At 73.3% G+C, this 114,915-nt stretch carries 102 protein-coding genes and 1 riboswitch (2 of these 103 only partly in view); of the genes, 37 read left to right on the forward strand and 65 right to left on the reverse strand.

All coding sequences use genetic code 11. The features are described from left to right. Together ABDB74_RS11770 and ABDB74_RS11775 are read right to left on the reverse strand one after the other, a co-directional pair. Positions 1–110, reverse strand: the beginning of a protein-coding gene (locus ABDB74_RS11770) for a hypothetical protein (RefSeq protein ID WP_346618701.1). The gene continues 706 nt to the left of window position 1, outside the view; only the first 110 of its 816 coding nucleotides appear in the window; its start codon is at positions 108–110; its stop codon lies off the left edge, out of view. 59 nt (positions 111–169) lie between these two features. Continuing rightward, entirely contained in the window at positions 170–1,594 is a 1,425-nt protein-coding gene (locus ABDB74_RS11775; RefSeq protein WP_346618703.1) for an NADP-dependent succinic semialdehyde dehydrogenase, read from the reverse strand. A 193-nt stretch (positions 1,595–1,787) separates the two neighbouring features. On the opposite strand from ABDB74_RS11775, the gene ABDB74_RS11780 reads away from it, so the two are divergent. The 3 genes from ABDB74_RS11780 (at position 1,788) to ABDB74_RS11790 (ending at position 4,447) form a co-directional block, all read left to right on the forward strand. After that, complete coding sequence (locus ABDB74_RS11780) at positions 1,788–2,777, forward strand: sensor histidine kinase (protein ID WP_346618704.1); 990 nt, start codon at positions 1,788–1,790, stop codon at positions 2,775–2,777. Between the two features lie 177 nt (positions 2,778–2,954). Further along, entirely contained in the window at positions 2,955–3,779 is an 825-nt protein-coding gene (locus ABDB74_RS11785) for a CoA transferase subunit A (protein ID WP_346618705.1), read from the forward strand. After that, the gene (locus tag ABDB74_RS11790) at positions 3,779–4,447 is read left to right on the forward strand and encodes a CoA transferase subunit B (protein ID WP_346618706.1); all 669 of its coding nucleotides are present in this window, start codon (positions 3,779–3,781) and stop codon (positions 4,445–4,447) included. The genes ABDB74_RS11785 and ABDB74_RS11790 overlap by 1 nt, the downstream gene beginning before the upstream one ends. 80 nt (positions 4,448–4,527) lie before the next feature. Here ABDB74_RS11790 and ABDB74_RS11795 read toward each other — a convergent pair whose 3' ends face one another. From ABDB74_RS11795 to ABDB74_RS11820, 6 genes are all read right to left on the reverse strand, one after another. Then, positions 4,528–5,313, reverse strand: a complete 786-nt coding sequence (locus ABDB74_RS11795; RefSeq protein WP_346623881.1) for an IclR family transcriptional regulator — start codon at positions 5,311–5,313, stop codon at positions 4,528–4,530. Continuing rightward, the gene (locus ABDB74_RS11800; RefSeq protein ID WP_346618707.1) at positions 5,268–6,230 is read right to left on the reverse strand and encodes a PDR/VanB family oxidoreductase; all 963 of its coding nucleotides are present in this window, start codon (positions 6,228–6,230) and stop codon (positions 5,268–5,270) included. The genes ABDB74_RS11795 and ABDB74_RS11800 overlap by 46 nt, the downstream gene beginning before the upstream one ends. Before the next feature lie 18 nt (positions 6,231–6,248). Next, positions 6,249–6,536 carry a hypothetical protein gene (locus ABDB74_RS11805; protein WP_346618708.1) on the reverse strand — a complete coding sequence of 96 codons (288 nt, stop codon included), beginning with the start codon at positions 6,534–6,536 and terminating at the stop codon, positions 6,249–6,251. Positions 6,537–6,544: 8 nt separating this feature from the next. After that, the gene (locus ABDB74_RS11810) at positions 6,545–7,630 is read right to left on the reverse strand and encodes an aromatic ring-hydroxylating dioxygenase subunit alpha (RefSeq protein ID WP_346618710.1); all 1,086 of its coding nucleotides are present in this window, start codon (positions 7,628–7,630) and stop codon (positions 6,545–6,547) included. Positions 7,631–7,813: 183 nt separating this feature from the next. Then, positions 7,814–8,800: an ABC transporter substrate-binding protein gene (locus ABDB74_RS11815; RefSeq protein ID WP_346618711.1), complete on the reverse strand. Its 987-nt coding sequence runs from the start codon at positions 8,798–8,800 to the stop codon at positions 7,814–7,816. Between the two features lie 111 nt (positions 8,801–8,911). Then, on the reverse strand, positions 8,912–9,370 hold the full coding sequence (locus ABDB74_RS11820; RefSeq protein ID WP_346618712.1) for a MarR family transcriptional regulator: 459 nt from the start codon (positions 9,368–9,370) through the stop codon (positions 8,912–8,914). A gap of 83 nt (positions 9,371–9,453) precedes the next feature. Between ABDB74_RS11820 and ABDB74_RS11825 the strand changes: the two genes are divergently transcribed. The 5 genes from ABDB74_RS11825 (at position 9,454) to ABDB74_RS11845 (ending at position 13,857) form a co-directional block, all read left to right on the forward strand. After that, positions 9,454–10,362, forward strand: a complete 909-nt coding sequence (locus ABDB74_RS11825) for an SDR family oxidoreductase (protein ID WP_346618714.1) — start codon at positions 9,454–9,456, stop codon at positions 10,360–10,362. An 8-nt stretch (positions 10,363–10,370) separates the two neighbouring features. Continuing rightward, entirely contained in the window at positions 10,371–11,240 is an 870-nt protein-coding gene (locus ABDB74_RS11830) for an amidohydrolase family protein (protein ID WP_346623883.1), read from the forward strand. Continuing rightward, positions 11,233–12,780 carry a long-chain fatty acid--CoA ligase gene (locus ABDB74_RS11835; RefSeq protein WP_346618715.1) on the forward strand — a complete coding sequence of 516 codons (1,548 nt, stop codon included), beginning with the start codon at positions 11,233–11,235 and terminating at the stop codon, positions 12,778–12,780. Before ABDB74_RS11830 ends, ABDB74_RS11835 begins: the two co-directional genes overlap by 8 nt. Next, positions 12,777–13,232 (forward strand): MaoC family dehydratase, encoded by a 456-nt coding sequence (locus ABDB74_RS11840; protein WP_346618716.1) that lies wholly within the window; start codon positions 12,777–12,779, stop codon positions 13,230–13,232. The genes ABDB74_RS11835 and ABDB74_RS11840 overlap by 4 nt, the downstream gene beginning before the upstream one ends. Before the next feature lie 229 nt (positions 13,233–13,461). Then, a complete protein-coding gene (locus tag ABDB74_RS11845) occupies positions 13,462–13,857 on the forward strand; it encodes a MarR family winged helix-turn-helix transcriptional regulator (RefSeq protein ID WP_346618718.1) in 396 nt (131 codons plus the stop codon). 50 nt (positions 13,858–13,907) lie between these two features. On the opposite strand, the gene ABDB74_RS11850 is transcribed toward ABDB74_RS11845, so the two are convergent. The 5 genes from ABDB74_RS11850 to ABDB74_RS11870 all read right to left on the reverse strand — a co-directional run bounded on the left by ABDB74_RS11850 (position 13,908) and on the right by ABDB74_RS11870 (position 20,211). Continuing rightward, positions 13,908–15,119: a cytochrome P450 gene (locus tag ABDB74_RS11850; protein WP_346618719.1), complete on the reverse strand. Its 1,212-nt coding sequence runs from the start codon at positions 15,117–15,119 to the stop codon at positions 13,908–13,910. Between the two features lie 67 nt (positions 15,120–15,186). Then, positions 15,187–16,833: a phosphonate ABC transporter, permease protein PhnE gene (gene phnE / locus ABDB74_RS11855; protein WP_346618720.1), complete on the reverse strand. Its 1,647-nt coding sequence runs from the start codon at positions 16,831–16,833 to the stop codon at positions 15,187–15,189. Further along, positions 16,823–17,566 carry a phosphonate ABC transporter ATP-binding protein gene (gene phnC, locus ABDB74_RS11860; RefSeq protein WP_346618722.1) on the reverse strand — a complete coding sequence of 248 codons (744 nt, stop codon included), beginning with the start codon at positions 17,564–17,566 and terminating at the stop codon, positions 16,823–16,825. Before phnC ends, phnE begins: the two co-directional genes overlap by 11 nt. A 293-nt stretch (positions 17,567–17,859) precedes the next feature. Then, positions 17,860–18,792 carry a phosphate/phosphite/phosphonate ABC transporter substrate-binding protein gene (locus ABDB74_RS11865; RefSeq protein ID WP_346618723.1) on the reverse strand — a complete coding sequence of 311 codons (933 nt, stop codon included), beginning with the start codon at positions 18,790–18,792 and terminating at the stop codon, positions 17,860–17,862. 150 nt (positions 18,793–18,942) lie between these two features. Further along, complete coding sequence (locus ABDB74_RS11870; protein ID WP_346618725.1) at positions 18,943–20,211, reverse strand: prolyl oligopeptidase family serine peptidase; 1,269 nt, start codon at positions 20,209–20,211, stop codon at positions 18,943–18,945. Between the two features lie 368 nt (positions 20,212–20,579). Between ABDB74_RS11870 and ABDB74_RS11875 the strand changes: the two genes are divergently transcribed. Next, entirely contained in the window at positions 20,580–21,521 is a 942-nt protein-coding gene (locus ABDB74_RS11875; RefSeq protein ID WP_346618726.1) for a PaaX family transcriptional regulator C-terminal domain-containing protein, read from the forward strand. 238 nt (positions 21,522–21,759) lie between these two features. Here the strand turns inward: ABDB74_RS11875 and ABDB74_RS11880 are convergent, their stop codons facing one another. From ABDB74_RS11880 to ABDB74_RS11900, 5 genes are all read right to left on the reverse strand, one after another. Then, positions 21,760–23,166 carry a hypothetical protein gene (locus tag ABDB74_RS11880; protein ID WP_346618728.1) on the reverse strand — a complete coding sequence of 469 codons (1,407 nt, stop codon included), beginning with the start codon at positions 23,164–23,166 and terminating at the stop codon, positions 21,760–21,762. Positions 23,167–23,281: 115 nt separating this feature from the next. Continuing rightward, positions 23,282–24,493 (reverse strand): MFS transporter, encoded by a 1,212-nt coding sequence (locus ABDB74_RS11885; RefSeq protein ID WP_346618730.1) that lies wholly within the window; start codon positions 24,491–24,493, stop codon positions 23,282–23,284. A gap of 55 nt (positions 24,494–24,548) precedes the next feature. Continuing rightward, a complete protein-coding gene (locus tag ABDB74_RS11890; RefSeq protein WP_346618731.1) occupies positions 24,549–25,529 on the reverse strand; it encodes an amidohydrolase family protein in 981 nt (326 codons plus the stop codon). Beyond that, positions 25,526–27,919, reverse strand: a complete 2,394-nt coding sequence (locus ABDB74_RS11895; RefSeq protein WP_346618732.1) for a 2-hydroxyacyl-CoA dehydratase family protein — start codon at positions 27,917–27,919, stop codon at positions 25,526–25,528. Before ABDB74_RS11895 ends, ABDB74_RS11890 begins: the two co-directional genes overlap by 4 nt. Before the next feature lie 92 nt (positions 27,920–28,011). Continuing rightward, complete coding sequence (locus ABDB74_RS11900) at positions 28,012–29,232, reverse strand: CoA transferase (RefSeq protein WP_346618733.1); 1,221 nt, start codon at positions 29,230–29,232, stop codon at positions 28,012–28,014. 351 nt (positions 29,233–29,583) lie between these two features. On the opposite strand from ABDB74_RS11900, the gene ABDB74_RS11905 reads away from it, so the two are divergent. Continuing rightward, positions 29,584–30,555, forward strand: coding sequence for a PaaX family transcriptional regulator C-terminal domain-containing protein (locus ABDB74_RS11905; RefSeq protein ID WP_346618734.1), 972 nt, complete (start codon positions 29,584–29,586; stop codon positions 30,553–30,555). 89 nt (positions 30,556–30,644) lie between these two features. On the opposite strand, the gene ABDB74_RS11910 is transcribed toward ABDB74_RS11905, so the two are convergent. From ABDB74_RS11910 to ABDB74_RS11950, 9 genes are all read right to left on the reverse strand, one after another. After that, complete coding sequence (locus ABDB74_RS11910; RefSeq protein ID WP_346618735.1) at positions 30,645–31,757, reverse strand: CapA family protein; 1,113 nt, start codon at positions 31,755–31,757, stop codon at positions 30,645–30,647. Further along, a complete protein-coding gene (locus ABDB74_RS11915; protein WP_346618736.1) occupies positions 31,754–32,527 on the reverse strand; it encodes an amino acid ABC transporter ATP-binding protein in 774 nt (257 codons plus the stop codon). Before ABDB74_RS11915 ends, ABDB74_RS11910 begins: the two co-directional genes overlap by 4 nt. A 30-nt stretch (positions 32,528–32,557) precedes the next feature. Continuing rightward, positions 32,558–33,481, reverse strand: coding sequence for an amino acid ABC transporter permease (locus tag ABDB74_RS11920; protein ID WP_346618738.1), 924 nt, complete (start codon positions 33,479–33,481; stop codon positions 32,558–32,560). Positions 33,482–33,560: 79 nt separating this feature from the next. Beyond that, on the reverse strand, positions 33,561–34,475 hold the full coding sequence (locus ABDB74_RS11925; protein ID WP_346618740.1) for a transporter substrate-binding domain-containing protein: 915 nt from the start codon (positions 34,473–34,475) through the stop codon (positions 33,561–33,563). A 429-nt stretch (positions 34,476–34,904) separates the two neighbouring features. Beyond that, positions 34,905–35,825: a PaaX family transcriptional regulator C-terminal domain-containing protein gene (locus ABDB74_RS11930; protein ID WP_346618742.1), complete on the reverse strand. Its 921-nt coding sequence runs from the start codon at positions 35,823–35,825 to the stop codon at positions 34,905–34,907. 214 nt (positions 35,826–36,039) lie between these two features. Continuing rightward, positions 36,040–37,089: an extracellular solute-binding protein gene (locus tag ABDB74_RS11935; RefSeq protein ID WP_346618743.1), complete on the reverse strand. Its 1,050-nt coding sequence runs from the start codon at positions 37,087–37,089 to the stop codon at positions 36,040–36,042. 367 nt (positions 37,090–37,456) lie between these two features. Beyond that, positions 37,457–38,317, reverse strand: a complete 861-nt coding sequence (locus tag ABDB74_RS11940; RefSeq protein WP_346618745.1) for a PaaX family transcriptional regulator C-terminal domain-containing protein — start codon at positions 38,315–38,317, stop codon at positions 37,457–37,459. Beyond that, a complete protein-coding gene (locus ABDB74_RS11945) occupies positions 38,317–39,999 on the reverse strand; it encodes an iron ABC transporter permease (RefSeq protein WP_346618746.1) in 1,683 nt (560 codons plus the stop codon). The genes ABDB74_RS11940 and ABDB74_RS11945 overlap by 1 nt, the downstream gene beginning before the upstream one ends. 77 nt (positions 40,000–40,076) lie before the next feature. Next, on the reverse strand, positions 40,077–41,264 hold the full coding sequence (locus ABDB74_RS11950; RefSeq protein WP_346618747.1) for an ABC transporter ATP-binding protein: 1,188 nt from the start codon (positions 41,262–41,264) through the stop codon (positions 40,077–40,079). 336 nt (positions 41,265–41,600) lie between these two features. On the opposite strand from ABDB74_RS11950, the gene ABDB74_RS11955 reads away from it, so the two are divergent. Further along, complete coding sequence (locus ABDB74_RS11955; RefSeq protein ID WP_346618748.1) at positions 41,601–42,827, forward strand: cytochrome P450; 1,227 nt, start codon at positions 41,601–41,603, stop codon at positions 42,825–42,827. 44 nt (positions 42,828–42,871) lie between these two features. Here ABDB74_RS11955 and pcaC read toward each other — a convergent pair whose 3' ends face one another. From pcaC to pcaH, 5 genes are all read right to left on the reverse strand, one after another. Further along, a complete protein-coding gene (gene pcaC, locus ABDB74_RS11960) occupies positions 42,872–43,273 on the reverse strand; it encodes a 4-carboxymuconolactone decarboxylase (protein WP_346618749.1) in 402 nt (133 codons plus the stop codon). Further along, on the reverse strand, positions 43,270–44,052 hold the full coding sequence (pcaD, locus tag ABDB74_RS11965; protein WP_346618750.1) for a 3-oxoadipate enol-lactonase: 783 nt from the start codon (positions 44,050–44,052) through the stop codon (positions 43,270–43,272). The genes pcaC and pcaD overlap by 4 nt, the downstream gene beginning before the upstream one ends. Continuing rightward, on the reverse strand, positions 44,049–45,374 hold the full coding sequence (gene pcaB, locus ABDB74_RS11970; protein WP_346618752.1) for a 3-carboxy-cis,cis-muconate cycloisomerase: 1,326 nt from the start codon (positions 45,372–45,374) through the stop codon (positions 44,049–44,051). Before pcaB ends, pcaD begins: the two co-directional genes overlap by 4 nt. Positions 45,375–45,411: 37 nt before the next feature. Next, positions 45,412–46,059 (reverse strand): protocatechuate 3,4-dioxygenase subunit alpha, encoded by a 648-nt coding sequence (pcaG, locus tag ABDB74_RS11975; RefSeq protein ID WP_346618754.1) that lies wholly within the window; start codon positions 46,057–46,059, stop codon positions 45,412–45,414. Between the two features lie 67 nt (positions 46,060–46,126). Then, the gene (pcaH, locus tag ABDB74_RS11980; protein WP_346618755.1) at positions 46,127–46,873 is read right to left on the reverse strand and encodes a protocatechuate 3,4-dioxygenase subunit beta; all 747 of its coding nucleotides are present in this window, start codon (positions 46,871–46,873) and stop codon (positions 46,127–46,129) included. Positions 46,874–46,941: 68 nt separating this feature from the next. On the opposite strand from pcaH, the gene ABDB74_RS11985 reads away from it, so the two are divergent. From ABDB74_RS11985 to ABDB74_RS12010, 6 genes are all read left to right on the forward strand, one after another. Next, entirely contained in the window at positions 46,942–47,718 is a 777-nt protein-coding gene (locus ABDB74_RS11985; protein ID WP_346618756.1) for an IclR family transcriptional regulator, read from the forward strand. 50 nt (positions 47,719–47,768) lie between these two features. Beyond that, positions 47,769–48,941 (forward strand): 4-hydroxybenzoate 3-monooxygenase, encoded by a 1,173-nt coding sequence (locus ABDB74_RS11990; RefSeq protein WP_346618757.1) that lies wholly within the window; start codon positions 47,769–47,771, stop codon positions 48,939–48,941. Positions 48,942–48,987: 46 nt separating this feature from the next. Further along, positions 48,988–49,230: a hypothetical protein gene (locus ABDB74_RS11995; protein ID WP_346618759.1), complete on the forward strand. Its 243-nt coding sequence runs from the start codon at positions 48,988–48,990 to the stop codon at positions 49,228–49,230. Between the two features lie 147 nt (positions 49,231–49,377). Beyond that, complete coding sequence (locus ABDB74_RS12000; protein ID WP_346618760.1) at positions 49,378–51,066, forward strand: carboxylesterase family protein; 1,689 nt, start codon at positions 49,378–49,380, stop codon at positions 51,064–51,066. A gap of 163 nt (positions 51,067–51,229) precedes the next feature. After that, positions 51,230–52,405, forward strand: coding sequence for an acyl-CoA dehydrogenase family protein (locus ABDB74_RS12005; protein ID WP_346618761.1), 1,176 nt, complete (start codon positions 51,230–51,232; stop codon positions 52,403–52,405). 6 nt (positions 52,406–52,411) lie between these two features. Beyond that, positions 52,412–53,560 (forward strand): acyl-CoA dehydrogenase family protein, encoded by a 1,149-nt coding sequence (locus ABDB74_RS12010; RefSeq protein ID WP_346618762.1) that lies wholly within the window; start codon positions 52,412–52,414, stop codon positions 53,558–53,560. Between the two features lie 107 nt (positions 53,561–53,667). Here the strand turns inward: ABDB74_RS12010 and ABDB74_RS12015 are convergent, their stop codons facing one another. Both ABDB74_RS12015 and ABDB74_RS12020 read right to left on the reverse strand, forming a co-directional pair. Then, positions 53,668–54,504 carry an HDOD domain-containing protein gene (locus ABDB74_RS12015; protein WP_346618764.1) on the reverse strand — a complete coding sequence of 279 codons (837 nt, stop codon included), beginning with the start codon at positions 54,502–54,504 and terminating at the stop codon, positions 53,668–53,670. Then, on the reverse strand, positions 54,501–56,576 hold the full coding sequence (locus tag ABDB74_RS12020) for an EAL domain-containing protein (RefSeq protein WP_346618765.1): 2,076 nt from the start codon (positions 56,574–56,576) through the stop codon (positions 54,501–54,503). Before ABDB74_RS12020 ends, ABDB74_RS12015 begins: the two co-directional genes overlap by 4 nt. Positions 56,577–56,880: 304 nt before the next feature. Between ABDB74_RS12020 and ABDB74_RS12025 the strand changes: the two genes are divergently transcribed. The 4 genes from ABDB74_RS12025 to ABDB74_RS12040 all read left to right on the forward strand — a co-directional run bounded on the left by ABDB74_RS12025 (position 56,881) and on the right by ABDB74_RS12040 (position 61,450). Then, entirely contained in the window at positions 56,881–58,458 is a 1,578-nt protein-coding gene (locus ABDB74_RS12025; protein WP_346618766.1) for a Re/Si-specific NAD(P)(+) transhydrogenase subunit alpha, read from the forward strand. After that, positions 58,455–59,861 carry a Re/Si-specific NAD(P)(+) transhydrogenase subunit beta gene (gene pntB, locus ABDB74_RS12030; protein WP_346618767.1) on the forward strand — a complete coding sequence of 469 codons (1,407 nt, stop codon included), beginning with the start codon at positions 58,455–58,457 and terminating at the stop codon, positions 59,859–59,861. The genes ABDB74_RS12025 and pntB overlap by 4 nt, the downstream gene beginning before the upstream one ends. Positions 59,862–60,225: 364 nt before the next feature. Then, positions 60,226–60,945: a GAF and ANTAR domain-containing protein gene (locus ABDB74_RS12035; protein ID WP_346618768.1), complete on the forward strand. Its 720-nt coding sequence runs from the start codon at positions 60,226–60,228 to the stop codon at positions 60,943–60,945. A gap of 73 nt (positions 60,946–61,018) precedes the next feature. Then, the gene (locus ABDB74_RS12040; RefSeq protein ID WP_346618769.1) at positions 61,019–61,450 is read left to right on the forward strand and encodes a hypothetical protein; all 432 of its coding nucleotides are present in this window, start codon (positions 61,019–61,021) and stop codon (positions 61,448–61,450) included. A gap of 7 nt (positions 61,451–61,457) precedes the next feature. On the opposite strand, the gene ABDB74_RS12045 is transcribed toward ABDB74_RS12040, so the two are convergent. The 5 genes from ABDB74_RS12045 to ABDB74_RS12065 form a co-directional block, all read right to left on the reverse strand. Next, positions 61,458–61,844, reverse strand: coding sequence for a hypothetical protein (locus ABDB74_RS12045; RefSeq protein WP_346618770.1), 387 nt, complete (start codon positions 61,842–61,844; stop codon positions 61,458–61,460). A 251-nt stretch (positions 61,845–62,095) separates the two neighbouring features. Then, complete coding sequence (locus ABDB74_RS12050; RefSeq protein ID WP_346618771.1) at positions 62,096–62,980, reverse strand: transglycosylase SLT domain-containing protein; 885 nt, start codon at positions 62,978–62,980, stop codon at positions 62,096–62,098. A 199-nt stretch (positions 62,981–63,179) separates the two neighbouring features. Further along, positions 63,180–63,317, reverse strand: a riboswitch (cyclic di-AMP (ydaO/yuaA leader). 113 nt (positions 63,318–63,430) lie between these two features. Beyond that, positions 63,431–64,087, reverse strand: coding sequence for a 50S ribosomal protein L11 methyltransferase (locus ABDB74_RS12055; protein ID WP_346618773.1), 657 nt, complete (start codon positions 64,085–64,087; stop codon positions 63,431–63,433). A gap of 44 nt (positions 64,088–64,131) precedes the next feature. Then, positions 64,132–64,974 (reverse strand): SDR family NAD(P)-dependent oxidoreductase, encoded by an 843-nt coding sequence (locus tag ABDB74_RS12060; RefSeq protein ID WP_346618774.1) that lies wholly within the window; start codon positions 64,972–64,974, stop codon positions 64,132–64,134. Then, the gene (locus ABDB74_RS12065; RefSeq protein WP_346618776.1) at positions 64,974–66,470 is read right to left on the reverse strand and encodes an NAD(P)/FAD-dependent oxidoreductase; all 1,497 of its coding nucleotides are present in this window, start codon (positions 66,468–66,470) and stop codon (positions 64,974–64,976) included. The genes ABDB74_RS12060 and ABDB74_RS12065 overlap by 1 nt, the downstream gene beginning before the upstream one ends. 145 nt (positions 66,471–66,615) lie before the next feature. Here ABDB74_RS12065 and ABDB74_RS12070 point away from each other — a divergent pair, with 145 nt between their 5' ends. Continuing rightward, on the forward strand, positions 66,616–67,269 hold the full coding sequence (locus ABDB74_RS12070) for a TetR/AcrR family transcriptional regulator (protein ID WP_346618778.1): 654 nt from the start codon (positions 66,616–66,618) through the stop codon (positions 67,267–67,269). Between the two features lie 9 nt (positions 67,270–67,278). On the opposite strand, the gene ABDB74_RS12075 is transcribed toward ABDB74_RS12070, so the two are convergent. The 3 genes from ABDB74_RS12075 to ABDB74_RS12085 form a co-directional block, all read right to left on the reverse strand. Continuing rightward, positions 67,279–68,199, reverse strand: a complete 921-nt coding sequence (locus ABDB74_RS12075; protein ID WP_346618780.1) for an SMP-30/gluconolactonase/LRE family protein — start codon at positions 68,197–68,199, stop codon at positions 67,279–67,281. 70 nt (positions 68,200–68,269) lie between these two features. Then, a complete protein-coding gene (locus tag ABDB74_RS12080; protein ID WP_346618782.1) occupies positions 68,270–68,782 on the reverse strand; it encodes a universal stress protein in 513 nt (170 codons plus the stop codon). A 94-nt stretch (positions 68,783–68,876) separates the two neighbouring features. Further along, complete coding sequence (locus ABDB74_RS12085; protein WP_346618784.1) at positions 68,877–69,863, reverse strand: hypothetical protein; 987 nt, start codon at positions 69,861–69,863, stop codon at positions 68,877–68,879. A 254-nt stretch (positions 69,864–70,117) separates the two neighbouring features. Here ABDB74_RS12085 and ABDB74_RS12090 point away from each other — a divergent pair, with 254 nt between their 5' ends. Together ABDB74_RS12090 and ABDB74_RS12095 are read left to right on the forward strand one after the other, a co-directional pair. Beyond that, positions 70,118–71,263, forward strand: a complete 1,146-nt coding sequence (locus ABDB74_RS12090) for an LLM class flavin-dependent oxidoreductase (protein ID WP_346618785.1) — start codon at positions 70,118–70,120, stop codon at positions 71,261–71,263. Next, positions 71,260–71,886 carry an FMN reductase gene (locus ABDB74_RS12095; protein ID WP_346618786.1) on the forward strand — a complete coding sequence of 209 codons (627 nt, stop codon included), beginning with the start codon at positions 71,260–71,262 and terminating at the stop codon, positions 71,884–71,886. The genes ABDB74_RS12090 and ABDB74_RS12095 overlap by 4 nt, the downstream gene beginning before the upstream one ends. Before the next feature lie 81 nt (positions 71,887–71,967). Here ABDB74_RS12095 and ABDB74_RS12100 read toward each other — a convergent pair whose 3' ends face one another. From ABDB74_RS12100 to ABDB74_RS12120, 5 genes are all read right to left on the reverse strand, one after another. Then, positions 71,968–72,138 (reverse strand): hypothetical protein, encoded by a 171-nt coding sequence (locus ABDB74_RS12100; protein WP_346618787.1) that lies wholly within the window; start codon positions 72,136–72,138, stop codon positions 71,968–71,970. A gap of 162 nt (positions 72,139–72,300) precedes the next feature. Beyond that, a complete protein-coding gene (locus tag ABDB74_RS12105) occupies positions 72,301–73,875 on the reverse strand; it encodes an FMN-binding glutamate synthase family protein (protein ID WP_346618789.1) in 1,575 nt (524 codons plus the stop codon). A gap of 58 nt (positions 73,876–73,933) precedes the next feature. Next, a complete protein-coding gene (locus ABDB74_RS12110; protein ID WP_346618791.1) occupies positions 73,934–75,493 on the reverse strand; it encodes a GntP family permease in 1,560 nt (519 codons plus the stop codon). 26 nt (positions 75,494–75,519) lie between these two features. Continuing rightward, the gene (locus tag ABDB74_RS12115; RefSeq protein WP_346618792.1) at positions 75,520–77,076 is read right to left on the reverse strand and encodes a gluconokinase; all 1,557 of its coding nucleotides are present in this window, start codon (positions 77,074–77,076) and stop codon (positions 75,520–75,522) included. A gap of 118 nt (positions 77,077–77,194) precedes the next feature. After that, on the reverse strand, positions 77,195–78,526 hold the full coding sequence (locus ABDB74_RS12120; RefSeq protein WP_346618793.1) for an MFS transporter: 1,332 nt from the start codon (positions 78,524–78,526) through the stop codon (positions 77,195–77,197). A 92-nt stretch (positions 78,527–78,618) separates the two neighbouring features. Between ABDB74_RS12120 and ABDB74_RS12125 the strand changes: the two genes are divergently transcribed. Both ABDB74_RS12125 and ABDB74_RS12130 read left to right on the forward strand, forming a co-directional pair. Continuing rightward, positions 78,619–79,251, forward strand: a complete 633-nt coding sequence (locus tag ABDB74_RS12125) for a helix-turn-helix domain-containing protein (RefSeq protein ID WP_346618795.1) — start codon at positions 78,619–78,621, stop codon at positions 79,249–79,251. 72 nt (positions 79,252–79,323) lie between these two features. Beyond that, positions 79,324–80,169 (forward strand): methyltransferase domain-containing protein, encoded by an 846-nt coding sequence (locus ABDB74_RS12130; protein WP_346618796.1) that lies wholly within the window; start codon positions 79,324–79,326, stop codon positions 80,167–80,169. Here the strand turns inward: ABDB74_RS12130 and ABDB74_RS12135 are convergent. Then, positions 80,154–80,882 carry a class I SAM-dependent methyltransferase gene (locus ABDB74_RS12135; RefSeq protein WP_346618797.1) on the reverse strand — a complete coding sequence of 243 codons (729 nt, stop codon included), beginning with the start codon at positions 80,880–80,882 and terminating at the stop codon, positions 80,154–80,156. The genes ABDB74_RS12130 and ABDB74_RS12135 overlap by 16 nt on opposite strands. 179 nt (positions 80,883–81,061) lie before the next feature. On the opposite strand from ABDB74_RS12135, the gene ABDB74_RS12140 reads away from it, so the two are divergent. Both ABDB74_RS12140 and ABDB74_RS12145 read left to right on the forward strand, forming a co-directional pair. After that, positions 81,062–85,039, forward strand: a complete 3,978-nt coding sequence (locus tag ABDB74_RS12140; protein ID WP_346623884.1) for an alpha-(1->3)-arabinofuranosyltransferase family protein — start codon at positions 81,062–81,064, stop codon at positions 85,037–85,039. After that, positions 85,036–86,823 (forward strand): hypothetical protein, encoded by a 1,788-nt coding sequence (locus ABDB74_RS12145; protein WP_346618798.1) that lies wholly within the window; start codon positions 85,036–85,038, stop codon positions 86,821–86,823. The genes ABDB74_RS12140 and ABDB74_RS12145 overlap by 4 nt, the downstream gene beginning before the upstream one ends. A gap of 297 nt (positions 86,824–87,120) precedes the next feature. Here the strand turns inward: ABDB74_RS12145 and ABDB74_RS12150 are convergent, their stop codons facing one another. Both ABDB74_RS12150 and ABDB74_RS12155 read right to left on the reverse strand, forming a co-directional pair. Continuing rightward, complete coding sequence (locus ABDB74_RS12150) at positions 87,121–88,062, reverse strand: DUF3068 domain-containing protein (protein WP_346618799.1); 942 nt, start codon at positions 88,060–88,062, stop codon at positions 87,121–87,123. Positions 88,063–88,333: 271 nt separating this feature from the next. Next, complete coding sequence (locus ABDB74_RS12155) at positions 88,334–89,059, reverse strand: class I SAM-dependent methyltransferase (protein ID WP_346618801.1); 726 nt, start codon at positions 89,057–89,059, stop codon at positions 88,334–88,336. Between the two features lie 69 nt (positions 89,060–89,128). Between ABDB74_RS12155 and ABDB74_RS12160 the strand changes: the two genes are divergently transcribed. Next, positions 89,129–90,499: a glycosyltransferase family 4 protein gene (locus ABDB74_RS12160; RefSeq protein ID WP_346618802.1), complete on the forward strand. Its 1,371-nt coding sequence runs from the start codon at positions 89,129–89,131 to the stop codon at positions 90,497–90,499. On the opposite strand, the gene ABDB74_RS12165 is transcribed toward ABDB74_RS12160, so the two are convergent. Then, the gene (locus ABDB74_RS12165; RefSeq protein WP_346618803.1) at positions 90,391–92,127 is read right to left on the reverse strand and encodes a hypothetical protein; all 1,737 of its coding nucleotides are present in this window, start codon (positions 92,125–92,127) and stop codon (positions 90,391–90,393) included. The genes ABDB74_RS12160 and ABDB74_RS12165 overlap by 109 nt on opposite strands. 65 nt (positions 92,128–92,192) lie before the next feature. On the opposite strand from ABDB74_RS12165, the gene ABDB74_RS12170 reads away from it, so the two are divergent. The 5 genes from ABDB74_RS12170 (at position 92,193) to ABDB74_RS12190 (ending at position 98,816) form a co-directional block, all read left to right on the forward strand. Beyond that, positions 92,193–93,503: a hypothetical protein gene (locus tag ABDB74_RS12170; protein ID WP_346618804.1), complete on the forward strand. Its 1,311-nt coding sequence runs from the start codon at positions 92,193–92,195 to the stop codon at positions 93,501–93,503. A gap of 117 nt (positions 93,504–93,620) precedes the next feature. After that, positions 93,621–94,022 carry a cupin domain-containing protein gene (locus tag ABDB74_RS12175; RefSeq protein ID WP_346618806.1) on the forward strand — a complete coding sequence of 134 codons (402 nt, stop codon included), beginning with the start codon at positions 93,621–93,623 and terminating at the stop codon, positions 94,020–94,022. 267 nt (positions 94,023–94,289) lie between these two features. After that, on the forward strand, positions 94,290–97,133 hold the full coding sequence (locus ABDB74_RS12180) for an FAD-binding and (Fe-S)-binding domain-containing protein (RefSeq protein WP_346618807.1): 2,844 nt from the start codon (positions 94,290–94,292) through the stop codon (positions 97,131–97,133). Positions 97,134–97,158: 25 nt separating this feature from the next. Beyond that, on the forward strand, positions 97,159–97,644 hold the full coding sequence (locus ABDB74_RS12185) for a cation:proton antiporter regulatory subunit (protein ID WP_346618808.1): 486 nt from the start codon (positions 97,159–97,161) through the stop codon (positions 97,642–97,644). Positions 97,645–97,649: 5 nt separating this feature from the next. After that, entirely contained in the window at positions 97,650–98,816 is a 1,167-nt protein-coding gene (locus ABDB74_RS12190; protein ID WP_346618809.1) for a cation:proton antiporter, read from the forward strand. A 6-nt stretch (positions 98,817–98,822) separates the two neighbouring features. On the opposite strand, the gene ABDB74_RS12195 is transcribed toward ABDB74_RS12190, so the two are convergent. The 10 genes from ABDB74_RS12195 to ABDB74_RS12240 form a co-directional block, all read right to left on the reverse strand. Further along, the gene (locus tag ABDB74_RS12195; RefSeq protein ID WP_346618811.1) at positions 98,823–99,446 is read right to left on the reverse strand and encodes an SGNH/GDSL hydrolase family protein; all 624 of its coding nucleotides are present in this window, start codon (positions 99,444–99,446) and stop codon (positions 98,823–98,825) included. A gap of 37 nt (positions 99,447–99,483) precedes the next feature. Beyond that, the gene (locus ABDB74_RS12200; RefSeq protein ID WP_346618812.1) at positions 99,484–100,248 is read right to left on the reverse strand and encodes a crotonase/enoyl-CoA hydratase family protein; all 765 of its coding nucleotides are present in this window, start codon (positions 100,246–100,248) and stop codon (positions 99,484–99,486) included. An 84-nt stretch (positions 100,249–100,332) separates the two neighbouring features. Further along, positions 100,333–101,637 carry a 3-oxoacyl-ACP reductase FabG gene (gene fabG, locus ABDB74_RS12205; RefSeq protein WP_346618813.1) on the reverse strand — a complete coding sequence of 435 codons (1,305 nt, stop codon included), beginning with the start codon at positions 101,635–101,637 and terminating at the stop codon, positions 100,333–100,335. Positions 101,638–101,672: 35 nt separating this feature from the next. Then, positions 101,673–103,049 carry an AI-2E family transporter gene (locus tag ABDB74_RS12210; RefSeq protein ID WP_346618814.1) on the reverse strand — a complete coding sequence of 459 codons (1,377 nt, stop codon included), beginning with the start codon at positions 103,047–103,049 and terminating at the stop codon, positions 101,673–101,675. A 63-nt stretch (positions 103,050–103,112) separates the two neighbouring features. Then, positions 103,113–103,511 (reverse strand): ankyrin repeat domain-containing protein, encoded by a 399-nt coding sequence (locus tag ABDB74_RS12215; protein WP_346618815.1) that lies wholly within the window; start codon positions 103,509–103,511, stop codon positions 103,113–103,115. 67 nt (positions 103,512–103,578) lie between these two features. After that, the gene (locus tag ABDB74_RS12220) at positions 103,579–104,331 is read right to left on the reverse strand and encodes a dienelactone hydrolase family protein (RefSeq protein WP_346618816.1); all 753 of its coding nucleotides are present in this window, start codon (positions 104,329–104,331) and stop codon (positions 103,579–103,581) included. 18 nt (positions 104,332–104,349) lie between these two features. After that, complete coding sequence (locus ABDB74_RS12225) at positions 104,350–104,895, reverse strand: hypothetical protein (protein WP_346618817.1); 546 nt, start codon at positions 104,893–104,895, stop codon at positions 104,350–104,352. Positions 104,896–104,967: 72 nt separating this feature from the next. Then, positions 104,968–105,486, reverse strand: a complete 519-nt coding sequence (locus ABDB74_RS12230) for a hypothetical protein (RefSeq protein WP_346618818.1) — start codon at positions 105,484–105,486, stop codon at positions 104,968–104,970. Next, positions 105,483–106,067 (reverse strand): hypothetical protein, encoded by a 585-nt coding sequence (locus ABDB74_RS12235; RefSeq protein ID WP_346618820.1) that lies wholly within the window; start codon positions 106,065–106,067, stop codon positions 105,483–105,485. Before ABDB74_RS12235 ends, ABDB74_RS12230 begins: the two co-directional genes overlap by 4 nt. Positions 106,068–106,105: 38 nt before the next feature. Further along, positions 106,106–106,573, reverse strand: coding sequence for a PPOX class F420-dependent oxidoreductase (locus tag ABDB74_RS12240; protein ID WP_346618821.1), 468 nt, complete (start codon positions 106,571–106,573; stop codon positions 106,106–106,108). 89 nt (positions 106,574–106,662) lie between these two features. On the opposite strand from ABDB74_RS12240, the gene ABDB74_RS12245 reads away from it, so the two are divergent. The 3 genes from ABDB74_RS12245 (at position 106,663) to ABDB74_RS12255 (ending at position 110,863) form a co-directional block, all read left to right on the forward strand. Beyond that, a complete protein-coding gene (locus ABDB74_RS12245) occupies positions 106,663–107,979 on the forward strand; it encodes an AI-2E family transporter (RefSeq protein ID WP_346618822.1) in 1,317 nt (438 codons plus the stop codon). Between the two features lie 107 nt (positions 107,980–108,086). Then, on the forward strand, positions 108,087–109,040 hold the full coding sequence (locus ABDB74_RS12250; protein WP_346618824.1) for a PAC2 family protein: 954 nt from the start codon (positions 108,087–108,089) through the stop codon (positions 109,038–109,040). A 53-nt stretch (positions 109,041–109,093) separates the two neighbouring features. Continuing rightward, entirely contained in the window at positions 109,094–110,863 is a 1,770-nt protein-coding gene (locus ABDB74_RS12255; RefSeq protein ID WP_346618825.1) for a chorismate-binding protein, read from the forward strand. Positions 110,864–110,929: 66 nt separating this feature from the next. Here the strand turns inward: ABDB74_RS12255 and ABDB74_RS12260 are convergent, their stop codons facing one another. From ABDB74_RS12260 to ligD, 4 genes are all read right to left on the reverse strand, one after another. Then, a complete protein-coding gene (locus ABDB74_RS12260; protein ID WP_346618827.1) occupies positions 110,930–112,591 on the reverse strand; it encodes a catalase in 1,662 nt (553 codons plus the stop codon). Then, positions 112,588–113,058 (reverse strand): Fur family transcriptional regulator, encoded by a 471-nt coding sequence (locus ABDB74_RS12265; RefSeq protein WP_346618829.1) that lies wholly within the window; start codon positions 113,056–113,058, stop codon positions 112,588–112,590. The genes ABDB74_RS12260 and ABDB74_RS12265 overlap by 4 nt, the downstream gene beginning before the upstream one ends. 189 nt (positions 113,059–113,247) lie before the next feature. After that, on the reverse strand, positions 113,248–114,129 hold the full coding sequence (purU, locus tag ABDB74_RS12270; protein ID WP_346618830.1) for a formyltetrahydrofolate deformylase: 882 nt from the start codon (positions 114,127–114,129) through the stop codon (positions 113,248–113,250). Between the two features lie 79 nt (positions 114,130–114,208). Further along, positions 114,209–114,915, reverse strand: partial view of a non-homologous end-joining DNA ligase gene (gene ligD / locus ABDB74_RS12275; RefSeq protein ID WP_346618831.1) — the 3' portion only. 211 nt of this gene lie beyond the right edge of the window; only the last 707 of its 918 coding nucleotides appear in the window; its start codon lies off the right edge, out of view; it ends in the stop codon at positions 114,209–114,211.

The following is a 114,915-nucleotide window of genomic DNA, read 5'->3' on the forward strand; positions in this document are numbered from 1 at the left end:
GGGCGGTCGGAGAGGCCGACGGCCCACGCGCAGCTCTCGGCGATCAGCGCGGCCCCGCGTTCCCGGAGCACCTCGCGGGTGAGCAGTCCCATCCAGTCGACGTCGAACACACCGACCACTGTCCCTGCCGCGGCCCCTCCCGGCCAGGACGGCCGGGAGGGGCGCCGGATCACTCTGCCGCGGCCCCGGCGGTGCTGCCCTTCGCCTGCTCGCTGCTCGGGCCGCCGACCCACACCGTCTTGGCGTTCATGAACTCGCGCATGCCCACCTCGGTCAGCTCCCGGCCGTAGCCGCTCTGCTTGATCCCGCCGAACGGCAGCTCCGGGTAGCTGGCGGTCATCCCGTTGACGAAAGCCATGCCGGAGGCGATGTCACGGACGAACTGCGCCCGCTCGTCCTCGTCCTCGCTCCACAGGTTGGAGCCCAGCCCGTAGACGTGGCTGTTGGCGATCTCGATCGCCTCGTCCAGCGAGTCGACGGTGTACAGGGCGGCGACCGGCCCGAACACCTCCTCGCCGTGCACCTTCATCTCCGGGGTCACGCCGGTGATGAGCGTCGGCTCGTAGAACCAGCCCGCCCGGCCCACCCGCCTGCCCCCGACCACCACGGTCGCCCCCTTGCTCCGGGCGTCCTCGACGTACTCCTCGACGTCCTGCAGGCCGGACTCGGTGGCCAGCGGGCCGATCTGGGTGCCCTCCTCCATCGGATCCCCGACGGTGAGCGCGCCGATCTTCTCGGCGAACAGCCGGGTGAACTCCTCGGCCACGTCGCGGTGCACGAAGAACCGCTTGGCCGCGATGCAGCTCTGCCCGTTGTTCTGGTTGCGCGCGGTGGTCGCCACCTCGGCGGCGGTGTCCAGGTGGGCCGACGGCATCACGATGAACGGGTCGGACCCGCCGAGCTCCAGCACCGTCTTCTTCAGCGCGTCCCCGGCGACGGCGGCGACGGACTGCCCGGCCGGGCCGCTGCCGGTCAGGGTCGCGGCCACGACGCGGTCGTCGCGCAGCACCCGCTCGACCGAGCCCGAGCCGATGAGCAGGGTCTGGAAGACGTCGTCGGGGAAGCCTGCCTTCCGGAACACCTCCTCCAGGTACAGCGCCGTCTGCGGCACGTTGCTGGCGTGCTTGAGCAGGCCGACGTTGCCGGCCATGAGGGCCGGGGCGGCGAACCGCATCGCCTGCCAGAGCGGGAAGTTCCACGGCATGACCGCCAGGACGACGCCCAGCGGCTGGTGCACGACGTAGGCCCGCTGGGCACCCACCGCCGCGGCGTCCTTCTCCTCGGGCTCGAGGAGCGCCGGCCCGTGCTCGGCGTACCAGCGCAGCGCCTTGGCGCACTTGCCCACCTCGGCCTTGGCCGAGGCCAGCGTCTTGCCCATCTCGGTGGTCATGAGCTCGGCGACCGCGTCGGTGTCGGCCTCCAGGACGTCGGCGGCTGCAGACAGCCAGCCGGCGCGCTCCTGCGCGGACGTGAGCCGGTAGCGCGCGAACGCCTGGGCGGCCCGCGCGATCTTCTCCTCGAGCGCCTCGTCGGTCAGCGGCTCGTAGGTCTTGAGCGTCTCGCCGGTGGCGGGGTTGATCGTGGCGATGGCCATGGTGTTCTCCCTCCTGGTGCAGGTCACCTGCCCGACCGCGCGCCGCCGAAACCGGCGGGACGGCCGGTCTGGAACGCTCATCCTGACCGGTCCGGACGCCCGCTCGAACGGGGCCGGGCTGACCGACGGCGCGCCCTGGCCTACCGTGGAGTTGCACCACGGACATCGGGGCGACATGGGGCAGGGGCCACACGTGAACTGGACGGCTACGGGCGGGGCGGGACATCCCGCTGCCGAGGCCTTTCCGCACGACGCCCTGCTCTACGACACCCCCGAGCAGCTGGTCGCCACGGCGGCGCCGTTCCTGCGCGACGGCCTGGCCGAAGGGGACGCCGCGGTCGTGGTCACCCGCCCGGAGAACGCCGCCGCCCTGCGGGACGCCCTCGACGACGACCCCCGCCTCCACGTCGTGGACCCGGGCGAGCTGTACCGGAACCGCACGCCGGGGGCCATCACGGCTGTCCGCCGGCTCGCCGAGCAGCACACGGCCGCCGGGGCGAAGCGGGTCCGCGTCCTCGGCGAGATCGAGCAGGGCCCGGACGAGCGGGGCTGGCTCGAGTGGGAGCGCTACGAGTCGGTGATCAACGAGGCGCTCGCCGGCTGGAACCTGTGGGGGATCTGCGCCGTCGACACCGTGCGCGTCCCGCAGCCGGTGGTCGAGTCCGCCCTCCGGACCCACCGGCAGGTCGTGACCCCGGCCAGCCGCACGCCCAGCCCCGCGTTCACCCCGCCTGAGCAGCTGCTGCGCGGCCTGCCGGTCCCGCGCGAGCCCCTCGAGGACACCCACCCCCGGCTGGAGGCGGCCGACGTCGCCGACTTCATCGGGTTGCGGCACGCCGTCGCCGCCGAGCTGGCGGGCCTGCCGGCCCCGGCGGACCTGGTCGAGGACTTCCTCCTCGCCGTCGACGAGATGACCTCCAACGCCGTCCGGCACGGACAGCCGCCGGTCCGCCTGCGGCTCTGGACGTCGCCCGACCGCATCGTGTGCACGATCGCCGACGGCGGCCCCGGCTGGGACGACCCCTTCGCCGGCTACGGCCCGGCCCACGGCGAGGACCTCTCCCGCGGCGGCATGGGCCTGTGGCTGGCCCGGCAGCTGTGCGACCACGTCGACATCTCCGGCGGCGTCCACCACCCCGGCGACGGCGGGGTCAGCGTCCGGCTCACCACGTTCCTCCGCTGACGCCGGGCGACGATCGCGCCCGGAGGTTTCCGTCCAGTGGGTGACCGAGGCCCACGGCACGGGTCCGCGCCGCAATACTGAGGCCTGCAGCCGGCGAGCGATGGGAGCAGCGTGGTGGATCGGGCGCGCACGGACCAGGGGGCGGCCCCCGCTCCGACCGAGCGGAGGGGCTGAGCCGTGGACAAGGTCGTGAGCACCGCCCGCGAGGCGGTCGCGGACATCCCCGCGGGGTCGGTGCTGGCCGTGGGCGGGTTCGGGCTCTGCGGAGTGCCGATCCGGCTGATCGACGCGCTGCTGGAACAGGGCGCCGACGGGCTGACCACCATCTCCAACAACTGCGGCGTCGACGACCAGGCGCTGGGCGTGCTGCTCTACGCCGGCCGGATCGCCAGGACGATCTCCTCGTTCGTCGGCGGCAACAAGGAGCTGGCCCGCCTCTACCTGTCCGGGCAGCTGGAGGTGGAGCTGACCCCGCAGGGCACCCTGGCCGAGCGGCTGCGCGCCGGCGGCACCGGCATCCCGGCGTTCTACACCCCCACTGGGGTGGGCACGCTGGTGGCCGACGGCGGGATCCCGATCCGCTACGACGCCGACGGGAACGTGGTGGAGGTGTCCCGGCCGAAGGAGGTGCGGGAGTTCGACGGCCAGCAGTACGTGCTGGAGACCGCGCTGCGCGCGGACTACGGACTGGTCCGCGCCGCGGTCGGTGACCGGCACGGCAACCTGGTCTTCCACGAGTCCGCGGCCAACTTCAACCCGCTGGCCGGCATGGCCGCCCGGGTGACCATCGCCGAGGTCGAGGAGCTGGTCGAACCGGGCGAGATCACGCCCGAGCACGTGCACCTGCCCGGGGTGTTCGTCGACCGCGTCGTGCACGTCGGTCCCGAGGGCAAGGGGATCGAGAAGCGCACCACCCGGCCGCGCGCCCAGGCACAGCTCGACGCCCCCGCCGCCGCCGGCGACGAGGGACCGACCGACCCGACCTTCGGAGGACAGGCCTGATGGCGCTGACCCGTGAGCAGCTGGCCGCCCGCGTCGCCCTCGAGCTGGAGGACGGCCAGTACGTGAACCTCGGCATCGGGATGCCGACGCTGGTGCCCAACTACGTGCCCGACGGGGTGCACGTGGTGCTGCACTCGGAGAACGGGGTGCTCGGCGTCGGGCCCTACCCGTTCGAGGGCGAGGAGGACGCCGACCTGATCAACGCCGGCAAGGAGACCGTCACCGTCCTGCCCGGCGCCAGCTTCTTCGACTCCGCGCTGTCCTTCGGCATGATCCGCGGCAAGCACCTCGACGTCGCCATCCTCGGCGCCATGCAGGTCAACACCCGCGGTGACCTGGCCAACTGGCTGATCCCCGGCAAGATGGTCAACGGCATGGGCGGGGCGATGGACCTGGTCCACGGCGCCCGCCGCGTGATCATCATGATGGAGCACAGCGCCCGCGACGGGTCCCCCAAGATCGTCGCCGAGTGCACCCTCCCGCTGACCGGCAAGGCCTGCGTCGACCGCGTCATCACCGACCTCGCGGTCATCGACGTCACCCCCGGCGGGCTGGTGCTGCGCGAGACCGCTCCCGGCGTCACCGTCGAGCAGGTCACCGCCGCCACCGGCGCACCGCTCACCCTCGCCGACGACGTCCGCGAGATGCCCCTCCCCGCCACCGTCTGAGCCGCGCTCCCGGGTCGATCATCGCCTGCGGGCACGCTCCGCCGGCGTGTCCTCCCGTGTTCCGCGCACGGCGACGACGATCAACCCGCGGAGAGTGCGCGGGAGATGCCGCGCGCGGCGGCGCGCACCCCGGGCGTCATGGCGCGGACGGCGGCCGGCGAGCTGCCGCGGACGACGATCGACAGCGCCGCCACCACGCTGCCGCGCACCTCGATCGGTGCGGCCACGGACACCGCGTCGGTGGTGACCTGCCGGTCGCTCACGGCCACGCCGGTGCGCCGGACCTCGGCGAGCACCCGTCGCAGCTGGAGCGGATCGGTGACCGTGTGCGGGGTGTACCGGCGCAGCGGGCCGGCGAGCACGCGCTCCTGCACGTCGGCCGGCGCGTGGGCGAGGAGGACCAGCCCGACGCCGGTGGGCGGCAGTGCGAAGCGGCCCCCCACCTGCGTGAGGACGGCGACGGCGTCCCGTGCGGCGAAGCGCTCCACGAACACGACCTCGACGTCGTCCCGGACGGCCAGCTGCACGTTCTCGTGGGTGACCTCGTAGAGGTCCTCCATGAACGGCAGGGCCGCTTCGCGGAGGCCCAGCCCGCGGGGCGCGAGCGCGCCGAGCTCCCAGATGCGCAGCCCGATGCGGTAACGGCCGTCGTCGGCGCGCTCGAGCGCGCCCCAGGCGCACAGCTCCCCCACCAGCCGGTGCGCGGTCGACAACGGCACGCCGACGAGGCGGGAGATCTCGGACAGCGTCAGCGCCGACCGCTCCCGGGAGAACGAGCCCAGGACGGCGAGCAGCTTGCCCCCCGCGGTGCGCGTCGCGCTCAGAGCTCGAGCACCAGCTTCGGGCAGGCCGCCCGGGACACGCAGATGAACATCGTGTCGTTCGCCGCCTGCTCGGCCGGCGTCAGCAGCGAGTCCCGGTGGTCCACCTCCCCGGAGAGCACCGTCGTCTCGCACGTCCCGCACGTCCCCTCCTGACACGAGGACAGCACGCCCACCCCGGCCTCCTCGACCACCTCGAGGACGGACTTCTCGGGGGGCACGGTGAGCGCCAGCCCGCTCACGGCGAGCTCCACCTCGAAGGCGCCGGTGAGCACCGGTTCGCCGACGTCCTTGGGGGCGAAGCGCTCGAGGTGCAGGGCCCCCTCGGGCCACTGCTGGCAGTGCTGCTCGACGGCGGTCAGCAGGGGTTCCGGGCCGCAGCAGTAGACCAGCGTGCCGGGACGCGGGTCGGCGAGCAGCGTGTCGAGGTCGATCAGCCCGACCTCGTCCTGCGGATGGAGGGTGACCCGCGTGCCGGTCGCGTCCTCCAGCGCCTCCAGGAACGCCATCGACCGCCTGCTGCGGCCGCCGTAGTGCAGCTCCCACTCGGCGCCGGCCGCGTCGGCGGCGTCGATCATCGGCAGGATCGGGGTGATCCCGATGCCGCCGGCGACGAACACGTACCGCGGCGCGGGGACGAGCGGGAAGTGGTTCCGCGGCCCCCGCACGTCCACCTCGGACCCCTCGACGAGGGCGTCGTGCACGTGCGCGGACCCGCCGCGGCCCCCCGGCTCGCGCAGGACGGCGATCCGCCACACCGACCGGTCGCGGGCGTCGCCGCACAGCGAGTACTGGCGGGTGAGCCCGCCGGGCAGCCGCAGGTCGACGTGCGCGCCGGCCGACCACGCGGGCAGGTGGCCTCCCGCGGGATCGCGCAGCTCGAGGACGACGACGCCTTCCGCGCCGGTCGTCCGCCGGCCGACCCGCAGCCGCAGGTCCACCTCGTCGTGGGTGCTGTGCACCGGGTCGGGCTCCTTCTCTCAGGCGGGGACGGGGGTGCGGGAGCGCTCCCGCGCGCGCAGGACCGCGGGATCGGTCACCACGTGGGCGGGCGGCGGCGGGAGGTCGGCGGGGAGGACGGGCCCGCCCGGCCCACCGGCGGGGTGGTCGGGATGGGCCAGCAGCCACTCCCACATCTGCACCGGGTCCTCCGCCTCGGTCTCGGCGCCGCAGTGGCACCGCCCGCGCAGCCGGTCCGACCCCGGGAGCCAGTTGACCCGGAGCACCCGCTCGCCCTCGAGCACCTGCCGGGGCGGAGGGAGGGACATGCCGGCGCTCACCGGCCGGCCCCGGCGGAGGCCGGGGTGGCGGGAGCGGCGGCGGAGCCGTCCGCCTCGGCGGCCATCCGGGCGATGATCCGCCGGGCGGCCAGTCCGCCGGTGTCGATGTTGATCGACAGCTCCTGGTAGCCGTCGGCCTCGCCGGCGAGCACCTGCTCGAGCACGTCGAGGGCGACGACGTCCTGCAGGACGACGGTGCGGTTGTTCTCGGCCAGGAAGTCCGACACCCCCTGGTCGTCCAGGGCGAAGTCGCGCGCGACGGCCCAGAAGTCGTGCGTGGAGTTCTCCGTCTCCGGCGTGATCGCGTAGACCACCTCGACGTGGAAGGCGTCGGGGTCGGCGCCGTCGTCGTTCGGCAGGACGCCGACCGGCGCGATCCGGCTGTGCAGCTTGTACAGGCACGGCGGGGTGAACTCGATGTCCTGCCAGCGGGTGATCCGCCCCTCGATGCCGGTGCTCTTCGAGTAGAAGGGCGGACAGGCGGCGTCGGCCATGTGCCGGCTGACGTAGACGATCCCGGCCTCGTCGTCGACCTCCGTGGTGATCGGCGTCTCGGCCACCTCGGGGGTGCCGATGTACCCGCCGTGCAGGTAGGTCTCGTGGGAGAGGTCCATGAGGTTGTCCACCAGGAGGCTGGCGCGGGCGGCGAGCGGCTCCATGCCCGAGACCGTCGTCCAGCCCTCCATGTCCAGCCAGGGCGCGCGCGGGATCCGGGTGCTCCCCGCCCGGTCGGGGTCGCCGATGAACACCCAGACGAAGCTGTCCTGCTCGACGACGGGGTAGCTCTTCAGCCGCGCGGTCCGCGGCACGCGGGTCTGGCCGGGCACGGCGACGCAGACGCCGTCGGCGCCGTAGGTGAAGCCGTGGTAACCGCAGACCACCGTGTCGCCGACCAGGTGGCTGGGCGCCTCCGACAGCGGGAACCGGCGGTGCACGCACCGGTCGCTCATCGCGGTCACCTCCCCCGCCTCGGTGCGCCAGAACAGGATCGACTCGCCGCAGATGGCGCGGCTGAACAGCTCCCGCCCGACCTCGCGCCCGTAGGCGGCCACGTACCACTGGTTGCGCACGATCGACGTCATCCGTCCTGCTCCTCCTCGTTCGGGTCTGCCACGAGCGTGACCGCCGTCACCCCTCGTCCGGTACCGCCCTTCCGTCACGCGGAAGGCTCGTCCCTGACGGGGACCGGGCCACGGGGTTCCGGGCACGAGGGGAGCCCGCCCGCCGCGTGCCCGGGGGACCCCCGGGAGCGGGCGCGGGGTCCGTCACTCGTCCGGGAGCAGACCGTCCAGGTCGGCCTCGTCCTCGAGCAGGCCGTCCTGGACCATCAGCTCGCCGAGCCGCTCGAGCTGGTCACGGCGCAGGTCGGTACCGAACTCCTCCAGGGTCACGCCGGCGACGGCCTCGGGCGGCAGCTGGGGCAGGACCTCCGGGATCTGCTCCTTGACCGCCTCGGGGTTGGCCTCGGCGAACTCGAGGGTCTCCTCCAGCGCCGCGGTGAAGTCCTCGACGAGGGCCGGGTCGGACTCCATCAGCTGACCGGAGGTGAAGAACAGCTGCGTGGGATGCCCCTCGACCGACTCCTTGCTGGAGTAGGTGACCACCTGGTTCCCCATGTCCTGCAGCGTGCTGAGGAAGGGTTCGGGCACCCAGACGGCGTCGACGTTGCCGGTCGAGAGGGCCGCAGGCATGTCCGGGAACGGCAGTTCCACGAACTCGACCGCGTCCGGGTCGCCGCCGTCGGCCCGGACGGCCTCGCGGATCGTCAGGCCCCCCATGCCGTTGAGCGTGTTGACCGCGACCGTCGCGCCGGCCAGGTCTGCGGCCGACTCGATCCCGGACCCGGCGGCGGCGACCACGCCGTTGATGTCGACATCCCCCTCGCTCAGCGCCGAGGTCCAGTGCCCGATCACCCGGACGTCGAGCCCCTCCCCCCGGGCCTGCAGCAGCGAGACCGGGTTGCTCGTGGCGAACTCGATCTGCCCGGAGAACACCGCCGGGAGCAGCGCTGCCCCGCCCTGGCCGGTCTCGACGGTGATCTCGATGCCGCGGTCGGCGAAGAAGCCCTCCTCGATCCCCGCGTAGAGCGCCGCCGTCGGCAGGATCGGCAGCATCCCGACGCTGACCTGGCGGACGTCGTCCGTGCCGCCACCCGAGTCCCCACCCGCGGAGACGGCGTCGTCGTCACCTCCTCCGCACGCGGCGAGGAAGAGCATCGAGGCGGCCAGAGCGGGGAGCGATCTGCGGACCATCGTCGTCTCCGATTGTCAGGCCCGTGAGGGCATCAATGATTGACAACCGGCATGATGCACGTCACACGCAGCGAGGTCCAGCCCTTCCGCTGCACACACCGCCACGCGGCATCACTGCGGCGACGCCCCCGGGCCGCGGGCCATGAGCCGGGTCAGCAGCTCGCGGAGGATGAGCTGCTCGGTGGCACTGAGGTCGGCCAGCTGGGCCGCCGCGGCGCCCTCGACGACCGGGACCACCTCCGCGCACAGGGCGCGGCCGGCCTCGGTGGCCACGACCAGCTTGGCGCGCCGGTCGGTCTCCGAGGGCCGCCGCTCGACCAGCGCGGACGCCGCCAGCTCGTCGACCAGCGAGACCACCTGACTGGGGTCGAGCGCGAGCGTCTCCGCGAGGTCCCGCTGCGAGACGCCTGCCGGTGCGGAGCACGCCATGAGCAGCAGCGAGTAGGGGCGCGCGCGCAGCCCGTAGGAGGCGAGGACGGCATTGGTGGCGCGGACGAACACCGCACTGGCCCGCGACAGCAGGAAGCCGACGTCATCGGTCAGGGCGTGCGCGTTCGTGGCCGGGTCCATCAGTCCTCCATCGTTGACATTCTCCACGGTACCGGCCTAGCGTCGACGGCGTCTCGACCGTCCGCTCCGAACGAGGGAGTTCCGTGGATCTGTCCGGCAAGGTAGCGATCGTCACCGGCAGCGGCAGGGGGCTCGGTCTCGCGTACGCCGCGGAGCTGGCCCGGGCGGGTGCGGCGGTGGTGGTCAACGACGTCGACTCCTCCGTCGCCGACGAGGCAGTCCGCTCGATCACCGACGCCGGCGGCAGTGCCGTCGCCGAGGTCGTCCCGGTCGGCACCAGCGAGGCCGCCCAGGCCCTCGTCGACCGCGCGGTCGAGGAGTTCGGGCGCCTCGACATCCTGGTGAACAACGCCGGCATCCTGCGGGACTCCACGCTCTGGAAGATGAGCGACGACGACTTCGACGCGGTGATCACCACGCACCTGCGCGGCACGTTCACCTGCACCCGCGCCGCAGCGATCCGGCTCCGCGAGCAGGGCGAGGGCGGTCGGATCATCTGCGTCGGCTCCCCCACCGGGCAGGTCGGCAACTTCGGCCAGACCAACTACGCGGCGGCCAAGGCCGGGATCGTCGGCATGGTCCGCACCTGGGCGATGGAACTGGCGCGCGCCGAGATCACCGTCAACGCGATCGTGCCGGTCGCGGCGACCGCCATGACCGAGACCGTCCCCTTCCTCAAGCCCTACGTCGACGCGCTGCAGGCCGGTGAGCCGCTGCCGCCCTACGCCCGCCAGGAGCTGTCGTTCGGCACCCCGCAGGACGCCGCCGGCCTGGTCGCCTTCCTCGCCTCCGACGAGGCGAGCGCGATCACCGGTCAGGCGATCGGCATCGGCGGCGACCGGCTGGCGCTGTGGAGCCATCCCGCTGAGGTGGCCGTCGCGCTCGCCGACGGCACCGGCTGGTCGGCCGACGCGATCGCCGACGTCTGGACGGAGAAGTTCGCGCCGTCCCAGCAGACGGTCGGCCAGCAGTTCCCGGAGCCGCCGAAGTGAGCCCCGGCCTGCAGCTCGACGACCTGGTCGCCATCGATGTGCACGTGCACGTCGAGCAGGACCTGCACGGCCACCTCTCGATGGACGACGAACTGCTCAGCGCGGCGGCGAAGTACTTCAAGGGCGAGCCCAACCACCCGACCGTGCCGGAGATCGCCGAGCACTACAGGGCCCAGAAGATGGCCGCCGTCGTCTTCACCGTCGACAGCGAGCTGGCCACCGGCCACCCGACCCTCTCCAACGAGGAGATTGCCGCGGCCGCGGCCGAGCACCCCGACGTGCTCATCCCGTTCGGGTCCGTCGACCCGGCACGCGGCGCGGCAGGGATCCGGGCGGCTCGCCGGCTGGTGGAGGAGCACGGGGTGCGCGGGTTCAAGTTCCACCCGTCGATCCAGGCGTTCGAGCCCAACGACCGGCGGCACTACCCGCTCTGGGCGGAGCTGGAGAGCCTCGGCGTCCCGGCGCTGTTCCACACCGGCCAGACCGGCATCGGCTCCGGGCTGCCCGGCGGGCGCGGCATCAAGCTGCGCTACTCCGACCCGATGCTGCTCGACGACGTCGCCGCCGACTTCCCCGACCTGACGATCATCATGGCCCACCCCTCGGTGCCCTGGCAGGATGCCGCGATCGCCGTCGCCCAGCACAAGGCCAACGTCTACATCGACCTGTCGGGCTGGTCGCCGAAGTACTTCCCGCCCCAGCTCGTGCGGGCGGCCAACACGATGCTCAAGCGCAAGGTGCTGTTCGGGTCGGACTACCCGCTGCTATCCCCGGAGCGCTGGGTCTCGGACTTCGAGAAGCTCGAGATCAAGGACGACGTCCGCCCGCTGATCATGAAGGACAACGCCGTCGGCGCGCTGGGACTGGGCCGTGCGTAACGCCGGCCTCGGCTCCTGGCCGGAGCGGCGGCTGCTGATCTCGCCGGACCGGGACGCCATCTGGTTCGAGGGGACGACGACGTCACACGCAGGCTTCGCCGACCGGGTGCGACGGACCGCCGCCGCCCTGGCCGGGCTGGGAGTCAGCGCCGGCGACCGGGTGGCGTGGACCGGCGGCAACCACCCCTCGGCCCTGGAGACGCTCTACGGCTGTGGGCAACTCGGAGCGATCTGGGTGCCGGTCAACGGGCGGCTGGCCGCCCCCGAGGCGGAGTACGTCCTCACCCACTCGGGGGCGTCGGTCGTCGTCCACGGCCGCGACCACGGCGGGCTCGCCGACGCGCTCCGCGACCGGTCGACCGGTGTCCGCCACTGGGTCGCCGCCGAGCCGCCGGTCGACGGCGGCGCGGACTCCCTGCCCTACGAGCAGCTGCTGGCCGACGCCGATCCGGAGCCGCGCGACGAGCCGGTCACGCTCGACGACCCCTGCCTGGTCATGTACACCTCCGGCACCACCGGGCGGCCCAAGGGCGCCGTCCTCACCCACGGCAACATGACCTGGAACGCGGTCAACCAGCTGCTCGGGTTCGACTTCGCCCAGGACGAGCGCACGCTCGCCCTGGCTCCGCTGTTCCACATCGGCGGGCTCAACGGCACGGTGAACCCGTCGCTGCTCCGGGGCGGCTGCGCGGTGATCGTGCGCCGTTTCGACCCCGCCGATACGCTGCGGGTCATCGAGGAGCAGCGGGTCAACTCGTTCTTCGCCGTCCCGACGATGCTCGACGCGATGGCTCGCGAGCCCGGCTTCGCCACCCGGGACCTCTCCGCGCTGCGCACCATCGGTGCCGCGGGCGCGCCGCTCCCCCTGCCGACGCTGCGGACCTGGCTCGACCGCGGGGTGACCATGCAGCAGGCCTACGGGATGACGGAGGCCTCCCCCGGCGCCACCGTCCTCGACTCCACCGACGCCGAGCGGAAGGTCGGGTCGGCCGGCAAGCCGGTCTTCTTCACCGACGTCCGCGTCCTGCGGCCCGACGGCACGCAGGCCGAGCCGGGCGAGGTCGGCGAGATCGTCATCCAGGGTCCCAACATCATGGCGGGCTACTGGGACGAGCCCGAGCAGACCGCCGCGGCGATCCGGGACGGCTGGTACCACTCCGGCGACGCCGGCTCAGTGGACGACGAGGGCTTCCTCTACGTCCGCGACCGGTACAAGGACATGATCATCTCGGGCGGCGAGAACATCTACCCCGCCGAGGTCGAGTCGGCCCTGCTCGAGTTCCCCGAGGTCGCGGAGGCCGCCGTCATCGGCGTGCCCGACCCGACCTGGGGCGAGGTGGGCATGGCCGTGGTCGTGCCGGCACCCGGCGGCGACCCCGACCCCGAGGAGATCCGGACCCGGCTGCGCACGCGGCTTGCCGGCTTCAAGGTGCCCAAGTACGTGGAGTTCGCCGACGAGCTCCCCAAGACCGCCACCGGCAAGGTCCGCAAGCCCGACCTGCGCGACCGCTACGTCACCACTCAGGAGAGCAGCGCATGAGCACCACCACGACAATGGCCGAACTGCCCGGACTGAAGGGCACGGAGCTGGGCACGAGCGAGTGGGTCGAGGTCACCCAGGACCGCGTGAACCTCTTCGCCGACGCGACCGGCGACCACCAGTGGATCCACGTCGACGTCGAGCGCGCGAAGGCCGAGAGCCCGTTCGGCGGGCCCATCGGGCACGGCTACCTGACCCTGTCGCTCCTCATCCCGATGTGGTCGGAGGTGCTCGTCGTCAGCGACGCGTCCATGGGCGTGAACTACGGCCTCAACAAGGTCCGCTTCCCCTCCCCCGTTCCGGTCGGTTCGAAGCTGCGCCTCACCGCCACGCTGAAGGACGTCGAGGAGGTGACCGGCGGCCTGCAGGTGACCGTCGCCGCCGTCATCGAGGCCGAGGGCGTCGCCAAGCCCGTCTGCATCGCCGAGCCGGTCTTCCGCTTCTACTCCTGACCCTCCGGCACGGGCGCCGCCGGACCGGCTCCGGGGCGGTCCGGCCGGTGCCGTCGCCCTCGACGCGAGGACCATCCTCCTCACGCCGGCTCGGAGGGCGTCAGCCCGGCCCGATGCCCGGCAGCGTGATCCGCGCCCGAGGACACGACAATGTGGTCATGAGTGGCCCCTCGTCCCGTCTCGACCTCATGCATGATGTCGGTTCCTCGCAGCCCGCCTCAGCGCGCTGATGACTCGAGTCAGCAACCGCGCACTCGCCGAGGTCGGCCTGAAGGCGCGGTCCTACGCCGCGCTGGCCCTGGCGACCGACCTGCCCGGGGGTATCACCCAGCGCGAACTGTCGATCAGCCTCGGTCTCGATCCGAGCCAGGTGGTCGGGTTGGTCGACGTGCTGGCCGCCACCCGCCTGGTCGAACGGCGCACGTCACCGACCGATCGACGGACGAACCTCGTCGTTCCGACCCGCGAGGGGCAGCGGTTGCGAGAACGAGCGGCGGGCCTGATCGACCGAGCACAAGCCGATCTGCTGGGCCATCTCGACGATGACGAGGCCGCCGATCTCCGTCGGCTGATGAACAAGCTGGCCGGTTCCACGGTCACCGGACTCATCGCCCGGTCCGGCTGACGGCTTGGCGGTCCCCGAACCGGTCCCGTGCACGAGGCGCTGCGGCGGCCTCAGCTCCCCGTTGCGTGCGCCGGCCCCGCAGCCGTGAACCGGACGTGGAGTTCGGTCGGCCCGATCTCCGGCATCCGCGCCCCGGCACCGACTCGCATGACCTCGAAGCTCTCCGTGGCGGTCAGTAGCTCCTCCAACGCCAGGCGGAGCATCATCCGCGCCAGCGGCATGCCCGCACACTGGTGGCGCCCGCGCCCGAAGCCGAGGTGCTCGTGGATGTTGGCGCGGTCCGGCCGGAACTCGTGCGGCTCCTCGAAGACCTCCGGGTCACGGTTGGCGGCCGCGTACACCAGCGTGACCGGCTCCTCTGGCCGGATGGTGCGTCCCCTCAGCTCGACCTCCTCCGACACCGTCCGGGCGAAGCCGCGGTAGGGCGTGTAGAGCCGGACGAACTCCTCGACCGCCGCGGGGATCTCCTCCGGATGTGTCCGGAGGTGGTGCTGGAGATCCGGGTCGGCGGAGAGGTGCTCGCACACCGCGGCGATCAGGATGGGTGGCGCGACCATGCCGACCACGAGGCTCTGCCGCAGGGCGCCCACGATCTGTTCCTGCTCCAGGGGCTCCCCGTCGACCCGCTCCGCCAGCAAGGAGCTCGCCGGGTCGACGACCGGGTCCATCGGATCGACGGCGCGCGAACTCACCAGGTCGCGTGCGATCTGGTACATCTGCTCGCTCATCTCGTTGACGACGTCGCGGTCGAGGTTCCGCCAGGCGTCGACCCAGGCCGATGCCGTCCGCGCGAGGACGGGTGCCACCTCCCGGTCGAGGTTGAGCCACTCGGTGGTGACCCAGGCCGGGAAGTCGGAGCCGAACTCCGCGGCGATGTCTCCCTCGCCTCGCGCGATCATCACCCCGAGCTCCCGGCGGGCGTGGTCCCGGAGGACGGGCTCCAGGCGCCCGAGACGCCGGCGCTGCAGGGTCCGGTCCAACGCACGGCGGTACGGGGTGTGGCGCGGCGCGTCGAAGTTGAGTGGCGGCCTCCGGAGGCCGCGGGGGTCGCTGGGGACGACGGCGCGGACGGATGAGATGAACAACCGGGAGTCGCCGGCCGCGGCCTTGACGTCCTCGTGCCGGGTGAGCGCCCAGTACCCCCCGTGCGCGCTGGTGTGCGCGACCGGGCAGCGGGCCCGGAGGTCGTCGTAGACGGCGTGCAGCTCCCGGGGGTCGTCAGTGGACGTGGGATCGAAGTCGTCGTGCTCGGGGACGGTCACGGGTTGCCCCTTTCGGGGTTGGTCGACGGACGTGCGGTCGGGCCGAAGCTGGCCCCGCGCCGGGGGTTCACAGGACGTGGCTCCTGGCCCAGCGCGCGAGGCTCTCGATGGAGAAGACGACGACGGCGATCACGATGAGGATCGCGCTTGTGACGTCGTAGCGGAGAGTCGCGATCGATTCCTGCAGCAGGAAGCCGATTCCCCCGGCCCCGACGATCCCCAGGACGATCGACTCCCGCAGCGCCAGGTCGCAGACGAAGAGGCTGTTGCTGGTAAGGGAGGGCACGAACTGGGGGAACAGCCCGCTCACCAGGACCTGCCACCTCGTCGCGCCCACCGCACGCAGTGCCTCCAGCGGCACCGGGTCGAGCTGCTCGAGGGCGTCGGTGAAGAACTTCGCCGCGAGCGCCGTGCAGCTGATCGACAGGGCGAGGAAGCCGGGAAACGGACCGAGTCCCAGGGCCGCGACGAACAGCAGGGCGTAGACGAGGTCGGGGATGCCGCGAAGGACCACGACGACGGACCGCACGACGGCGGAGAGCGGTCCGAGCGGCGTCACGTTGTGCGCCGTGAGCATGGCCAGGACGAGGCCGAGGACCACACCTACGACCGTCGCCGAGACCGCCATCAACAGACTCTCGAGCACGCCCGTGACGATCTCTGCGGAGAAGACGGGCGGCCACATCCCCGAGAGGATCAGTTGCACGCGCGGCCACGCATCCAGGAGCCGCTGCAGATCGGCATCAAGGGACGACAGCGACCAGGCGAACAGGCCGATCACGCCGATCACACCGGCGCTGCGCGAGAGGCGCCCCCTCCCCCACCCCGGGGTGTGCGGGTCCCTGCCCTCCGAGAGGACGACGCCGGACGAGGCCCCGGCATGCACGCTGACCCTGCGCCGGATGAGCACGGACAACAGTTCCAGCAGCAGGATCAGACCGATGATCACGGCGATGATCCCAGCGGCACGCCGGTAGTTCAGGCTCCCGAGCGCCGTCTGGAGGGCGACACCGATGCCGCCGGCGCCGACGATGCCGAGGATCGCCGACGCGCGGACGTTGATGTCCAGCCGGTACAGGACGGTGCTGACGAAGGCCGGCATGACTCTGGGGAGGACGCTGGAGACCGCGACCTGCATGCGGCTCGCACCACAGGCCCGGACGGCCTCGGTCGGGACGGGGTCGACCTCCTCGATGGCATCCGCCATCAGCTTGGCGATCATGCCGATGGAGTGGACGGCGACCGCCAGTGCTCCGGCCAGCGGTCCCAGTCCGAAGGCCCGGACGAAGAGGATGGCGAAGACCAGGGTCGGGATCGCCCGAGTCAGCACGATGACCGCTCGCACGACGGCCTGGAGCGGTCGTGCGCCCTCGAAGGTGCCTGCCGCGACGAACGCGAGAGGTACCGAGCACAGTGTTGCCAGCCCCGTGCCTGCGACGGCGATGAGCAGTGTCTCCAGGAGCAGGCTCAACAGGTCGGCTGGCTCGGCCACGACGGGGGGCAGCATCCGCGCGAGGAGGCGGCCGGTGTCGTCGAGACCGTCGACCAGCGCCGGGATCGACACCTCGATCCACCAGAAGCCTACGAGGGTGACGACCAGTGCCAGCAGGGGCAGGGCAGCGACGAGGAGGCTGCGCAGTCGCACGGGCGGCCGCAACGGGTCCGACCGGGAGAGGGTCGGCTCCCCCGGACGCAGCCTGGTGTCAGTGGGCATCAGCCGTGTCCGGCTCGTCGTAGATCCCGTGCAGCGCGTCGGCGGTGAGCGTGGCCGTCGGGGCGTCCAGCACCACCCGGCCGTCGTTGAGGGCGACGACCCGGTCCGACACCTCCAGCGCGAGCTCCACCTGGTGCAGGCTGCAGACCACCGTGATGCCGTCCTCCACGCAGATCCGCTTGAGCGTGGAGAGCACGAGCCGGCTCGCCGCCGGGTCCAGTGAGGCCACGGGCTCGTCGGCCAGCACCAGCTCGGGACGCTGCACGAGGGTTCGCGCGATGGCGACGCGCTGCTGTTGCCCTCCCGACAAGGTGTCGCAGCGCTGGAAGCGTCGGTCCACGAGACCGACCCGCTCCAGCTGGTCGACCGCCTGCACGCGCAGCTCACGGGGGTAGCTCACGACGCCGTAGCGTGGGAGACGGAGCGTGGCCAGCCCTCCCATCAGCACGTTCTCCATCGCGGTGAGCCGACCCACGAGCCCGAACTGCTGGAAGACGAAGCCGACACGTCCCCGCAACCGCCGCAGCTCTGCCCGGGAGCAGGAACCGGGATCCACCCCCAGCGTCCGCACCGATCCCCCGTCGGCGCGGTGCATCCCGTTGATCAGCCGCAGCAGGGTCGACTTGCCGGCTCCCGAGGGACCGACGAGGGCGACGAACTGCCCGCGCTCGACCCGCAGGTCGACGTCGTGGAGGACGAGCTTGTCGTCGAACCGCTTGGTGGCGTCGCTCACCTCCAGGACGCTGCCCCGCGTCTGATCGGCCCTGGGTGGCTCGGCATCCGCCATGGCCGCCACATCCTTCTGTGCGCTGGAGATCGGCTCCTGCCGGACCTGCCCGGAACTGCGTGTGCCCATGGGTCGTCTCATCTTCTCTTCGTGCACCCGTCAGAGGGTCGCCGACGGCGCCAGGCGGCTGGCGGCATGAACGGCACGGCGACCTCCTACGTCGATCCGTACGGCGCCCCGGTCCCGGGCGCCGCAGGAGCGGGCGAGACGGGACGGCTCGGCTGTCGGCGAACCTGGCGTCACTCGCCCTCGGTGCAGACCTCGGCCTCGGTGATCTCGCAGATCCGCGCGATGGGCTCGTAGTCCTCCGCCGACGCGGGAACGAACGCCCATGCGTTGGAGGCGTCGATGGTGCAGGCCGCCACCCCCGCCTGGTCACCCCAGCTCTCCGGCCCGTCGATCTCGCTGCCCTCGCAGAATCCGGCCTCGGCCATCTCCGCCGCCGTCCGGGACGTCACCGTCTCCTCGATCTGGGCGCGGGTCTCCTCGGGGAGCCAGGTACCGACGACGAGGGGCGGCGCGGGGATCGTCGGAGACGTCCAGACCTTCGTGACGGCCGCCGGGTCGAGCAGTCCTCGGGCCGGCAGGAGGCGGTCGATGAAGACGTCGCCGACGAAGGCGAGGTCGCAGTCACCGGCCAGGAGCGACGCCACGGACGTGTCGTGGCCGCCGGTGAAGACCGCCTGCGCGTCCGCCTCGGGATCGACCCCGGCCTCCAACAGGGCCGCCAGCGGCTGCAGGTAGCCGGTCGTCGAGCCGGGGTCGGTGAAGCAGATGTCCTTGCCCGCCGCATCCTCGAGGGACTGGATGCTCGAGTCGTCGCTGCGCACGACGCCGTAGGTGACCGCGCCGGGCTCCATCCCGGGCCCCTGGATGGGCGCGGCGATCGGCTCGACCTCTGCGCGCGTGCTCGCCAGGTGGTAGCTGAAGGCCCCGTAGACAGCGATGTCCACCCGTTCGGCCACCTGGGCCTCGATGACACCGGCGTTGGAGGTCACCGCTTCGAACTCGATCGGCACGCCGAGGTCCTCCTCCAGGGCGGCGAGCAGCGGTTCGAAAGACGCCTCGAGCTGTTCACTCTCCTCCGACGGAACGGCGGCGAACACGAGCGGCTCCTGCTCGCCGCCTCCCTCGTCGGAGCCCCCGCAGGCGCTGAGCACCAGTGCTGCCACTGCGATCGTCGCGACGGACGCGCTCTTTCGGACGTTCATGTCTCTGTCTCCAAGGTCGGGCTTCCGGAAGTGCGGGAGAGGGGGCGCAGGACAGCCGGCGTCAGGTCCGGCCGACGTCGAGTTCTGCGTCGGAGGGCAGGTCGGACGACCTCAGGGGTAGTAGGCCCGCAGGAAGCGGTCGGGGCGGTAGTCCACGAACCCGGCCTCGCCCAGGTCGAGGGCGGTCTCGGCATCGATCGCCGCCTCCGTCTCGGCGAGGTTCTTCGCGCTGGCCGTCGCGGCCCAGCGTCCGGACTCGATCCGCTCTTCGAGAGTGCGCAGCAGCGCGGCGCGCTCGGATGCGCTGTACCGGCAGTGTCCCGGGCGGTCGACGAAGGCCTGCCGGAGGAACTGGTGGCTGCCGGCGGCCGTGACCGCATCGGCGTAGGCCCGCGCCTGTGTCACCTGTGGCGCGTTGTCCCCCGTCTCGTGCAGCGTCAGAACCGGCCGCTGGATGGCACCCCGCGGAGTGGCGTTGGCGAGCATGTAGTCCACGGCCTCGCGGTCTGCGGCGATCCGCGGGGCCGCAGCGAGAGCCGCGAGGTCCGCGTCCAGATCGAGGCCGGCCTCGCGGTAGAGAGCTCGTACCAGGTCTGCGCTGCCCGACTGCACCAGCTGCTGGTGGTAGTCCACTCCGACGTTCCAGGAGAAGTTGCCGCCCGCCCGCTGCTCGAGGGGCTGGCGAGGCGAGAACACGGCGAACATGAACGCGGACTGCTGCTGGAGCTGCTGAGCTGCCCAATCCCGGGGTCCTGGCTCCGGCGTCCCTTCGGCCGACCACGTGGACAACTGGGCGACCGCCGCCGCGAACGCGATCCTCGCCCGTCCCGCGGGAGTCTCCTGTGCGGCGGTGAGGACCTCGCGCGCCGCAGTGGTCCTCAGCCGCTCGTCGGTGACGTCGACCAGCTGGAGCCGGTCGTCGTCCGGGGCCAGTAGCGTCCTGAAGACGAACGACCCGTCGAGACCCTGGTTCAGCATCCCGACGCCGCCGGCCACCGACGCGCAGATGGGGAGCGCTCCGTCGAACGTCTCCGGATGGTTCTCGACCAGTGCGGCCGAGGTCAGGCCGCCCATCGAGTCACCCCAAGCGATCGTCCGCTCCGGCGTCGCACCCAGCTCGGCGGCGCTGACGCCCACGACCTCCACCTGGTCACGGAGCAGCTCCTCGACAGCCCATCCGTTGCCGACGGGCTTCGACGACGCGAGGGCGTAGCCCTCGTCCAGCAGCCACGAACGCGTGACACCGCCGGGACCCGCCGTCGCCTCACCCCCGGGACGTCCGCCGATGTACCCCGGCGACCAGACGAGGAGGGTGCCGTTCCAGTCGGCGGGCGCCTCGACGACGTACCGGGCTCCGCTGGTGAGGTCCCCTCTGACCACGCGGATGTCTTCCGCCGCGGCGGCGGAAGGGATGCCGGGCGCCACCGTCACGACCAGTGCGGCGCCCGCCGCGGTGGCCAGGCGACGGCGGAGCCCACGGCGAGGACGCCGAACAGATCGGTCGGGCTCTGGCACGCGACGCACGGACACGCTCCGATCGTTGTGGGTGTAAACGATCGTGAACCTCCACGATCGTGTGAGGGGCCTCACTTTGCAGTAGCATGCAACCACGGTCAAGGCTTCTGCAAACAATGTCGATCCGGTCTGTGCCACGTGATGGCGAGCGCTGAGAATCCCAGGATCTGCTGGAGCGCACGGTGGGGATGCGAGGTATGGGATCGGCATGAGTCGATGCGGAGGTGGTGCCTGTGGAGACAGCACGTGACCTGGACATCCCCCGGTCGCAGGCCGGTTCGAGTCCGCAGCATCTGCTCGCCACCGTCTTGGGCGAGTACTTCCCGTCGGAGGTCTCACTGCCCTCGTCCGCGATCGTCGCGATGCTGGCCGAGTTCGGGATCAGCGAGTCCAGCGCACGGACCGCTCTGTCCCGACTGATCCGCCGCGGCCTGATCGCCGGCAGCCGTGCGGGCCGCCAGACGTCGTACCAGCTCACCCCCCAGGCGCGCGCCAGGCACCGGGCGCGGATGCACCACTTCCTCACGTTCGGAGCACAGGCACGACCGTGGACCGGCGACTGGACCGTCGTCTCCTTCTCCCTGCCGGAGGGCCTGCAGGCGCAACGACACGGACTCCGGCGGGTGCTGACCCAGCTGGGCTTCGTGCGGCTGTACGACAGCGTGTGGATCAAGCCGGGAGAGGACACCGCTGCGGTGTCGACGTCCGTGCGCAACGCGCTCGACGACCTCCGCGAGGCCCGGTGGACGGTGATGGAAGCTCGATTTCCGGACGGGGGAGGTCCCCATGGCCCAGCAGACGCCTTCGACCTGACTGCGCTCGGGGCCCGCTACGAGGAGTTCATCCGCCGGTTCCGACCCGAAGCGGCCCGCGCGAGGGCCGGACGCATCACCTCCTCGGAAGCACTCGTCGCCCGGACCGAACTCATGGACGCGTGGCGCAACTTCGCCGACGACGACCCCGATCTGCCGAGCCACATGCTGCCCGCGAACTGGCCGCGACCCGACGCACGGGATCTCTTCCTCGACCTGCACCGCAGGCTGGGCCCCCTCGCGGAGGAGCGTCTCCGAGCGCTGTTCACCCAGCACGCACCGGAAGCCGCCGCCCTGGTCACGCACTTCGTCACCGCACCGCCGGAGGGGCACGACCACCACGGAGGAGCGGGCACCGCCTGACGGCGCTGCCCCACACAGCTCGCTGACGGCCCCGTGAGGTGACCGGCCCGCCGGTGACGGCCCCCGCCGGATCGAGGCTGACGGGCTCGCACGTCATCGGGCGACGCCGAGCCGGCCGGATCCGGGGAGACGACCACCGCGGACTTCGACCGCTTCCCCCCACCGCCGACCGACAGCCGTCCCTCATCACGCCCCGGCCGGGCGTGGGCGCCGCGACGAACCGCGGCGCCCACAGCCGTCAGCCGCCGTAAGGGCGGTTGAATCGCGGCGGGTCGTAGGTGATGAAGCGTGCCGGTCCTGCGCTGTCGAGTGCCCGCGCGCGCTCGTTCAGGGAGCGCGGGTTCGTGGAGGGCCAGTGGCCGGACTCCAGCCGGTCGAACATCGTCTGCAGCGCCGCCTCCTGCTCGCCCAGCGAGAAGGCGCAGTGGCCGACCGATTCCACCCATACCTGCCGGAACAGCGGGTTGGCGCCGGAGCGTCGCACCGTGTCGGCGTAGTACCCGTCCTGAGCCACGGTGGAGATCTGGTCGCCGATGTTCGACACGTTCAGCACAAGGATCTCCGGGTCGCCGTCGAAGACGATGCCCTCGGCGAAGCGCTCGACCGCTGCGGGGTCCGCGGCGACACGGGGGGCATCCGCCAGGGTGCCGAGATCCGCCCGGAGGTCGAGATCCGCCTCCCGGTACAGCTCGCGGACGGCGCGCCGGAGGGCCGGATCGGCGGAGCGCAGCTGATCCTCGTAGTCGACCCCCGTGTTCCAGGACGGGTTGCCGCCGACCACCTCCATGATGGCGCGCCGGCTGCTCATCGCCTGCCCCATGTAGGGCAGCGGGCCGCCCGCGAGGGCCAGGTACGCGCCCTCCTGCAGCGCCTCGACGTCGCGGTCGCCCGGACGCGGCGTCGGCGTGCGGTCGGGCAGCGCACCCCACGCAGGCACCTGCCCGATCGCGGCAGCCAAGGCGATCCGGGCTCGGCCCTCAGGGGTCTGTTGCGCCTCCCCGAGGGCGTCGAACCAGAGCCGGCGCGCCGCCTCGATGTCCTCCGGGATGTCGATCACGGGGAGTCCCGGTGCGATCAGGCGCTCGAGGACGAAGACCGTGTCGAGCTTCTGGTTCCACTGAGCCACCGAGCCGCCGAGGCCACCGCAGAACGGCACCGCCGCGTCGAAGACGTCCGGATGCACCTGCGCCGTGCCGGCCGCGACGAATCCGCCCATCGAGTTGCCCGATGCGATCGCGTGCCGGGCCGGCCCGTACGCCTCTTCGAATCGCGCCAGCGCCTCGGCCTGGTTGTCGATCGCACCCCGGATGTCCCAGCCGGTCACGTCACGGGTCGTGCCGCCCCGCGCCACGCCGTCGTCCAGGAGCCGTTGGGTGAGGGCCTGCCTCTCTCCGGAGGGCGCGAAGTCGAGCGCGACGACGACCGTGCCGTTCCAGTCCGACGGCACCACGAACTGGTAAGGGGTCCCGTCGGCCAACGTGCCAGAGATGCACGTGGGCTCGGCCGGCGCCCCCTCGAGACAGGGCGTGCCGCCCGGCGGTGGCGATGAGACCGGCTCGGCCTGGGCCGCGCCGACGCCGGTGAGGGTCGACGCGGCGGCGACTGCCGCGACGAGGGTCATGGTTCTGCGGGGCTGGAAAGGCACGTGGCGTTTCCTCTCGCTCGGGGATTGTGTTGTGAATCACTGGGCAGCGATGTGACGAGCGTCGACCCATCTGCCGCCCGTGTCAACATGCGTCGATCCGTCGGCGAACGCAGGGTTACGACCACGCGCCCGACGCGCGGGTGGGACCTTCAGATGCGGTCGCCGTGTCTCGCGTACCGCCCCAGACGAGGCATGCGGCGCCGACCACGACGACGCCGGCCAACCCTGCGCTCCATCGGGGGCCGAGGACGTCTGCCCCCCATCCGAGCAGTGGCGATCCGAGCGGTACCCCGATGATCAGAGTGGTCGTGAACAGGGCGGAGACCATGCCGCGCACGTCGTCCGGCACGACGACCTGTACCAGCGCGTTGCCCTGAGCAGCCATGAAGATCGCCGCGGCACCGCTCAACACGAGGACGGCCAGGTAAGAGGCGTAGTTCGGCGCCAGGCCGGACGATCCGGCGGTGGCGCCGCACGCGAGCGTGGCGAGGGCCAGCGACCCGGAACTCGGAACCCGGCGCCGCAGGGTCGTCACCAAGGCTCCTCCCACGGCGCCGACGGCCAACGCGAGCGCAGCCAGACTCACCTCCGGTGGCCCCCCGCCGAAGACGTCGTCGACCATGAGGGCGGACAGGGTGGTGAGGTTGGGCCCGACGACGCCACCGAAGCCGACGAACCAGAAGGCCGCCCGCAGCCGCCGGTCGTCGCGGATCGACCGCAGTGCTCGCCGGAGACCGCCGCCCCGTGGCCCGCTCCGCCGGGCGCCGCGCACCCCCGGCGTCACCAGCACGGCGGTGAACACGCCGAAGAGCGCGACGCAAGCCACGAAGACGGATGCCAGCCCGAACGCTGCGGTCAGCGCGGCGCACAGGGCCGGCCCGATGACCCGCCCGAGTTGGGTGGTGACGACGACGGCGCCCACGCCACGGGACAGCTGGGGTGGCGGCAGAATGTCAGCGACCGTCGACAGCCGCACCGGGTGGTCGAACGTGGCCGCCAGACCCAGTGCGGCCGCGAGCGCGAGCGACTGCCACGCCACGTACGAGCCGAGCAGGACCCGCGCACCTTCGACGGCTGCGACCGCGGTCATGAGGATCTGCCCCGCGAGCAGCAGCCGGACTCGGGGGACCCGGTCCGCGAGCGCCCCGATGGCCGGGCTGAGCAGGATCACCGGCGCCATCTGCAGGGCGGCCAGCAGCCCCAGCGTCCAGCCGGAAGCGCCGGGCACCTGGAGCAGGACGAGGGTCTGCCCCAGCCGGAGCATCCACACGCCGACGCCGGAGGAGAGCGCTCCGGCGGCGAAGACCAGGAAGTCACCGCGCAGCACCGCCTCGGCACCGTCCGCCGGGACTCTGCGGAGCGAGAAGCGCGTCAGGGCCGCATCAGAGGTCGAACAGGGACTGGGCGGAGCCTGAACGGACCGCTTCCCCCTCGTCGGATTCGAGGGCGTTCAGCATCTCGGCGAAGTAGGCCATCCGCTCGACGTCGTTGTTGTGGGGGTAGTCGCTGCCGTACATCACGTGGTCGGCACCGAAGGTGTCCACCGTGAGGCGGAGCGCCCCCGGGGAGAAGGCGAGGGAGTCCGCGTAGATCTGGTGCAGGTAGGCAGACGGCGGCTTGGCCGCCGTGGTCGGGTACTTCTCCAGCCGTCCGATCACGAACGGCAGAGTGCCGCCGGCGTGCGCGCCGATGACACGCAGCTTCGAGTACCGGTCGAGGAAACCCGTGGCCATCATGCGCTCGATCGCGAGGGTGGTGTCGAAGTGGAAGCCCACGGCATTGCTCATGCCCTGTTGCGCGATCTCGTAGATCCCGAGCGGCGCGGTCGGGTGGATGAACACCGGCAGCCCGCTCCGCTCGACGGCGTCCCAGACGCGCGTGAACCGCTGGTCCACGATCGAGACACCGTCGATGTTCGACAGGATGCCCACACCTACGGCACCCATGTCGATCGCCCGCTCGAGCTCCCCGATCGCCGCCTCGGGAAACTGCCACGGCAGGGTGGCGATGAACCGGATGCGGTCGCCGTACCGATCGTGGGCGGCGGCGAACTGGTCGTTCATGTGCTGGGCCGCCTTGAGCGCGAGCGGCTCGCGGCCGAGGTTGGCCTGGGGACAGCTCAGGGACAGGATCGCCACGCTGACGCCCGCCTCGTCCATCTTCGCCAGCCGGAGGTCGTAGTCCATCATCGCCGGGGTGGGCATCATGAACCCGTACGGCAGGTCCTTGATGCACACGGCCGGAAGACCGGTCGTGCGGGCGAGCTGAGTGTCTTCCCTGAGCTCGTACTTGGAATCGGACTGACCGATGAAGGAGACGTACTCCTCGGTCAGCATGTGCGTGTGGACGTCGATCAAGGTCATGGACGCGTACTCCGATCACTCTTGCCGGTGGACGATGGGTCGGTCCGCGCAGGATCGAGGCCGTCGACGAACCGCTCGAGCGCACGACGTGCGGACTCCTCACCCCCTGTCGAGAGGTTCTCGATCGGGAGACGGAGCACGGGGATGCCGGCCTTCTCCAAGCTGCGGAGGACGAAGGGGTCGGCGTCGGCGATGGCCACGGCCGCGTCGACGGCGTGCTGGCGGGCCTCCTTGACGTGCCAGGCGCCGGCCCAGGTCGGCATGCGGAGTTCGTCGCCCATGGTCACGAACCGGCTGGCCAGCGCGCGGAGCGGATCCTGCCCCTCTCCGCACTGCCGCTCGTAGCCGTCGGCGGCGAGGCCCAGGTACATCGACCACACGAACACGGCGCCGTGACTTTGCTCGAGATGCTGATAGAGGGCGGTATCGCCCCACAGGCCTCGCCCGACCCACATGAGGCGCAGTTGTTCCCGCGGTACGACACCCTCCCCACGGGAGGCGCGGTCGGCGAGCTCGTCCCGGAGCGACCGTGCCGCGTCGCGAGCCCACTCCGTACCGCGGTGCCACTGCGGCACCATCGTCGCGGGCATCGTGTCGACGACGCCGGCGGGAGCCGGGACGGTCGCGGCCAACAGGTCCCGCGCCTCGCGGTAGTAGGCGGCCTGCTCGTTGGCCAGTGCCAGGACCTCGGCGAAGCGCGACTCGTCGAAGCGCCGCCCGGTCTGGGCCTCCAAGCCACGGACGACGCCGACCATCTCGTCGCGGAGCAGGTCGAGACGCTCGGCCTCGAGGGTCTCCTCCCACTGCTGCGGCAGCTGGTTCCACCAGTCGACCGGGATGCGCCAGCGCGTCTCCGCCGACCGCTCGAGAGGGTAGTACCTGGCCCCCGTCTCGCGGGCCCACGCCGTGTAGATCCGATGAGTGGGCGCAGTTCCGAGGGTGGCGCCCAGAATGTCGGGAGCCGGAAGACCGCCCCACGGCTGTTCGTCCGCGAGGTGGCTGGCCAGGCCCTGCGTGCTGTACGCCTCGACCCGGGTGCTGTACCCGGCGGCCTCGAGTGCCGCCCCATTGCTGGCCGTGAGGCGCTTGGCACCGACGATCGAGGACCACCACTGCGTGACCACGTACGGGATGTCCATCGCACGCAGGATCTCGTGCGGGTAGTCCGCACCGACGACCGCGAACGGCTCGCCGGCGCGCACCCGCGCGGTGACCTCCTGGAACCATTCCCGCTGGTAGGACGAGAACTCGTCGGTGACCGCGAGGACCTTGCGTGACCGCGGCACCGTGCCCGCAGCACTGGCGCCAGGGGTCGGACGAGCAGGCGGAGGCGTCGACTGGCCGGTCACCGTGGCGGCCGGGATCGTGGACCCGGCACGGTTGTCGTCGATGTGCCACGAGCTCCCGAATTCCTCGGCCCGGGCGCTGTGCGGAGCGCCCGCGAGCGTGACGACGGCCATCTCCCGTGGCGCCATACGGGTCAGGCGAGCGGCGTCCCACGCGGCGACCTCGTCCCCGTCCCAGGCGGCGTGGACGATCGTCTGCACGTCGTGGTCGCGCGCCTGCGCGACCAGGGCGTCGACCACCAGGCCGTCCGAGGCCGCGCTACGGCCCGCGTGGTCGAGCACTCTGTCGGCGATCGCCCCGATCGGGTCCGACGGGACGTGCGTCCAGCCGTCCGTCTCCCCCTGGTCGTGGGCGCCCAGCACCACCAGACCGTCGCGCTCCAGTGCGCGGTACAGCCACGGCTCCTCCTGGGTGCTGCCCGACAGGATCAACCGCCTCGAGGCGCCGTCCGGAGCAGGTGCCGAGGCGAAGCTCTCGTCCACCAAGTCGCGAAGGAGCGCGAGATGGCGAACGGGACCGAGCGCGGCCCCCGCCTGGCGCGCCACGATGGCCGCATGGCCGGTGAGCCGAGCCCCCGACGAGCAGCGCTCGTCCCGCACGACGCGCAACAGCGCATCTCGCGCGGCGAAGACCTCGCACGCCGCCTGCACCGACGCGGGCGTGATCTCCCGGCCCGCGACGCTGGACAACCACGAGATCGCGGCCGCAAGGCGGCGACGGCGGTAGACCGCGGAAGTCCGGTGGGTGAGGCCTGGCAGGTCGAGGTAGTGGCAAGCGGGCAACCGGACCTCGCCGCCGCGTTCCAGTTCCCGGAGGACGCTGAACACGCGGACGTCCTCGGTGGTGCTTCCTGCCATGAGGATCGCCGCCGGCGCAGACCCGAGAGCGAGGATCTGCTCGAGATGCGAGCGTCCGCGCCAGCCCACCCGGACGTCTCCCGCCACCTCATCGAGGATCGGCGTCGGACTGTCCGGATCCGCCACCAGCTGTACCGGCGCCAGCCCTCCGGCGAGCACCAGTTCGCCGGGGGCCGGGTGTCCCACCAGGAGGACCGTCGACGAGAGGTCGGGCCAGGACTCCGGACGTCGCCGGGCTGCATGCGCGGCAGCCAGTGACGCGAAGGGCGACCCAGCCATCAGATGGCGCCCTGTTCACGCAGGAACGTCATGCGCGCCTCGTCGTAGCCGAGGAGTCGCCGGTAGATCTCATTGTTGTGCTCGCCCAGCCGCAGCGGCAGGACGTCGTCGAACCCGGTGGTCCCGACGGTGAACGTGATGGGGATGCCCGCCGTGTGCAGGTTCGCCGTGGCCCCGTGGATGGGGTGCACGACCGGCTCGGTCTCGCCCCGGCTCGTCACCAGTGGGTCAGCCACGGCCTCGACGGGTTCCCGTACGAGCGCCGCGGGGACGCCGTTCGCCTCGAGCCGCGCGAGGACCTCAGCCGTCGACAATTGCCGCGACCAGTGCTCGATGAGCTTCTCCAGCTCCTGCGCGTTGGCCACCCGCCGGTCCCGCGTGGCGAAGCGCTCGTCATCGTCGAGCTGCGGCTCCTCCATCGCCGCGAACAAGCCGGTCGCCAGCTTGTCGTGCACGGCGACGATGGCGACGAACCCGTCGCTGCACTCGAAGACGCCGAACGGGGACAGGCGGTGCACCGTCCGTCCCGTCCTCGCCTCCATGCCCGCCTCGGCCATGGCAGCCCAGTTCTCGATCGCCACGAACGAGGTGAGCGCCCCCAGCATCGAGACGTCGACGCGCTCCCCCTCGCCCGTCCGGTGCCTCCGCTCCAGCGCGGCCAAGATGCCGATGACCCCGAAGACCGGAGCCAGCATGTCGGCGACGGGGATCCCGAGCCGGACCGGCGGATCGTGCGGCTCACCGCTGGTGTACATCACGCCGCTGAGCGCTTGGACCAGCACGTCCATGGCTTTGCTGCCCTCGCGGACGTCCTGCCCGAACCCGCTCAAGGAGCAGTAGATGACCGCGGGGTTGACCGCGCGGGCGGACTCGTAGTCGATCCCCAGGCGTCGTGCGGTGCCTGCGGCAAAGTTCTCCACCACGATGTCGCTGGAGGCGACCAGCTCTCGGAAGATCTCCGGGGCCAGCGGGTGCTTGAAGTCCAGGGTGATGCCCGACTTGCCGCGGGCGCGAGTCAGGTGGGACAACGACACGTCGTCGGGCAGGCGTCGTTCGACGACCACGCCGTCAGCGCCGAGGTACGGGCTGTTCTCCCGAGCCAGGTCCCCGCCCCGCGGGTCCTCGACCTTGACGACCTCGGCACCGAGACCGGCCAGCAACAGGGTCGCGTACGGACCGGCCAGCGCACGCGTCAGGTCGAGCACCCGTAGGCCGGCCAACGGGCGACGGTCCTCCGGCCCAGCCCCATGATCGTCCAGTTCTGCGGTCATCACACGCCCTCCGAACCGCGTCGCGGGCCCTCGGTCACCCAGGCCTGGAGCGGAGCGGCTGGCCGCTCACGCGTGGTCTGGACGGGGACCCGTTGTGGCGCTCACCATAGTGCAGTCTCGTTACGAGGGTCTAGGATTCTGCACAACCTTGGGCCTGGGGTTCGTCGCCGTCCTCCCACCTCGGCGGGACGGGCTGATCTCGCGATGCGCCTTGCGGACGCTCGTCGCCACGGTTGCACTAACATGGCGTGAGCGCGCGTACGCAGTCGCGCCACGTCAGGATCATGGAGTTCATTCATCGTGCGCCCAGACGCGGACATCACGGGCAACGGGCCGCACGACGGCGCAGCGGCCCGGCAGTCCGGCGACGGGCTACGGCCGCAGACGCTCCTGTTCACCTTCCTGGGTCGTCACGCTCTCGATTACCCGGGTGCCGTGTCCTCGAGCATTCTCATCGACGTGCTCGATGAGCTGGGCGTCTCCCTGCAGGCGGCGCGTTCCACCATCACGCGCATGGTGAACCGCGGCCACCTGGAACGACACCGAGCGGGTCGTCGGGCGTACTTCACCATCTCCCCGTCCTTGAGGACCGTGCTGGGGGAAGGCGAGAACCGAATCTTCCGGGTGCCTGTGCGCGAGTCCGGTGACGAGACGTGGACTCTCCTGAGTTTCTCCATCCCGGAGAACGAGAGAGCGGTGCGGCACAGTCTCCGCGTCGCCCTGTCGTGGAACGGCTTCGGACTCCTGCGCAGCGGGTTGTGGATCGCGCCGGGCGTCGTCGACATCTTCGCGACGCTGGACCGCCTCGAGCTGCGTGATCGGGTGGACGTCTTCCACGCCCAGCCGGCAGATCCCACCTACCTGACGCGGGTGTCCCGGGAGGTCTGGGATCTGCCCTCGATCGCCGAGCGCTATCACCGCTTCATCGATGCGTGGCGGTCGTTCGAGCCGGGGCCGGACCGTCACCTGACCACGCGCCTGCAGCTCATCACCGAGTGGCAGCAGACACTCGTCGACGACCCAGAGCTGCCGGTGCGGCACCTTCCCGACGACTGGCCGGCGGTGCCGGCCTATGAACTGTTCCTGCGGCTACACGAGCGCCTCAGCCCGGGCGCCGAGAAGGAGTTCGCCCGGCTGCTGGAGCGCGGGGAGGCCGGACTGCTCCTCGACGCGATGAACGGGGACCCGGACGACGGCTCGGCCCTCGCCGACGAGCCGGCCCCGGGCCCCACCGGCGAGGAGGCTGCGCACCCCTCCGCCCCGACCGCGTAGGAGACTCCGCCCCGACCGCGTAGGAGACCTGGACACGCGCCGGACAGGGCGTGACGCGCGCACGAGAACCGGACCACGAAGAGCCAGCCCTAGCCGGCGACGACGCGACCGTCCCTGTGCGCATAGGTCGTCGACAGGCCGGCGCGCTCGCCGGACCGCCGGATGTAGTCCACGACCGTTCTCGCCAGCTCTCCCTCGGCCGGGACGGGTTGCGCCGTCTCGTCGATCCAGCAGGGGAGAAACCCTGCCTCGACCCGCCCGTCCGGAGCCACTCGCACGGAAGCGAGCATCGTGTGACGACTCTCCGGGTGGAAGGCGTAGTAGTCCGGCATCCGCGGGTCCGGCTGGAAGCCGAACAGTTCCAGTCGACGCTGCGCCCACGAGTCCTTGCCCCCCTCGTGACGCGTGGACAGCACAGGGGTCACCGTGACGAAGTTGCCCAGTCCGTGATAGATCGGGCGGTCGCGGTACAGCTCGATCCCCTGCGTGACGTGCCCATGGTGACCGAGGACGACGTGCGCGCCCGCGTCGATCGCCGCGCGTCCGAGCTGGACCTCGTAGGTCGCGAGCGTGGCAGGTACGTGCACCAGCCCCTTGTGGAACGACACGACCACGACGTCGACCTCGTCACCGAGACGAGCGACGTCGCCCTGCATCGCCCAGAGACTCCGCGGTTCGGCGACCGTGAAGACCTCCGGTTGAGCCCCCGGACTGGCGTAGTCGAGCTCATACGCCGTCAGGATGCGCACGTACGCGCAGCCGGCCTTGGAATCCGTCGCCCAGGTCGACGTCGGCCCTACCGCGTTGTAACTGAGGAACCCGATGCGCCGCCCCCGGCGTTCGACCGTCACCGGCCGCCGCGCGGCCTCCAGATCCGGACCCGCGCCGACGGGAAGGATGCCCCGGGCCTCGAGAGCAGCCCTGGTCTCCGCTATCCCTGAGGCGCCGCAGTCGTAGACGTGGTTGCCCGCCAGTGTGGCGACGCCGATGCCGACATCGCGCAGGACGTCCAGCCGCTCGGTCGGGAGGCCTGGTCGCCCCTGGAGGTCCGGCGTATCCGTGTGCGGCACCTCCACGTGCCCGACTGCGACATCAGCAGCGCGAAGGTGCTCCGCGCAGGCCCCGAAGAGCCGGTCGGCGTGCGGTATCCCTAGGACGAGGTCACCCGTCCCGACGATGGTGAGTTCGTCGGTTGCCGTCATGCCGCCGCCGCGAATCGCTGGAGGAAGTTCCGCAGGCGGTCGGTCTCGGGATTCGCGAAGATCTTCTCCGGCGGCCCCTGCTCCACGATCCGGCCGGCGTCCATGAAGACGACGCGGTCCGCCACGTCACGCGCGAACTGCAGTTCGTGCGTCACGACGATCATCGTCATCCGTTCACTCGCGAGCGACTTGATCACGTTCAGTACCTCGCCGACGAGTTCCGGGTCCAGTGCGCTGGTCGGCTCGTCGAAGAGCAGGAGCCGCGGCCTCATGGCGAGCGTCCGGGCGATCGCGACACGTTGCTGCTGTCCACCGGACAGCTCCCGGGGATAGGCACCGGCCTTGTCGGCGAGCCCCACCCGGTCCAGCAGCTCGCGCGCGCGCTCCTTCGCCTCGGCCGGAGAGAGACCCAGCGCACGCACCGGCGCTTCCCAGACGTTGCGCTCGACGGTGAAGTGAGCGAACAGGTTGAACGACTGGAAGACCATGCCCATGCGGCGGCGTTGAGCTCCGATCCTGGAATCCGGGAGCCTGCGCAGCACGCCCCGACGATCCAGGCGGAAGCCGAGCAGCTCGCCGTCCAGCTCGATCGATCCGGCGTCGATGCGCTCGAGCTGGTCGATGCACCGGACGAGGGTCGACTTGCCGGACCCCGAGGGCCCGATCGCGACGACGACCTCACCTTCTGCGACCTCCAGGTCGACCCCGTCGAGCGCGCGGACGTCGCCGAACTGCTTCTCCAGACCGTGCGCGCTGAGGACCTTCGACATCTGAGTCACCTGCTCCTGTTCCTGCTGCCGTCAGTAACCGCGCGAGAAATGACGCTCGAGCCACGACTGCACCATGGTGAGGATCGCGACCAGGACGACGTACCAGATGATGGCGACGATGAGCAGCGGAACCACCTCGAACGTTCTCGTGTACACCGTCTGGACGGCGCCGAGGAGGTCGGTCATGGCGATGACGCTCACCAGCGACGTGCCCTTCAGCATGCTGATCATCTGACTCCCCATCGGCGGGAGGATGATCCTGGTCGCCTGCGGGAGTCGGATCCGGAAGAACGTGTCCCGCCACGGAAGGCCGAGCGAGCTCGCCGCTTCCAACTGTCCCCGCGGCACGGACATCAGACCCGACCGGATGATCTCGGCACTGTAGGGGCTGTTGTACAGGGACAAGCCGATCACCGCAGCAGTCCAGGGCGAGATCACGTCGTTCGCGTCCCAGTTCCCGAAGGACGGCCCGAAGGGAATCCCGACGGAGAGAACCGGAAGGAGGTAAGCGAGGTTGAACCAGAAGAGGAGCTGTACGAGCGGCGGCACGCTCCGGAAGAGCGCGATCCAGCCGCCGGCCATCATGCGCAGCGGGAAGTAGGAGCTCAGCCGAGCCAGGCAGACGAGGGTTCCCAGGGTCACACCGATGGCCATACCGATCAGGGTGAGGATGATCGTCGTGCGCAGTCCGTCCAGGACCGGCTCGGCGAACATGTACTCGGCGACGACATCCCATTCGAGACGCTCGTTGCCGACCAGGAACGCCACGAGCTGGGCGACCACGACCGCGGAGACGGCCCAGGCCAGCCAGAGGCTCGGACGCCGGCGCTCCCGCCCGTTCCTCGCATCGATGGCGACGAGGGGATCGCCCTGGGTGTCGCCCGGTGGTCCGGCGACAGGAGTCGACCGTGCCGACTCGGACCTCGGGGCACTGCCGACGCGCAGCCGACTCATGTCCTGACCTTTCGCCTCATGGCCATGGGTGACGACAGGCGCGGTCGGCGCCGACTCCGGCGCCGACCGCGCTCGAGGATCAGAAGGGGTTGAAGGTCGGCTCGTCGATCACGGCCTCTTGCATGTTCCACTCCGTCATGAGCTCTTCGTAGACGCCCTGCTCGAAGAGCTCCTCGAAGACGGCCTGCATGGCCTCCCCGACGCCCGACCCCGCGGGGGCGACGCCGCCTGTCATGTCGGGGGTCCCGGTGTCCTGGCTCACCACCTCGTACTCGCCCTCCCGCTGGAGCTGCGTGTAGAGGTTGTCGGCCAGGTTGGCGCCGTATGCGTCCGCCCGACCCGAGTCGACCGCCAGCCGAGCGCCCTCGCCGACGAGGGGCAGGGGCTCGATGGGCTCCTGTCCCCCGGCCGCGCACTCCTCGTTGAGCTTATCGACGAACATCTCCATGGCGCCGCCCTCTTCGAAGGACACCGTCAGCCCGCAGAGGTCCTCCACCCCGGAGATCTCGTCGGCGCGGTCGGCACTGAACAAGTAGGACGGGTTGGTGCTGAGCCACACGACGAAGTCGAAGTCCTGCTGCCGCTCAGCGGTGGCCCGCAACCCGCCGACGAAGAAGTCGGCACGCCCGGACTGCAGTCCGAGCAGGACGGACTGCAGTCCGTCCGCCGGGAGGAATTCGATCTCCAGATCGAGGATCTGCTCGGCTGCAGCCTCGATGTCGGGACCCAGGCCGGTGAACTCACCGGACGCACCCTCGATGTAGAAGGGCGGCTTCGCGGCCGCAGTCCACACCATGTGCCCCCGCTCCCGGATCTCCTCGGGGACGAGCGCAGCTGCCTCCTCCGAGTACTCCGCCTGAATCCCGCCGGCGGTTTCCTCCGCGACCTCGGCGCCGGCGCCCTCAGGATCGGTCGAATCGTCGGAGGCGCCTCCGCCGCAGGCGGCCAATCCGAGCATGGCCGAGATGGCGACAGCTGCTGGGAACTTCCTCATCGATGCTCCTGTCTGATGGCGACGCCCGACGCGCCGCAGGGAAAGCCGTCCGCCGATCGAGATGTGATTTGGACCTCAGGGCGTGCTTGCGACGTTAGTCGCATTCCTCGCCGACCGTCAAGAATCCGCCGCATGTCCGCGCGGCGCGGTGGGCGGTCTCGACACGGTCCAGCGCCGGCAAGCCGTAGCTGTCGGACGGATGCCTCGCCCACCGGGGGCCAACCGCTGCCCGGCGACGGGGGGCGTGCGAGTCCGACGGCCGGAAGCATCGACCGGCTGACCGGCTGACCGGCCGGCGTCGCCGGCGAGCAGGTTCCCGCCGATCACCCGCTGCACCGACGCTTCCGGGCGGTACGGCCAGGATTCGCGGCGTGCTCCCGAGCGCGTCCTGGGTCGTGCCGTTGCCGGCGGCGGCAATGCGGAGAGCTTCTACTCCTGGCCCTGCGGCGAGGAGGTGCCGACCCCTTCCGCCACGGGGACCGTGTCGAACTCTGCCGCGGCGGCGCGCGCCTGGACCTCGATCTCGGCGTGCAACCGGTGGAACAGCGCCTGGGCCCGCTCGGCCGGCCAGGGCGCGGGCAGCAGCTCGACCGGCAGTCGCGGTTCGTGGCGCAGGGCCAGCCGCCACTCCTCCTGCAGGACCAGCTGACGCGCCAAGGGGTCTGCGTATGCGCGGTCGGCGTCCCCGCCGTCCCACCGCTCGATGAACCGCTCGTACCGCCGCGCGAGGTGCGGGACGTCCCAGACGTCGCGCACCATCGCGGCGACGTCGAGCCCCTGGTGCGGCTGGGCGAGGAAGGGCCGGACGTGCCTCTCTGCCTCGAGCCCCGAGAGCAGCCGTTCCACGTCCACCGGGGACGGAGCGATCCAGAGGCCGCCCTGGAGTGGCCCGAACCCGGCCCACAGCAGACGAGTCCGCAGCTCGTGCCGTTGCCGCTGCCACGACTCCGGGAGCGTGAAGCTCAGCAGGGTCCACCGCCCGTCCCAGTGACGGTTGACGGCTCCCGTCCGCCAGATGCGGGCGTAGCCGTCGTTCAGCACGTCGACCGATCGTGGGGTGAGCCCGTAGTACACCGGCCGACCCCGCCGTCGGCTGACCAGACGGCCCTTCTTCACCATGCGCGCGAGGGCGGAGCGGGTGGCGTGCGGTGAGACGCCGACCCGGCGCATCGCCTCGACGATGCTCGTCCCGGCGAGCAGCACGGGACGACCGAGCAGGTGGGCTCCGAAGAGCGTGAGCAACAGGTTCTCCGGCCGCAGGGCGACGGCGTCCGGCGCGCCGGCTCCAGCGCGCACGGCGGCGTGGACCGCGGGGGCCACCATGGCCTCGTCGACGGGGTCGAGGCTCACGAGCGGGTAGCCGCAGAGCTCGGCGTGTTCATCGGAGGCATTCTCGCCCAACCGACGCCGACGCGACGACGGCCCGCACGTCCTCGGACGTGCGGGCCGTCCCGGTTCACCCGTACGGCGTCACGTCAGGGCGGACCGGGGCCCACCTCGCGGGTGGGCCCGTGCGCCGCCGGGGCCCACCCGCGACCGCCGGCTCGTGCGGTGGCCCGACGTGTCAGGGCGCGCCCAGCAGGGAACGGATCTCCGCGGCCTCAGCCTCGGGCACGGGGGTCGGCCGCACGAAGTCGGTGACGTTCTCCGCGTACGGGGAGATGGCGTCGGAGACCTCGTTGAAGTACGTGTTGCCCTCCTCGGAGAGGAGGTAGTTGGCGAACAGCTTCCCGGCGTTCTGGCACGGGCTGTCGGCCGAGAGCCCCAGGGCGATCTCCGGGCCGGTGGTGGGCGCCAGCACTGCGGACTCCACAGGGGCACCGGAGCCCTGCAGGCTCGCCACGATCGCGGCGACACCCGGGAAGCCGAGCGCCCCCTCACCCGCCGCGACGCCCTGGGTGGCCGGGACCGCGCTGTTGTACCAGGTGGGCTCGTTGGCGGCGACCGCCTCGAGGAACTCGTCCCCGTACTCTTCCCGCATGAGGGCCCAGAAGGACAGGTTGGCCGGTGAGGAGGTCGGCTCGGCGAAGAGCAGTTCGCCCTTGTTCGCCGGGTCGCCGTACGCCTCCCAGGAGTCGGGCGCCTCTTCGAGGAGATCGCTGTTGTAGACCATCTCCGTCGGGACCAGGCTCACGACCGGCGTCGCCCCGTCGTCCGCGGTGTACTCCTCGGGGAACTCGCCCGGGAAGGCCGGGGTCTCCGCCTCGTCGACCGGTTGCAGCCAGCCCTTGCTCAGCGCGTCGGCGTAGAAGGGCGACGACGTGAGCAGGATGACGTCGGCCGCCTGGGCGCCCGCCTCCGCCTCGGTCGAGAATCGCTGCGTCAGGTCGGCGGAGACGAGACGGATGAAGGACACCGGGACGTCGTACTGCTCGGTGAACGCGTCGGTCACCGCCTTGAGGATCGTCTCGTCCGGTGCCCCGTAGACGGTCAGGCAGTTCTCCTCCTGCGCCGCCGAGATCAGCTCCTCGAGCTCCGCGGAAGTCTCGAGCGTGGGCGCGGCGACGTCCTCGGTCGCGCTGTCGTCGTCCCCTCCCCCGCCGCACCCGGCCAGGGTCAGGGAGAGGGCGAGACCCGCTCCGATGATGGCGCTGCTGTTCCGGCTGGTACGCATGTCCTGTCCTTTCGTCTGCGGCTCTGCCGCGGGGTCGCGATGGGATGGCGGTGCAGGTCGCCGCAGCCCGAAGGCCGCGGGGTGTGCGGTCTTCAGCTGGGGCGGACGTCGGCATGCACAGGCCCACCCCCCTCGCGCGCGGGTCGCCGCGGCAGCAATCGGCGCTCGATGGACTCGCTGGCGGTCCCGTCGATGCGGGCCGGGCCCTGGTTCCCGGGGTCGGCATCGTTCGCCCTGCGCCCGCCGTAGGCATCGCCACGGGCCACGGGGCACGCCGAGAGCGGGCGCGCGAGCGTCGCGAGCGCGTCGTCCGGTGCACCCCACTCGAGCGGGTCGACGTCCGGACCGGGCCAGTCCTCCGCCGCGCTCATCGCGCCGGCACCGGGATCGTCTGGAGGAGCGACGCCGCCTTCACGCGGGCCTGGACCTCGGTCTCGGCGTGCAACCGGTGGAACAGTTCCTGGGCACGCTCGGCCGGCCAGGGCGCCGGCAGCAGCTCCACCGGCAATCGGGGATCCTGGCGGATGGTCCGCAGCCACTCGGTCCCCAGCACGAGCTGGCGCCCCAGGGCGTCGGGGTGCGCCAGGTCGGCGACGTCGCCGTCCCAACGGTCGATGAAGGACTCGTACCGCTCGGCCAGCTGTGCCAGGTCCCAGGCGTCGGCCACCATCTCGGCGACGTCGGCGCCGTTGCCCGTCGTGGCGAGGAAGGCGCGCACGTGCCGAGCGGCCGCCAGGCCCTCGAGCAGGCGCGCGACGTCCACCGCGGCGGGTGCGATCCAGAGACCGCCCTGGAGGGGGCCGAATCCTGCCCACAGCAGTCGAGAGCGCAGCTCGTGGCGCTGCCGCTGCCACGATTCGGGCAGCGAGAAGCTCAGCAGCGTCCAGCGCCCGTCCCAGTGCCGGTTGACCGCGCCGCTGCGCCAGATCCGCACCGCGCCGTCGTTGAGGACCTCCTCGGACCGGGGCGTGAGCCCGAAGTACACCGGACGCCCCTGCCGCTCGCTGACCAGCAGGCCCTTCTTCACCATCCGGGACAGGGCCGATCTCGCCGCGTGCGGGGAGACGCCGACCCGCTGCATGACGTCCAGGACGCCGGCCGAGGCCACCATGACCGGGCGGCCGAGGAGATGGGCCCCGAAGAAGGTCAGCAGCAGGCTCTCGGGGCGGAGGCCCGGGTCCTCGGCAACGGTCAGTCCAGGCCGGTCGGCAAGGGTCGGCACGGTCATCAGACGCCCCCGACGCGGGCAGTCACACCGAGCTTGGACTTCCGTCGGGTGTAGGCGAGGACGACGACCAGCACGGTGGCCGTGATGAGGACCAGCACGGTCGACAGCGAGGCCAGCAGCGCGAACGAGCCGCTGGTGAAGACCTCCAGGATCCGGAAGCCCACGACCGGGTTCGCCGTCCCCGCCAGGATCGCCGACGCCGTCAGGTCCCCGACGATGCGGATGAACAGCAGCGCCCAGCCTGCGACGAGTCCGGGAACCATGAGCGGCAGGTAGATCTGCCGGAACGTCCGGGACGGCGCCGCGCCCGACACCGCGGACGCCTCCGGCAGTTCCTTGCCCACTCCGCTCACCGCCGCGTCGGCGGCGATGGACGCCTGCGGCAGGTACAGCGCCAGGTAGCCGATCAGCAGAATGAACAGCGTCCCGGTGAGGTGGAACGGCGCCCCGGCAAGGAGCAGCAGGATGCCGACGGCGATGACCATGTTGGAGATCGCGGCGGGCAGCTTGACGGCGGCATCGATGCCCTTCGCCAGGAGCGTGCGGCGCCGGGAGACGTAGAGCGCGATCATCGCCGCGCCGATGATCCCGATCAGCCCCCCGACGAGTCCCAGCCCGAGGCTGTTGCGCAGCGCCCGCAGCGTCGTCGGATCGTCGAACACCGACTGCTGGAGGGCCTCGAAGCTCAGGTTGTCCCAGGCGATGTTCGGCGTCCAGAAGCCGTTCAGCGACACGAGGACGAGGGCGACGATCGGCAGGATCGTCGAGACCACCACGTAGCCGAGGACCATCAGCCGGGCCGGCCACTTCCAGGCGCCGAGGTCGATCGTCTTCGCCCGGGCGCCCTTGCCGGCGACCGAGGCGTAGCGACCGCGACGGAGGATCCGCGCCTGCAGCCAGTAGGCCAGCCCGACGAAGAGGACGACGAATCCGCTGAGCCCGATCGCCACGTCGGTCTGCGGCGGGAAGGTGAAGGTCAGCAGCTCCACGATCCGCACGGAGACGACGTCGATGCCCGCGGGCGTGCCGATGATCGCGGGGATGGAGAACATCCCGACGCCGAACCAGATGGCCAGGAGCAACCCCGCCCCGAGGCTGGGCGCCACCGCCGGGAGGGTGACCTTGCGCAGCGTCCGGAACATGCTGGCACCGCTGAGACGGGAGGCCTCCTCGAGTGCCGGGTCGAGGTTGCGCAGGCCGGCCGAGGCGTTCATGAACACGAACGGGACGGCGTAGAACGCCATGACCAGGATCAGGCCGTACCAAGAGTTGATGTCGAACGGACCCTCGCGCATCTCCACCCCGAAGATGCCGACGGCGTCGCGGATCCAGTCGTTGAGGAGTCCGGCGCGGGGCGACAGGAGCATCGTCCAGCCGACCGCACCAGCGACGGGCGGCAGGAGGAAGGGCAACAGCGGCAGCGCGTCGGTGAGCAGGCCCATCCGCGCATTGGTCCGCTCGTTGAGCCAGGCGAGGAGCACACCGATGACGAACGCCAGCGCCGAGCTGACGAGCACCAGGATGAGGGTGTCGCGCAGGAGCGACCCGAGGTCGGGAACGGCGAGAGTCCGGCGGATCGGCTCCATGGTCAGCTGCCCGTCGACCCAGAAGAGGCGGGTCAGCACGCGGCCGAGGGGGATCACGACGATGCCGATCAGGACGGCGGCGATCAGCAGGGTCACGGCGTCGAACGGCCCGGGGAGCCTCCGGGACAGCCGTGCCCGTCGCGTGCGGGGCCCAGCGACGGCGGTCGCACTGCTCATGGCGCAGGAACCGGCGTGCGTGCGGCCGCGGGCACCTCGGCCTCGTCGGACGACGAGCCGGCGGGGAGGATGCGGACGTCCTCCGGCGGCACGGAGACCCAGGCCGCCGAGCCCGCCTCGACGATGTCGGCGCGGGGGCTCCACAGCCGGACGTCGGTCTCGGACTCGCCGACGGCCACCAGGTACTCGGTGTGCGAGCCGACGAAGAGTGACGCCTTGACCCGGCCGGGCCACCGGTTCACGCTCTGCGGCTCCTCGCGGCCGAGCAACCCGCGTTCGGGGCGCCACATCGCCGCCACCCGGTCACCGACGGCGACGTGCCGGCCGTCCGCCGTCCCCACGAACCGTCCGTAGGGCGTGTCCACGACCACGCTCTCGCCGTCCACCGTGGCCACCGTGCCCACGACCTCGTTGATGGCACCGATGAACTTCGCGACGTACCGGGTGGCCGGCCGGTGGTAGATCTCCTGGGGACTGCCGAACTGCACGATGCGGCCGCTGTCGAGGACGGCGATCCGGTGTGCCAACTCCATGGCCTCGGTCTGGTCGTGGGTCACGAAGAGCGCCGAGAACCCGAGCCTCCGCTGCATCGAGACCAGCTCGAAGCGGAGTTGCTCGCGGACCTTGGCGTCGACGTTGGAGAGCGGTTCGTCGAACAGGACGAGTTCGTCGTTGTTGACCAGGGCACGGGCCAGCGCGATCCGCTGCTGCTGACCGCCGCTCATCTGGCCCGGGTACTGCTTCTCCAGCTCGCCGACGCCGACCAGCTCGAGTGCCTCGCGGACCCGCCGGGTCACATCGGCCTTCGAGACCTTCCGGCTCTTGCGGCTCAGGAGCGGGTAGGCGACGTTCTTGAACGCCGTCATGTGCGGCCACAGGGCGTACGACTGGAAGATCATGCTGATATCGCGGCGCTCGGGCGGCACCTCGATGGATCCCTCCGAGGAGAAGTGCGTGCGCCCGGCGATGGAGATGGAGCCCTCGTCGGGGGTCTCCAGGCCGGCGATGCTCCGCAACAGCGTGGTCTTCCCGCACCCACTGGGGCCGAGCAGCACGACGAAGTCCCCCTGAGCCACCTCGAACGAGACGTCGTCGATGGCGTTGACGATCGCCCCGTTCTGCCTCCGGAAACGCTTCACCAGGTTCTTCACCTCGACGACTGGCGTCGCCGAGACGGTTGGCATGTCCAACGTCATTGCTTTCGCCCGCCTGTCTCGCGATCGACCGTTTCAGCGCTCAGGGATGTCGCGTATGCGGGTGGAGCCCTGCACAACGGCAACAGGAGGTGACCCGCATCACCTCGTGGCTCCGCGCCATGGTTGCCGGATCGGTTACGACCGTCAAGAAGGTGGCGAAATAAGTTGCCTCCGGTCTAGGGTCGACCGGACCGGACGTGCACGACGCCCCACCCACCCCCGGATCAGTCCGGCGGAGACCGGGACGCCAGCACCTGGAACAGCCCTGCAGGTCGGACCCGACCGGGCCGCTCCTGCTGCTCCCCTTGGACGAAGGCGGACACCATGACGCACCCCCAGGACGTCGACGCCCACGCCGGCGACGCACGTCGCGCCGACAACGACTTCGATCCGGTGCGCCCGGGCGAGACGTTCACGAGCGCGCACGAGGAGTACGCCGAGCTGCGCGGCCGCTGTCCCGTGGCCCGCAGCCAGGAGTACGGGGGCTTCTGGGCGGCGATGGGCTACGACGAGGTGCTCGAGGTGATCACCGACATCGAGCACTTCACGACGTCGAAGCAGAACGCGATCCCGAAGTTCGCCTTCACCGGCGTCCGACCGCCGCTGCACCTCGACCCGCCGGAGCACATGGCCTACCGGCGGGTGATCAACTCCTTCTTCACACCGCCCAGGATGCGGCAGCTCGAGCCCAAGGTGCGTGAGGTCGCGGTGGAGCTGCTCGACCCGCTGCTCGACGCGCGCTGGGTCGACGTCTGCAAGCAGTACGCGCACAAGTTCCCTGCGCACGTGTTCGCCCACTTCTTCAACCTGTCGGTCGACGTCTCCGAGGAGATCAAGAAGGTCAGCGGCACGTACGTCGACGCGATCCAGGTGCTCGACCACGAGGTGGTCAAGAAGCTCAGCCGGCGGCTCTACGAGATCGCGCAGGACATCATCGACGAACGCAGGTCGGGCGCCTACGACTCCGCCGAGGACCTGACGGCGGCGCTGCTGGCGGCCGAGTACGAGGGCGCGCCGCTGCCGGCGGACATGGTGCTCGGCTGCGTCCGGCAGCTCATCGTCACCGGCATGGTGGCGCCGAGCGTGTTCACCGGGAACATGTTCGTCCACCTGTCCCGCGACCCCGCGCTGCAGGACCGGCTGCGCGCCGAGCCCTCGCTGATCCCCGCGGCGGTCGAGGAGTTCCTCCGGCTCTACTCGCCCTACCGCGGCATGGCCCGCACCGCGCGCGAGGACGTCGTCCTCTCCGGTCAGCTGATCCGCAAGGACGACCCCATCGCGCTGCTCTACACGTCGGCCAACCGCGACGAGCGGGTCTTCCCCGACGGCGAGTCCTTCGTGCTGGACCGGCCGAACATCGACAAGCACATCTCGTTCGGCCGGGGCACCCACAGCTGCCCGGGCGCACCGCTGGCCCGGATGATGATGCGGATCACCCTGGAGGAGGCGCTGGCCCGGAGCAGCAGCTTCCGGCTCGCCGGCGAGCCCGAGATGGCCATCTGGGCCGAGTGGGGCACCCGCTCGGTCCCCCTGGACTTCGTCCGCGCCTGACCCCGCGCCCGACGAAGGGACTTCGGGCGCGGAAAGTCCCTGGATCAGGCGGAGGTGCCGCGGAGCTCCTCGAGGATCGGCGCGGCCACCTTGAAGGCGTGGTTGGCGGCCGGGACGCCGGCGTAGATCGCCGCGTGCTGGATGACCTCGCCGATCTCCTCGTCGGTCAGCCCGTTGTTCACCGCGGCGCGCACGTGCAGCGCGAACTCGTCCCAGTGCCGCAGGGCGATCGTGATCGACAACGTCATCAGGCTGCGGTCGCGGCGGGCCAGCCCCGGGCGCTGCCAGAGGTCGCCCCACGCGGTGCGGGTGATGAAGTCCTGGAAATCGGCGGTGAACGGCGTCGTGTTCGCGACGGCGCGGTCGACCCACGCGTCCCCGAGCACCTCGCGCCGGGTCCGCATGCCCGCCTCGCGCCGGGCGTCGTCGGTGTTCGGCTCGCTCATCGCGCGCTCCCGGCGGCGTCGAAGTGGGCGAGCAGCGCAGCGGTGATCTCCGACGGCTGCTCGATGTTCGCCAGGTGCGCGCCGGGGCTGACGGTGAGCAGCCGCGCGCCGGGGATCGCGTCGGCGATGGCGCGCTGGTGCTCCGGCGGGGTCGCCGGGTCCTCGGCGCCGGAGATCACCAGGGTCGGGGCGGCGATCGTGGGCAGGTCGGCGCGCAGGTCCATGTCGGCGATCGCCTCGCAGCAGCTCGCGTACCCCTCGCCGTCGGTGCCGGCCACCATCTCCCGCAGCCGGGCGACGACGTCGGGGTTCGCGGCGGCGTACTCCGCGGTCACCCACCGGCTGACGACGGTGGGCGCGAGGACGCCGGTGCCCTCGCCGCGGGCGGTGCGCGCACGGTCCAGCCAGTTCTCCCGCGGACCCAGCAGCGCGGAGGTGCAGAGCAGCGCCAGCCCGTGCACCCGCCCGGGGTCCCGGGCGGCCAGCCGCATGCCGGTCATGCCGCCCAGGGACAGCCCGGCGACGTGCGCCCGGCCGACCTCCAGCTCGTCGAGCAGGGCCAGGAGGTCGTCGGCGAGGTCGTCGAGGGAGTACGGCCCGGCCGGGGCCGGGGACCGGCCGTGCCCCCGGGTGTCGTAGGTGACCACGCGGAACCGCTCGGCGAGCGCGGGCACCTGAGCCGCCCACATCGCGCGCGTGGCGCCGAGCGAGTTGGAGAGCACGACGACGGGCGCGTCGGGCGGCCCGTCGACGGTGTACGAGACGGTGACGGCGCTCATCGTTCTCCCTGGGTCAGGCGGGTGTGCTCGGCGAGGACGGCGTCGACCTGCGGACCGGCCTCGCCGACGTCCGGCCCGGTGCCGAGCAGCGCGGAGACGTCGACGTCGTCGCGCTCGGCGAGCACGTCGGCCAGCGGGCGGCCGGTGGCGGCGGCCTGGCGGACCGCGGCCGCGGCCTCGTCGTGGGCGGCGCCGGGGCCCAGCGCCGGGGCGAGCGCCTCGGCCAGCGCGCCGGCGAGCTGGGGGTCGCGCGCCGCGGCGACGGTCGCGGCCATCCGGTCGACGTCCGGGCGCAGGCCGGTGAGGCTCTCGACCAGCCAGGACGCCGCCGACCCGGTGGTCACCAGCAGATCGGTCAGCGTCGGCCACTCGCTGTGCCAGGCGCCGGCGGCCCGTTCGTGCTCCTGCTCCATCGCGGCCAGGAGGGTGGCGACCAGCCCGGGCGCGCGGCGTGCGCAGGCCCGGGCCGAGATGGCCGCGACGGGGTTCCGCTTGTGCGGCATGGCCGACGACCCGCCCCGGCCCGCGCCGCTCTCGGCCGCCTCGGCCACCTCGCTCTGGGCCAGCAGGACCAGGTCGACGGCGATGGTGGCGAGCACCCCGGCCGTCGCCCCGAGCGCGCCGGCGAGGTCGGCGATCGGCAGCCGGACGGTGTGCCACGGCACGTGCGGCGGGACCAGCCCCAGCTCGGCCGCCAGAGCGGTGCGCACCGCCATCCCCGATCCGTCGCTGGCCGCCAGGGTGCCGACCGCTCCGCCGTACTGCACCGGCAGGGAGGCGACGACCTCGGCCAGCCGCAGGCGGGCGCCGTCGAGCCCGGTGAGCCACCCGGCCGCCTTGAGGCCGAACGTCGTCGGCAGCGCCTGCTGCATGAGGGTGCGCCCCATGACGACGTCGTCCCGGTGCGTGCGGGCCAGGCCGGCAGCCGCCTCGGCGGCGAGCGCGAGATCGGCGTCGAGCACGGTGATCGCCCGGCGGGCGAGCAGCACCAGCGCGGTGTCGACGACGTCCTGGCTGGTCGCACCGACGTGCACCGCCCCGGCGTCGCGCTCGCCCACCGCGTCCTGCAGCACGCGCACCAGCGGCGGCACCGGGTTGCCGGCGTCGGCGGCCCGCGCGACCACGGTCGCGAGGTCGAGGCCGGACGGGTCACCGCAGGCCGCCGTCACCGCGTCGGCGGCCGTGGTGGGCACCAGCCCGGTGGCCGCGGCGGCCCGCGCGAGGGCGGCCTCCACGTCGAGCAGCGCGGCGAACCAGGCGGGATCGGAGACGGCCGCCGCCACGCCGCCGCGGGCGAACGTGCCGCTGAAGAGGCCTGTCACGCCTCGTTCCTACCCGACGGGTGCCCTGTGCAGCCGCTCATACCGCGAAGAAGACCGTCTCGCGGTCCCCCTGCAGCCGGACGTCGAGCCGGTAGCCGTCCTCGGTGGGGACGGCGATCAGCGTCTCGCGGGCAGCGTCGTCGGGCAGCGAACGCAGGACGACGTCCTCGGCGTTGGCCGCGGCCTCGTCGGCGAAGTAGATCCGGGTGACGACCCGGTCCAGGATGCCGCGGGCGAAGACGCTGACGTCGATGTGCGGCGCCTGGAGGCCGCCCTCTCCGTCGGGGACCCGGCCGGGCTTGAGGGTGTGGACGGCGAACTCCCCCGTGAGCGTCTGCGCGCGGGCGTAACCGCGGAACCCCGGGTAGGACGCGGCCCCGCGCGGGTCCTCGGGCGAGGCGAACCCGCCGTCCGGGTCGGCCTGCCAGGTCTCGATCATCGCGTCGGGGACGACGTCACCGGCGCCGTCGAGCACCCGCCCGCGGATCCAGATGCCGCCCTCGGCGCCCTCGGCCGCGGCCCACTCGCCGTCCGGCCAGGTCAGCCCGATCGCGAGGTAGGGCCCGACCGTGGCGCTCGGGGTCGTGCCGAGCCGCAGGGGTTCGGTGAGGAAGCCGGTGCCGCGCTGCCCGGAGCTGGGCCGGAACGGGACGGCGGGGTCCGGGGGGACGTCCAGCGGGTTCACGCCACACCACCCGCGCGATTCCGCGCCTCGGTCGCTGGCGCTCCCTGCGATGCTCCCTCGGCTGTCATCACGCCACGTCTCCGTCGTCGTCGGTCTCGAACGGCGTCTGCTCGGTCCCGCGCAGCACGATGTCCCACTCGAAGGCGAGCGCCCAGTTGTCCTGGGTCCGCTCGAGGGAGTAGCGGCTGACCGCGCGGTGCCGCGCCGCGGGCGGGATCGCGTTGTAGATCGGGTCCTGGCCGAACAGCGGGTCGTCCGGGAAGTACATCTGCGTCACCAGCCGCTGGGTGAACGCGCGGCCGAACAGGCTGAAGTGGATGTGCGCGGGGCGCCAGGCGTTGTGGTGGTTGCCCCAGGGGTAGGCGCCCGGCTTGATCGTCATGAACTCGTAGCGGCCGAGGCTGTCGGTGACCACCCGGCCGAGCCCGTCGAAGTGCGGGTCCAGCGGCGCGGGCCAGTTGTCCACCACGTGCCGGTAGCGGCCGGCGGCGTTGGCCTGCCAGACCTCGACCAGCGCGTCGGGCACCGGGCGGCCGTCGCTGTCGAGCACCCGCCCGTAGACCAGGATCCGCTGGCCCACGGCCTCGCCGCCGTTCCGCAGGGTCAGGTCGGCGTCCTCCGGCGCCACCCGGTCCTCACCGAGCACCGGCCCGGTGATCTCGGTGAGCCGGTGCGGCAGGTCCACCGGCGTCCGCAGCGGCGCGCGCAGCGCGGTGCTCCGGTAGTCGGGGAAGCCCACGGGCGTGCGCAGGGCGGCGGGCTCGCGCACGTACCGCGGCAGGTGCAGGCCCCCGGCCGATGTGGTCCCGGTCATGCCGGGAAGGTACGGCCGCCGGGCTACGCTCCCAACCCCACGCTTCCACTGGACGGGAGGAAGTCCGCATGGCCGGTCGCACCGCCCAGCCGGGCCGCTCGGTGACCTCCCGGGCCCTCGGCATCCTCGACGCCTTCGGCAGCGACGCCCCCCGGCTGTCGCTGTCGGAGATCGCCGAGCGCACGGGCACCCCCCTGACGACCGCGCACCGGCTGCTCGGCGAGCTCACCGGGTGGGGCGCGCTGATCCGGCGGCCCGACGGCCGCTACGAGATCGGCCGCAAGCTCTGGGACCTCGGGCTCCTCGCACCGGTCCAGCTCGAGCTCCGGCAGGTCGCCGCCCCGTTCATGCTCGATCTGCACACCACCATCCGCGACACCGTCCACCTCGCCGTCCGGGAAGGGCTCTCGGCGCTCTACGTGGAACGGATCTCGGGACGGGAGTCGGTCCCGGTGGTCAGCCAGGTGGGCAGCCGGCTGCCGCTGCACGCGACCGGCGTCGGGAAGGTCCTGCTCGCCGCGGCGCCGGACGAGGTCGTCGGGCAGACGCTGCGCTCGCTGCACCCGATCACCCGGCACACCGTCGTGGACCCGGCGCGGCTGACCCGCGAGCTCACCGAGATCCGCCGCCGCCGGTACGCCCGCACCTGCGAGGAGATGTCGCTCGGCGCGGCCTCCATCGCCGTCCCGGTGCAGGTGGAACGGCCCGGCGGCCCGCTGGCCGTCGCGGCCCTGGGCATCGTCGTCCCACCGAACCGGCGGGACCTCGCCCGGCTCGTGCCCGCGCTCGAGATGGCCGCACGCGGCATCGGTCGCGCACTCGCGCGCTCCCAGGAGTTCCACTGACCGGAAGCATCCGGTTCCCCTGACCGTCCGACGAGGCCACACTCGGCGGCGTGCGCACCCAGGTAGGCATCATCGGCGCCGGCCCCGCCGGTCTCCTCCTGTCCCGGCTGCTGGCGCTGCGCGGCATCGACAACGTCGTCCTGGAGAACCGGTCCCGGGAGTACGTCGAGGCCCGCATCCGGGCCGGCATCCTCGAGCAGCACACCGTCGACACCCTGACCGACGCCGGCCTCGGCGACCGGCTGCACCGCGAGGGGCTCGAGCACTCCGGCATCTACCTGCAGTACCCGGGGGCGCGCCACAAGCTGGAGTTCCCGGAGCTCTGCGGCCGCACCGTGTGGGTCTACGGCCAGACCGAGGTGACCAAGGACCTCATCGCGGCCCAGCTGGACGGCGGACCGCCCCTGCTGTTCGACGTCGCCGACGTCAGCCCCGAGGACGTCGACTCCGACTCCCCGCGCATCCGGTTCACCGACGCCGACGGCACGCCCCAGGTGCTCGAGTGCGACGTCATCGCGGGCACCGACGGCTTCCACGGGGTCTCCCGCCCGGTGGTCACCGCCGGCACCCCCGGCCGCACGTGGGAGCGCACCTACCCCTACGCGTGGCTCGGCATCCTCGCCGACGCCGCCCCGGCCACCGACGAGCTGATCTACGCCTGGCACCCCGAGGGCTTCGCGCTCTACTCGATGCGCTCGCCGAAGGTGTCGCGGCTCTACCTGCAGGTGGATCCGTCCGAGAAGATCGAGGACTGGTCCGACGACCGGATCTGGGACAACCTCTCCCGCCGGTTCGCCCTCGAGGGCTGGGACGTCTCCACCGGCCCGATCACCGAGAGGTCGATCCTGCCGATGCGCTCCTTCGTGAGCGCCCCGATGCGCCGCGGCCGGCTGTTCCTCGCCGGCGACGCCGCGCACATCGTGCCCCCGACCGGCGCCAAGGGGCTCAACCTCGCCGTCGCCGACGTCACCCTGCTCGCGACCGCCCTCGCGCGGTTGCTCCAGGAGAAGCAGACCGATCTCGCCGACGCCTACTCCGACACCGCCCTGCGCCGGGTGTGGCGGTGCACCCACTTCTCCTGGTGGATGACCTCCATGCTGCACACCTCCGGCGACGAGTTCGACGCGAAGCTGCAGCTCGCGCAGCTGGAGCGGGTGTGCTCGTCGGAGACCGCCGCCCGCGAGCTCGCGGAGAACTACACCGGCCTCCCGATCGAGCACTGAACCGGCCGGGTGCATCCGGACGGGCCGCACCCGGCGAAAGCCGTCCGTGGAGTCGTTCGCGCCCGGGCACGAGACCTACTGGATCGTCCAGCCGCTGCTGGAGGCCGGCCTGCCGCCCGAGGAGGTCCGGGACCTCGTCGTCCGCCTGGGCTTCGAGGCGGTGGTCTGCGAGGGCCACCGCATCGACGCCCGTGTCCGTGACCTCGTCGGCGAGCACCCGCCCGACGTCCGGGGCGCGTGGGTGGAGACGATCAACCGCATGATCACCGGGCCGGCACCCGACCGCTGAGCCGCGGCCGCACCGCCGGCGGGGACACGTCGTCCGGGGCGCCCGGCGCGACCCCGGCACGCGCGCGCTCCGCGGCCGTGTCTAGTCTCGGCCGCGCTGTGGCGCAGCTCACCGTGGAGCTGCAGCCGGCTCTCCCCTGGAGGTCACGTGCGCACCACTCCCCCACGTTCTGCCCGGAGATCGCTCCTCGCCCTCGGGCTCGGCACGGCGCTCGTCGCCGGCGCCCTCGCCACCGCCGCCCCCGCGGCCGCCGGACCCGGGAAGGGGCACGGCAACGGGCACGGCAACGGGCACGGCAACGGCCCCGCCTACGGGGTCTCGGCCCCCAAGGTGGTGACGACCGACGACGGCAGGCTTCGCGGCTCCGTCGTCGACCGCAGCTACCGCACTTTCGAGGGCATCCCCTACGCCGCGGCGCCGGTCGGCGACCTGCGGTTCCGGCCCCCCGAGCCGGCGCAGGACTGGCGCGGGGTCCGCGACGCCAGAGAGCCCGGCAGCGCCTGCCCGCAGCTGCCGAGCGCGTCGAACCCCACGACGTCGGTGGACGAGGACTGCCTGTTCCTCAACGTCACGACCCCCGCGGGGCTCGACGCCGAGCGCGAGGACCTGCCGGTCATGGTCTGGATCCACGGCGGCTCCTGGCGGACCGGCAGCGGCGACCGCTACGACGCCGGCAAGCTCGCCGTCGAGGGCGACGTCGTCGTCGTCACGATCAACTACCGGCTCGGCCCGCTGGGCTTCCTGGCCCAGGAGGACCTCTCCGACGCCATCGGGGACGTGGGCTCCGGCAGTGCCGGCCTGCTCGACCAGCAGGCCGCCCTGGAATGGGTCGAGGAGAACATCGACGCGTTCGGCGGGGACCCGGACAACGTCACCATCTTCGGCGAGTCGGCCGGTGCCTCCTCGGTGTGCGCGCAGCTCGCCGCGCCCGGCGCGGAGGGTCTGTTCGACAAGGCCATCGCGCAGAGCTACAGCTGCACCACCCGGTACGAGACGCTGGACGAGGCCGAGGCGGTCGGCGCCGGCGTGGCGGAGGACCTCGGGTGCGTCGGCGGCGACGTCGTCAGCTGCCTGGAGGACGCCTCGGTCGAGGAGCTGCTGGCCGCCTGGCCCAGCTCCGGCGGCCAGTTCGTCGTGGGCGGCTCCGCGCTCCCCCGCCAGCCGGCCGAGGTCATCGCCGCCGGGGACTGGAACCGGGTCCCGGTCATGCACGGCAACCTGCAGGACGAGAACACGCTGTTCACGCCCCTGCGCATCCCGTCGGACCAGTACGGGTACCTGCTCGACCCGGCGAACTACGAGGCCGTCCTGGGTGCCCGGTTCGGCTCCCTGGCCCCGGAGGTGGCCGCGCGCTACCCGCTCGCCGAGTACGGCTCCCCGCTGCGGGTGCTCGCCGCCATCGCCAGCGACACCGGCAGCGCGTTGTCGACCTGCGAGCACGTCGACGCCTACCAGGTGCTCGACGCCTCGTACGGGTCGGCGGAGGTCTTCGCCTACCAGTTCCGCGACCAGGACGCCCCGGCCCTGGTGGACTTCCCCTTCCCGCCGAGCCTGTACGACGAGGGCGCGCAGCACGCCGGTGAGCTGCCCTACCTCTTCCCGAACCTGTTCGGCGGGCCGCTGACCGCCGAGCAGCAGGAGCTGTCGACGGCGATGGTCCGCTACTGGACCAACTTCGCGGCCGACGGCGACCCGAACGGCGCAGGCGTCCGGACGTGGTTGCCCTACGCCGACGCGTCGTACGTCCAGGGTCTGGACGTCGACTCCGCCGGCGGCATCGGGCCGGTCGACGTGGCCGCCGAGGCCAACTGCGAGTTCTGGGCCTCCCTGAACTGAGCCGGCCACCCCGTACCGGGCCCCGGGCAGCACCGCTGCCCGGGGCCCGGTCCTGTGTCCGGCACGGCCGCTGCGGGATACCGCATCTACCAGCCGGTAGCCCGTGTGGGATCGTCGGGGCACTACGTCGAGACGGCACTGCCGCCGTCAGGAATGAGGACCGATGCGGTTGCAGCTGTCCCCGGAGCTCGAGGCCTTCCGGGAGGAGATGCGGACCTTCTTCACCACCGAGGTGCCGCAGGAGATCCGCGACAAGGTCGCGGCCCACCGGCACGTGTCCAAGGATGAGTACGTCGAGGCCCAGCGCGTGCTCAACGCCGCCGGCCTCGCCGTGCCCCACTGGCCGGTGGAGTGGGGCGGCCGGGACTGGACGCCCCTGCAGCGCCACATCTGGCGCGAGGAGATGCAGCTGGCCGGCGTCCCCGAGCCGCTGGCGTTCAACACCAGCATGATCGGCCCGGTGCTCGCGGCCTTCGGCAACCAGGAGCAGAAGGAGCGCTTCCTGGCCAAGACGGCGAACCTGGACATCTGGTGGTGCCAGGGCTTCTCCGAGCCCGACGCCGGCTCCGACCTCGCCTCGCTGCGCACCACCGCCGTGCGCGACGGGGACGACTGGGTCGTCAACGGCCAGAAGACCTGGACGACCCTGGGCCAGCACGCCGACTGGATCTTCTGCCTGGTCCGCACCGACCCGGCCGCCGAGAAGAAGCAGCGTGGCATCTCGCTGCTGGTCTTCCCGATGGACACCCCCGGCGTCACCCTGCGGCCGATCGAGCTGATCGACGGCGGGTTCGAGGTCAACGAGGTGTTCTTCGAGGACGTCCGCGTCCCCGCCGAGAACCTGATCGGCGAGGAGAACCGCGGCTGGGACTACGCCAAGTTCCTGCTCGGCAACGAGCGCGTCGGCATCGCCCGCATCGGGGCCACCAAGAAGATGCTCGCGCAGGCCAAGGAGCACGCCCGCGAGATCACCGTCGACGGGCGCCCGCTGCTCGAGGACCCGTTCATGGCGACGCGGATCGCCGAGCTGGAGAACGAGCTGGTCGCGCTGGAGCTGACCGCGCTGCGCGTGGTCGCCAACTCAGCCGACGGCCGGCCCCACCCCGCGTCGTCGGTGCTCAAGCTGAAGGGGTCGGAGCTGCAGCAGGCCGCCACCGAGCTGCTGGTCGACATCGCCGGTCCGCTCTCGGTCGCCTCGTTCGCCGACGGCGGCTCGGACGTGCCCGACTGGGCGCGGGTCGCTGCACCGCACTACCTGAACTACCGGAAGGTCTCCATCTACGGAGGCTCGAGCGAGGTTCAGCGCACCATCATCGCCGGCACGATCCTGGGGCTGTGATCTGACGTGGACTTCACCTTCGACAGCGAGCAGAACGACCTCCGGGAGGCCGTGCGCGGTCTCCTCGAGCGCGCCTACGGCGACAGCGAGGCGCGCCGCAAGGTGGTCGGCAACGACCCGGGCTTCGACGAGAAGACCTGGTCGCGGCTGGCCGAGATGGGCCTGCTGGGCCTGCCCTTCGCCGAGGAGCACGGCGGCATGGGCGCCGGCCCGATCGAGGTGGCGATCGTCGCCGAGGAGATCGGCCGGGTCATCGCCCCCGAGCCGTTCATCGAGGCGGTCGTGCTGGCCGGTGGGCTGATCGCCGCCGTCGGCACCGACGCGCAGAAGGGCGAGCTCCTGGCCGCCGTCGCCGAGGGCACCACGGTGCCCGCCTTCGCGCACGCGGAGATCGGGACGCGGTGGAGCGCCTCGGCGTCGGCGGTCACGGCCACGCAGGCCGGCGACGGCTGGACGCTGTCCGGCGTCAAGGAGCCGGTGCCCACGGGCGCCCGCGCCGACGTCCTCGTCGTCTCCGCCGTCGTCGACGGCGGCACCGGGCTCTTCGTGGTGCAGGGGGACGCGGCGGGCCTGACCCGCACCGGCTACCGCACGCACGACGGCACCCGCGCGGCGAACGTGCGCTTCGACGGCACCCCGGCGACCCTGCTGGGGGCCGGCGGCGACCAGACCGCGGCGATCGAGCGCGCGCTGGCCGAGGCGCGCATCGCCTACAGCCACGAGGCGATCGGCGCCATGGACACCGCGCTGCGGACCACCGCCGAGTACCTCAAGACCCGCAAGCAGTTCGGGGTCACGCTGAACAAGTTCCAGACGCTGACGCACCGCGCAGCGGACATGTACGTGTCCCTGGAACTGGCCCGCAGCACCGCGCTGTGGGCGTCGATGGTGCAGGACGCCGGTGGCGACGTCCTCTCCGCGGCCGACCGCGCCCGGCTGCAGACCAGCCGCGCCGGCCGGCACGTGGGCAAGGAGGCCATCCAGCTGCACGGCGGTATCGGCGTGACGGCGGAGTACTCCGTCGGGCACTACACCAGCCGGCTCACCGCGATCGACCACCTGCTCGGCGACGGCGACTTCGCCGCGGCCCGGCTGGCCCGCACCGTGGCCGACCAGGAGACCGTCGACCCGCTGGGCGCTCCGTACACGGGCTGAGCGAGGGCCCTCCCAGGGCCTGCGGCGGAGCCCCGTCCCCCTTCTCCGGGGGGCGGGGCTCCGCTGCGTCCCACGCAGGTCGGGCGGCTCCGGAGCCGCCCTCGCCCTCAGTCGCCCAGCATCGCGCGGCGCAGCTCGTCGGCGTCGGCCCGCACCTTGTCGAGCACGGGCACCAGGTCGTCCTCCCGCAGCTGCCCGTAGGTGAGCCGGACGATGGGCACGGCGTCGTAGCCCTCCGTGGTGAGCCGCGCCGCCACCTCGAAGGCCGCCCGCAGCAGCCCGCCCTCCGGCGAGGTGTAGTCGTCCACGACGTTCAGCCGGCCGGTCATGCCGTGCGGGAAGCCCCACTGCTCGAGGGCGACGGCGGTCAGCCGCAGGCTGTTGATGCCGTAGCGGCGGAGCTCGGCGGTGCGCCGTCCGGAGAAGTCGGCGTGCCCGGCGACCAGCTCGCCGTACCCGTCCGGGTCGTTGTGGTGCAGCAGCGCCGCACCCATCTGGGCCAGCAGACCGATGCACAGCGCGTCCTGCGGGCGCTCACCGAAGCGGGGGGCCAGCGTCGAGGCGGCCAGCGCGAGGCTCGTCGTGACGTCCCAGAAGTCCTCCGGCAGCCGGGCCTCGTCGTCGAGTTCGGTCAACGCCACGGTGGCCATGGTCCGCACCGTGGTGAAGCCGACGACGGTGACGGCGAACTGCAGGGAGGTCACCCGCCCGCGCATGCCGAAGTAGGCGGAGTTGGCCAGCTTCATCACCCGGCTGGCGAGGGCGACGTCGGAGGCCAGGATCCGGGAGAGGACCGTGGCGCTGGTGTCCTCGGAGTTGGCGACGGAGACGATCTGCGCCGCGACGGGCCGCTGCGCGGCCATCGTGTCGATGCTCGCCAGCACCTTCTCCAGGTCGAAGACGGGTGCCCCCTCGGCGCGGGGCGTGAGCTGGGTGACGGTCATCGGGTGCTCTCTCCGTGGGACGAGAACCAGGTGGCGGTCTGCCGCCCGGTCATGGGCTCGCTGAGGCTGAACCCCTGCAGGTAGGTGGCGCCCAGGCGGACGAGTTCCGCGGCCTGCTCCGGCGTCTCGACGCCCTCGGCGACGGTGCTCAGGTCGAGGCTGCGGGCCAGGGCGATGACGGCGGAGGCGATCTCGGCGTAGCCGTGCGCGAGCTCGGCCACGAACGAGCGGTCCACCTTCAGGCAGTCCACCGGCAGGTGACGCAGGTAGGCCAGGGACGAGTAGCCGGTGCCGAAGTCGTCGATGGCCAGCTCGACGCCGAGGTCGCGCAGCTGGTGCAGGACCCGGCGCGCGGAGTCCGGGTCCTTCATCAGAGCCGACTCGGTGATCTCGACGGAGATGCGCGACGCAGCGAGGCCGTGCCGCTCGAGGGCCTCGGCCACCTGCGGCGGCAGGTTGGCGTCGAGCTGCGGCGCCGAGACGTTCACGTTCGCCCGCGGCGGCGCGGCCGGGCCCACCATCCGGTCCCACTCGGCCAGCTGACGGCAGGTCTCGTCGAGCACGAGCAGCCCGAGTGCCGGGACGAGCCCGCTCTCCTCCGCCAGCGGCACGAACACCGCCGGGCTGATCGGGCCCCGCTCGGCGTGGGTCCAGCGCGCCAGCGCCTCGACCGCGACGGGCCGCCCGTCGGCCGCGTCGAAGATCGGCTGGTACAGGAGCGTGATCTCCCGTCGCTCGATGGCGTCACGCAGCTCGGCGACCAGGCGCAGCTTGTCGCGGGCGTTCTCGCGGGCCTGCTGGTCCAGGACGGTGATCCGCCCCTTGCCACCCGCCTTGGCCTGGTACATCGCGATGTCGCAGTCGCGGATCAGCTCGTCGGCCGAGGTGTGCTCCTCCGTCTGCACGGTGACGCCGACGCTGGCGTAGGGCCGCACGTCGACGCCGCCCAGGCGGACCGGCCGGGCCAGCTCCACCGAGATCCGCTCCGCGAGCGCGACGGCCGCCGGCTGGTCGACGTCCTCGCACACCACCACGAACTCGTCGCCGCCGAACCGGGCCACGAGGTCACCGGGGCGCACCGCCGTGCACAGCCGGGTGGCCACCTCGACCAGCAGCTCGTCACCGGCGGTGTGCCCCAGGGAGTCGTTGACGACCTTGAAGTTGTCGAGGTCCAGGAAGAGGCAGGCCAGCGCACCGCGTCCCGGGCCGAACCGCTCCGCGACGTACTGGGCCAGCAGTGTCCGGTTGGGCAGGCCGGTGAGCGGATCGTGGTTGGCCTGGTGGGCGAGCCTGGCCTCGAAGGCCAGCCGGTCGGTGATGTCCTCGATCGTCCCGACGAAGCCGGCCCCCACGCCGGGGGTGAACAGGTGGGCGAAGCGGATGACCGTGGTGCGGACGGTGCCGTCCTGGCGCAGCAGCCGCGCCTGGGTCTCGACCTCACCGCCGTCCAGCGCGGCCGAGACCCGCTCGATGACGGTGTCGAGGTCGTCCTCGTGGACGGTGTCGATCCAGCCGGTGCCCAGCAGCTGCTCGGCGCGGCGGCCGACCAGGCTGCAGAACGCGTCGTTCACGTGGGCCAGCCGCATCCCCTGCTCGGAGAGCAGCGTGGGCACCGGAGAGCGCTCGGTCAGCGTGGAGAAGCGACGCTCGTGGGCATCGGCGGTGGCCCGCAGGGCCCGCTCCTGCTCGTTGGTGGCGGAGACGATGCGGATGGTCCACATCCGGCCGCTGGGGGCCGGTGTCGTCGTGACCAGCGCCTCCACGGTGGCGCCGCTGGCCATCCGCACGGGCAGGGTCATCCGCGCGGTGCGCTCCCGCCGCAGCAGCAGCCTGAGCCCACCGCCGCCGAGGGAGGGGAACAGCTGGTCGACCGGGAGGGCGCGCAGGTCGTCCAGGCCGTAGCCCAGCAGGTCGACCGCGCCGGCGTTCCCCCAGCTCAGGCGGGGACGACCGGCCACCATCTCCGCGACCACCAGCGCGAGGTTGTCGCTGACGCTGGCGCTGTAGAAGACCGAGGACACGATCTCCGGTGGGACGCGGTCGTCGTCGGCAGCGCTGACTGTGACGGACACGGTCTTCCCCTCCTTGCTCGGCGTCCCTGGTTCGGACCCGCCAGAGAGGTTCTTCGGCCGATCCGGGGGACGCCCACCCCCATCCGGGCGGCGCGCACCCCGTTCGGGTGGAGCCCGCCGCCGACTCCCCGGCAATTCCTCACCGATGCGCGGCCGGGCACGTGCGGTCGGTCACATCTCCGGATCCATCAGCCGGAACCGTCCGTTAACAGGCAAGATCCACCCGATCCACCGAGCACCGCGAACGACCCCACCACTGGCGAGCAGGCAACGAGGCCTGCCCACCGAGGATTGGAGCGCCACGATGCAGATCGGAGTCCCGCGCGAGACGCGGCCCCGCGAGACACGGGTGTCCGCGACACCGGCGACCGTGAAGCGGCTCGTGTCGCTGGGGTACGACGTCGTGGTCGAGGGCGGGGCCGGTGCGGCCAGCAGCTTTCCCGACCACGCCTACGCCGACGCGGGCGCTCGGATCGGCTCGACCGACGAGGCGTGGGGGGCCGACGTCGTCCTGCGGGTGAACGCCCCCGCGATCGGGGAGATCGGCCGCCTGCGCGACGGCGCCACGCTGATCAGCCTGCTCTCCCCGGCGCTGAACACCGAACTGGTCGACGCGCTCGCCGCCCGGCCGATCACCGTGCTCGCGATGGACGCCGTCCCCCGGATCTCCCGGGCGCAGTCGATGGACGTGCTGTCCTCGATGGCGAACATCGCCGGCTACCGGGCCGTCGTCGAGGCCGCCCACGTGTTCGGCCGGTTCTTCACCGGGCAGGTGACGGCGGCGGGCAAGGTGCCGCCGGCCACGGTGCTCGTCGCCGGGGCCGGCGTGGCCGGGCTCGCGGCGATCGGCGCGGCGAGCAGCCTGGGGGCGATCGTGCGGGCGACCGACGTCCGCCCCGAGGTCGCCGAGCAGGTCCGTTCGCTCGGCGGGGAGTACGTCGCCGTGCCCGCCGCGGAGGCCCAGGTCAGCACCGACGGGTACGCCCGCGAGATGAGCGAGGACTTCAACCGCCGCGCGGCGCAGATGTACGCCGAGCAGGCCGGGCAGGTCGACATCATCATCACGACCGCGCTGATCCCGGGCCGGCCGGCGCCCCGGCTGATCACCGAGGAGATGGTCGCCTCGATGCGGCCGGGGTCGGTCATCGTCGACATGGCCGCCGCGCAGGGCGGGAACGTCGCCGGCTCGGTGCCCGACGAGATCGTCGTGACCGCCAACGGCGTCTCGATCATCGGCTACACCGACCTGCCGGGGCGGCTGCCCGCCCAGGCCTCCCAGCTCTACGGCACCAACCTGGTCAACCTGCTCACCCTGCTCACCCCGGGCAAGGACGGCCGGCTGGTCCTGGACTTCGACGACGTCGTGCAGCGGGCCATCACCGTCGTGCGCGCGGGCGAGAAGACCTGGCCCCCACCGCCGGTGCAGGTGTCGGCCGCGCCGGCGCCGGCCGCGCCGCCCGCGCCGCCGGCCGGCGCCACCGCCGGTGCGCCCAGCGTGCCCGCGAAGACGCCGGCGCCCGCGCGACGGTTCGCGCTGGTCGGTCTGGGTGCCGCGCTGCTGTTCCTGCTGACCGCCTTCTCGCCGAACGAGCTGGTGCAGCACTTCACCGTGTTCGCCCTCGCCGTCGTCGTCGGCTTCTACGTCATCGGGCACGTGCACCACGCGCTGCACACCCCGCTGATGTCGGTGACCAACGCGATCTCCGGGATCATCGTGGTCGGCGCGCTGCTGCAGCTGAGCAGCGACGACGGCGTCGTGCAGGCGCTCGCCTTCGTCGCCACCCTCGTGGCCAGCATCAACGTCTTCGGCGGCTTCGCCGTCACCCGCCGCATGCTGGGGATGTTCTCCCGCGGCCCGAGCGTGAAGGGCGCGGCCCGATGACCGCCGTCTCCGCCGCCTACGCGGCCTACATCGTCGCCGGCCTGCTGTTCATCCTCAGCCTCGCCGGTCTGTCGAAGCACGAGACCGCCAAGGCGGGCAACACCTACGGCATCGCCGGCATGGCGATCGCGCTGGCGGCCACCATCGGCGTGGCCACCCGCTCCATCTCCGCGGTCGGGCTCACGCTGCTCGTCCTCGCCGTCGCGATCGGCGCGGCCATCGGGCTCTGGCGCGCCCGCAAGGTCGAGATGACCGGCATGCCGGAGCTCATCGCGCTGCTGCACAGCTTCGTCGGCCTGGCCGCCGTCCTCGTCGGCTGGAACGGCTACCTCTCAGTCGAGGGCGCCGAGGGCGGCTCGGTGCTCACCGGCGCCGAGGCCGGTATCCACTCCGGCGAGGTGGTCGTCGGCGTGTTCATCGGCGCGGTCACCTTCACCGGCTCGATCGTGGCCTTCCTGAAGCTGTCGGCGCGGATCAAGAGCAACCCGCTGATGCTGCCGGGCCACAACTGGCTGAACCTGGGCGCGCTGGCGCTGTTCGCGGTGCTGACCGTCGTCTTCGTCGCCGAGCCGAGCCTGCCCGTGCTGGCGCTGGTCACGGTGCTCGCGCTGGCGCTGGGCTGGCACCTGGTCGCCTCGATCGGCGGCGGCGACATGCCGGTCGTCGTCTCGATGCTCAACAGCTACTCCGGCTGGGCCGCCGCCGCCTCGGGCTTCCTGCTGGGCAACGACCTGCTGATCATCACCGGTGCGCTGGTCGGCTCCTCGGGTGCCTACCTCTCCTACATCATGTGCAAGGCGATGAACCGGTCGTTCCTGTCGGTGATCGCCGGCGGGTTCGGCAACGAGGGCAGCGCCGTCGCCTCCGACGTCGACTACGGCGAGCACACGGAGATCACCGCCGAGGAGACCGCCGAGCTGCTGCGGGACGCGAAGTCCGTCGTCATCACGCCCGGCTACGGCATGGCCGTCGCGCAGGCGCAGGGCCCGGTGGCGACCCTGACCCGCACGCTCACCGAGCGCGGCGTCGAGGTGCGCTTCGGCATCCACCCGGTCGCCGGGCGGCTGCCCGGGCACATGAACGTGCTGCTGGCCGAGGCGAAGGTCCCGTACGACGTGGTCCTCGAGATGGACGAGATCAACGACGACCTCGCCACGACCTCCGTCGTCCTGGTCATCGGCGCCAACGACACGGTGAACCCCGCCGCCACCGACGACCCCGGCAGCCCGATCGCCGGAATGCCGGTGTTGCGCGTGTGGGAGGCCGAGCACGTCATCGTGTTCAAGCGGTCGATGAACACCGGCTACGCCGGCGTGCAGAACCCGCTGTTCTTCCGGGACAACACCCAGATGCTCTTCGGGGACGCCCGCGAGCGGGTGGAGGACATCCTCCGGGCGCTCTGAGGGGCCGGTCGGCGGCCGACCGCGGCCCCCGGGTGGGCGCGCGCGACCCCCCGCCGGCTCATGGTGCGGGGCCCGGCACCTGCCGGCCGTCCACGGGTGGGTACGCGGCGTCGTTCACCACGGCCGCCCGGGCCTGCCCGCCTCCGGTCGACCGCCGGTCCGGCGCGAGCGACGCGCCACGCCGTCCCCGGTCGGCCCGGCGGCGGCAGGGCCACCGGACTGACTATGATTGCCCCTGCGCGTCACACAGCCGGCGTGCGCCCGGGCCTCTCGCCCGTCCCGGAGGACCCCTGGAACAGACGGGGGTCCGTCCCCCACCGCCGGCACGCTTCGTCCGGTTACAAGCCCACACGGAGTACCGCGCGTGACGTACCCCGACGACGAGATCTCGGTCGTCCAACCGGCCTTCGATGAGCTGGCACGGCTCTCGTTCGCCGAGCACTCGCTGGAATCGGTCCTGCACAAGGTGACCGAGCTGGCAACCCGCATCCTCCCCGGTCAGCCGATCGCCTCGGTGACGATCGTCGCCGACGGCCGGCCCAGCACGGTGGCCGCGAGCGGCGACCTCGCCGTGCGGCTGGACGAGGTGCAGTACCGCCTCGGTTCGGGCCCGTGCCTGACGGCGGCGGCGTCCGGCCGGCCGGCCGGGATCACCGACACGCACACCGACGGGACCTGGGCGGACTTCGCCGCGGAGGCCGCAGCCGCGGGCTGCGACAGCGTGCTCTCCTACCCGCTGCCGGTGCAGGAGCGGGTGGTCGGCGCGATGAACGTCTACGCGCGCGGGCTCTCGGCCTCCGACGACCGCACGCACGGTCTGGTCTCCCGCCTGGCCGCGTACGCCGTCGGTCCGGTGTCGAACATGTACCTCTACGAGACCGCGGTCGAGCGGGCCGAGCACCTGGAGGCCGCGCTGGAGTACCGGGCGGTGATCGACCAGGCCAAGGGCATCCTCATGGAGCGGCACAAGCTGACCGCCGACCAGGCGTTCCAGCTGCTGGCCCGGGTGTCGATGGAGACCAACACCAAGCTGCGTGACGTGGCGGCCGAGTTCGTGTTGACCGGGGAGCTGCGGGAGCGCTGAGCCGGCGGTTCCTCCCCCGCCGGGATCCGCGAGTCGGCTTGCGCGCCGGACACCGGTCCCCGACGGTGGCCACATGGATCCCTTCCGCGGTCTCGGCATGCCCCGGATCCCGGGGTTCGGCGAGCTGCTCGCGCTGCTGCAGACCCAGACCGAGGCGCTGTCCCAGCTGCCCCGGACGCTGGCCGACCTCAACGGGGCGGTGCGTGAGCTGACCGCCGCGACCACGTCGGCGCGGGAGACGATCGCGTCGGCCCAGCGGATGGCCGAGCGGCTGGAGGACCTGGTCGACGAGCTGGAGGAGCCGGTGCGCGCGCTGCGCCCCGGCATCGAGCGGGTCGGCCGGGTGCTGGACGACCCGGCGGTCGACACCGTGCCCGACACGCTGCGGCGGATCCACGAGGACCTGATGCCGCTCATCTCCGGACTGCGGCAGGCGCAGAGCCGGGTGGGCTCGGTGACCGGGCTGCTGCGCCGCCGCCCGGGGGACGGGGACGACGGCTACTGAGCCACCCTCAGCCGTCGGCGGCAGGCGGCTCGCGGCGGACGAGGTCGCCGACGGCCTCCTCCAGCCGCGCCCACGTGGAGCTCCACTCCACCAGCGGGTCGAGGATCCGCTCGAACACCGCGAGCTGCTGGTCGAAGGCCTGCAGCTGAGCGGTCATCGCCGCGATCGACTGCCGCTGGGCCCTGACGACGTCGGCGATCGCCCGCACCTGCGCGGCGGACATCGCGCCCGGGGGGCTGGGCAGCGCCGGCAGCGACAACCTGCCGGGGACGGCGCCGGCCAGGTTGCGGGCCCGGTCGCTGAAACCGCGCAGCTGGTTGACGAACTCGTCGACGGACCGACCCACGATCCCGCTCGGCGGGGTCGCCCGGTCGGCGTCGTCGGCCTCGGTCATCGCTCCCCCTCCGGCTGCCGTGCCGGATCCGACCTTAGGCGCGCGTCGCCGTCGAGGGCGACCCGTACCGACGGTCCGGGGCACGGGAGCGCCCGCCGGGACATCGATCGCCCCACCCGGTTCAGCGGCCGTCGAGCAGGGCCAGCTCCCGGCCGACCAGCTCGCGACGCCGGCCGCACGACCCCGACCGCGACGGCCGCGGTCGGACTCCTCGGCCGGTGTACTCCCGAACCGGCGTCACGAGCCGCGGGTCAGTACCAGCCCTTCGCCTGGGAGTGGCTCCACGCGCCGCACGGCGAGCCGTAGCGGTTGTTGATGTAGATCAGCCCGGCGTCGATCTGGCGATAGCCGTCGGAGGTCTTGGCGATGCCGGTACCGGCCCACGTCGAGTCGAGGAACTGCGCGATGCCGTAGGCGGTGCTGCGCGGGTTCTGCGCGTTGGGGTTCCAGCCGCTCTCCTTGCCCCACAGGCTCTCCAGGCAGGTGAACTCGCTGCCGCCGACCTTCTGCATGGCGTAGCCCTTGATGGACCCGGCAGGCGCGGCGGGCGCGGCCGGGGCGGCCGGGGCGGCCGGTGCCGGCGCGGCACGCCCGGCGCGGGGGGCGGCGGCCTGCACCTCGGCAGCGCGGGCGGCCTCCGCGGCGCGGGCGGCCTCCGCGGCGCGGGCGGCCTCCGCGGCACGCGCAGCCTCCGCGGCACGGGCGGCCTCGGCCCGTGCGGCCTCCTCGGCGGCACGGCGGGCGGCCTCCTCCGCCTCGAGACGGGCGGCCTCCTCGGCTGCGCGGCGGTCCAGCTCGGCCTGGTCGGCGGCAGCCTGCGCCTCGGCCGCCGCGACCTGCTCGGCCACGCGCTCGCTCCGGCTGGCGGCCAGCGGCTGGAGCGAGCCGGCCGCGGTCTCGGCGACATCGGCCGGAGCCGCGTCGGCGGTGATGCCCAGCTGCTCCGCGATGCTGACCGGCGCCAGCTGCGGCTCCGCCTGTGCAGCGGGCTCGCCGCCGCTGGTGAGGACGCTGGCCGTCAGGCCGCCCGCGGCGGCGACCGCCAGCAGCAGCGCGGGGCGGCGGCCCGCCACGAAACGGCGGCGGCCGCCGGCCGTACGCGCGGCGCGGGCGAAGGAGGTGGGGCGAAGGTTCATGGGGTGGGACTGCTCCAGGTGCAGGGCACAGCAGCCGGCCGTCGGAGCGGCGCGGTGCTGCTGCGAGGTGGTCGAGTGGCAGCGCGGGTGGCGGGCGGGACGCCCGGAGCTCAGCGCGGGGAAGGCGCGCGCGAGGTACCGGACCGGCTGCGGATCCGTGCAGGGTGGACCCGCAGGCTCGCCATGCGGCGGCTCTCCGTTCTTCCGACGGCCGCCTACCGGGTTAGCTGACGGATTCGGGCGGGAAACGGCCCTACCCGCGCCGGAACGTGCCCGGCGCGCGATTCACCCCAGTGCTGCGGTGGGTCCCCGGCTCGCCCCGGAGGGCGACTCGGCGGCGCCCGGCGGACCTCCCCGAATGGGGAGCGGACGACCGGCCGGGCCCAGCCACGGTAACCACCGTTATCCGTCCGTGACAATGCCTGGCGCAGGAAAAGACGTCCGCGGGGCTCAGGGCAGCCGCCACACCGTCGTCCGGCGCAGCTGAGCGGGGTGGTCCGGCGAGGACCCGGTGTCAGGGACCTCGTAGACGGCCAGAGCGCTCAGCCGGTCCTCCGGCAGGTACACCCGGCCCGGATCGCCGATGAGCACCTCCGCCCCCCGGCCGCGGGCGGCGTCGAGGAACGGCAGCACGCGGTCGGTCATCTCCCGGTCGTAGCAGACGTCGCCGGCCAGGATCACCGCCACGTCCGGCGGCGGGGCGCCCAGGACGTCTCCCACGGGCGTGATGCCCGGGGTCCCGTTCCGCTCCGCGTTCACGGTGATCGCGGTGAGCGCGAAGGGGTCGACGTCGCTGGCCAGGACGCCGGTGGCCCCCGCCCGGGCGGCAGCGACGGCCACCAGCCCGCTGCCCGACCCGAGATCCAGCACCGTGCGGCCGGCGACCAGCTCCGGGTGGTCGAGCACGTACCGGGCCAGCGCCTGACCGCCCGGCCAGACCGCGGCCCAGAACGGCGGGTCGGTCGCGGTGTACCCCTGCTCGGTCGCCATCGCCTCCCAGAGGGCCACCACGTCGGCGGCCACGTGGAGCTCCACCTCGGGCACCAGCGCGGGGCGGGCCGGGCGGGTGTGGGCGCGGACGAAGGCGGCGGGAACGGGGAGGTCCACACCGGCAGTCAACCGCACCGCCCGGCCGGCGCCGGTCGCGGCCGTCAGGCCACCGGTGGGCCCGCCCGCCCCGCGCGACGGGCGATCAGCCGCCAGTAGGTCCCCGGCAGCAGCCGCACCAGCACATCGGGGACCGTCGCCGTCCAGCCGATCAGCAACCGCGGGCGGCGCTTCTCGATGGCCGTCACGATCTTCGCCGCGGCCTGCTCCGGTGGCATGCGCAGGAGCCTGGCGAACTGCCGTCGGCCCTCCTCGTACTCCTCCACCGAGACCCCGGAACCGGTCCGGGCGGTCTCCGCGATCCGGGTCCGGACGCCGCCGGGGTGCACCACGGTGACCCCGATGCCGTCGTCGGCCAGCTCGTGGCGGAGCGACTCGCTGAAACCGCGGACCGCGAACTTGCTCGTCGAGTAGGCGGCCTGACCGGCGGGCGCGAAGATCCCGAAGACGCTGGAGACGTTGACGACGTGGGCGCCTGGACGGGTCTTGAGCACCGGCAGCAGCGCATGGGTCAGCCGGACGACGGCGCGGACGTTGATCGCCATCACCCACTCGAACTCCTCGACGGTGACCTGGTCGAACCGCCCGCCGAGCGCCACCCCGGCGTTGTTCACCAGGAGCGTGGTCCCGGGGTGCTCGGCCACGAGGGTCCGCGCGACCGCCGCCGTCGCCTCCTCGTCGGCCAGGTCGACGACGTACGTCGTCACCTGCAGCGCGGGGTGCGCGGCCCGGATCCCCGCGGCGACGCCGTCCAGCCGCTCGGTGTCCCGGTCGAGCAGGACCAGGTGGCTGCCGCGGGCGGCGAGCTGCACCGCCAGCGCCTCGCCGATGCCGCTGGCCGCACCGGTGACGACCGCCGTCCCGCCGGCGAACGCGTAGGGCCGCATCACGCCACCGACGGCTGCGCGTCCGAGGCGGTGGCGACGGCGGCCGGCCGCTGGAAGGTCATGCCCTCGTCCGCCAGCGGCCCGCGCCGCATGAGCGCGACGTCGCGCAGGTAGTTCTGGTGCAGCCGCCACGGGGTCCGCGCCCCCTGCTTCGGCAGGCCCCCGAGGCTGCGCTGCACGTAGCCCGCGGACAGGTCCAGGAACGGCGCGTCCGCACCCTCGGGCGGGGCGACCGGCGTGGCCGAGACGTAGCCGTGGGCGTCCAGGTGGTCCAGCAGCCGGCACACGTAGCGGTTGACCAGGTCGGCCTTCAGCGTCCAGGACGCGTTCGTGTAGCCGATGACCATGGTGAAGTTGGGCACCCCGGAGATCATCATCCCCTTGTAGGAGACGGTCTCGGACAGGTCGACCGGCCGCCCGCCGACGGTGATGCTCATCCCGCCGACCGGGAGCAGGTTCAGCCCCGTGGCGGTCACCACGACATCGGCCGCCAGGTGCTCGCCCGAGGCGAGCTCGATGCCGTCCTCGGTGAACGTGCGGATCCGGTCGGTGGCGATCGAGGCCGTGCCCGCGCGCAGGCTGCGGAACAGATCGCCGTCGGGCACCAGGCACAGCCGCTGGTCCCACGGGTCGTAGGGCGGGTTGAAGTGCGTGTCGACGTCGACGCCGGCCGGCAACTGCTTGGCGGTGAGCCGGCGGACGAGCGCACGGACCAGGGCGGGACGACGGCGGCTGAGCTGGTAGAGCGCGGTGGACGTGAGCACGTTCTTCCACCGGACGATCGGATAGGCGAGCCGGGCCGGCAGCCGCGAGCGCAGCGCCAGGGCCAGCGGGTCGCGGCCGGGCAGGGACAGCACGTAGCTGGGTGTCCGCTGCAGCATCGTCACGTGAGCGGCCTGCTGGGCGAGGGTGGGGACGAGCGTCACCGCCGTCGCCCCGCTGCCGATGACCACGACCCGCTTGCCCGAGACGTCGAGCTCCTCGGGCCAGTGCTGCGGGTGCACCAGCGTCCCGCGGAAGCGCTCCTCGCCCTCGAAGTGCGGCCGGTAGCCCTCGTCGTAGCGGTAGTAGCCCGAGCAGACCGACAGCCAGGAGCAGGTGAGCGTCACGGTCGCGCCGGTGTCCGTGCGCTCGGCGGTCACCGTCCACCGGGCGTCGTCGCTGGACCACTCGGCCGAGAGCACCCGGTGGTGGAACCGGATCCTCTCCGTGACGCCGTACTCGCGGGCGGTCTCCTCGATGTACCGGCGGATCGCGGGACCGTCGGCGATCGCCTTCGACTCCGCCCACGGCCGGAAGGAGTAGCCGAGGGTGAACATGTCGGAGTCCGACCGGACGCCCGGATAGCGGAAGAGGTCCCAGGTACCGCCCACGGCCGCGCGGGACTCCAGGACCGCGTAGGTGGTGCCGGGCCGATCCACCTCCAGGTGGCAGGCGGCGCCGATCCCGGAGAGGCCGGCCCCGACGACCAGGACGTCCACGTGCTCGGTCCCCATGTGCCCACACTCCGCTCTCGCCCGCCCGGCCGGCGGCCGGGTTGCGCGGCGCCGTGAGCGCCACTCCCCCGTCGACGCTATCGACATACTGTCGACAGCGTCAACACGGTGTCGAGACCGGCGGCCGGCGGCTAGTCTCCCTCGCATGTCGGCGCCCACGGAGAACCTGCCCGGCGCCGGGCGCGGCCGTCGGCCGGCCCGGCCATCCGGCGACGACCGGGAGCTGGCGATCCTCGCCACGGCCGAGCGACTGCTCGGCCAGCGACCCCTGGCGGCGATCTCGGTCGACGACCTCGCGCGCGGCGCCGGGATCTCCCGGCCGACGTTCTACTTCTACTTCCCGTCCAAGGACGCGGTCCTGCTGTCGTTGCTCGACCGCGTCGTGGCCGAGGCCGACACGGCCATGCGCGAGGCCTTCGGCAGCCCGGCGGCCGGCGCACGGGAGGGCTGGGCGCGGGCGATCGCCGCCTACTACGAGACCTTCCGGGTCCACCGCGCGCTCACCGTGGCGTGGGCGGAGGCCCGCTCCACCAGCGACGAGGTGCGACGGCTCTGGTCGACGGTGTTCGAGCACTGGGTGCAGCGGTCCGCCACGGCGATCGACGCCGAGCGGGCCCGCGGCGCCGCGCCGCCCGGGCTGCCGGCCCGCGACCTCGCCGTCGCCCTGACCTCGATGAACGAGCGGGTGCTCTACGCGACCTTCAGCGGCGACGGCCCGGCGGTCGCCGAGGCCGACGTGGTCGAGGTCCTGCTGGGCATCTGGCTGCCCGCGGTCTACGGGACCGCCACGCCGGACTGAGCGGCCGGCTCAGACCGCGACGGTCGCCAGCGTGCTGCCGGTCAGGCTGCCGAACCAGAGGGTGCCGCCGGACTCGCGCACGCCGGTGAGCATCTCGAAGCCGGGGATCTCGCCCTGCAGCCGGTGCACCTCACGGCCGCTGCCGTCGACGGCGAGGACGCCCAGCGTGCGGCCGGGGCGCGGCTGGAGGGCCGGCGGCAGCATGCCGAGCAGGGTCCGCACCGGCGCGGGCAGGCGGTGGATCGCGGCGAGCGCCGCGACGCGCGGGCTCGGGAGCGTGATCCACACCAGCCCGTCGGAGCCGAGGGCGATGTTGTCGGGGTGACCCGGCAGGTCGTCGACGAAGACCTCGGCCGTGCCGGCCCGCTCCCCCGAGAGCCACACCCGGCGGACCCGCGCGGCGCCGGTCTCGGCGACCGCCACCCAGCTCTCGTCGGCGGCCAGCGCCACGCCGTTGGCGAACTCCAGCCCACCGAGCAGCTCGGTAACCACCCCGTCCGGTGCCCGCCGGAACAGCCGGCCGGTGGCGGTCCGCTGCACGAGGTCGGCCCGCCACTGCGGGATGCGGAAGCGCTGCGAGGAGTCGGTGAAGTAGATCGTCCCGTCCGCGGCGACCGCGGCGTTGTTGACGGCCCCGAGCCGGCGCCCGCCGACCTCGTCGACGAGCGTCCGCACGGTCCCGTCCGCCGACGAGACCGCCAGCAGCCCGGCGTCGGAGGCGCAGACGAGCACCTCGTCGTCCCCGAGGAGCTCCAGGCCCAGCGGCCGGCCGGGCACCCGCGCGACGGTCTCGACCGGCGCGCCGGGGCCGGCGAGCCGCACGATCCGGCCGTCGGCCAGCCCGGTCAGGACCCGCCCCGCCCGGTCGACGAGCACGTCCTCGGGGCCCTCGCCGACCGGCACCACCGTCGCCCCGCTGAAGTCGCGCACGCCGTCCCCCCGCTCCCGCCGCGGGGTCCCGCGAGCTCGGCGGCAGTCTGCCCGACGGCCGCCGACTGCGTCACTCGGCGACGACGGCGGACCCGGTCTCGGCCGAGTCGAAGTCGCGGCTGCCGGCGCCGGCGCGGACCACGGTCACCGGGCACGGCGCGTGGTGCACCAGCTGGTCGCTGACCGAGCCGAGCAGCAGGCCGGCGAAGCCGCCCCGGCCGCGGGCGCCGACGACGAGGAGGTCGGCGTGCTCCGCGGCGGCGAGCATCCCCTGCACCGGCGCCCGGTGGACGACGTGGCTGGTGACCCGTACGGCCGGGTCCAGGCCGGCCGCGGCGACGTGCGCGGTGAGCTCGTCGAGGACGCCCCGCTCCCAATCGACCAGCGGCGGCACGTAGCCGGGCTCCCACGTGCTCGGCTGCGGTGCGGTGGTCATGGACCAGGAGCGCACCACGTGCAGCTCGAGGTCCGCCCGGCGAGCCAGCCGCCCGGCCCACTGCAGGGCCTCCTGGGCGCACCTGGAGCCGTCGTGCCCGACGACGATGCCACCCTCGACCTGCACGTCCTCACGGACCTCGTCCACCGCTGCCTCCTCGTTGCCGCCCGCTGGCGCGACCGCCGCTGGGGTCAGACTCTCATCCCGGCAGCGGAGGCCGTGGGAGCGGCGGTGCGGGTGGTCAGCCGGACACCGGCTCGGACCGCCCGCCGGCCAGGACCAGCTCCCCGGCCGGCACCCCGACCGCCAGCAGCGCCTCACCGATCCGGGCGGTGAGGGAGCGCAGCGACTCCCGCGCCAGGTCACGCTGGCGGCACAGGTCGTCGAGCTCGGCGCGCACCGCGGCCAGCTGGGCCGCCGCGGCCTCCTGGGCCGCCTCCCGGTCCCGCTGCGCCTGCTCGTCGGCCCGGTTCCGGTCGGCGACCCCGGACTCGGCCAGCGCCCGGCGCTCGGCAGCCGACCGCTCCGCCAGCTCCGCGAGCTCCGCCGCCGCCTCCGCGGCGAGCCGGTCCCGCTCCGCCGCCGCCTCCGCGGCGAGCCGGTCCCGCTCCGCCGCCGCCTCCGCGGCGAGCCGGTCCCGCTCCGCCGCCGCCTCCAGCAGCAGCTCCGCCGCCTCCGCCTGCGCCTTCTCCAGCGCCTCGAGCCCCTCGGCGCGGTCCCGCTGGGCGCCCATGCGCAGCTGGTCGGCGACGTCGATCGCCAGCTCCTTGATCTCGTGGGCCTTGCGCAGCCGGGCGTCGGCCTCCAGACGGGCGTCGGCGCAGATCCGGGCCGCCTCGGCGTCGGCGGCGTCCAGCACCTGCGCCGCCTGGTCCTCGGCCAGCCGCAACACCTGCACCACCCGATCGCTGATGGCGGTGCGGTCCCGCCCGGCCGGCTGCTCGGCGAGCAGCCGGCGGGAGATCTCCAGCTCGGTGCCGCAGGCGACGACCCGGTCGAGCAGGTGCTCCCGCTCGCGCTGCGCGGCGGCGAGCTCACCCTCGGCCCAGGCCACGTAGTTGTCCACCTCGAGCCGGTCGTAGCCGCGCAGCGACGCGCGGAAGGCCGGCCGTTGGTCCAGCAGCGTCTCCAGGGCGCCCGCCGGCTGCGGGGTCCGGGAATCGGACCCCTCCGGAGGCGCACCCTGGCCCTGCACACGGTTGGCAACGAACTCGACATGCCGGAGCATCCGGATGGCCCCCCTGGGAAGTAGGTGACGGCGAATCTGCCAGAGGGCCACGGGGCCCGCGGGCCGCCGTGACAGCTCCGTGACCCGTGTCGCGAGCGGTCCGGCGATGTCACGGCGGCGCGTACCGGAACAACTACGGGGCGCTGCCGAGAACCCCGCCCACCCCCTTCGGGCGCCCGGGGCATAGGGCACCGGTGCGGCGCGTTGTCCCGGCAGAGATAATTGCGCTCTCAACCAGATGCGGAGAGATCGAGATGCAGTTCGGCGTCTTCACCGTCAGCGACATCACCCAGGACCCGACCACCGGCCGCACGCCCACCGAGGCCGAGCGGCTGCGCGCGGTCCTGGCCATCGCGCAGAAGGCGGAGGAGGTCGGGCTCGACGTCTTCGCCCTCGGCGAGCACCACAACCCGCCGTTCTTCTCCTCGTCGCCCACCACCACGCTGGCCTGGATCGCGGCGCGGACGACGACCCTGCAGCTGTCGACCGCCACGACGCTGATCACCACGAACGACCCGGTGAAGATCGCCGAGGACTACGCGATGCTGCAGCACCTGGCCGGCGGCCGGGTCGACCTCATGATGGGGCGCGGCAACACGGGGCCGGTCTACCCGTGGTTCGGCCAGGACATCCGCAACGGCATCGAGCTCGCCGTCGAGAACTACGCCCTGCTGCGCCGGCTGTGGACCGAGGACGTCGTCGACTGGCAGGGGAAGTACCGCACGCCGCTGCAGGGCTTCACCTCCACGCCGCGCCCCCTCGACGGCGTCCCGCCGTTCGTGTGGCACGGCTCCATCCGGAGCCCCCAGATCGCCGAGCAGGCCGCGTACTACGGGGACGGCTTCTTCCACAACCACATCTTCTGGCCGAAGGAGCACACCCAGCGGATGGTGGAGTTCTACCGCCGGCGCTACGCGCACTACGGCCACGGCGCGGCCGACCAGGCGATCGTCGGCCTGGGCGGGCAGGTCTTCATGCGGAGGAGGTCGCAGGACGCGGTGGACGAGTTCCGCCCGTACTTCGACAACGCCCCCGTGTACGGCCACGGGCCCTCGCTGGAGGACTTCTCCCGCGAGACGCCGCTGACCGTCGGCAGCCCGCAGCAGGTCATCGAGCGCACTCTCGGCTTCCGCGACTACGTCGGCGACTACCAGCGGCAGCTGTTCCTCATCGACCACGCCGGGCTGCCGCTGAAGACGGTGCTCGAGCAGCTGGACATCCTGGGCGAGGAGGTCGTCCCCGTGCTGCGCCGCGAGTTCGCGGCGCTCAAGCCGGCCCACGTGCCGGACGCCCCCACGCACGCCTCCCGGGTGGCCGCGGCCGGGGGCGCGAGGGACGCGACCGTGCACACCGGGGGCGACGGCGTGACCGGGCGCACCGCGGAGGCGGTGACCCGATGAGCACCCGCACGCTCGCCGTGGTCAGCGCGGGGCTGGGGAACCCCAGCTCGACCCGGCTGCTCGCCGACCGGCTGACGACGGCGGCGATCGAGGCGCTGGGCGAACGAGGGGTCAGCGCGACCGTGGAGGTGGTGGAGCTGCGACAGCACGCCCGCGACCTCGCCGACAACCTGACCAGCGGCTTCGCCAACGAGTCGCTGCGCGGCGCGGTGGAGACCGTCGCCGGCGCCGACGGGCTGATCGCGGTGACGCCCATCTTCTCGGCGTCCTACAGCGGGCTGTTCAAGACCTTCTTCGACGTCCTGGACAAGGATGCGCTGACCGGCACGCCGGTGCTCATGGGCGCCACCGCCGGCACCGCGCGGCACTCCCTGGCCCTCGAGCACGCGCTGCGGCCGCTGTTCGCCTACCTGCGCGCGACGGCCGTGCCCACGGCGGTGTTCGCCGCGCCGGAGGACTGGGCGGGTGGCGACTCCAGCGGGCCGGCGCTCACCGGGCGGGTGCGCCGCGCCGCCGGGGAGCTGGCCGACCTGGTGGCCGGTCGGCCGCCGGCGGCACCGGACGATCCGTTCGCCGATCCGGCCACCTCGTTCGAGGACCTGCTGCGCGGCCCGGGGGCCTGACGCACCGGCGCTCCGTGCGCACGTCGCCTGGGCGGCATGCGCACGGAGCGCCGGCGGAGCCGGGCCGGTCGGGAGGAGGACTCAGTCCTCCTCTTCCTCCTCCATGATGCCCTCTTCCTCGACGACGCCCTCCTCCGCGACGCCGTCCTCACCACCGCAGGCGGTCATCGTGAACGACGCGGCGGCGATGGCGGCACCAGCAGCGGCCGAGCGCCACCGGTTGCGGCGGGTGGGCAGGGAAGTGCGGCTCATCAGGTCTCCTACGGGTACGGCCGACCGTGGTCGGCAGCGAATGCGTGCCCCCGACCTATGTCCCCTCCCGGCACGTTCCACACCCGCCCGCGGGCGGCCCGCGCATCCGCCGCCCGTGCGCCTCGCACATGTCGCCGCGGCGATGCGCGCACGAGCCGCCGGTCAGCCGACGGCGTCCTCGGACGGCGGTGCGCTGCCGCCCTGCTCGCCCTGGCCGCACATGATCGCCGTGATGGCCGCCCGGTCGGCCGCCGAGGGCAGCCCCCAGCCCGGCTCGTACCCGTAGACCGTCGCCAGCGGCTGCGAGGCGGTGCGCCCGGTGAGGATCTCGACCGAGTCGGTCTCGATGAGCCCGGGGTGCGGCACCCCGCACGCCTCGGCGACCTTCAGCAGGTCGCGGCGCAGCGTGCGCACGTAGTTGCCCGTCCGGACGGACTTCAGCGCCGGGTCCAGGCCGCGCACCAGCCAGGCGTTCTGCGTGGCGACGCCCGTGGGGCACGTGTCGGTGTGGCACTTCTGCGCCTGGATGCAGCCGATGGCCAGCATCGCCTCCCGCCCGACGTTGACCATGTCGCAGCCCAGCGCGAAGGCGACGGTCGCGTTGTCCGGGAGCCCGAGCTTGCCGGCCCCGACGAAGACGACCGACTCGTGCAGGCCCTTGCGCGCGAACACCGAGTACACCCGGGCGAAGCCCACCTGGAACGGCAGCGAGACCGTGTCGGTGAAGATCAGCGGCGCGGCGCCCGTCCCGCCCTCGCCACCGTCGATGGTCACGAAGTCGAGGCCCCGGCCGGTGGACACCATCAGGTCGGTGAGCTCCTCCCAGAAGGCGAGGTCCCCGACCGCGGACTTGATGCCGACCGGCAGACCGGTCTCGGCGGCCAGCAGCTCCACCCAGTCCAGGAGGCTGTCGGCGTCGGAGAACTCCGCGTGCCGGGACGGGCTGATGCAGTCGACCCCCTCCCGGACGCCGCGCGCCTCGGCGATCTCGGCCGAGACCTTGGCCGCCGGCAGCACCCCGCCGAGGCCCGGTTTGGCGCCCTGGCTGAGTTTGATCTCCAGCGCCCGCACCGGCGCGGAGGCCACGAGGTCCTTGAGCCGGTCCAGGTCGAACCGCCCGTGCTCGTCGCGGCAGCCGAAGTACGCCGTCCCGATCTGGAAGACGAGCTCGCCGCCGTTCCGGTGGTACCGCGAGACGCCGCCCTCCCCGGTGTTGTGCAGGCACCCGGCCAGCGCGGCACCGCGGTTGAGCGCCTCGATCGCCGGACCCGACAGCGAGCCGAAGCTCATGGCGGAGATGTTCACGACCGATGCCGGCCGGAACGCCCCGGCCCGGCCGCGCGCGGCGCCGAGCACCTTGGCGCACGGCATGACGACGCCCTGCCCGGTGTGCACGTCGGTGGCCGGCACGGACACCCCGAAGGTGGCGTGCTTGATCACCGGGTAACCGGCGCTGAACTCGAGGTCGTTGTCGGTGCCGAACCCGAAGTAGTTGTTCTCCTGCTTGCTCGAGGCGTAGACCCAGCGCCGCTGGTCGCGGGTGAAGGGCCGCTCCTCGTTGTTGCCGGCCACGAGGTACTGGCGCAGCTCCGGCCCGATCGACTCGATCAGGTACCGCGCATGGCCGATCACCGGGAAGTTGCGCAGCAGCGAGTGCTCCCGCTGCAGCAGGTCTCGGACGGCGACGGCCGCCAGGGCGGAGAGGCCGGCCGCGGCGGCACGCGAGGCGAGCGTCATCTCTCCACCCTGCCACGGCCGCCCCGTCCCGACAGTTCCTCCCGGCCGGGCCGGCGGATCACAGGAACAGGCTGAGCACGAGCGCCAGGAGGAACCCGATGGTGCCGAGCAGGGTCTCCATGACGGTCCAGGTCTTCAGCGTCGTCTTCTCGTCCATCCCGAAGAACCGGCTGACCAGCCAGAAGCCCGAGTCGTTGACGTGCGACAGCACGGTCGCGCCGCCGGCGATGGCGATCACGACCAGCGCCCGGTCGGCGGTCGAGACGCCGTCGGTCGCGGCGATCACCGGCGCCATGAGACCGGCCGCCGTGGTGAGCGCGACGGTCGCCGACCCCTGGGCGACCCGTAGCAGGACGGCGATCACGAACGCCGCCACGATCACCGGCAGGCCGATGTCCCCCAGGACGTCGGCCAGGGCCTCCCCGATGCCGCTGGCCCGCAGCACGCCGCCGAACATCCCACCGGCACCGGTGATCAGGATGATCGCGCAGACCGGACCCAGGGCGCTGTTGACCACCGACTCGATCTCCGCGCCCGAGCTGCCCCGGTGCTTGCCCAGCACGTAGGAGGCCACGAGCACGGTGATCAGCAGCGCGATCGGCGTCGCGCCGACGAGCTGCCCCACCCGCACGAACCACGCCTCCGCGTCGACGGCGCCACCCGTGGCCAGCGTGCTCAGCCCCGTGTTGAGGAAGATCAGCACCAGCGGGAGCAGGAGCAGCCCCAGGACGGTGCCGAACGCCGGCGGGCCGGCGGTGACGGTCGCCGTCCGGTTCCCCCCGCCCGAGGGCGCGGCGACGGAGGGAGCGGTGCCGGCCACGGTGCCCTCCGGCGCCGGCGGCCTCGTCCCACCGGCCGCCGCGCCGGCCCCCGCCACCGCGCCGGCCGCCGGGGTCCCGCCCTGGGGCGGCGTCTCGGGGGCCTCGGCGGCGTCCGGGCCGGTGCGGCCGCCCGCGCTCAGGATGTCGGGGACGGCGATGTCGTACCGCCGGCCGGCCCACAGCCCGAACAGGTAGCTGCCCAGGAACCAGGTCGGCAGCCCGATGAGCAGCCCGAAGACGAGCACCAGGCCGATGTCGGCGCCGACCAGCTCGGCGGCGGCCACGGGGCCCGGGTGCGGGGGCACGAAGGCGTGCATGACGGCGAAGGCGCCGGCGACGGGCAGCCCGTAGGTGAGCAGCGAGCCACCCAGCCGGCGGGCCACCGTGAACACGATCGGCAGGAAGACGACCAGCCCGGCGTCGAAGAAGATCGGGAAGCCGAACAGCAGCGCCGCGACGCCCAGGGCCAGTGGCGCCCGCTGCTCGCCGAACCGGCGCACCAGGCTGTCGGCCAGCACCTGGGCCCCGCCGCTGAACTCCAGCAGCCGGCCGAGCATCGCGCCCAGGCCCACCAGCAGGGCCACCGCGGCCAGGGTGCTGCCGAAGCCGGCGGTCAGGGTGCCGACCACCGCCTCCAGCGGCACCTGGGCGACCAGCGCCACCAGGAAGCTGACCAGCACCAGCGCCAGGAAGGCGTGCAGCTTCAGCTTCATGATCAGGAAAAGCAGGAGGGCGACGCCTGCCGCGGCGATGAGCAGCAGCGGACCGGCGCCCAGTGTGGGTTCGACCTCGGGCATGGGTGCTCCTCCAGCAGTGGCGGGGACTACTCGGGCGGTGGGGTCAGCTCGTCGTCGAGGGTGTCGAGCGTGGTGAGGACGTCGCCCAGCGCGCGGGTGGCCTGGGCGGCCAGTGGGCGCAGCTGCCGGTACACGGCGACGGCGTCGGGGTCGGGCAGCACCGGGTCGTGGACGTCGACCAGCGAGGTGGCCGCGCCCAGGTCGGGCAGCTCGCCGAGCGCGTGCCAGCCGAGCAGGCAGGCGCCGAGCCCGGTGCCCTCGGGTGAGTCGGCGACGCGGACCGGCAGGTCCAGCGCGGCCGCGAGGGTCCGGATCCACAGCGGGGAGGCCACCGCGCCGCCGGTGGCCCGCACCTCGCGCACCGGCAGGTCGGTCGCGGCGAAGGCGTCCCGCACCAGCGCCAGCTGCTGGCAGACGCCCTCCACCGCGGCACGGACCAGGTGCGGGCGCCGGTGCTCCCGGCGCAGCCCGATGAAGGCGCCGCTCAGCCCCGACCGCCACCACGGCGCCCGCTCGCCGAGGAGATAGGGCAGGCACAGCAGCCCGGCGCTGCCCACCGGCACCGCCTCGGCCTCGGCCAGCAGCCGGGCGTCGAGGGCGTCGGCGTCCTCCCCCACCGGGTCCGGTGCGCCGTCGAGGCCGGCGGCCAGCGCCTGGGCCGCCCACCGCACCACCGACCCGCCGTTGTTGATCGCGCCGCCCACCACCCAGGCGTCGTCGGTGAGCGCGTAGCAGAACAGCCGGCGGTCGGCGTCCACCGTGGGTGTGGGGACGACGACGCGCATCGCGCCGCTGGTGCCCAGCGACACCGCGGCGACGTCGGGCCGCACCGCCCCGATCCCGAGGTTGGCGAGCACCCCGTCGGACGCACCGATGACCACCGGCAGGTCCACCGGCAGCCGGGTCGCGTCCGCCACCTCGCGGCGCAGGCCCGGCAGGACCGCCGTGGTCGGCAGCACCTCCCCCAGCTGGGCGGGACGCACGCCGGCGATCGCCATGGCCTCCTCGTCCCAGCGGCCGGCCCGGATGTCGTATAGCCCGGTCGCCGAGGCGCAGGACCGGTCGAGCACGTGCCCGCCCCCGCACAGGGCCGCGACGACCAGCTCCTTGACCCCGCCCCAGCGGGGGACGCCGGCCACGTGGTCCGCGTCGTCGGCCCGCTCCCAGGAGAGCTTGACCAGCGGGGACATCGCGTGAACCGGGGTGCCGGTGCGGGCGTGCAGCTGGGACGCCCGGCCGTCGGCCACCAGCGCCTCCGCCCAGCGCGCGGCCCGGTCGTCGGCCCAGGTGAGCACCGGGCCCAGCGGGCGGCCGTCGTCGTCCATCGGCACCAGCCCGTGCATCGCCGCGCTGAGGGTGACCGCGACGACGGTGTCCCCGCGGTCGTGGGCACGGGCCGTGACGGCGGCCAGCGCCTCCACGGCCGCGGCGACCAACTCCCCGGCGTCGAGCTCGGCCCGGCCGGGAGCCGGCACGAGCAACGGGTACCCGACGCTGGCGACGTCCCGGACCCTGCCGTCGGCGCCGGCGGTCACCGCCTTCGTCGCCGTCGTCCCGGAGTCGAGACCGACCACGACGTCCACGGCACCCCCCTGACCGGCTCGTTCGCTGTCCGGCATCGTGCCCGTACCGGGGTCCGCGGGCAACCGCGTGCGACGCGGGTGCGCCCATCGCACACCGACCCCTGGGCCTGGCGCGACCTCAGCGGGCTGCCGGGCCCCCGCGCAGCCGGGTCCGGACGACGGCGTGGAGCGGTACCAGGACGACCCCGTCCCGGGCCAGCCTCGCCCGCAGCTCCCGGCGGTGACGGACGACGCCGGCCAGCCCGATCGCCCAGAACAGGTACTGCACCGAGAAGGCGGCCCGGAAGGCGTCGAGGTCGTAGGCGGTCGACGCACCCGGGGTGAGCAGGTCCAGCACCGCGCCGACCGCCAGGATGGTGAGCAGCGACGCCACGAAGCCGCCGACGTTGACGACGCCGCTGGCGCTCCCCTGCCGCTCGACCGGGTTCTCCGTCCGGGCGTAGTCGAACCCGATCATGGATCCGGGCCCGTTCGTGCCGAGCACGACGACCAGCAGCACGAGCACGGGCAGCGGCGCGCGGCCGGGCCACAGCAGCACGAGGGTCCAGGCGGTCGCCGTCGCGGCGAGGATGGTGAAGACGAGCACCGACCGGCGCAGCGGCCAGCGGGCGCACAGCCGGCCGAGCACCGGCCCCACGCCCATGCCGACGAGGACGAGCAGGGTGAGCAACCCGGCCGCCGTCCCGGGGCTCAGGCCCTGCCCGACCACGAGGAACGGGTAGCCCCACAGCAGCGCGAAGACGGTGCCGGAGAACTGCGTGACCAGGTGGGTGTAGAGGCCGATGCGGGTGCCCGGCTCGCGCCAGGTGGCGGCCAGGCCCCGGCGCAGCTCGGCGATCCCCCGGGCCACCGGCCGCGGCGTGCCCTCCGGGGCGTCGCGCAGGGCCACCAGCACGAGGACGGCGACCAGCACACCGGTCGCGGCGGCCCCCAGGAACGTCGCCGTCCACGACGTGGCGTGCAGGAGGGTGACCAGCGGGTAGGCGGCGACGATCGACCCGATCTGGCCCAGGATCCCGGTGAGCTGGGTGACCAGCGGCGCCGCCGTGCCGGGGAACCAGAGGGCGACCACGCGCAGCACGCTGATGAACGTCATGGCGTCGCCCGCACCGACCAGCACGCGGGCGGCGACGGCGGTGGGCACGTCGCCGGCCAGCGCCAGCACCAGCTGCCCGACGGCCATGGTGACCGCGCCGGCGAGGATCATCCGGCGGGCGCCGAACCGGTCCAGCGCCACGCCCACCGGCACCTGCAGCCCGGCGTAGACGGCCAGCTGCAGCACCAGGAACAGCGACACCGCCGACGCGCCCGCCGAGAACCGTTCCTGCGCCTCGACGGCCGCGACCCCCAGCGACGAGCGGTGGAACACCGCGACCGCGTAGGCCAGCAGCCCGACGGCCCACATCGCGTAGGCGCCGGCCGGCGGACGGGACACGGTTGCCGAGGTCACCACGGAAGGACACCGCACGCCGCGCGGCGCTTCCACACCGGGCCGGTGAGATCCCTCACCAGGACCTTCCGGCGCACTAGGGTTCCGACCCGATGGACCCCCTTGTCGACCCCACCGACGACCCGGCCGTGGAGGACGCACACCGTCGCGGCCGGATCCTCTGGGCGCTCGCGACCTGCATGGCGGAGAAGGGCTACCAGGCCACGACCATCTCCGACATCGCCCGCGCGGGCCGGGTGTCGAAGACCGTCGTCTACGCGCACTTCCGCGACAAGGAGCACTGCCTGCTCGAGCTCTACACCCGCGCGAACGACACGGTGCTGGATCAGGTCCGCCGGGCGCAGGAGGAGGCGCGGGCGACCGGGCTCCCGTGGCGGGAGCGCGTGCGGGCGGGCATCGGCACCTACCTCGGCACGCTGGCGGCCGGGCCGGCGGTGGCGTGGGCGGCGCTGGTCGAGGTCCAGGCTGCCGGCCCCCGGGCGCGCGCCCTGCGGCGGCAGGTGGTCGACCGGTACGTCGACCTGCTCTGCGAGGTCGCCGCGACGCTCGCCGCGGAGCACCCCGACGAGGTCCGGCCGGTCGGCCGGGAGCTCGTGCTGGCCGCTGTCGGCGGCATCAACGAGCTGATGCTCGCGCGCGTGGAGCGCGGCGAGGCCCAGCACTTCACCGATGACGTGGACGCCGCGACGGCGACCGTCGTCGGGCTGCTGGAACGCCGGGCCTGACCCCCGCCGTCGGGTGCCCCGGGGGCATGCGCTCCGGGACCGGCCCGCGACCGCATGTGATACTTCCCGGTCATGTCCGTGATGCAGGCGCTGCGTGTCTTCCACCAGCGGCGCATCGCGCTGCCGATCGCCGAGGACGCGCTCGTCCTCGACGTGGGCAGCGGCGACAAGCCGTCCTGGCGCGCGGACGTGCTCCTGGACCGCTACCTCGGGGACGAGTACGCGGCCCAGCGCTCGGGACGAGGGCGGGCCCGGGTCAGCCGGCCGCTGTTCAACGCCGACGCGGTGGCGATGCCGTTCGCGGACGGCGTCTTCGACTACACGATCTGCTCGAACCTGCTCGAGCACGTGGTCGATCCGGCCGGCGTCGTCCAGGAACTGATGCGCGTGTCCCGCGCCGGCTACATCGAGGTGCCCGAGGCGTCGAGCGCCAAGATCGTCGACTTCCCCAGCCACATCTGGTGGTGCCGGCTCGATCCGGGCACCGACCCGCCGACGCTCGTCCTGACGGCCAAGACCGCCCCGGACTTCGATCCGGAGATCGCCAGGTACCTGCGCCGCTCGGGGCTGGAGCGCCGGGTGGAGTCCGTCCTGAACAGCCGGTTCGAGCACCGGGTGGTCATGTTGCACTGGACGGGCACGATCCCGCACCGGGTGGAGGGCGCCGTTCCCGATTCGCTCGTCGCGCACGCCATGGCGCAGCCGCCGCACACCAAGGACCTGCAGGCGACGTTGATCCAGGTGCTGACCGACGCGGTCACCGTCCGGAAGCAGCGGCGCCTGCGCCGGCGGGCCCTGCGGTACGACGATCTGGTCCGCCCCGAGTTCCGATTGGGGAACGGCGCGCTCCTGGAGCGGCGCATCTACTCGGACAGCCGGTGGACACCCGCCGCGCCGGCCGATCAGTACGGGTCATAGGGAGAGTCGTGGCCGAACGCCCGCGCCACCGGGCGTAGCCGCAGCCGCAGCAGCACCTTGAGGAAGACGTTGCGCACGCACCAGGGCATCTCGCCGAGGATTCGGAGCCGGTCGGCACGCGTCGGCCGCCCCACGCGGAAGAGCGCCAGCGAACCCGCCCGCCCCTCGTAGCGGAGGTCGGCTGACGGCAGCACGTGGCGGAGGATGCCCAACGTGACCCCGACCGAGGAGAAGCAGTCGTGCACGAGCACGGGTGCGCCATCCGGAAGGTGCACGCGCCACTTCAGATCGTCGCTGACCGTCCAGTAGTCGTGCTTTCCGTCGATGTAGAGCAATTCGAACGGCCGGGTCCACGACGTGCGCGCTCTCGTGGAGTAGTCGCACACCAGCTCGACCATGTTCTCGACGCCGGCCATCGCGATGTGCCGCTCGAATTCCACGCGCGTCCGGCTGCCCCCGAACAACCGCCCGTCCACGAACGGGTCGATGGCGACGAGCCGGCCGCCCCGCTCCCTGATCGCCGAGGCCAGCACCACCGTCGAGCGACCGCGGTGGCTACCGATCTCGACCGCGAGAGCGCCTTCGGGAAGCGACCGGGCCTGCTGGAAGAGCATTTCGGCCTGCGCCCTCGTCAGCCAACCCGGAATGCCATCCGCGAGCGCCCAGATGTCGGCGAAGACTCCCTCGGCGGGGGCAGGAATGGATTCCGCCACGTATCACCAATCGGTAGACAAGGACGACTAGACTCGCGCGGCACCCTACAGGTGTTCGCCGCGACCGGCCGTGGAGGGATCACATCAGCGCAGCCGCCGGCCGGCACCGTCGCCCGAGATCGATCCGGTCCTGGCCGTGGGGCAACGCCGCTGTCTGGCTGCTCCTGCTGCTCGGCTCGCTGCTGCAGCAGCCGGGGCGGACGACGTTCGACACCAAGTTCGACCTGACCGCCGACCCCGCCTCGTTCCTCGGCCGGGCGTTGCACCTGTGGAACCCCGTCTCGCTCGGCGAGCTGCAGAATCAGGCCTACGGCTATCTGTTTCCCCAGGGGCCCTTCTTCCTCGCGGCCGAACACGTCGGGGTCCCCGACTGGCTCGCCCAGCGCCTGTGGTCGGCGCTCCTGCTGGTGGCCGCCTACGAGGGGACCCGCCGGATCTGCCGCGCTCTCGGACTGGGCGGGGGCACCGCGGTGCTCGGCGGCCTCGCCTACGCCCTCGCCCCGCGTCTGCTGGGTGCGGTCGGCGTGCTCTCCGGTGAAGTGCTCCCGGAGGCCGTCCTGCCGTGGGTCGCGCTCCCACTCGTCCTCGCCCTGAACGGGCGCCTCCCGGCTCGCCGTGCCGGCTTGCTGTCCGGTGTCGCGGTGTTGTTCATGAGCGGGGTCAACGCCACCGGCACCCTCGCCGCCCTGCCCGTGGCCTTCCTCCTGGCCGCCAGCCGCATCCGGACCCGCGGTGGCGCCGCCCTCCTGGGCTGGTGGGCGCTCGGGACAGGCCTCGCGTGCGCCTGGTGGCTCGGTCCCCTCCTGCTCCTGGGGAGATACAGCCCACCGTTCCTCGACTTCATCGAGACGGCTGCGACGACCACCTCCCCGACCGGCTGGGCGAACAGCCTGCGGGGAGCCGAGCACTGGGTCGCCTACCACCGCATCGACGGGGAAGGCTGGTGGCCCGGCGCCCACACCCTCGCGACGTCGGGCTTGCTGGCCTTCCTCGCCATGTCGATCGCGACGTTCGGGCTCGTCGGTCTGCTGCACCGCCGCATGCCGCTGCGGATCCCGCTGACCGTGTCTCTCGTCCTCGGCCTGCTGCTGCTCACGATCGGCAATTCCTCCGCGGTCGGGTCGTTCGTCGACGAGCCGGTCCGGGCGCTGCTCGACGGGCCGCTGGCACCCCTGCGGAACGTGCACAAGGTGGATCCCCTGATCCGGTTGCCGATCGCGCTCGGGTTCGCCCACGCGGCAGCCCTGGCGGTCGGACGGCTCGGGCGCCTGCTGGACGAGCGCGGGGAGAGCCGGCGCCTCCCGTTGGCCCGGCGTGTCGCCGGCACCTCCCTGGTCGTCGTCCTCCTCGTCAGCGCCGCACCACTGTTCACCGGCGGTCTGCGGATGCCGGGCTGGACGGAGGTGCCCCAGGCGTGGGCCGCGCTGGCCGACTACCTCGAGGACCGGCCGGACAGCCGCGCACTGGTCGTGCCCGGCGCCGGTTTCGGGGTCCATTCGTGGGGGTGGACGATCGACGAGCCGCTCCAGGGCCTGACCGGGACCGCCTGGGTGACCCGCAGCCAGGTACCGCTGGTCCCGGGACCGACGGCGCGCGTGCTGGACGCCGTGGAGACCCGGCTGGCGAACGGGCACGGCAGCGCCGGCCTGGCTCAGTTCCTGGGGAGGGCCGGCATCACGCACGTCGTCGTCCGCCGGGATCTCGACAGGACCGCCGCCGAGACCGCGCCCGCGGACCGGGTCGAGCGCGCGCTCCTCGACAGCCCGGGGCTGCGCCGGGTGGCCGGGTTCGGCAGCACCGGCCTTCCGGACCAGGACCTCATCAGCGTGTTCACCGTCACCGACGCGGCGCCGCGGGTCGCTCTGGCCGAGGCACGGGACGTGGTGACGCTGGATGGCGGACCGGAGGACGTGCTCGCCGCCCTGGACGCCGGGACGCTGTCGCCCCTCCAGCCCGTGGTCGTGCGCTCCGCCGCCGAGCCGGCCGACCTGGTGAGCGACGGCTACCGGCGGGTGGAGCGCCAGTTCGGCCGCAGCCACGACGCGGTGAGCGAGGTGATGACCGGGTCGGCGCGCTACCGGGAGGACCGGCCGACGCACGACTACCCGGGAGCCCCGACCGTCCGGCGGGCCGCCGCGGAGCATCTCGCGGTGGACGCCGTCCGGGCGTCCAGCTCGCAGGGATACGCGGACACCTTCGGGCCGGTGTTGCCCTTCCACGGGCCCGCGGCGGCCTTCGACGGCCGCCGGGGGACGGCCTGGCGGTCCGCACCGCTCGTGCCGCCGACCGGCCAGTGGCTGGCGGTCGACCTGGATCGCCCCGTGACCGGCGGGGTGCTGCAGGTGTCCTTCCTCGAGGTCGCCGGCACGGCGACCGTGCAGGAGGCCATGATCTCCTTCGACGGCGAGTCACGGGTCTACGGTGTCCCCCGGGGCGGGCGACTGGTGGTGCCCGTGCCGGAGGTCCCCGTACGCCAGGTGCGCATCTCCGTCGTGTCGGTGGCCCCAGGACTCGGTGCGTCGTCACCGGTCGCCATCGAAGAGGTGGAGATCCCGGGGACGGCCCCGGGGCGGACTCTGCACGTACCTCGGCCGATCGGAGCCGACAGCTCGCTGACGCTGCGCAACGAGGCACCGCGGCGACCCTGCGTGGACGTCGGATACGGCCCGCGCTGCCAGACGTCGGAGATCCGGGAGACCGAGTGGAACGGGATCGACCGGCGGCTCGAGGTCGTCGAGGGCGGCACGTGGGAGCTCTCCGGAACCGTCACCGCCGAGGCCGGTGCGGCGGCCCTGCTCGCGCCGGTCGACGACTCGACCGCGGCGGTGACGTCGACCTCGGTGCTGGGAGGTGATCCGTCCGTCTCCGGCGCGTTCGCCTTCGACGGGCGGCCGGAGACCCCGTGGTTGGCCGATCCGGACGACTCCAGCGCGACCCTGCACCTGGCCTGGTCCGGTGAGCGCACCCTCACCCGGCTCGCGGTCGACAAGGCGCCCGTTCCGGCGGCCGCCCCTCTCCGGGCACGGATCGAGTCGTCCGAAGGCGTCCGCGAGGTGGACCTCACCGACTTCGGCTTCTTCGAGCCGCTGCCGGCCCCGGGCGGGGTCTCGATCACCTTCGACCGGTCGGCGGCGCCATCGGGGGCCGGCGCGCCGATGGGGATCGGCGAGGTCCGCGTCGACGGCCTGGAGGGCCTGCAGCACCGGCCGTCACTGGACAGCACGACCGGTGCCGAATGCGGCCTGGGGCCCGAGATCCGGATCGATGACGTGCCCTATCCGACCGAGGTCACCGGGACGTTGCAGGACGTGGTTGGCGGACGTCCGCTGACCTGGCGTTCCTGTGACGGGCCGGTTCCGCTGGCTCCGGGCACCCACCGGGTGGTGGCCGAGGCGACGTCCCGGTTCGAGCCGCTGTCCCTCACCTGGCGTCCCGCCGGCGGGGACGCCGCCGCCACCGGCAGCGGCGACGACGGCCGCCTGCAGGTGACATCGTGGGGCGACACTCGGCGCGTGGTCTCCGTGGCCGACGGTCCTGCGGCCGTCCTGCGGATCGCCGAGAACGTGAACGACGGTTGGCGGGCGACCCTCGACGGAGACGTCCTCGAGCCGGTGGTGCTCGACGGCTGGCAGCAGGGGTACCGGATCCCGGCCGCGGTGTCCGGCGACGTCGTGCTCGAGTTCGTGCCCGACCCCTGGTACCGCGGGACGTTGCTGGCCGGCCTGGTCCTGGCCGTGGTGCTCGTGGTGCTCGCGGCGCTGTCCCCGCGCGGACGGAGACGGGGCGGCGGCGTGGCCAGCGACCTCACCTCGCACGATCGCTCACTGGGCGCCGGCACGGCCGCGGCGGTCGGCGTCGCCGCGCTGATCTCCGGCGGCGTCCCTCTGGCCGCGGGATGGGCCGCCGGCCTGGTGCCGCCGGTCCGCCGGTACGCCACCGCGCTCGGGGCCGTGGCCCTCCTGGTGAGCGGAGTCCTCGCGGCCACCTCGGCCGGGCTCGCCGTGGGGCGTCCGGGGGTCTGGGCGGACGGGACGGCCGCGCTCGGGCTCGGGCTCGTGCTGGCGCAGACCGTCCGAGTCCGGCGCCCGACCCTCGACCTCAACCTGAGCTCCACTGCGTCGTACGTTGCCCGACCGCTGACCCGGAGGTTCCGATGAGCGACGAGACCGCCCACCGGCCAGCGGGGCCGCGGGTGCGGGTCGACCCGCAGCTGCTCGCCGGCGGCATTCTGATCACTCTGCAGACGATCGTCCGTGCCGGGGTCGTCCTGCCCTCCTACTACTGGCAGGACGACTTCCACCACGTCGAGCTCGCGCGCCGGCTGGGTCTCTCGAAGGAGTTCCTTGTCCGGGACTACAGCGGCCATCTGGAGGTCGGGCAGTACTTCCTGTACTGGCTCATCGGCCGGGACGCGGGCACCTCGTTTCTCCCCGCCGCCCTGAGCCTCCTCGTCCTGCAACTGGTGGCGTCGTGCCTGCTGCTCGGGGTGCTCCGGGAACTGTTCGGCCGCTCGCCGTGGCTCCTGCTCCCCTTCGCCGGCTACCTGTTCACCCCCCTGGCCCTCCCTGTCGCCACGTGGTGGGCCGCGGGGCTGCAGGCGCTTCCCCTCCAGATCGCCATGCTGCTGGCGCTGCTGGGCCTGGTCCGCGCGGTACGGCGGCGCTCGTGGCGGTGGGCGGCAGGGTCGGTCCTCGCGCACGCCATCGGCCTCCTGTTCTGGGAGAAGGCGCTGCTGATCCTGCCCACCCTGGTCGCCGTGCTCGTTCTCGTGGAATGGGGCCGTCAGCCCGTCCGGCAGCGGTTGCGCCTGCTCCTGCGGCAGTGGCGGTTCCTCGCTCCGCACGCCGTCGTGGCCGCTCTCTACACCGCCATCTACCTCTCGGTGGTCGACTCGGCGTCACTGCTGGGCGAGGACGCGCAGTCCGTCGCGGCGACGAGCCGCGACGTGGTGTTCCGGATGCTGCTGCCCGGCATCTTCGGGGGACCGTGGACCACCACGGGCGCCGAGAACACCGTCTTCCCCAACACGAGTGCCCTGCTCGCCGCGTTCTTCGCCCTGCTGTTCCTGGCCGTCGTCGGGCTCAGCGTGTGGGTGCGCGGTCCTCTCGCCCTCCAGGGCTGGCTGCTGGCCGTCGGCTACGTCGCCGTCGACATCGCCCTCATGCAGGTGGGCCGGGCCGGCTTCATCACGCTGCTGGCCCGCGATCCGCGGTACATCACCGACTCGCTGCCCGTCCTGGCGATCGCGTTCTGCGCTGCGTTCGCCGGCCCGGTCCCGGCCCGGCGGACCCCCCGCTGGTTCCGGCGGGCTGCGGGTTCGACGAGCGTCACGGTGGGAAGCACGGCAGTCCTGGTCGCGAGTTGCCTGCTGACGACCCTCCTCCTCGCGGACGGACTGCAGCACGAGCACTCGCGCAACTACGTGCACGGTGTGGTGCGGCAGCTGGACGCCAATCCCGGGGTCTCGGTCATCTCCACCGCCCTGCCGGCCACCGTCAGCATCAGCACCGACCTGGAGGGGCTGCTGCGAGCGGTCGGCAGGGAACGGGAGTTCGACCAACCCGGAACCGACGTGCGGATGTTCGACGCGCTGGCGAACCTGCGCTCGATCACCGTGATCCAGCCGACCCTGGCAGCGTCCGGCCCGGTCCAGGACTGCGGCTGGCGGATCGAGGGCACGTGGCAGTCGCTCGGCACCCTGCCACCCACCTCCCGCCGCCCGCAGGTGCTCCGCGTCGGCTACGTGACGGGGCAGCCGGCGACCCTGCACCTGACCGTCGGACAGGACAGGCAGGCCGTGGCCGTGCCCGCGGGCGTCGGCCATGTCACCTTCGTGGTCACCGGACAGGAGGGACGGGTGCGGGCCCGCGTGTCCGATGTCGCCTCCGGCGGGATCTGCGCCAGCGACGTGGTCGCCGGCACACCATGGCCTGCCGACTGATCGCATCGCACCCCGTCTCGCGGCGAGGACGGCCCACAGGCGCTGATGCCGGCGCCCGTACCGGTGCCCGCGCTGGCGCACCGGGGTAGCGCCGGTTTCACGCCGGACGTGGCCGCGCCCGCGCTACCGACCGCGCCGGTCCACGCGTCGCCGATGCGCCACACCGGCGCCGGCCCCGGGTCTGGGCGCCGGACGCCGGCCGGGCAGGGTGCGGGGACCGGTTCAGCGCCGGTGGGTCGCCGACCGCGCCCGCGGGCGCGGATGGACCCGATCGGACGACCGGGCAGACAGGTCCGATCAGGCTGCGCCGCGACGGCGGTCGGTCCGGCCCCGCAGGAGGAGCACCACCCCGACGACCAGGAGCACCAGTCCGAGACCGGCCATCAGGAGCGGCAGCGTCCGCTGGATCAGGGTGATCTGACCGCGCGTCTCCTCGGCCCGCTCCACGCCGGCGGCGACGGTCTCGTCGGTGCCGCTGAAGGTGCCGGCGAGGATGGTCGCCCCCGTCGTGCCGTCCGGTCCACGAAGGACCGTGTTCGGCGTCTCCTTCGCGGTCACGACGACCCCGCTGGTGGGTTCCACCCACACGGTGCGCTGGTTGCTGTACACGACCTCCGCCGGCACGGTGCCCGCCTCGGGGTCACCGACCAGCGCGCCGGGAACGTCGGTCTCCCGGATGACTGTCTCGGGCACCGTCGTGACGAACTTGTAGACCTCCAGGCCCTGGATCTCCTCGACACCCTCGAAGCGGGCCGGGAAGCTCTGGCCGGTGGTCGGGTTGAACAGGTCGTAGTCGCGCTGCTCGGTGCCGAACGGGAACGTGAGGGTGAGGCCCTCCACGTCCTTGTCCCGGTCGTAGTCCACCTGGTCGACGTCGCAGGCCACGGCGACGGCGTCGGTCCTGTCCAGGCACACCCGGTACGTGGAGGCGTTCATCAGTTGGCCGTCGCTGTCGGTCATGACCGAGCCGAAGTTCCAGACCGCGATGTCCTCCCCCGCCGCCTCCGACGTGGGATCGCCCTGCACCCGCTGCTGCACCTCGGCATCGAGCCCACGCAGCTGACGCATCTCGCCCAGGTCGAAGAAGCTGACGTCACTGCCGACCGCGGTCGGTTCCGCGGTCTGGTCCAGCGGCAACTTGACCATCGTCGGCGCCAGCACCAGCCCCACCATGAAGGCTCCCACGAGCAGGAACGCTCCCAGCCCCAGCAAGCCCAACCCGACGGCGCGTCCTCGCATGCGGATGGCTCCTCCTGTGTCGGCGCGACGGCCTCGCTGCTGTCGCGGCCCGGTCACCCTACTGGCGAGTAGCCGAAAACCAAACAGCGGCCGATACGAACCCGTACCAGCCTGGTGCGCTTTCCCGCATCGAGCCCCCCACTCCCCTGCCGTCGGGTCACCCGAACCGGCGAATCGAGACGGTAACCGGGCGTACCACGACCGGTACCGCTCCGTACTGGGGCGCTGACCGTGCGTGATCGAACGGTCGCCGTGGCCATTTCGTGCCGATTCAACGGCGACGCATCACGATGACGAGATTCCAGGAGACGACCTCGCGCAGCAGCGGGACGGCGACGATCCACCGCGCCCACCACGGGTGGTAGCGGGGGAAGGTGGCGACCACCTCGACGTCGGGGCAGGATCGCGCCCAGCGCAGCGCCGCGCCGACCGACACGGGGAACAGTGACTCCCCGAACCGGTTCTTCGGCTCGCGGCCCTCCCGCCGCCGGTAGCGCCGTCGCGCCCGGTGGCCGCCGAGGTAGTGCCACGGAGCGGTCTCGTGCCCGCCCCAGGGCGACCACCAGGGGGTGAACGACAGGAACACCGTGCCTCCGGGCCTGGTCACGCGCACCATCTCGGCCGTCATGGTCCACGGCGAGGCGACGTGCTCGAGCACGTTCGACGAGTAGCAGACGTCCACCGCCGCGGTCCGGACCGGCAGCGCTTCGCCGCTCCCCCGCACCGTGCCGGGCTCCGGCTCCCCCCGGGCGACGAGCTCGCCGGCGTCGGGCTCGAGGCCCACGTAGCGCGCGCCGGCCGCCCGGAAGGCCTCGGCGAAGTAGCCGGGCCCGCCCCCGACGTCGAGCAGCAGGGCCCCGCTCAGGGGCGCGTGCTCCGCGAGCTGCCGGGCGGAGTCCGCGGCCAGCACCCCGTAGAACAGGTCGGGTTCGGGCTGTTCCCGCAGGAATGCCCGGAACAGCGTGATCGACCGCGACAGGGTCGCAGAGCGTGCCATTCTTCGGGACCGTACCTTTCGATGGAAAGAACTGCTGGCGGTCTTGTTACCCGACGGTAGTCTCGCGCGGTGACTTCTCGATCAACGGAGATCGACGTCCTCTTCGTGAACTGGCGGGACGCCAGTCATCCCGAAGGCGGCGGCTCCGAACGCTACGTCCACCGGATCGCCGAAGGGCTTGCGGCCGGCGGGCTGCGCGTCCGGCTGTTCTGCGCCGCCCACGACCGGGCCCCGGCCGAGGAGCGGGTCAACGGCGTCGCGGTGGTGCACCGCGGCGGACGCCTGACGGTCTACGCGCGGGCCCTCCTGCACGTGGCGTGGCACCGGCCCGCGATCGTCGTCGACGTCCAGAACGGCCTGCCCTTCGGCAGCACCCTGGTCGCGCGAGGTCCGGTGGTCAACGTCGTGCACCACGTGCACCGGGAGCAGTGGCCGATCGTGTTCGGCCGGGCCGGCGGGGCCGTCGGTTGGTGGCTGGAGTCGGTCCTCGCCCCCCGTCTGTACCGGCGCAGCCGGTACGTGACCGTCTCCGGGGCCACGGCCACGGAGCTGACCGCCCTCGGTGTGGCGGCCGACCGGATCACCGTCGTCCCGAACGGCGTGGAGCCGGCACCCGCGGTGCGCGTCGTGCCCGACGAGCAGCCGCGCCTGGTGGTCCTCGGCCGGCTGGTGCCGCACAAGCGGGTCGAGCACGCCATCGAGGTGGTCGCTCGGCTGCAGGACCGGTGGCCCGGACTGCGGCTCGCCGTCATCGGCGAGGGCTGGTGGCAGGACGAGCTGCGGTCGTGCGTCGAGCGGCTCGGCGTCGGCGACCTCGTGGAGTTCCACGGCTTTCTCGACGAGCAGGCCAAGCACGAGGAGCTGGCCCGGGCCTGGGTGCACCTGTGCCCGTCGGTGAAGGAGGGCTGGGGACTGGTCGTGACCGAGGCGGGGGCGCACCGCGTGCCGACGGTCGGTTACCGGTCGGCCGGCGGTCTGCGCGAATCGGTCGTCGACGGACGGACCGGGGTGCTGGTCGACGACCTCGACGAGATGGTGGAAGCAGTCGAGCAGCTGCTCACCGACGGGGCGGCCCGCCGGCTCATGGGCGAGGCCGCCGCCCGTCACGCGGCGGGGTACAGCTGGGCTGCGAGCGTCCGGGGGTTCGCCCGGGCGCTGGCCCGGGCGGCCGAGGGATCAGCCCCGGTTGCCGTACTCCAGCACCTGGATCTGCTCGCTGCTCCCCGTCTCGACGGTGCTGTCGGGGTCCATGGCGGCCTCGAGGCCGAGGACCGCGGCGACGGCGAGACCGGACCCGCCACCCAGGGCCAGCATGACGGCGATGAGGGTCTTCATGGCGCGACTCTTTTCCGTGGAGGGCGGCGACGGAGCGCAACGGTAGAGCCCGACGTCGTGATCCACAACACCGCGCCCACGCCCACCCCCAGCGCGACGGCATGAGCGCCCACCACGGCGACGACGCGCACCGCCGACGGCGAAGGCCCAGGTCGGGCCCCGGGAACCCGGTACAGCCGCAGGTCGGCGCCGTCGACGATCAGGGGCAGCGCGGCCACGCCCTCGGGCACGGGCCGGCCCGGGGTGCCCCGCTCGACGAGCACCCAGCCGATGCCGAGATCGGCCAGTGCCGCCGGGTCGTCACCAGCCGGCGCCACCGCACGGGCGCGCAGGTCCTCCCCGGCCACCGTCCGGCCCCCGACGACCAGGTCGTCGTCGGCGACCACCGGCCGGGACAGCCAGCGCGCGGCGGGGTCGAGCTGCGGGCGGTCGTCGTTCCAGTCGAACGCCCGGTAGGCGCCGAACGGCAGCACCAGCACGTCGCCGGTGCCGTCGTCGGTCAGCGCCTCGCGGACCCGGTCCCAGTCGGCCGGATAGCGCACCGGCTGCAGCCGTCCGCCGGCACCCCAGACCAGGTCGGGCATCGCGATCAGCGGCAGCGCGAGCAGCCCGGCCACCAGGGCACCCCCGAGCACCGGCCCCCCGTCGCGCCGCGCGACCGCCGACACCAGCCGGCGGGTGCCCAGCCCGGCGCCCACGGCGAGCGGCAGCGCCCACCAGGCGATCCACTTCTGCCCGTCCCGCAGCAGCCCGGCTCCCGGGACCGTCTCCACGGCCCACTCGAGCAGGCCCGCGGCGCCCGGGACGGCGCCCACCCCGGCGAGCAGCACACCGGCACCACCGAGCACCAGCAGCCCACGGGCCGGCCGGCCGAACGGACGGCGACCGGCCCAGCCGGCGACGGCCACCGCGACCAGCAGGACGGTCAGCAGCGGGACCAGCACGGACGTCCGGCTGCCGGGAACGGCGCCTTCGTTCCAGATGCCCCCGGTGCCCAGCAGCGCCAGCAGGGTGCCGCCCCAGTTCTCCGGCCTCGCGGCGAAGGCGTCCACCCCCACCGCGTCGGACGCCCCACCGGCCGGGTGCAGGGCTCCGGCCACGATCCAGGGCAGGGAGAGCAGCAGCAGCCCGCCGGCGGCCACCGGCACACGCTGCCGCCCGACGAGCGCGAGCACGACACCGCCGGCCAGCAGGGAGCCGGTGGGGCTCAGCGCCGCCGGCACGCAGGTGAGCAGCAGCCGCGGAAGGGACCCGCGCATCCCGGCGCGCAGGCGGAGCGACTCCCGCGCGATCCAGGGCAGGGCGGCGTACGCGACCAGCAGCGTCCAGTGCCCCATCAGCAGCCGCTCGGCCAGGTAGGGGCTCCAGCCGTACACCAGCCCGGCGACCAACCCCGCCGCCCCGCGCCGCCCGTCCGGGCCGGGTGGCACGAGCCTGGCCGCACCGAGCACCGCGAAGGAGACGGTCGCCAGCAGGACCGCCTTCTGCACGAGATCCCCCGGCACGACGCCGGTGAGCACGCCCATCACCGCATCGACCGGCACCGCCCGCGGCAGCGAGCCGCCGAGCCCCAGGGCATCCAGGTCGAGCTCCTGCCGGGGCACGAACACCATGTCCCGGAGCAGGACGTACCCGGGGCCCAGCGCCGGGCCGGTCACCAGCAGTGCCACGACCAGCGCGAGCAGCCTCGCCGGCCACGGCGAGGCGTCGGCGCGCGTCCATCGCTGGTCCACCTGCACCCCATCCCGTCCGGAGGTCCCCGCGCCGGCCTCTCGGCGGACGTGCGCAGACTAAGGGGGTGAGCCCACTGCGATCGAGCACCCGCCGACGGCGGCGCAAGGGTGCCGGGCAGGACTCACGACGGCTGGTGGGGGCCACCGCCCTGGTGTCCGTGGCCTTCCTCGGCACGAGCGCCCTCGCGTACGTCTTCACCGTGCTGGCGGCCAGGCTGCTGGCGCCGGCCGCGTACGGGGAGCTCGCCGCGCTGCTCGGACTGCTGCTGGTGGGGTCCGTGCCCGGGACCGGCGTCCGCACCGCGATCGCGCTCCACCTCGGGGGCAGGTCCGGGGACCGCGAGGCGACCGCGCGGCTGCACGCGGTGATGCTCTCGGTCGGCCTGGGCGTGAGCCTGCTCGCTCTGCTGCTCGTGCCGGTCGTGGTCACGCTCCTGCACCTGCCCGCCGCCACGGCCGCGATCTGGCTGGCGCTGCTGCTCCTCCCGCAGACGCTGGGCGAGGGATACCAGGGGATGCTGCAGGGTGCGGCCCGCTACCGCCGGCTGGCTTGCGTCACGGTCGTCTTCGGCGTCTCAAAGCTGGTCGGCGGTGTCACCGGGCTGCTCGTCGGCGGCAGCTCCGCGTCCGCCTTGCTGGGCATGGCCGTCGGCGCGTCGCTCGGTGCACTGGGCGGCTGGCTCGGCGCCGGCCGGCCGGAGCTCCTCGGGCGGCTCCGGGCACCCCTGGGTGCGGCCCTGCGCGCGGCCGGCGCGCTGCTGGGCTTCGTGGTGCTGCTCAACCTCGACCTGCTCTTCGCCCGCCACCACCTGCCGGCCGCCGCCGCGGGCGAGTACGCGGTCGCCGCGATCATCACCAAGATCGCCTTCTGGCTGCCCCAGGGGGTGGGGGTGGTCCTGCTGCCGCGGCTGGCCCATGCCGCCGGCCGCCACGAGACGCTGCCGACCGCCCTGGCGGCGGTCGCGACGCTGGGTGCCGCCCTCACCCTGAGCACCGCGGCCCTCGGCGACTCGGCGCTCCCGCTGATCGGCGGCTCGGCCTACGGCGGCACGCTCGGGGCGGCCACCTGGCTGTTCGCCGCGCTGGGCACCCTGCTCGCCCTGGCACAGCTGCTGCTCTTCTCGGGCATCGCGACCGCCGACCGGCTGGCCACGGCGGCGGTCTGGACCGCGGCCGGCGTGGAGGCCGTCGTCGTCTCGGTCCTGGCGGCCACCGACCGGCTGTCGCCCCTCTCGCTCGTGGGCACCGCGTCCCTCACCGCGACGGCCCTGGTCACCATGGGCCTGGTCCGGCTGGCCCGCACGCGCGCCCGCACCCGTGCCGGCGAGCGCCCGGTCGTGCCGGCCGCCGAGGTGGTTCCCGCGCCCGGATCGTGATCGACGCCCCGCTCCCGGACGACTACTCCTCGACCGAACAGGGCAGGAGCGGACCGTGCCGGTCGATCCCCCGGGACCGACCGCAGGTCCGACCCCGAGCCGAGAGGAGCGCCGCCCATGGCGTCCGTCATCCACTACACGATCGCCACCGAGGCCGAGAAGAGCCCCGACTTCCGCCGGGTCCTCTGGACCGGCAAGAACACCCAGCTGGTCATCATGACGATCCCGCCGGGCGGGGAGATCGGCGAGGAGACGCACGAGGACATCGACCAGATCCTCACCTTCGTCAGCGGCATCGGGAAGGCGGTCATCTCCGGCAAGGAGAAGAACGTCGCCCAGGGTGACCTCGTCGTCGTCCCCGCCGGCACCAAGCACAACTTCGTCAACACCGGCCAGAACCCGCTGGTCCTCTACACCGTCTACGGCCCGCCGGAGCACGCCGACGGCGCGGTGCACAAGACCAAGGAGGAGGCCGACGAGGCCGAGGAGTCGGGCGAGGACGAGCCGCCGACCTCCTGACCGCGCACGCCCGTCGGGGCCGCCCTCGCCCGGGGGCGGCTCCGACGGCTGTTCCGCCCTGCCGACGGAGAGTCGTCGGCCGCGCGGGACCGGTATCGAGAGCCGCTGGTTCGTCGTCGGCCAGCGGTCCGGTGGTCTCGGTGGGCGCCGTCCTCCGCATCGCCCGCACGCTGATGACTCCCGGCCGCGGGGGCGACGTCTGCCGGGAGTTCACCCGGTGAACGGGCCGGGTGGTCGCCGTCCGGGAGCCGACGGGACACTTTCCCCATGACGGCGACCGGCTCCGCACCCGCTCCGCTGGCCACCGACCGCGATCTGGTGGCCGCCCTGCACGCCGCGGGGATCACCGACGTCGACGACTCGGGGCTGGCCCGCGCCCTCTACTCCTCCGATGCGTCGCTGTACCGGGTCCTGCCGCGCGCCGTCGTCCGGCCGCGTCACCCCGACGAGATCGTGGCCGCCGTGGAGGTGTGCCGCTCCCTGGGGGTCCCGCTCACCCCGCGCGGCGCCGGCACCTCCATCGCCGGCAACGCGGTGGGCACGGGCGTCGTGCTGGACACCAGCCGGTACCTGTCCCGGGTGCGCACCGTCGACGCCGAGGCCCGGACCGCGACGATCGACCCCGGCGTGGTCCAGGCGGCGCTGCAGACGGCCACGCGCCCGTACGGGCTGCGGTTCGGCCCCGATCCCAGCACGCACAACCGCTGCACGGTGGGCGGGATGATCGGCAACAACGCCTGCGGTTCGCGCGCCCTGGGCTACGGCCGGACGTCGGACAACGTCGTGGCCCTCGACGTGGTCACCGGGGGCGGCGACCGCCTGCAGGTCGGCCCGGGCACCGGTCCGCGGGAGGGCCTGCTCGCCGACCTGCACCGGCTGGTCGGGGCTGAGCTGGCCACCATCCGCACCGAGTTCGGCCGCTTCGGCCGGCAGGTGTCGGGCTACTCGCTGGAGCACCTGCTGCCCGAGCGCGGCTTCGACGTCGCCCGGGCCCTGGTCGGCAGCGAGGGCACCCTCGCCGTCGTCCTCGGCGCCACGGTGCGGCTGGTCACCGACGCGCCGGTGCGCGGCCTGGTCGTGCTCGGCTACCCCTCGATGGCCGACGCCGCCGACGCGACCCCCGGGCTGCTCCCCCACGAGCCGACCGCCGTCGAGGGGCTCGACCAGCGGATCGTGCAGCGGCTGCGCGACGTGCCGGCCGCGGTCGTCCCCGAGCTCCCCCGCGGCGACGGCTGGCTGATCGTGGAGCTGACCGGTGAGACGGTGGCCGAGGTGGCGGCCAAGGCCCGCGGGGTGCTCGCCGACGCGGCCGCCCTGGACTCCCTCGTCGTCACCGACCCCGCCGAGGCCGCCGCGATCTGGCGGATCCGCGAGGACGGCGCCGGGCTCGCCGCACGCACCTCCGACGGACGGCCGGCGCACGCGGGCTGGGAGGACGCCGCCGTCCCGGTCGAGCGGCTGGGCGACTACCTGCGCGGCTTCGAGGCGCTGCTCGACGGCCACGGGCTCCAGGGCGTCCCCTACGGGCACTTCGGCGACGGCTGCGTGCACGTGCGCATCGACTTCCCGTTCGGTGCCGGCGACGACGGCGGACGCGGTGCCTACCGGGCCTTCGTGGAGGACGCCGCCCGGCTCGTGTCCGGCTACGGGGGCTCGATCTCCGGGGAGCACGGCGACGGCCGGGCCCGCAGCGCGCTGCTGCCGCACATGTACTCCCCCGCCGCCCTCTCGCTGTTCGAGCGGGTCAAGGCCCTGTTCGACCCGGCCGACGTGCTCAACCCCGGGGTGCTCGTGCGCCCGGTGCCGGTCGAGGACGACGTCCGGGTGGCCGCCGCCCCGCGCCGGCGGGAGGGGCTCGCGCTGGCCTACCGGCACGACGGCGGCGACTTCTCCGCGGCCGTGCACCGCTGCACCGGCGTCGGGAAGTGCCGGGCCGACCTGCAGTCCTCCGGCGGCGTCATGTGCCCGTCCTGGCCGGCCACCCGGGAGGAGAAGGACACCACGCGGGGCCGGGCCCGCGTGCTGCAGGAGATGCTGGCGCCGGGCGGCCCGGTGCGCGACTGGCGCGCCCCCGAGGTGCACGAGGCCCTCGACCTCTGCCTGTCCTGCAAGGGCTGCTCGTCCGACTGCCCCACCGGGGTGGACATGGCCTCCTACAAGGCCGAGGTGCTGCACCAGTCCTACCGGCGGCGGCTGCGCCCGCGCGCGCACTACACGCTGGGCCGGCTGCCGTTCTGGTCCGACCTGGTGGCCCGGGCCCCGCGCCTGGTCAACGCGATGCTCGGCTCGGCGCTGGTCGGCTCCCTGGCCAAGTGGAGCGCGGGCATCGACCAGCGCCGCTCGGTGCCGACGTTCGCCCCCCGCACCTTCCGCCAGCTGTGGGCCGACCGGGCCGAGACCGGCGACGGGCCGCGGGTCGCGCTGTGGGTCGATTCGTTCACCGACCACTTCGCACCGGAGGTGGCGTCGGCCGCCGCGCGGGTGCTCACCGACGCCGGCTACCGCGTCGAGGTACCCGGCGCCGACACCTGCTGCGGGCTGACCTGGATCACCACCGGACAGCTCGACGCCGCGCGGCGCATCCTCGGTGGCACGGTGCGCGCCCTGGCGCCGATGGCGGCGGCCGGCGTCCCCATCGTCGGCATCGAGCCGTCCTGCACGGCCGTGCTGCGCAGCGAGGCGCTGGAGCTGGTCGGCGGCCCGGACGCCGAGCGGGTCGCCGCGGCCACCCGGACGCTCGCCGAGGTCCTCGCCGACACCCCCGGCTGGACGCCGCCGGCGCTCGACGGGCTGCAGGTCGTCGCCCAGCCGCACTGCCACCACGCCTCGGTGCTCGGCTGGTCGGCCGACGCGCGCCTCCTCGAGCGCGCGGGTGCCCGGGTGACGCGGCTCGGCGGCTGCTGCGGGCTCGCCGGCAACTGGGGGGTCGAGCGCGGCCACCACGACGTCTCGGTCGCGGTCGCCGAGCAGCAGCTGCTCCCCGCCGTGCGCGACCTGCCCGACGGCGCCGTCGTGGTGGCCGACGGCTTCTCCTGCCGGACCCAGCTCGACCAGCTGGCCGGCCGGCGCGGCAAGCACCTCGCCGAGCTGCTGGCGGAGCGGCTCGGCTGAGGGCGGGTCTGCGACGATGCCGGACGTGGAGCTCGAGGAGACCCTGCTGCCCGGTGTGGGCGTCCGGTACCAGATGCGCACCCGGTCGGGCCAGGTGCTCGGCATCGTCGTGCAGCGGGAGGGCGGCGCCGAGATCGCGGTGTTCGACCGGCGCGACCCCGACCAGGCGCGGGAGACGTTCCGGCTCGATGCCGAGGAGGTGGATGCCCTGGCCGAGGTGCTTGGCGCCCCCCGGCTGACCCAGCGGTTCGCCGACCTGTCCCGCGAGGTGCCCGGGCTGGAGTCGGCCCGGATCACCGTGCGCGAGGGCTCCCCGTTCGCCGGCCGGACCCTCGGTGACACCCGGGCCCGCACGCTCACCGGCTGCTCGGTGGTCGCGATCGTCCGCGGTGCCGACGTCGTCCCGTCGCCGTCCCCCGGGGACCCGCTGTCCGCCGGCGACGTCCTGGTCGCGATCGGCTCGGCGGCCGGACTGGAGCAGCTGGACCGGCGGCTCGCCGGCCGGGAGTAGCCCGCGTGGACCACGTCGCCGCGCTGCTGCTCGAGCTGGGCCTGCTCTTCCTCGGCCTCTCGGCGCTCGGGCTGCTCGCCCGGCGGCTGGGACTCTCCCCCATCCCGTTCATCCTCCTGGCCGCGCTGGCGGTCGGTGAGGGCGGCGTCGTGCCGCTGGCGAACGCCACACCGTTCCTGGAGGCGGCCGCGGAGATCGGCGTCGTCCTCCTGCTGCTCACCCTGGGGCTGGAGTTCTCCTCCACCGAGCTGTTCACCTCGCTGCGCCGGCACACGCCCTCGGGCCTCGTCGACCTGCTACTCAACGGGCCACCCGGCTTCGTCGCCGGGCTGCTGCTGGGGCTGCCCTGGCAGGGCGCGCTCGCGCTGGCCGGGGTCACGTACATCTCGTCCTCGGGCATCATCGCGCGGCTGCTCGGCGACCTGGGGCGGCTGGCCAACCGCGAGACCCCGGCGGTGCTGTCGGTGCTGGTGCTCGAGGACCTCGCGATGGCGCTGTTCCTGCCGCTGCTGGTCGTGGCGCTCGCCGGTCAGGGCCCGATGTCGGCCGTCGCCGGGGTCGGGCTCGCCGTCGGCGCCGTGCTGGTGGTGCTGCTGGCGGCGCAGCGGCACGGCCACCGGCTCGGCAGGCTGCTCAGCCACGACGACGACGAGCAGGTCATGCTCCGGCTCATCGGGCTCACGCTGCTCGTCGCCGGGGCGGCCCAGGCGATGGGCGCCTCGGCGGCGGTGGGCGCGTTCCTGGTCGGGCTCGCGCTCCCGGCGTCCTTCGCGGAGCGGGCACGGGCGATCCTCGGCCCGCTGCGCGACCTGTTCGCGGCCACGTTCTTCGTCGCCTTCGGCCTGGCCACCGATCCGGCGGCCATCCTGCCCGTGCTGCCCGCCGCCCTGGCGCTGGCCGCGGTCACCACCGTCACCAAGATCGGCACCGGGTGGTTCGCGGCCAAGCGGGACGGCGTCGCCGTCCCGGGGCGGCTGCGCGCCGGCACCGCGCTCGTGGCCCGCGGGGAGTTCTCGATCGTGATCGCCGGGCTGGCGGTCGCCGCGGGGATCCCGGCGGTCGGGCCGGTCGCCACGGGCTACGTGCTGGTCCTCGCGGTCAGCGGACCGGTGCTCACCCGCTTCGTGGAGCCGCTGACCGGCCGGATGCTGCGCCGCGCGGCCCCCGTTTGAGCGGCCTCAGGCCGCGGCGTCGTCCCGCCGGGTCCGCGCCGCGGTCAGCACGTACGGCGTCAGCACCTCGGCGATGCGGGCGTAACCGGCCGACGACGGGTGGAACCGGTCGGCGGAGAACAGCGCCGGGTCGGCCACGAAGGCCCGCGCCACCTCGTCCGCCACCGGCGCCACCGTCGCGCCGCCGGTGGTGGCCACGTGCGCCTGCCGCTGCTGCAGGAGCGCGCAGGCCCCGCGCACCAGGGCGCGCAGCGCCGGGGGCACGAACGGGACCATCGACATGTCCGGAGCCGGCACGACGACGACGTCGGTGCCGCCGGCCCGCAGCGCGGTCACCGCCGCCGTCAGCGCGGCGGCGGCCTGCTCGACCGGCACGAACCGGGCGAGGTCGTTGGCCCCGACGACGACGACGGCGAGGCCGGCCGACAGGGGCAGCGCCCGCCGCACCTGGTCGGCCAGGCCGGCCGAGACGGCACCGGGGACGGCGAGGACGTGCAGGTCGACGTCGAACCCGTCGTCGGTCAGCGCGCGGACCAGCCGCGGCCCGAGGGCGTCGGAGGGGCGGGCGGCGCCGGTACCGAAGGCGAGCGAGTCACCGAGGACGGCGAGGCGGAGCGGAGTGCGGACCACGCCCGGTGCAACGACCGGGGGCGACCCGCTATGCCGCTCAGCGACCGCGCCACGCCGGGGGCCGCCGCTCGGCGAACGCGGTCGACCCCTCCCGGGCGTCCTCCGAGGCGAACACCGGCCGCACCACCTCGTCCTGGCGGTCCCACGCCTCCTCGGCACCCCAGGACGGCGCGGACAGCACGACCTGCTTGGTGGCGGCGACGGCGAGCGGCCCGTTGGCGGCGATGACCTCGGCGAGCGCGAGCGCGGCGTCCAGCGCCGCCCCCTCGTCGACGAGACGGTTGACCAGGCCCACCGCGGTGGCGCGCTCGGCGTCCATCGGCTCACCGGTGAGCAGCATCTCCAGCGCCACGGCGCGCGGCACCCGCTGCGGCAGGAGCAGGGCCGCCCCGCCGGCGGCGACCAGCGACCGCTTCACCTCCGGGACGCCGAAGCGCGCCGTCCGCGCGGCGACGACCAGGTCGCAGGCGAGGACCAGCTCGAAACCGCCGGCCAGCGCCCACCCCTCGACGGCCGCGATCAACGGCTTGCGCGGCGGCGTGCGGGTGATGCCGCACAGGCCCCGGCCCTCGACGGACGGGCTCTCGCCGCGGAGGAACGCCTTGAGGTCCATGCCCGACGAGAAGGTGCCACCCGCACCGGTGAGGATCCCGGCGCGCAGCTCGCCGTCGGCGTCCATCTCGTCCACGGCGGCGGCCACCGCCCGGGCGACGTCGGCGTCGAGCGCGTTCCGCGCCTCCGGCCGGTTGATCGTGATCACCTGGACCGCACCGCGGCGCTCCACCAGGACGGACTCGGGCACGGTTCCTCCAACGGGTGCGGGAACGGAACGGGGCCGGGCCGCCGGTACGGCTGCCCGGCCCCGTGACGTACTGGGGGTGCTGCCTCAGGCCTTCGGGCCGCCGGCGGCGTAGACCACCTGGCCGGACACGAATCCGGCGCCCTCGCTGACGAAGAACGACACCAGGTGCGCGATGTCCTCCGGCTTGCCGGTGCGGGCGACCGGGATCTGCGAGGCCGCGCCCTTGATGAAGTCGTCGAACGGGATGCCCATGCGGTCGGCCGTCGCCTTGGTCATCTCCGTCTCGATGAAGCCCGGGGCGATGGCGTTGGCGGTGACGCCGAACTTGCCCAGCTCGATGGCGAGGGTCTTGGTGAAGCCCTGCAGGCCGGCCTTGGCCGTCGAGTAGTTGGCCTGGCCGCGGTTGCCCAGCGCCGAGGTGCTGGACAGGTTGACGATGCGACCCCACTTCTGGTCGATCATGTGCTTCTGGGCGGCCCGGGTCATGAGGAAGGCGCCGCGCAGGTGCACGTTCATGACGATGTCCCAGTCGGACTCGCTCATCTTGAACAGCATGTTGTCGCGCAGGACGCCGGCATTGTTGACCAGCACGGTCGGGGCGCCGAGCTCGCTCGCGATGCGCGCGACGGCCGCCTCCACCTGCTCGGAGTCGCTGACGTCCGCCCCGACGGCCAGCGCGCGGCCGCCTGCGGCCTCGATCTGCTCGACGGTGCTCTTGGCCTGCCCCTCGTCCAGGTCCAGGACGGCGACGGCGAAGCCGTCCTGGGCCAGCCGCAGCGCGGTCGCCGCGCCGATGCCACGGGCCGCGCCGGTCACGATGGCCACGCGGGACGGTGCCCCCGTGGTGCCTGCCTCGCTCATGTCGTTCCCTTCGTCTCGGATGCCGGCGGCAACCGGGGCGGAAGGCCCCGGCGCGCGGCGAGCTGCGCCCGACACGTTACGGCCGCCGGTCGAGGCGCCGGTCACAAGGTCCGGTGGCGGGCCGGGCGGCCCCCCGTCGACCACCTCGACGTGCGCGAAGCCCTCGGCGGTGGACGGCGGGACGAGCCGCGCCCGGGTCGCGAGCACGCCGACCAGCGGTACCCGTGCCCGGCCCGTGCGGCCGGCGTTGCGGGCCAGGCAGACCTCCGGCGGGGTGGCGAACCAGACCGCCCGCACCGGCACCCCCGCCTGCCGGGCCAGGGCGACCAGCGCCGCCCGGTCGTCCGGCGACGGGTTGGTGTTGTCGACGACGACGCTCCGCCCCTCGGCCAGGAGCTCGGCGACCACCCGCTGCTGACGGGCCTCGCGACGCCGGGCGTTGGGCCAGTGGTCCTTGCTCACCACGGCGTGCGTGGCCGCCAGGTGCCGCCGGACCCACGTGCTCTTCCCGCTGCCCTGCAGACCCACGAGGACGACCAGTTCCTGCCCCGGGCCGGTGCAGCTCAGCGCGTACCCACCTCGCCGGCCGGCTGCTCCACCGTCTCCTGCTCCACCGTCTCCTGCTCCACCGTCTCCTGCTCCACCGTCTCCTGCTCCGCCCGGCGGTGCGGGTGGTGGGACACGCGCCGGATCGACGCGAGCGTCGCGTGGCGGTCCGCCATCCGCCGGCGGGCCCGCACGGTGCGGGGGGCGCGGGGCTCCTCGCGCAGCAGCGCGTCCAGCCAGTGCGCACGGGGGTCGACGTCGACCAGCAGCGCTTTGACCAGCAGGGTGAGCGGGATGGCCAGCAGCGCCCCGAGGGCGCCGAGCACCCAGCCCCAGAAGAGCAGCGCGACGAACGTGACGGTCATGGAGAGGCCCACCGAGTCACCCACGAAGCGCGGCTGGATCAGCGTCTGGACGACGAAGTTCAGCAGCGAGTAGACGACGATGATCGCGACCAGGTCACCCCAGCCACCGGCGAGCAGCCCCAGCAGCGCCGGCGGTGCGACGCCCAGGACGAAGCCGATGTTGGGCACGTAGTTGGTGATGAAGGCCAGCAGCCCCCACAGCGGCGCGGCCGGCACGTCGAGCATGGCCAGGGCGATCGTGTCGCCGACCGCCACGATCGCGCCGAACACCGTGCTCACCAGCAGGTAGCTGCGGGTGCCGTGCGTGAACAGCTTGATCGCCACCGGCAGGTGCGGACGCTCGGCGCCGACGAGCGCCATCCGCCGGCCGAAGCCGCTGGACTCGATGGACATGAACACCAGGGCCGAGAGCAGCAGCAGCAGCATCGTCGCCGCGTCGGTGAGCCGGGCGAGCAGATCGGTGGCCAGACCGACCAGCGAGCCGTAGTCGATCTGCGCCACCAGGTCGGAGAGCTGGCCGGAGACGATCCCCGCGTTGTTGAGGTCGGCGACGACGTCGTTGATCAGCGCCTCTGCGCGGCCGGCGTACGCGGGCAGCAGCGCCGCGAACTGGGCGACGGAGATGACGAGGAGGGCGACGAACGCCAGCAGCACCGTCCACACGAGCAGGAGGAGCACGGTGGTGGCCAGCCAGCGCGGTGTGCCGATCCGGCGCAGCCAGTGCTGCACGGGGCTCAGCGCGATGACCACGACGAGGGCCAGGAACACCGGGGCGACCAGCCAGGCCACCGCCTGCAGGCCCGCGACGGCGATCGTGGCGGCGGCCGCCCCACCCACCAGGAGCAGCCAGCGCGGCAGCCCCGTCGACGGCGCCTCGGCGACCGGCTCGGCGACCGGCTCGGAGTCGGGCAGCGCCTCGGGCAGCCCGGGCGTGGCGTGGGCCACCTCGGGCGGCGCGTCCGGCGCCGTCCCTCGTCCCTCCGGCCGGATCGCTCCCCCTGTTCCCGGCAGGTCACGCTGTGCCGTCATGCCTGCCCCTCCTCCTCGGTACGCCTGTCCGCCCGCCCGCCCGCCCGCGCCGCGCGCCCGCGGTCAGCCGCGGGCGTCCAGCAGCGCGGTCATGGCGGGCAGGTCGAAGAAGGCGGCGGTCGCCCGGGCGCTCGGACCACCCGCGTCGGGGTCGGCACCGGCATCGAGCAGCAGCTGCACGGTCTCGGTCGACTGGCGGAAGACCGCGGCGGCCAGCGCGGTCTGCCCCCGGTCGTTGGCGCGGTCGTGGTCGGCGCCGCGCTCCAGCAGCGCGGCCACGGTGCCGGGGTGTCCGTGGTAGGCGGCGAGGAGGAGCAGCGTGTCGCCCTTGTCGTTGGTGAGGTTCACCGGGACGCCCGCATCGACGTACTCGGTGAGCTCCTGCGTGTGCCCGCCGCGGGCGAGGTCGAAGACACGCCCGGCGAGTTCGATGACTCCGGGGTCGATCGGCTGGCCGCTCACACCGCCCAGCGTAGGAGACCGCCGCCGCCCGGGCCCGGACCGCCGGATCGACCTGCCGGGCAGCTGATCAGTCGCGGGCGACGCGGTCGGTGAGGGCGAGCACGTGCTCCCAGGCCTCGCGGCAGGCGTCGGCCCACTCGTCGTGCGCGCGGTCGAAGAACGAGTGCGGCGCGCCGTCGTGGACGACGGCGTCCACGGCGGCCCCGGCGGCGCGCATGCGTTCGGCCAGGGCCAGCTGGTCCTCGACCGGCGTGACCGTGTCGGCGCCGGCGATCAGCATCAGCGTGGGCAGCCGGGCGTCATCGGCCGCGTCCCCGACGAGGGCCGGCCGCCCGTAGAACCCGGCGCAGCCGGCCAGGTCCAGCTGCCCGCCGGCCAGCCGCCAGGACTGGCTGCCGCCGAAGCAGAAGCCGACCGTCACCACCGGCAGGTCCGCGCCGGACTCCGCGCGCAGGTGCGTGATCGCGGCCCCGACGTCGGCGTCGATGCCCTCGGGGGTCGTGCGCGGGACGTGCGACTGCCAGGGGAAGTCCTCGGGCCGCACCCCGTCGGCGCAGACGCCGGCCGTCCGGCCGAACCAGTCGATGGCCACCGCCGCCAGGCCGGCCTCGGCGAACCGCGCGGTCAGCGCCACGTAGTAGGGGTGCAGGCCCCGGATGTCCGGCAGCAGCACGACCCCGACCCGGGCCGGCTCGCCCGGCAACGCGGTGGCCACGGAGAACTCGGTGCCGTCCGCGGCCGTGAGGGTGCCCTGCCGGCGCCGGCCGACCGGGCCGGTGCGGGGCGGGGCCGGCGGGCGGCTGTCGTGGCCGTGGCACACGGCGTTCCTCCCGTCGGCTCAGCTGCCGGCGGCCGCGGCAGCCGCCTCCGGGCGCCCGCCGAACACCGTGGCGGCGACCTCGCGCCGGGCCGCGGACAGCCACCGGTGCTGCCGGCCGGTCTGCTCGACGAGCCGCGCGTGGAGGTCCGCGTCGACCCGGCGGTCGACCTGGCCGAGCGCGGAGAGGGTCTGGAACCCCTGCCGCATGGCCAGCACCGCCGTGACCGCGATCTCGAACTCCAGCAGGTCGCTCAGCGGCGACCGGGTGAGCAGCCGGCCGTTGAGCGCGCCCCGGCCCAGCTTCTCGGCCACCCAGACCGCCGCGAGCTTGTACCGGCGCACCGGCAGGCCCATGGCGCCCATCGTGGTCCGCAGCGCCGCCCGCTGCTCGCGCAGCTCGTCGAGCAACCGCTCCAGGGGCTCCTCGAAGCGGGAGCCGCGGTGCCGGCCGAGCATCCGCCCGACCAGCTCGATCAGCCCGGTCGCCGCGGCCAGGTGGTCGTTGCAGTAGACGGCCAGGAGGTCGGGGTTGCGGACGGCACCGGTGGCCGGCGGTTCGGGCACGGCGCCTCCAGACGGGACGGTGGGGACGCCGACCATTCTCGCCGCGCGCGGATCACCCCGCGCGGTGTGCGGTCAGCTGCGCAGCAGCGCCACGACGCCGACGCAGGCGACCGCCCAGAGGGCGCTGGCCAGCGTGCCGACGATGAAGCGCTCGGCGGCGGCCGGTGCGCGCAGCTCCGAGAAGCGCCCCAGCCCCTTGACGGCGAGGATCACCGCGAGCCCCTCGGGCCACCCGGCCAGCAGCGTCGCGGCGATCGCGGTGCGCTCGAGCACCCCGATCCACGCCCCGCCGCGCAGGATGTCGGGGTCCTGCGGGCCACCGGACACCCCGGTCGCGGCCGGGTCGGCGGCGTGCAGCACGGCCGTCGCGACCGGCCCGCCCCCGGCGACGGCCGCGAGGAGCGCGAGGACCGCACCGGCCTGCACCGCGCCGGCGCCCCCCGTCCCCAGCCAGGCGAGGCCACCGGCGACGGCGAGCGCCACGCCGAGGGCCACGGCACCCCCGGTGGCCCCCCGCCGCTCGCCGCGGAGGGCGAGGGCCAGCCCGGCCAGGGCGATGAGGCTCAGCAGGACCAGCGCGCCGGCCGTCATCCCGCCGCCCGCTGCAGGAGCCGGGCCGCCGTGGGGCGCAGCTCCCTTTCCAGCTCCCAGCCGGCGGCGGTCAGCCGCTGCCCCACCGCCTGGCGCGAGATGCCGAGCGCGGCGGCCGCCTCGGCCTGCGTCCGCCCGTCCTCCACCAGTTCGATCGCCTCCCACGCCTGGTCGCTGCGCCGGCCGACGAGGACGACGAGCGCGCTCAGCACCGACTGCGCGTCGGCCGCGTCCGCGGGCGCCGCGCCCCGGACGGCCAGTCTGGCCGGTCGCTGCTTCGCCGCGTCCACGGCCCGCCGGGCGCAGAGGAAGGCCGGCCCGGTGGCGGCCCGGGTGCTCGGCGGCAGCGGCGTCTGGACGGCGCCCGCGCCGATCCCGATGCTCCAGCCGCCCAGCCGGGCCAGACGGACGACGACGTCGACGACGACCTCGGAGGTGTCCAGCACGCCCTGGAACTCGTCACCGGCCGTCCGCTCGAAGCCCAGCAGGGTGCGCACCTCCCCGAGCTCCGCCAGGACGCCGGCGACCCGGTCGGGTCCGCGCCGGCTCCCCCGTTGGTCGACGGTCAGGACGAAGGGCATGTCGCAAGCCTGGCAGCTTTCCTCCTGTGAGGCAAGGCTCAGAACTTGTCGGCCACCCCGGCGGGGAAGCCGCCGGTGGCCACCGGGCCCCAGCCGGTGATCGTGATCCGCAGCAGGGACTTCCCCTGCCGGGTCATGGCCGCGCGGTACTCGTCCCAGTCGGGGTGCTCCCCGCTGATCGAGCGGTAGTAGTCGACCAGCGGCTCGAGCGCCTCGGGCAGGTCGAGCACCTCGGCCTCGCCGTCGAGCTGGACCCAGGGGCCGTCCCACTCGTCGGAGAGGACGCACAGCGACACCCGCCCGTCCCTGCGGGCATTGGTCACCTTCGCCCGCTGCGGATAGGTCGAGACCACGATCCGCCCCTCGGCGTCGACGCCGCAGGTGACCGGTGACAGCTGGACCCCGTCGTCGCGCCGGCGGGTGACCAGCACGGCCCGGTGGCGCGGGCGGAGGAACTCCAGCAGGGCGGTGCGGTCGACGCGGTCGGCGGTGGCGATCCTCGGCATGGGGTGGACGGTACGACGCGGGTGTGATGATCGTTTCCCACCCGGTCGCGCCCCGTCATGTGTGCTGAGATCGGAGCATGAGGATCCGCGTGCCCGGTCGCACCGACTCCCCACCGGACGAGACGACCGACGAGGTCGAGCCCGACCAGCCGATCCCGGAGTCCGGCGTCCGACCCGCCACCCACGCCCCCGCCCCGACCACCCAGCGCGGGGAGCGCCTCCGGCGGGCCAGCCGGTCACTGGCCATCGCCTCGGCCGAGCTGCTGCTCGTCGTCGGCGGGGTGATCGTCCTCGGCTACGTCATCGGGAAACTGTGGGTCGTCCTGCTCCCCGTCGTCCTCGCGCTGCTGTTCACCACGGTGCTGTGGCCGCCCACGCGTTTCCTCCGCAACCACGCCTGGCCGGCGGCCCTGGCCGCGCTCACCGTGCTCCTCACGTTCCTCGCCGCCTTCGGCGGCATCATCGCGCTGATCGCCCCGCCCGTCGTGGGCCAGATCGAGGAGCTCGCCGCCGGCGTCAGCGTCGGCCTGGAGCAGCTGCAGCAGTGGCTGACCGGCCCGCCGTTCAACCTCGGCGAGGAGCAGATCGGCAGCGCGATCGAGCAGGCCACGGACACCATCCAGGGCAACGCCCAGAACATCGCCGGCTACGCCGTCACCGGCGCCACGGCGATCGGCGGCATCCTGATCAACCTGGCCCTCGCCCTGGTGCTGACCTTCTTCTTCCTGAAGGACGGCCCCCGCTGGGTCCCGTGGCTGGCCGCGCAGACCGGCCCGCCCGCCGCGCCGCACGTGGCAGCGCTGTCCTACAAGACGTGGTCGACGCTGTCGGAGTTCATCCGCCAGCAGGCCCTGGTCGGCCTGTTCGACGCGGTCTTCATCGCCCTGGGCCTGTGGATCCTCGGCGTGCCGCTGGTCCTGCCCCTGGCGGTGCTCACCTTCTTCGGCGCGTTCGTGCCGATCATCGGCGCCTTCGTCGCCGGCGGCTTCGCCGTGCTGATCGCTCTGGTGGACAGCGGGATCACGACGGCGCTGATCGTGCTGGGCATCGTCCTCCTCGTGCAGCAGATCGAGGGCAACATCCTGCAGCCGATCCTGCAGGGCCGCGGGCTGAACCTGCACGCCGCCGTGGTCATCCTGGCCGTCACCGCGGGCGCCAGCCTGGCCGGCATCATCGGCGCCTTCCTCGCCGTCCCGGTGACCGCGCTCATCGCCGTGTCGTACCGCTACGCGCGGGACCAGCTCGACGGGAAGTCACCGGAGATCTTCCCGGACGGCACCCGGGCGCAGATCGTGGAGGACCCGGTCGGCGCCCACCTCGAGCGCGAGGCGGCGACGGCGCCGGAAGGCCCGGCCGACGTCGACGCGGGCGACGGCGCGGCGGGGGCGACCCGAGCGCCGCGCTAGCTGCCCCGTCCGGGCGACCCCGCCGGGGAATGCGGGGGGCCGCGACGCAGCTGTACCCGGAGGCGCGAACGGGTGTTCCGCCGAACCGACCGCCAGGAGGTCCCACCGTGCCGCAGCGACCGGAGGAGCTCGTCGAACTGCTCCCCGCCGCGGAGCCGCTCCTCGCGCGGGAGGCCGAGCTCGGCGACCCGGCCGAGCGTCGCGGGCTGGTGCTCGTGCACGACCTCGCGGGCGACTTCGACGCCGCGTCCGCCGGCACGCTCGCCGGCGCGCACCTGCTGGCCACCCTGCCGCACGAGGTCGTCGCCCGCTTCGACGCCGACAGCCTGGTCGACTACCGGGCCCGCCGGCCGCGCATGACCTTCAACGGCGACCGGTACGAGTCCTTCACCGCGCCCGAGATCGCGCTGCACGCGGTCGAGGACGACGCCGGGGAGACGTTCCTGCTGCTGCACGGCGCGGAGCCGGACTACGCCTGGGAGCGGTTCGTCGCCGCCGTCGGTCAGCTGGTCGAGCGCCTGGGCGTCACCTCCGTGGTCGCGCTGCAGGCGATCCCGATGCCGGTTCCGCACACCCGGCCCGTCACGGTCACCGCGCACGCCACGCGCCGCCAGCTCATCGAGCAGTACCCGGTGTACTGGGGCGAGATGCGGATCCCGGGCAGCGTGTCGGCCCTGCTCGAGCTGCGCATGGGCGAGGCCGGGGTGGATGCCCTCGGCGTCGCCGCGCACGTGCCGCACTACCTGGCCCAGACGACCTATCCGGCCGCGTCCCTCACGCTGGTCGAGCACCTGGAACGGCTGACCGGGCTGCGGCTGCCCACCGAGGCCCTGCGCGAGGCGGCCGAGGCCAACCGCACCGAGATCGACGAGCAGATCGCCCGGTCGGCCGACAACGTCGCCGTCGTGGCCGCCCTGGAGGAGCAGTACGACTCCTTCACCGCCGCCCGCGAGGGCAGCGACCTGCTCGGCAGCGCCGGCGAGGTGCCGAGCGCCGAGGAGATCGGCGCGGAGTTCGAGCGCTTCCTCGCTGACCAGGACCGCCGCCGCCCCCGCGACTGACGCCCCGGCGTCCCCGCCGCCGTCCGGCCCGGCGGGCACAGCACAATCACCGGGTGGCGACCTGGTCCGACCAGCCGGTGACGGCGCGGTTCGACGACCTCGTGGCCGGCACGGCGCTGTCGTTCGGGCAGGCGCACCGCGTGCTGACGGCCGAGCGCCCCGAGGACGTCGTCCCGCTGCTGGCCGACGTCGAGCGAGCCACCGCGCGGGGCCGCTGGGCGTTCGGCTACCTGGCCTACGAGGCCGCGCCCGGGCTGGACCCGCGCCGGCCGGTGGCCGACCGGCCCCCCGCCGATCTGCCCCTCGCGGTCTTCGCCCTGTGCGACCGGCCCGACGAGGTGGCACCGGTGGCCTCGCCGCGCGGGCGCGACCGCGCGTACCGGGTGGGGCCCTGGACCCAGGACTGGACCGGGTCGGGCCACCGCGCGGCCGTGGAACGGGTGCGGTCGCAGATCGCCGCCGGGAGGACCTACCAGCTCAACCTCACCGTCCGGATGGACGCACCGGCCGCCGGACCGCTGGACGAGCGCTACGCCGATCTGGCCTGGGCGCAGCAGGGCTCCTACGCCGCCCACCTCGAGCTCGGCCGGTTCGCCGTCGTCAGCGCCAGCCCCGAGCTGTTCTTCGAGTGGCGGGGCGACCGGCTGATCACCCGCCCGATGAAGGGAACGGCCGCCCGCGGCCCCACGACCGCTGCGGACGCCGACCGCCGGAGCCGGTTGCTCGGCAGCGAGAAGGAGCGCGCCGAGAACCTGATGATCGTCGACCTGCTGCGCAACGACCTGGGGCGGCTCGCCGCCGTGGGCAGCGTGGAGGTCCCCGCGCTGTTCAGGGCCGAGCGCTACGGCACCGTCTGGCAGCTGACCTCCGACGTCACGGCCCGGCCCCGGGCCGGGACCGGGCTGGTCGACGTCTTCCGCGCCCTCTTCCCCTCCGGTTCGGTGACCGGGGCACCCAAGCAGCGCTCGATGGAGCTCATCCGCGAGCTCGAGCCCCGACCGCGGGGCGTCTACTGCGGCGCGATCGGGGTGGTCGCCCCGCCGGGGCATCCGTACCGGGCGCGGTTCAACGTCGCCATCCGGACCGTGACCGTCGACCGGGTGGCCGGCACGGCGGAGTACGGCACCGGGGGCGGCATCACCTGGAGCTCGGACCCGGCCGCCGAGCACGCCGAACTGCTGGCGAAGGCGGCGATCCTGGCCGAACCGCACGAGGAGTTCGCGCTGCTGGAGACGATGGCGCACGTCCCCGGCGAGGGGCTGCGCAACCTCGGGCGGCACCTCGACCGGCTCACCGACTCGGCCGCGTACTTCGGCTTCCCCGTCGACCGGCAGGCGGTCGCCGGCCGGCTGGCCGCGGCGGTGGACGGGTACGGCGCGGCCCGGGTCCGGCTCGCCCTGCACCGGGACGGCGCCCTCGACATCGACCTGCGCCCCCTGCCGGGACCGGCACAGGGCCCCGTCCGGCTGGTCGTGGACCCGGAACCGGTCGCCGCCGGCCTGGTCTGGCTGCACCACAAGACCACCCGACGCCGGCTGTACACGGAGCGGGCCGCCCGCCACCCGGAGGCCGACGACGTCCTGCTGGTCAACGAGGCCGGCGAGGTGACCGAGTCGACGATCGCCACCGTGGCCGCGCGCCTCGACGGGACCTGGTGGACCCCGCCGCTGTCGGCGGGCTGCCTGCCCGGGGTCGAGCGCGCCCGCCTGGTGGCCGCCGGGCAGTTGCGGGAGCGGGCTCTCACCCCCGACGACCTGCGCCGCGCCGACGCGCTCGCGCTGGTCAGCTCGCTGCGCGGCCGGCGGCCCGCCGTCCTGCTGTGAGACGACGGCGGGCCGGGACCGGGAGATCCCGGTCCCGGCCCGCCGCGGCCTGCTGGCGCTACGCGGTCAGCCCGCCACGACCACGTGCTCGTTCGGCACGCAGTGCGTCATCACCAGACCGGTCACGTCCCGAGGCCCGTTCTTGCCGAGGTTGGCGAGCCGCTGCTGCTCCTCCTCGTTCAGGGTCTGCGTCTGCAGCGGCGGCAGGCCGCGGACGTCGTCCGCGCTGATGCCCAGCGCGTCACCGACGCGCTGACCCCACTCGTCCTCGCACATGAAGAAGTGCCAGACCATCCGCTCCTGGATCTCGCGGCGGCACTGCTGGAGGGCGCCGACCAGGTTGGCCACCAGGTCGTCCTTCTCCCACTGCTCGCTCAGCAGGTACCGCTCGCCGGCCTGCTTGTAGTCGTTGGTCCGCGGGATCCGCTTGCGGGTGAGCCGGCCGTTGACGACCGGGCCCTGCTCGTCGTGCGTGGGGTAGGTGGCCTCACGCAGGCCGCCGGTGATCGACGGCTCGTAGTTGACGTGCGGGTTGTCGCCCACGGTGTCGCGGCCGTAGGACATCGGGCCGCCCTGCTGGTTCGTGTTGACCGGCACCTTGGGGCGGTTCACCGGCAGCTGCAGGTAGTTCGGCCCCACCCGGTAGCGCTGGGTGTCGGAGTAGGAGAACGTCCGGCCGACCAGCATCTTGTCGTCGGAGAAGTCCAGGCCGTCGACGAGCACGCCGGTACCGAAGGCGATCTGCTCGTTCTCGGAGAAGAAGTCCTCGGGCATCCGGTTCAGGGTCATCGTCCCGACCTTGCGGAGCGGGAAGACCTCCTCCGGCCACACCTTGGTGTCGTCGAGCGGGTCGAAGTCCAGCTCGGGGTGCTCGTCGTCGCTCATGAGCTGGACGTGCAGCTCCCACGACGGGAAATCACCGGCGGCGATCGAGTCGTAGAGGTCCTTGGTGTGGGCACCGAGGGTCTGGGCCTGCACCGCGGCGCCGTCGGCGGCGGTGTAGGACTTCACGCCCTGCTTGGGCAGCCAGTGGTACTTGACCAGGACGGTCTCGCCCTGCGCGTTGACCCACTTGTAGGTGTTCACGCCGAAGCCCTGCATCGTCCGGTAGCTGGCCGGCAGGCCGCGCGGGCTGAAGACCAGGGAGACCATGTGCATGGCCTCGGGGGTCTGGCTGAAGAAGTCGAACGCGCGCTCGGCGACGTTGGCCTCGAAGGTGACCGGGTCCGGCTTCTGCGAGTGGATGAAGTCGGGGAACTTGATGGCGTCGCGGATGAAGAAGACGCCCAGGTTGTTGCCGACGAGGTCCCAGTTGCCGTCCTCGGTGTAGAACTTCACCGCGAAGCCGCGCGGGTCGCGCGCCATCTCGGAGGAATCGCGGCCACCGGCCACGGTGGAGAACCGCAGCGCGACGTCGGTGCGCTTGCCCTTCTCCTGGAACAGCTTGGCGCGGGTGTACTTGCTGATCGGCTCGTCACCGACGGTGCCGTCGGCCTCGAAGTAGCCGTAGGCGGTCACGCCGCGGGCGTGCACCACGCGCTCCGGGATGCGCTCCCGGTCGAAGTGGCTGATCTTCTCGAGGAACTGGTAGTTCTCGAGGGTCGCCGGGCCGCGAGCGCCCACGGTGCGCTGGTTCTGGTTGTCGTAGACCGGGTGGCCCTGACGGGTGGTCAGGACGGGCTTGCCGGCCTGGCTGGGTGCGGTGCCCTGCGATGCGACGTCGGTCATGCGATCACTCCCTCTTCGATTGCACTGCTCGTTCCGTACCCGGGAGCCCTGCGCGCGACCTGGCAGTCCGCGCAGAGTCCCCAGAAGACGACCTCGGCCTCGTCGACGGCGAAACCCGCCGTGTCCGCCGGCTCCAGGCACGGGGCCCGGCCCACGACGCAGTCGACGTCCGCGACCACGCCGCACGAGCGGCAGACGAGGTGGTGGTGGTTGTCCCCCACCCGAAGCTCGAACAGCGCCGGCGCTCCGGCGGGCTCGATCCGGCGGGCGATCCCCGCGGCGACGAACGCCTTGAGCACGCCGTAGACGGCCTGCGGCGACAGCGACGGGTGCAGCTCGCGCGCTCCGGTCACGATCGTGTCGGCGTCGGCATGGGGGTGGTCGGCGAGCACGGTCAGCACGGAGAGGCGCGGCCGCGTCACGCGCAGCCCCGCCCCGCGCAGCTCGTGTGCCCAGGTGGTCTCCATCGACCACCACTGAACGCCCTTTTTTTGATCTAGTCAAGAAAAGGGCGCCGCCGGCGGGGTGGACAGCGCCCCCCCCACCTCGCCGCTCGATGATCAGCCTCCCTGATCATCGAGCGTCCTCCCTCACCGTGCACCGAGAGGGAGGACGCCGCATGATCAGGTCAGCTGATCATGGCGGGGACCCGCTGTTCAGGCGAAGACGATCGTGCGGTCGCCCTCGACGATGACCCGGTCCTCCACGTGCCAGGTGACGGCCTGGGCCAGCACCTGGCGCTCCACGTACCGGCCGACCCGGCGCATGTCCTCGACCGTGGCCCGGTGGTCGACCCGCGCGACCTCCTGCTCGATGATCGGCCCGGCGTCGAGCTCGGCGGTCACGTAGTGCGCGGTGGCGCCGATGAGCTTCACGCCCCGGTCGTGCGCCGCCTGGTACGGGTTCGCGCCCACGAACGCCGGCAGGAAGCTGTGGTGGATGTTGATCAGCCGCTCCGGGAACCTGGCGCAGAACTCCGGCGAGACGATCTGCATGTACCGCGCCAGCACCACGAGGTCGACGTCACCCACGATCTCCAGCGCCCGGGCCTCGGCCTCGGCCTTGGTCGCGGGCGTGATCGGCACGTGGTGGAACGGGATGCCGGCGGCGGCCGCCACCGGCTCCAGGTCGGGGTGGTTGGAGACGACGGCGACGATGTCGGCCCGCAGGTCACCGGCGCGCACCCGGTAGACGAGCTCCTGCAGCACGTGGTCGGTCCTGCTCACGAACACCGCGACCGTCGGCCGGTGGGTCGCCTCGGTGAGGCGCCAGGTGAGCTGCCACTCCCCCGCCAGCTCCACCAGCCGGGCCTCGAGCTCGGGCAGCCGCGCCGGCAGGTCGGCCAGCACGAACTCGAGCCGCAGGGTGAAGGTGCCCCCGCTGGGGTCGGAGGAGTGCTGCTGGGAGTCGGTGATGTTCGCCCCGGCCTCGGCCATCAGGCCGCTCAGGACGGCGACGATCCCGGGGCGGTCGGGGCAGCGGACGACCAGCCGCCCGAGGTCGGTGGTGCTGGGATCGTGCGGGCCGGCGGCGGACATGGCGGAAATCGTGGCAGAAACCGCCGGTTCGCCGGTCACCCGGGTCCGACGCCGGTGCGCCCCCAGCGGGGCGGTGGGATCAGACCGCCGGGAGCGTCGCCCGCTGCCGGTCGGCGATGTCGAACAGGTCGCCCCACTCCTCGACCCGGGCGAGCACCTCCTCCGTGCGGAACCGCAGCGAGCCGGGGTCGGCGCCGTCGCGGACCGCGTCCACCTCGTCCCAGCCGATCGGCGTGGAGACCGTGGCGTCCGGTCGCGCCCGCAGCGAGTACGGCGCGACGGTGGTCTTCGCGGTGTTGTTCTGGCTCCAGTCGACGAGGACCTTGCCCGGGCGCAGCGCCTTCTCCATCCGCCACACGACCTGGTCGGGCGTCTCCGCGCTGAGCTCCTGCGCCAGCTTCTTGGCGTACCGGCTGGGGTGGTCGCGATCGGCCACCCGGATCGGCGCGTAGACCTGCATCCCCTTGGAGCCGGAGGTCTTCACGACCGGGTCGAGTCCGTCGTCGACCAGTCGGGCGCGGAGCCGCTCGGCGAGGTGGCAGCACTCCGTGATGCCGGTGTTGGGTCCGGGGTCGAGGTCGAGCACCAGCAGGTCGGGCAGCGCCGGCTGCAGCCTGCTGCCCACCTGCCACTGCGGCACGTGCAGCTCCAGCGCCGCCAGGTTCGCCGCCCAGGCGAGGTCGGCGACGGTCTCGAGGACGACCATCTCCAGCGTCTCGCGCCCCTTGGAGCTGCCGGGGCTCGGCACCGTCACCTTCCGCACCCAGTCGGGGGCGTGCCGGGCGC

Origin of the sequence: Blastococcus sp. HT6-4 (genome assembly GCF_039679125.1) — a bacterium.
GTDB classification, from domain to species: Bacteria; Actinomycetota; Actinomycetes; order Mycobacteriales; family Geodermatophilaceae; genus Blastococcus; species Blastococcus montanus.

Bases quoted from the DNA above. Each gene is read 5' to 3' on its own strand.
- ABDB74_RS11775 (WP_346618703.1), bottom strand. From the start codon at position 1,594: ATGGCCATCGCCACGATCAACCCCGCCACCGGCGAGACGCTCAAGACC.
- ABDB74_RS11790 (WP_346618706.1), top strand. From the start codon at position 3,779: ATGGCGCTGACCCGTGAGCAGCTGGCCGCCCGCGTCGCCCTCGAGCTG.
- ABDB74_RS11805 (WP_346618708.1), bottom strand. From the start codon at position 6,536: ATGTCCCTCCCTCCGCCCCGGCAGGTGCTCGAGGGCGAGCGGGTGCTC.
- ABDB74_RS11810 (WP_346618710.1), bottom strand. From the start codon at position 7,630: ATGACGTCGATCGTGCGCAACCAGTGGTACGTGGCCGCCTACGGGCGC.
- ABDB74_RS11815 (WP_346618711.1), bottom strand. From the start codon at position 8,800: ATGGTCCGCAGATCGCTCCCCGCTCTGGCCGCCTCGATGCTCTTCCTC.
- ABDB74_RS11820 (WP_346618712.1), bottom strand. From the start codon at position 9,370: ATGGACCCGGCCACGAACGCGCACGCCCTGACCGATGACGTCGGCTTC.
- ABDB74_RS11840 (WP_346618716.1), top strand. From the start codon at position 12,777: ATGAGCACCACCACGACAATGGCCGAACTGCCCGGACTGAAGGGCACG.
- ABDB74_RS11845 (WP_346618718.1), top strand. From the start codon at position 13,462: ATGACTCGAGTCAGCAACCGCGCACTCGCCGAGGTCGGCCTGAAGGCG.
- phnE (WP_346618720.1), bottom strand. From the start codon at position 16,833: ATGCCCACTGACACCAGGCTGCGTCCGGGGGAGCCGACCCTCTCCCGG.
- ABDB74_RS11890 (WP_346618731.1), bottom strand. From the start codon at position 25,529: ATGACCTTGATCGACGTCCACACGCACATGCTGACCGAGGAGTACGTC.
- ABDB74_RS11910 (WP_346618735.1), bottom strand. From the start codon at position 31,757: ATGACGGCAACCGACGAACTCACCATCGTCGGGACGGGTGACCTCGTC.
- ABDB74_RS11915 (WP_346618736.1), bottom strand. From the start codon at position 32,527: ATGTCGAAGGTCCTCAGCGCGCACGGTCTGGAGAAGCAGTTCGGCGAC.
- ABDB74_RS11920 (WP_346618738.1), bottom strand. From the start codon at position 33,481: ATGAGTCGGCTGCGCGTCGGCAGTGCCCCGAGGTCCGAGTCGGCACGG.
- ABDB74_RS11925 (WP_346618740.1), bottom strand. From the start codon at position 34,475: ATGAGGAAGTTCCCAGCAGCTGTCGCCATCTCGGCCATGCTCGGATTG.
- ABDB74_RS11935 (WP_346618743.1), bottom strand. From the start codon at position 37,089: ATGCGTACCAGCCGGAACAGCAGCGCCATCATCGGAGCGGGTCTCGCC.
- ABDB74_RS11940 (WP_346618745.1), bottom strand. From the start codon at position 38,317: ATGACCGTGCCGACCCTTGCCGACCGGCCTGGACTGACCGTTGCCGAG.
- ABDB74_RS11950 (WP_346618747.1), bottom strand. From the start codon at position 41,264: ATGCCAACCGTCTCGGCGACGCCAGTCGTCGAGGTGAAGAACCTGGTG.
- ABDB74_RS11955 (WP_346618748.1), top strand. From the start codon at position 41,601: ATGACGCACCCCCAGGACGTCGACGCCCACGCCGGCGACGCACGTCGC.
- pcaC (WP_346618749.1), bottom strand. From the start codon at position 43,273: ATGAGCGAGCCGAACACCGACGACGCCCGGCGCGAGGCGGGCATGCGG.
- pcaD (WP_346618750.1), bottom strand. From the start codon at position 44,052: ATGAGCGCCGTCACCGTCTCGTACACCGTCGACGGGCCGCCCGACGCG.
- pcaH (WP_346618755.1), bottom strand. From the start codon at position 46,873: ATGACCGGGACCACATCGGCCGGGGGCCTGCACCTGCCGCGGTACGTG.
- ABDB74_RS11985 (WP_346618756.1), top strand. From the start codon at position 46,942: ATGGCCGGTCGCACCGCCCAGCCGGGCCGCTCGGTGACCTCCCGGGCC.
- ABDB74_RS12005 (WP_346618761.1), top strand. From the start codon at position 51,230: ATGCGGTTGCAGCTGTCCCCGGAGCTCGAGGCCTTCCGGGAGGAGATG.
- ABDB74_RS12015 (WP_346618764.1), bottom strand. From the start codon at position 54,504: ATGACCGTCACCCAGCTCACGCCCCGCGCCGAGGGGGCACCCGTCTTC.
- ABDB74_RS12025 (WP_346618766.1), top strand. From the start codon at position 56,881: ATGCAGATCGGAGTCCCGCGCGAGACGCGGCCCCGCGAGACACGGGTG.
- pntB (WP_346618767.1), top strand. From the start codon at position 58,455: ATGACCGCCGTCTCCGCCGCCTACGCGGCCTACATCGTCGCCGGCCTG.
- ABDB74_RS12040 (WP_346618769.1), top strand. From the start codon at position 61,019: ATGGATCCCTTCCGCGGTCTCGGCATGCCCCGGATCCCGGGGTTCGGC.
- ABDB74_RS12045 (WP_346618770.1), bottom strand. From the start codon at position 61,844: ATGACCGAGGCCGACGACGCCGACCGGGCGACCCCGCCGAGCGGGATC.
- ABDB74_RS12050 (WP_346618771.1), bottom strand. From the start codon at position 62,980: ATGAACCTTCGCCCCACCTCCTTCGCCCGCGCCGCGCGTACGGCCGGC.
- ABDB74_RS12060 (WP_346618774.1), bottom strand. From the start codon at position 64,974: ATGCGGCCCTACGCGTTCGCCGGCGGGACGGCGGTCGTCACCGGTGCG.
- ABDB74_RS12065 (WP_346618776.1), bottom strand. From the start codon at position 66,470: ATGGGGACCGAGCACGTGGACGTCCTGGTCGTCGGGGCCGGCCTCTCC.
- ABDB74_RS12070 (WP_346618778.1), top strand. From the start codon at position 66,616: ATGTCGGCGCCCACGGAGAACCTGCCCGGCGCCGGGCGCGGCCGTCGG.
- ABDB74_RS12085 (WP_346618784.1), bottom strand. From the start codon at position 69,863: ATGCTCCGGCATGTCGAGTTCGTTGCCAACCGTGTGCAGGGCCAGGGT.
- ABDB74_RS12090 (WP_346618785.1), top strand. From the start codon at position 70,118: ATGCAGTTCGGCGTCTTCACCGTCAGCGACATCACCCAGGACCCGACC.
- ABDB74_RS12095 (WP_346618786.1), top strand. From the start codon at position 71,260: ATGAGCACCCGCACGCTCGCCGTGGTCAGCGCGGGGCTGGGGAACCCC.
- ABDB74_RS12100 (WP_346618787.1), bottom strand. From the start codon at position 72,138: ATGAGCCGCACTTCCCTGCCCACCCGCCGCAACCGGTGGCGCTCGGCC.
- ABDB74_RS12105 (WP_346618789.1), bottom strand. From the start codon at position 73,875: ATGACGCTCGCCTCGCGTGCCGCCGCGGCCGGCCTCTCCGCCCTGGCG.
- ABDB74_RS12110 (WP_346618791.1), bottom strand. From the start codon at position 75,493: ATGCCCGAGGTCGAACCCACACTGGGCGCCGGTCCGCTGCTGCTCATC.
- ABDB74_RS12125 (WP_346618795.1), top strand. From the start codon at position 78,619: ATGGACCCCCTTGTCGACCCCACCGACGACCCGGCCGTGGAGGACGCA.
- ABDB74_RS12130 (WP_346618796.1), top strand. From the start codon at position 79,324: ATGTCCGTGATGCAGGCGCTGCGTGTCTTCCACCAGCGGCGCATCGCG.
- ABDB74_RS12145 (WP_346618798.1), top strand. From the start codon at position 85,036: ATGAGCGACGAGACCGCCCACCGGCCAGCGGGGCCGCGGGTGCGGGTC.
- ABDB74_RS12150 (WP_346618799.1), bottom strand. From the start codon at position 88,062: ATGCGAGGACGCGCCGTCGGGTTGGGCTTGCTGGGGCTGGGAGCGTTC.
- ABDB74_RS12155 (WP_346618801.1), bottom strand. From the start codon at position 89,059: ATGGCACGCTCTGCGACCCTGTCGCGGTCGATCACGCTGTTCCGGGCA.
- ABDB74_RS12175 (WP_346618806.1), top strand. From the start codon at position 93,621: ATGGCGTCCGTCATCCACTACACGATCGCCACCGAGGCCGAGAAGAGC.
- ABDB74_RS12180 (WP_346618807.1), top strand. From the start codon at position 94,290: ATGACGGCGACCGGCTCCGCACCCGCTCCGCTGGCCACCGACCGCGAT.
- ABDB74_RS12210 (WP_346618814.1), bottom strand. From the start codon at position 103,049: ATGACGGCACAGCGTGACCTGCCGGGAACAGGGGGAGCGATCCGGCCG.
- ABDB74_RS12230 (WP_346618818.1), bottom strand. From the start codon at position 105,486: ATGACGGCCGGCGCGCTGGTCCTGCTGAGCCTCATCGCCCTGGCCGGG.
- ABDB74_RS12235 (WP_346618820.1), bottom strand. From the start codon at position 106,067: ATGCCCTTCGTCCTGACCGTCGACCAACGGGGGAGCCGGCGCGGACCC.
- ABDB74_RS12240 (WP_346618821.1), bottom strand. From the start codon at position 106,573: ATGCCGAGGATCGCCACCGCCGACCGCGTCGACCGCACCGCCCTGCTG.
- ABDB74_RS12260 (WP_346618827.1), bottom strand. From the start codon at position 112,591: ATGACCGACGTCGCATCGCAGGGCACCGCACCCAGCCAGGCCGGCAAG.
- ABDB74_RS12265 (WP_346618829.1), bottom strand. From the start codon at position 113,058: ATGGAGACCACCTGGGCACACGAGCTGCGCGGGGCGGGGCTGCGCGTG.
- purU (WP_346618830.1), bottom strand. From the start codon at position 114,129: ATGTCCGCCGCCGGCCCGCACGATCCCAGCACCACCGACCTCGGGCGG.